The 112,473-nt window shown below is 72.8% G+C and carries 108 protein-coding genes and 1 other RNA gene (1 of these 109 only partly in view); 63 read left to right on the top strand and 46 right to left on the bottom strand.

Annotated elements, in window-relative coordinates; translation table 11 throughout:
* The 6 genes from AB0J24_RS14745 to AB0J24_RS14720 form a co-directional block, all read left to right on the top strand.
* Positions 1-284 carry the final stretch of a histidine phosphatase family protein gene (locus tag AB0J24_RS14745; RefSeq protein ID WP_358680869.1) on the top strand. The gene continues 313 nt to the left of window position 1, outside the view, so 284 of the gene's 597 nt are visible here — the last part of the coding sequence; its start codon lies beyond the left edge, outside the window; its stop codon occupies positions 282-284.
* A 290-nt stretch (positions 285-574) separates the two neighbouring features.
* Entirely contained in the window at positions 575-1,900 is a 1,326-nt protein-coding gene (locus AB0J24_RS14740; RefSeq protein ID WP_358680866.1) for an MFS transporter, read from the top strand.
* A gap of 238 nt (positions 1,901-2,138) precedes the next feature.
* A complete protein-coding gene (locus AB0J24_RS14735) occupies positions 2,139-3,452 on the top strand; it encodes a GGDEF domain-containing protein (protein WP_358680863.1) in 1,314 nt (437 codons plus the stop codon).
* Between the two features lie 221 nt (positions 3,453-3,673).
* On the top strand, positions 3,674-5,614 hold the full coding sequence (gene dxs / locus AB0J24_RS14730; protein ID WP_358680860.1) for a 1-deoxy-D-xylulose-5-phosphate synthase: 1,941 nt from the start codon (positions 3,674-3,676) through the stop codon (positions 5,612-5,614).
* 1 nt (position 5,615) lies between these two features.
* Positions 5,616-6,314, top strand: a complete 699-nt coding sequence (locus tag AB0J24_RS14725; RefSeq protein WP_358680858.1) for a response regulator transcription factor — start codon at positions 5,616-5,618, stop codon at positions 6,312-6,314.
* A gap of 3 nt (positions 6,315-6,317) precedes the next feature.
* Positions 6,318-7,523, top strand: coding sequence for a HAMP domain-containing sensor histidine kinase (locus AB0J24_RS14720; RefSeq protein ID WP_358680855.1), 1,206 nt, complete (start codon positions 6,318-6,320; stop codon positions 7,521-7,523).
* A gap of 69 nt (positions 7,524-7,592) precedes the next feature.
* Here AB0J24_RS14720 and AB0J24_RS14715 read toward each other — a convergent pair whose 3' ends face one another.
* The 3 genes from AB0J24_RS14715 to AB0J24_RS14705 all read right to left on the bottom strand — a co-directional run bounded on the left by AB0J24_RS14715 (position 7,593) and on the right by AB0J24_RS14705 (position 10,436).
* Positions 7,593-8,843 carry an HRDC domain-containing protein gene (locus AB0J24_RS14715; protein WP_358680852.1) on the bottom strand — a complete coding sequence of 417 codons (1,251 nt, stop codon included), beginning with the start codon at positions 8,841-8,843 and terminating at the stop codon, positions 7,593-7,595.
* An 8-nt stretch (positions 8,844-8,851) separates the two neighbouring features.
* On the bottom strand, positions 8,852-9,520 hold the full coding sequence (locus AB0J24_RS14710; protein ID WP_010233729.1) for a response regulator transcription factor: 669 nt from the start codon (positions 9,518-9,520) through the stop codon (positions 8,852-8,854).
* 310 nt (positions 9,521-9,830) lie between these two features.
* A complete protein-coding gene (locus tag AB0J24_RS14705) occupies positions 9,831-10,436 on the bottom strand; it encodes a DUF3000 domain-containing protein (RefSeq protein WP_358680849.1) in 606 nt (201 codons plus the stop codon).
* Between the two features lie 95 nt (positions 10,437-10,531).
* Here AB0J24_RS14705 and hemE point away from each other — a divergent pair, with 95 nt between their 5' ends.
* The 3 genes from hemE to hemQ are packed head-to-tail and all read left to right on the top strand — an operon-like array spanning position 10,532 to position 13,847.
* Positions 10,532-11,608, top strand: coding sequence for a uroporphyrinogen decarboxylase (hemE, locus tag AB0J24_RS14700; protein WP_358680846.1), 1,077 nt, complete (start codon positions 10,532-10,534; stop codon positions 11,606-11,608).
* On the top strand, positions 11,605-13,128 hold the full coding sequence (hemG, locus tag AB0J24_RS14695) for a protoporphyrinogen oxidase (RefSeq protein ID WP_358680844.1): 1,524 nt from the start codon (positions 11,605-11,607) through the stop codon (positions 13,126-13,128). Before hemE ends, hemG begins: the two co-directional genes overlap by 4 nt.
* A 23-nt stretch (positions 13,129-13,151) precedes the next feature.
* Complete coding sequence (hemQ, locus tag AB0J24_RS14690; protein ID WP_358680841.1) at positions 13,152-13,847, top strand: hydrogen peroxide-dependent heme synthase; 696 nt, start codon at positions 13,152-13,154, stop codon at positions 13,845-13,847.
* Positions 13,848-13,950: 103 nt separating this feature from the next.
* On the opposite strand, the gene msrB is transcribed toward hemQ, so the two are convergent.
* On the bottom strand, positions 13,951-14,391 hold the full coding sequence (msrB, locus tag AB0J24_RS14685) for a peptide-methionine (R)-S-oxide reductase MsrB (protein WP_358680838.1): 441 nt from the start codon (positions 14,389-14,391) through the stop codon (positions 13,951-13,953).
* A 318-nt stretch (positions 14,392-14,709) separates the two neighbouring features.
* On the opposite strand from msrB, the gene ligD reads away from it, so the two are divergent.
* From ligD to AB0J24_RS14670, 3 genes are all read left to right on the top strand, one after another.
* Positions 14,710-15,741 carry a non-homologous end-joining DNA ligase gene (gene ligD, locus AB0J24_RS14680; protein ID WP_358680835.1) on the top strand — a complete coding sequence of 344 codons (1,032 nt, stop codon included), beginning with the start codon at positions 14,710-14,712 and terminating at the stop codon, positions 15,739-15,741.
* A 363-nt stretch (positions 15,742-16,104) separates the two neighbouring features.
* Positions 16,105-16,797, top strand: a complete 693-nt coding sequence (locus tag AB0J24_RS14675) for a YceI family protein (protein ID WP_358680832.1) — start codon at positions 16,105-16,107, stop codon at positions 16,795-16,797.
* Between the two features lie 60 nt (positions 16,798-16,857).
* Positions 16,858-17,037 (top strand): hypothetical protein, encoded by a 180-nt coding sequence (locus AB0J24_RS14670; RefSeq protein WP_358680830.1) that lies wholly within the window; start codon positions 16,858-16,860, stop codon positions 17,035-17,037.
* Between the two features lie 16 nt (positions 17,038-17,053).
* On the opposite strand, the gene AB0J24_RS14665 is transcribed toward AB0J24_RS14670, so the two are convergent.
* The 16 genes from AB0J24_RS14665 to AB0J24_RS14590 all read right to left on the bottom strand — a co-directional run bounded on the left by AB0J24_RS14665 (position 17,054) and on the right by AB0J24_RS14590 (position 29,681).
* Positions 17,054-18,010 (bottom strand): ATP-dependent DNA ligase, encoded by a 957-nt coding sequence (locus AB0J24_RS14665; RefSeq protein ID WP_358680827.1) that lies wholly within the window; start codon positions 18,008-18,010, stop codon positions 17,054-17,056.
* Between the two features lie 14 nt (positions 18,011-18,024).
* The gene (locus tag AB0J24_RS14660; protein WP_358680824.1) at positions 18,025-19,002 is read right to left on the bottom strand and encodes a glycine betaine ABC transporter substrate-binding protein; all 978 of its coding nucleotides are present in this window, start codon (positions 19,000-19,002) and stop codon (positions 18,025-18,027) included.
* Positions 19,003-19,162: 160 nt separating this feature from the next.
* Positions 19,163-20,110, bottom strand: coding sequence for a glycine betaine ABC transporter substrate-binding protein (locus tag AB0J24_RS14655; RefSeq protein ID WP_358680821.1), 948 nt, complete (start codon positions 20,108-20,110; stop codon positions 19,163-19,165).
* A gap of 85 nt (positions 20,111-20,195) precedes the next feature.
* Positions 20,196-20,996: an ABC transporter permease gene (locus AB0J24_RS14650; protein ID WP_358680818.1), complete on the bottom strand. Its 801-nt coding sequence runs from the start codon at positions 20,994-20,996 to the stop codon at positions 20,196-20,198.
* Complete coding sequence (locus AB0J24_RS14645) at positions 20,993-22,045, bottom strand: ABC transporter ATP-binding protein (RefSeq protein ID WP_358680815.1); 1,053 nt, start codon at positions 22,043-22,045, stop codon at positions 20,993-20,995. Before AB0J24_RS14645 ends, AB0J24_RS14650 begins: the two co-directional genes overlap by 4 nt.
* Positions 22,046-22,064: 19 nt before the next feature.
* On the bottom strand, positions 22,065-22,748 hold the full coding sequence (locus AB0J24_RS14640) for an ABC transporter permease (protein ID WP_358680812.1): 684 nt from the start codon (positions 22,746-22,748) through the stop codon (positions 22,065-22,067).
* Positions 22,749-23,158: 410 nt separating this feature from the next.
* Positions 23,159-24,817: an alpha/beta fold hydrolase gene (locus AB0J24_RS14635; RefSeq protein ID WP_358680809.1), complete on the bottom strand. Its 1,659-nt coding sequence runs from the start codon at positions 24,815-24,817 to the stop codon at positions 23,159-23,161.
* A gap of 29 nt (positions 24,818-24,846) precedes the next feature.
* Positions 24,847-25,599, bottom strand: a complete 753-nt coding sequence (locus AB0J24_RS14630; protein ID WP_358680806.1) for a 3-hydroxybutyrate dehydrogenase — start codon at positions 25,597-25,599, stop codon at positions 24,847-24,849.
* 70 nt (positions 25,600-25,669) lie between these two features.
* Positions 25,670-26,383 carry an alkaline shock response membrane anchor protein AmaP gene (locus AB0J24_RS14625; RefSeq protein ID WP_358680804.1) on the bottom strand — a complete coding sequence of 238 codons (714 nt, stop codon included), beginning with the start codon at positions 26,381-26,383 and terminating at the stop codon, positions 25,670-25,672.
* Positions 26,383-26,943: a DUF6286 domain-containing protein gene (locus tag AB0J24_RS14620; protein ID WP_358680801.1), complete on the bottom strand. Its 561-nt coding sequence runs from the start codon at positions 26,941-26,943 to the stop codon at positions 26,383-26,385. Before AB0J24_RS14620 ends, AB0J24_RS14625 begins: the two co-directional genes overlap by 1 nt.
* A gap of 39 nt (positions 26,944-26,982) precedes the next feature.
* Entirely contained in the window at positions 26,983-27,357 is a 375-nt protein-coding gene (locus tag AB0J24_RS14615) for an Asp23/Gls24 family envelope stress response protein (protein WP_358680798.1), read from the bottom strand.
* Positions 27,358-27,365: 8 nt separating this feature from the next.
* Entirely contained in the window at positions 27,366-27,545 is a 180-nt protein-coding gene (locus AB0J24_RS14610) for a hypothetical protein (protein ID WP_358680795.1), read from the bottom strand.
* A gap of 54 nt (positions 27,546-27,599) precedes the next feature.
* Positions 27,600-27,917 carry a hypothetical protein gene (locus AB0J24_RS14605; protein ID WP_358680793.1) on the bottom strand — a complete coding sequence of 106 codons (318 nt, stop codon included), beginning with the start codon at positions 27,915-27,917 and terminating at the stop codon, positions 27,600-27,602.
* A gap of 20 nt (positions 27,918-27,937) precedes the next feature.
* Positions 27,938-28,429, bottom strand: a complete 492-nt coding sequence (locus AB0J24_RS14600) for a hypothetical protein (protein WP_358680790.1) — start codon at positions 28,427-28,429, stop codon at positions 27,938-27,940.
* A gap of 5 nt (positions 28,430-28,434) precedes the next feature.
* The gene (locus AB0J24_RS14595) at positions 28,435-28,923 is read right to left on the bottom strand and encodes an Asp23/Gls24 family envelope stress response protein (RefSeq protein ID WP_358680787.1); all 489 of its coding nucleotides are present in this window, start codon (positions 28,921-28,923) and stop codon (positions 28,435-28,437) included.
* Positions 28,924-29,021: 98 nt separating this feature from the next.
* A complete protein-coding gene (locus tag AB0J24_RS14590) occupies positions 29,022-29,681 on the bottom strand; it encodes a dihydrofolate reductase family protein (protein ID WP_358680784.1) in 660 nt (219 codons plus the stop codon).
* Between the two features lie 130 nt (positions 29,682-29,811).
* On the opposite strand from AB0J24_RS14590, the gene AB0J24_RS14585 reads away from it, so the two are divergent.
* The 5 genes from AB0J24_RS14585 to AB0J24_RS14565 all read left to right on the top strand — a co-directional run bounded on the left by AB0J24_RS14585 (position 29,812) and on the right by AB0J24_RS14565 (position 35,604).
* Entirely contained in the window at positions 29,812-30,906 is a 1,095-nt protein-coding gene (locus AB0J24_RS14585; protein ID WP_358680782.1) for an iron chelate uptake ABC transporter family permease subunit, read from the top strand.
* Complete coding sequence (locus AB0J24_RS14580; protein ID WP_358680779.1) at positions 30,903-31,997, top strand: iron chelate uptake ABC transporter family permease subunit; 1,095 nt, start codon at positions 30,903-30,905, stop codon at positions 31,995-31,997. The genes AB0J24_RS14585 and AB0J24_RS14580 overlap by 4 nt, the downstream gene beginning before the upstream one ends.
* Complete coding sequence (locus tag AB0J24_RS14575; protein WP_358680776.1) at positions 31,994-32,866, top strand: ABC transporter ATP-binding protein; 873 nt, start codon at positions 31,994-31,996, stop codon at positions 32,864-32,866. The genes AB0J24_RS14580 and AB0J24_RS14575 overlap by 4 nt, the downstream gene beginning before the upstream one ends.
* Before the next feature lie 82 nt (positions 32,867-32,948).
* On the top strand, positions 32,949-34,343 hold the full coding sequence (locus AB0J24_RS14570; protein WP_358680774.1) for a GntP family permease: 1,395 nt from the start codon (positions 32,949-32,951) through the stop codon (positions 34,341-34,343).
* Positions 34,344-34,377: 34 nt separating this feature from the next.
* Complete coding sequence (locus AB0J24_RS14565) at positions 34,378-35,604, top strand: aminotransferase class I/II-fold pyridoxal phosphate-dependent enzyme (RefSeq protein ID WP_358681079.1); 1,227 nt, start codon at positions 34,378-34,380, stop codon at positions 35,602-35,604.
* Here the strand turns inward: AB0J24_RS14565 and AB0J24_RS14560 are convergent.
* Positions 35,594-36,739: an acyl-CoA dehydrogenase family protein gene (locus AB0J24_RS14560; RefSeq protein WP_358681076.1), complete on the bottom strand. Its 1,146-nt coding sequence runs from the start codon at positions 36,737-36,739 to the stop codon at positions 35,594-35,596. The genes AB0J24_RS14565 and AB0J24_RS14560 overlap by 11 nt on opposite strands.
* An 83-nt stretch (positions 36,740-36,822) precedes the next feature.
* Here AB0J24_RS14560 and AB0J24_RS14555 point away from each other — a divergent pair, with 83 nt between their 5' ends.
* The 4 genes from AB0J24_RS14555 to AB0J24_RS14540 all read left to right on the top strand — a co-directional run bounded on the left by AB0J24_RS14555 (position 36,823) and on the right by AB0J24_RS14540 (position 41,765).
* Complete coding sequence (locus AB0J24_RS14555; RefSeq protein ID WP_358680772.1) at positions 36,823-37,902, top strand: alpha/beta fold hydrolase; 1,080 nt, start codon at positions 36,823-36,825, stop codon at positions 37,900-37,902.
* A gap of 87 nt (positions 37,903-37,989) precedes the next feature.
* Complete coding sequence (locus tag AB0J24_RS14550; RefSeq protein WP_358680769.1) at positions 37,990-38,949, top strand: PHB depolymerase family esterase; 960 nt, start codon at positions 37,990-37,992, stop codon at positions 38,947-38,949.
* A gap of 123 nt (positions 38,950-39,072) precedes the next feature.
* Complete coding sequence (locus AB0J24_RS14545) at positions 39,073-40,449, top strand: FAD-binding oxidoreductase (protein WP_358680766.1); 1,377 nt, start codon at positions 39,073-39,075, stop codon at positions 40,447-40,449.
* 38 nt (positions 40,450-40,487) lie between these two features.
* A complete protein-coding gene (locus AB0J24_RS14540; RefSeq protein ID WP_358680764.1) occupies positions 40,488-41,765 on the top strand; it encodes a cyclopropane-fatty-acyl-phospholipid synthase family protein in 1,278 nt (425 codons plus the stop codon).
* 212 nt (positions 41,766-41,977) lie between these two features.
* Here the strand turns inward: AB0J24_RS14540 and AB0J24_RS14535 are convergent, their stop codons facing one another.
* On the bottom strand, positions 41,978-42,853 hold the full coding sequence (locus tag AB0J24_RS14535) for a fructosamine kinase family protein (RefSeq protein WP_358680761.1): 876 nt from the start codon (positions 42,851-42,853) through the stop codon (positions 41,978-41,980).
* Positions 42,850-43,251 (bottom strand): low molecular weight protein-tyrosine-phosphatase, encoded by a 402-nt coding sequence (locus AB0J24_RS14530; RefSeq protein WP_358681073.1) that lies wholly within the window; start codon positions 43,249-43,251, stop codon positions 42,850-42,852. The genes AB0J24_RS14535 and AB0J24_RS14530 overlap by 4 nt, the downstream gene beginning before the upstream one ends.
* A gap of 183 nt (positions 43,252-43,434) precedes the next feature.
* Here AB0J24_RS14530 and cobC point away from each other — a divergent pair, with 183 nt between their 5' ends.
* From cobC to AB0J24_RS14500, 6 genes are all read left to right on the top strand, one after another.
* Positions 43,435-44,532: an Rv2231c family pyridoxal phosphate-dependent protein CobC gene (gene cobC / locus AB0J24_RS14525; RefSeq protein ID WP_358680758.1), complete on the top strand. Its 1,098-nt coding sequence runs from the start codon at positions 43,435-43,437 to the stop codon at positions 44,530-44,532.
* Positions 44,529-45,746, top strand: coding sequence for a Nif3-like dinuclear metal center hexameric protein (locus AB0J24_RS14520; RefSeq protein ID WP_358680755.1), 1,218 nt, complete (start codon positions 44,529-44,531; stop codon positions 45,744-45,746). The genes cobC and AB0J24_RS14520 overlap by 4 nt, the downstream gene beginning before the upstream one ends.
* Positions 45,743-46,468 (top strand): C4-type zinc ribbon domain-containing protein, encoded by a 726-nt coding sequence (locus AB0J24_RS14515; RefSeq protein WP_358680751.1) that lies wholly within the window; start codon positions 45,743-45,745, stop codon positions 46,466-46,468. Before AB0J24_RS14520 ends, AB0J24_RS14515 begins: the two co-directional genes overlap by 4 nt.
* Positions 46,465-47,637 carry a bifunctional RNase H/acid phosphatase gene (locus tag AB0J24_RS14510; RefSeq protein ID WP_358680748.1) on the top strand — a complete coding sequence of 391 codons (1,173 nt, stop codon included), beginning with the start codon at positions 46,465-46,467 and terminating at the stop codon, positions 47,635-47,637. The genes AB0J24_RS14515 and AB0J24_RS14510 overlap by 4 nt, the downstream gene beginning before the upstream one ends.
* Positions 47,638-47,841: 204 nt before the next feature.
* Positions 47,842-48,027: a hypothetical protein gene (locus tag AB0J24_RS14505; protein ID WP_358680745.1), complete on the top strand. Its 186-nt coding sequence runs from the start codon at positions 47,842-47,844 to the stop codon at positions 48,025-48,027.
* A 198-nt stretch (positions 48,028-48,225) separates the two neighbouring features.
* A complete protein-coding gene (locus AB0J24_RS14500) occupies positions 48,226-49,185 on the top strand; it encodes a bile acid:sodium symporter family protein (protein WP_358681071.1) in 960 nt (319 codons plus the stop codon).
* Positions 49,186-49,210: 25 nt separating this feature from the next.
* Here AB0J24_RS14500 and AB0J24_RS14495 read toward each other — a convergent pair whose 3' ends face one another.
* Together AB0J24_RS14495 and AB0J24_RS14490 are read right to left on the bottom strand one after the other, a co-directional pair.
* Positions 49,211-50,386, bottom strand: coding sequence for an LLM class flavin-dependent oxidoreductase (locus AB0J24_RS14495; protein ID WP_358680742.1), 1,176 nt, complete (start codon positions 50,384-50,386; stop codon positions 49,211-49,213).
* A 54-nt stretch (positions 50,387-50,440) separates the two neighbouring features.
* Positions 50,441-51,955: an aldehyde dehydrogenase gene (locus tag AB0J24_RS14490; RefSeq protein ID WP_358680739.1), complete on the bottom strand. Its 1,515-nt coding sequence runs from the start codon at positions 51,953-51,955 to the stop codon at positions 50,441-50,443.
* A 273-nt stretch (positions 51,956-52,228) separates the two neighbouring features.
* Here AB0J24_RS14490 and AB0J24_RS14485 point away from each other — a divergent pair, with 273 nt between their 5' ends.
* The 5 genes from AB0J24_RS14485 (at position 52,229) to rnpB (ending at position 58,208) form a co-directional block, all read left to right on the top strand.
* Entirely contained in the window at positions 52,229-53,203 is a 975-nt protein-coding gene (locus tag AB0J24_RS14485) for an AraC family transcriptional regulator (protein ID WP_358680736.1), read from the top strand.
* A 22-nt stretch (positions 53,204-53,225) separates the two neighbouring features.
* The gene (locus AB0J24_RS14480) at positions 53,226-54,668 is read left to right on the top strand and encodes a protein adenylyltransferase SelO (RefSeq protein ID WP_358680733.1); all 1,443 of its coding nucleotides are present in this window, start codon (positions 53,226-53,228) and stop codon (positions 54,666-54,668) included.
* Positions 54,669-55,093: 425 nt separating this feature from the next.
* On the top strand, positions 55,094-57,073 hold the full coding sequence (locus tag AB0J24_RS14475; protein ID WP_358680730.1) for a histidine kinase: 1,980 nt from the start codon (positions 55,094-55,096) through the stop codon (positions 57,071-57,073).
* Positions 57,070-57,744, top strand: a complete 675-nt coding sequence (locus AB0J24_RS14470; RefSeq protein ID WP_358680728.1) for a response regulator transcription factor — start codon at positions 57,070-57,072, stop codon at positions 57,742-57,744. The genes AB0J24_RS14475 and AB0J24_RS14470 overlap by 4 nt, the downstream gene beginning before the upstream one ends.
* A gap of 55 nt (positions 57,745-57,799) precedes the next feature.
* Positions 57,800-58,208, top strand: an RNA gene (rnpB, locus tag AB0J24_RS14465) — RNase P RNA component class A.
* 157 nt (positions 58,209-58,365) lie between these two features.
* Here the strand turns inward: rnpB and AB0J24_RS14460 are convergent.
* From AB0J24_RS14460 to AB0J24_RS14440, 5 genes are all read right to left on the bottom strand, one after another.
* Positions 58,366-59,847 (bottom strand): carboxyl transferase domain-containing protein, encoded by a 1,482-nt coding sequence (locus AB0J24_RS14460; RefSeq protein WP_358680725.1) that lies wholly within the window; start codon positions 59,845-59,847, stop codon positions 58,366-58,368.
* A complete protein-coding gene (locus AB0J24_RS14455; protein WP_358680722.1) occupies positions 59,844-61,061 on the bottom strand; it encodes a CoA transferase in 1,218 nt (405 codons plus the stop codon). The genes AB0J24_RS14460 and AB0J24_RS14455 overlap by 4 nt, the downstream gene beginning before the upstream one ends.
* Positions 61,062-61,194: 133 nt before the next feature.
* Positions 61,195-62,415 (bottom strand): hypothetical protein, encoded by a 1,221-nt coding sequence (locus AB0J24_RS14450; protein ID WP_358680719.1) that lies wholly within the window; start codon positions 62,413-62,415, stop codon positions 61,195-61,197.
* Positions 62,412-63,377, bottom strand: coding sequence for a fumarylacetoacetate hydrolase family protein (locus AB0J24_RS14445; protein WP_358680717.1), 966 nt, complete (start codon positions 63,375-63,377; stop codon positions 62,412-62,414). Before AB0J24_RS14445 ends, AB0J24_RS14450 begins: the two co-directional genes overlap by 4 nt.
* 114 nt (positions 63,378-63,491) lie before the next feature.
* Positions 63,492-64,412: a DUF6282 family protein gene (locus tag AB0J24_RS14440; RefSeq protein ID WP_358680714.1), complete on the bottom strand. Its 921-nt coding sequence runs from the start codon at positions 64,410-64,412 to the stop codon at positions 63,492-63,494.
* A 122-nt stretch (positions 64,413-64,534) separates the two neighbouring features.
* On the opposite strand from AB0J24_RS14440, the gene AB0J24_RS14435 reads away from it, so the two are divergent.
* The 5 genes from AB0J24_RS14435 (at position 64,535) to AB0J24_RS14415 (ending at position 70,378) form a co-directional block, all read left to right on the top strand.
* On the top strand, positions 64,535-65,281 hold the full coding sequence (locus AB0J24_RS14435) for a helix-turn-helix domain-containing protein (RefSeq protein ID WP_358680712.1): 747 nt from the start codon (positions 64,535-64,537) through the stop codon (positions 65,279-65,281).
* Positions 65,282-65,352: 71 nt separating this feature from the next.
* Positions 65,353-66,717 (top strand): MFS transporter, encoded by a 1,365-nt coding sequence (locus AB0J24_RS14430; RefSeq protein ID WP_358680709.1) that lies wholly within the window; start codon positions 65,353-65,355, stop codon positions 66,715-66,717.
* Positions 66,718-66,824: 107 nt separating this feature from the next.
* Positions 66,825-68,384, top strand: coding sequence for an aldehyde dehydrogenase family protein (locus AB0J24_RS14425; RefSeq protein WP_358680706.1), 1,560 nt, complete (start codon positions 66,825-66,827; stop codon positions 68,382-68,384).
* 18 nt (positions 68,385-68,402) lie between these two features.
* Positions 68,403-70,004: a GMC family oxidoreductase gene (locus tag AB0J24_RS14420; protein WP_358680703.1), complete on the top strand. Its 1,602-nt coding sequence runs from the start codon at positions 68,403-68,405 to the stop codon at positions 70,002-70,004.
* Positions 70,004-70,378 (top strand): hypothetical protein, encoded by a 375-nt coding sequence (locus AB0J24_RS14415; protein WP_358680700.1) that lies wholly within the window; start codon positions 70,004-70,006, stop codon positions 70,376-70,378. Before AB0J24_RS14420 ends, AB0J24_RS14415 begins: the two co-directional genes overlap by 1 nt.
* 184 nt (positions 70,379-70,562) lie before the next feature.
* Here the strand turns inward: AB0J24_RS14415 and AB0J24_RS14410 are convergent, their stop codons facing one another.
* Positions 70,563-71,564 (bottom strand): helix-turn-helix domain-containing protein, encoded by a 1,002-nt coding sequence (locus AB0J24_RS14410; protein WP_358680697.1) that lies wholly within the window; start codon positions 71,562-71,564, stop codon positions 70,563-70,565.
* Positions 71,565-71,734: 170 nt separating this feature from the next.
* The gene (locus tag AB0J24_RS14405; protein ID WP_358680694.1) at positions 71,735-72,610 is read right to left on the bottom strand and encodes an alpha/beta fold hydrolase; all 876 of its coding nucleotides are present in this window, start codon (positions 72,608-72,610) and stop codon (positions 71,735-71,737) included.
* A gap of 423 nt (positions 72,611-73,033) precedes the next feature.
* Between AB0J24_RS14405 and AB0J24_RS14400 the strand changes: the two genes are divergently transcribed.
* Positions 73,034-73,711, top strand: coding sequence for a hypothetical protein (locus tag AB0J24_RS14400; protein ID WP_358680691.1), 678 nt, complete (start codon positions 73,034-73,036; stop codon positions 73,709-73,711).
* On the opposite strand, the gene AB0J24_RS14395 is transcribed toward AB0J24_RS14400, so the two are convergent.
* Positions 73,712-74,119 (bottom strand): VOC family protein, encoded by a 408-nt coding sequence (locus AB0J24_RS14395; protein ID WP_358680688.1) that lies wholly within the window; start codon positions 74,117-74,119, stop codon positions 73,712-73,714.
* A gap of 103 nt (positions 74,120-74,222) precedes the next feature.
* Between AB0J24_RS14395 and AB0J24_RS14390 the strand changes: the two genes are divergently transcribed.
* Positions 74,223-74,699 (top strand): hypothetical protein, encoded by a 477-nt coding sequence (locus tag AB0J24_RS14390; protein WP_358680686.1) that lies wholly within the window; start codon positions 74,223-74,225, stop codon positions 74,697-74,699.
* Positions 74,700-74,743: 44 nt separating this feature from the next.
* Here AB0J24_RS14390 and secD read toward each other — a convergent pair whose 3' ends face one another.
* The 3 genes from secD to AB0J24_RS14375 all read right to left on the bottom strand — a co-directional run bounded on the left by secD (position 74,744) and on the right by AB0J24_RS14375 (position 79,111).
* On the bottom strand, positions 74,744-77,047 hold the full coding sequence (secD, locus tag AB0J24_RS14385) for a protein translocase subunit SecD (protein ID WP_358680683.1): 2,304 nt from the start codon (positions 77,045-77,047) through the stop codon (positions 74,744-74,746).
* A 127-nt stretch (positions 77,048-77,174) separates the two neighbouring features.
* Complete coding sequence (locus tag AB0J24_RS14380; protein WP_358680680.1) at positions 77,175-77,549, bottom strand: hypothetical protein; 375 nt, start codon at positions 77,547-77,549, stop codon at positions 77,175-77,177.
* A gap of 65 nt (positions 77,550-77,614) precedes the next feature.
* The gene (locus AB0J24_RS14375) at positions 77,615-79,111 is read right to left on the bottom strand and encodes an amidase family protein (RefSeq protein WP_358680677.1); all 1,497 of its coding nucleotides are present in this window, start codon (positions 79,109-79,111) and stop codon (positions 77,615-77,617) included.
* A 263-nt stretch (positions 79,112-79,374) separates the two neighbouring features.
* Between AB0J24_RS14375 and htpG the strand changes: the two genes are divergently transcribed.
* Both htpG and AB0J24_RS14365 read left to right on the top strand, forming a co-directional pair.
* Positions 79,375-81,246, top strand: a complete 1,872-nt coding sequence (gene htpG, locus AB0J24_RS14370; protein WP_358680674.1) for a molecular chaperone HtpG — start codon at positions 79,375-79,377, stop codon at positions 81,244-81,246.
* A 61-nt stretch (positions 81,247-81,307) separates the two neighbouring features.
* On the top strand, positions 81,308-82,363 hold the full coding sequence (locus AB0J24_RS14365; RefSeq protein WP_358680671.1) for an ABC transporter substrate-binding protein: 1,056 nt from the start codon (positions 81,308-81,310) through the stop codon (positions 82,361-82,363).
* A 132-nt stretch (positions 82,364-82,495) separates the two neighbouring features.
* On the opposite strand, the gene AB0J24_RS14360 is transcribed toward AB0J24_RS14365, so the two are convergent.
* Positions 82,496-83,101 carry a helix-turn-helix domain-containing protein gene (locus AB0J24_RS14360; protein WP_358680668.1) on the bottom strand — a complete coding sequence of 202 codons (606 nt, stop codon included), beginning with the start codon at positions 83,099-83,101 and terminating at the stop codon, positions 82,496-82,498.
* Between the two features lie 86 nt (positions 83,102-83,187).
* Between AB0J24_RS14360 and AB0J24_RS14355 the strand changes: the two genes are divergently transcribed.
* On the top strand, positions 83,188-83,721 hold the full coding sequence (locus AB0J24_RS14355; RefSeq protein ID WP_358680665.1) for a GNAT family N-acetyltransferase: 534 nt from the start codon (positions 83,188-83,190) through the stop codon (positions 83,719-83,721).
* Between the two features lie 103 nt (positions 83,722-83,824).
* Positions 83,825-84,499 carry an HAD family hydrolase gene (locus tag AB0J24_RS14350; RefSeq protein WP_358680662.1) on the top strand — a complete coding sequence of 225 codons (675 nt, stop codon included), beginning with the start codon at positions 83,825-83,827 and terminating at the stop codon, positions 84,497-84,499.
* A gap of 59 nt (positions 84,500-84,558) precedes the next feature.
* Here AB0J24_RS14350 and AB0J24_RS14345 read toward each other — a convergent pair whose 3' ends face one another.
* From AB0J24_RS14345 to AB0J24_RS14330, 4 genes are all read right to left on the bottom strand, one after another.
* Complete coding sequence (locus AB0J24_RS14345; protein WP_358680659.1) at positions 84,559-85,104, bottom strand: NAD(P)H-dependent oxidoreductase; 546 nt, start codon at positions 85,102-85,104, stop codon at positions 84,559-84,561.
* Positions 85,101-85,622, bottom strand: a complete 522-nt coding sequence (locus AB0J24_RS14340; RefSeq protein ID WP_358680656.1) for a flavin reductase family protein — start codon at positions 85,620-85,622, stop codon at positions 85,101-85,103. Before AB0J24_RS14340 ends, AB0J24_RS14345 begins: the two co-directional genes overlap by 4 nt.
* A gap of 165 nt (positions 85,623-85,787) precedes the next feature.
* On the bottom strand, positions 85,788-86,942 hold the full coding sequence (locus tag AB0J24_RS14335; RefSeq protein ID WP_358680653.1) for a sigma-70 family RNA polymerase sigma factor: 1,155 nt from the start codon (positions 86,940-86,942) through the stop codon (positions 85,788-85,790).
* 185 nt (positions 86,943-87,127) lie between these two features.
* Positions 87,128-88,486, bottom strand: coding sequence for an alpha/beta fold hydrolase (locus tag AB0J24_RS14330; protein WP_358680651.1), 1,359 nt, complete (start codon positions 88,484-88,486; stop codon positions 87,128-87,130).
* 345 nt (positions 88,487-88,831) lie between these two features.
* On the opposite strand from AB0J24_RS14330, the gene AB0J24_RS14325 reads away from it, so the two are divergent.
* The 4 genes from AB0J24_RS14325 (at position 88,832) to AB0J24_RS14310 (ending at position 93,213) form a co-directional block, all read left to right on the top strand.
* The gene (locus tag AB0J24_RS14325; protein WP_358680648.1) at positions 88,832-90,550 is read left to right on the top strand and encodes an alpha/beta fold hydrolase; all 1,719 of its coding nucleotides are present in this window, start codon (positions 88,832-88,834) and stop codon (positions 90,548-90,550) included.
* Positions 90,551-90,686: 136 nt separating this feature from the next.
* Positions 90,687-91,289: a helix-turn-helix transcriptional regulator gene (locus AB0J24_RS14320; RefSeq protein ID WP_358680645.1), complete on the top strand. Its 603-nt coding sequence runs from the start codon at positions 90,687-90,689 to the stop codon at positions 91,287-91,289.
* Positions 91,290-91,393: 104 nt separating this feature from the next.
* Positions 91,394-91,783 carry a hypothetical protein gene (locus tag AB0J24_RS14315; RefSeq protein ID WP_358680643.1) on the top strand — a complete coding sequence of 130 codons (390 nt, stop codon included), beginning with the start codon at positions 91,394-91,396 and terminating at the stop codon, positions 91,781-91,783.
* Between the two features lie 125 nt (positions 91,784-91,908).
* Positions 91,909-93,213 carry a patatin-like phospholipase family protein gene (locus AB0J24_RS14310; protein WP_358680640.1) on the top strand — a complete coding sequence of 435 codons (1,305 nt, stop codon included), beginning with the start codon at positions 91,909-91,911 and terminating at the stop codon, positions 93,211-93,213.
* Between the two features lie 22 nt (positions 93,214-93,235).
* Here AB0J24_RS14310 and AB0J24_RS14305 read toward each other — a convergent pair whose 3' ends face one another.
* From AB0J24_RS14305 to AB0J24_RS14295, 3 genes are all read right to left on the bottom strand, one after another.
* Positions 93,236-93,520, bottom strand: coding sequence for a YggT family protein (locus AB0J24_RS14305; protein ID WP_358680637.1), 285 nt, complete (start codon positions 93,518-93,520; stop codon positions 93,236-93,238).
* 106 nt (positions 93,521-93,626) lie between these two features.
* Positions 93,627-94,085: a D-aminoacyl-tRNA deacylase gene (dtd, locus tag AB0J24_RS14300; protein ID WP_358680634.1), complete on the bottom strand. Its 459-nt coding sequence runs from the start codon at positions 94,083-94,085 to the stop codon at positions 93,627-93,629.
* Positions 94,082-95,653 (bottom strand): methyltransferase, encoded by a 1,572-nt coding sequence (locus AB0J24_RS14295; protein ID WP_358680631.1) that lies wholly within the window; start codon positions 95,651-95,653, stop codon positions 94,082-94,084. Before AB0J24_RS14295 ends, dtd begins: the two co-directional genes overlap by 4 nt.
* A gap of 31 nt (positions 95,654-95,684) precedes the next feature.
* On the opposite strand from AB0J24_RS14295, the gene AB0J24_RS14290 reads away from it, so the two are divergent.
* From AB0J24_RS14290 to AB0J24_RS14270, 5 genes are read left to right on the top strand one after another with little or no spacing between them, the layout of a single operon-like run.
* Entirely contained in the window at positions 95,685-96,278 is a 594-nt protein-coding gene (locus tag AB0J24_RS14290) for an HhH-GPD-type base excision DNA repair protein (protein ID WP_358680628.1), read from the top strand.
* Positions 96,279-96,288: 10 nt separating this feature from the next.
* Positions 96,289-96,711: a metalloregulator ArsR/SmtB family transcription factor gene (locus AB0J24_RS14285; protein ID WP_358680625.1), complete on the top strand. Its 423-nt coding sequence runs from the start codon at positions 96,289-96,291 to the stop codon at positions 96,709-96,711.
* Positions 96,708-97,898 carry an AMP nucleosidase gene (locus tag AB0J24_RS14280; protein ID WP_358680622.1) on the top strand — a complete coding sequence of 397 codons (1,191 nt, stop codon included), beginning with the start codon at positions 96,708-96,710 and terminating at the stop codon, positions 97,896-97,898. The genes AB0J24_RS14285 and AB0J24_RS14280 overlap by 4 nt, the downstream gene beginning before the upstream one ends.
* A 37-nt stretch (positions 97,899-97,935) precedes the next feature.
* On the top strand, positions 97,936-98,289 hold the full coding sequence (locus AB0J24_RS14275) for a DUF3099 domain-containing protein (protein ID WP_358680619.1): 354 nt from the start codon (positions 97,936-97,938) through the stop codon (positions 98,287-98,289).
* A gap of 26 nt (positions 98,290-98,315) precedes the next feature.
* Positions 98,316-98,567, top strand: coding sequence for a DUF3039 domain-containing protein (locus AB0J24_RS14270; RefSeq protein WP_085916132.1), 252 nt, complete (start codon positions 98,316-98,318; stop codon positions 98,565-98,567).
* Positions 98,568-98,573: 6 nt separating this feature from the next.
* Here AB0J24_RS14270 and AB0J24_RS14265 read toward each other — a convergent pair whose 3' ends face one another.
* Together AB0J24_RS14265 and AB0J24_RS14260 are read right to left on the bottom strand one after the other, a co-directional pair.
* Positions 98,574-99,095 (bottom strand): GNAT family N-acetyltransferase, encoded by a 522-nt coding sequence (locus AB0J24_RS14265; RefSeq protein WP_358680616.1) that lies wholly within the window; start codon positions 99,093-99,095, stop codon positions 98,574-98,576.
* Between the two features lie 50 nt (positions 99,096-99,145).
* Positions 99,146-100,063 (bottom strand): hypothetical protein, encoded by a 918-nt coding sequence (locus AB0J24_RS14260; RefSeq protein ID WP_358680614.1) that lies wholly within the window; start codon positions 100,061-100,063, stop codon positions 99,146-99,148.
* A 108-nt stretch (positions 100,064-100,171) separates the two neighbouring features.
* On the opposite strand from AB0J24_RS14260, the gene argC reads away from it, so the two are divergent.
* The 11 genes from argC (at position 100,172) to tyrS (ending at position 112,073) form a co-directional block, all read left to right on the top strand.
* The gene (gene argC, locus AB0J24_RS14255) at positions 100,172-101,200 is read left to right on the top strand and encodes an N-acetyl-gamma-glutamyl-phosphate reductase (RefSeq protein WP_358680611.1); all 1,029 of its coding nucleotides are present in this window, start codon (positions 100,172-100,174) and stop codon (positions 101,198-101,200) included.
* Positions 101,197-102,381 carry a bifunctional glutamate N-acetyltransferase/amino-acid acetyltransferase ArgJ gene (gene argJ, locus AB0J24_RS14250; protein ID WP_358680608.1) on the top strand — a complete coding sequence of 395 codons (1,185 nt, stop codon included), beginning with the start codon at positions 101,197-101,199 and terminating at the stop codon, positions 102,379-102,381. The genes argC and argJ overlap by 4 nt, the downstream gene beginning before the upstream one ends.
* A complete protein-coding gene (argB, locus tag AB0J24_RS14245) occupies positions 102,365-103,315 on the top strand; it encodes an acetylglutamate kinase (RefSeq protein ID WP_358680605.1) in 951 nt (316 codons plus the stop codon). Before argJ ends, argB begins: the two co-directional genes overlap by 17 nt.
* On the top strand, positions 103,312-104,502 hold the full coding sequence (locus AB0J24_RS14240; RefSeq protein WP_358680602.1) for an acetylornithine transaminase: 1,191 nt from the start codon (positions 103,312-103,314) through the stop codon (positions 104,500-104,502). Before argB ends, AB0J24_RS14240 begins: the two co-directional genes overlap by 4 nt.
* Positions 104,502-105,422 (top strand): ornithine carbamoyltransferase, encoded by a 921-nt coding sequence (gene argF, locus AB0J24_RS14235; protein ID WP_358680599.1) that lies wholly within the window; start codon positions 104,502-104,504, stop codon positions 105,420-105,422. The genes AB0J24_RS14240 and argF overlap by 1 nt, the downstream gene beginning before the upstream one ends.
* On the top strand, positions 105,419-105,907 hold the full coding sequence (locus tag AB0J24_RS14230) for an arginine repressor (protein ID WP_358680597.1): 489 nt from the start codon (positions 105,419-105,421) through the stop codon (positions 105,905-105,907). Before argF ends, AB0J24_RS14230 begins: the two co-directional genes overlap by 4 nt.
* A gap of 29 nt (positions 105,908-105,936) precedes the next feature.
* Positions 105,937-107,367: an argininosuccinate synthase gene (gene argG, locus AB0J24_RS14225; protein ID WP_358680594.1), complete on the top strand. Its 1,431-nt coding sequence runs from the start codon at positions 105,937-105,939 to the stop codon at positions 107,365-107,367.
* Positions 107,367-108,797 (top strand): argininosuccinate lyase, encoded by a 1,431-nt coding sequence (argH, locus tag AB0J24_RS14220; protein WP_358680591.1) that lies wholly within the window; start codon positions 107,367-107,369, stop codon positions 108,795-108,797. Before argG ends, argH begins: the two co-directional genes overlap by 1 nt.
* Positions 108,794-110,017: an aminotransferase class I/II-fold pyridoxal phosphate-dependent enzyme gene (locus AB0J24_RS14215; RefSeq protein ID WP_358680588.1), complete on the top strand. Its 1,224-nt coding sequence runs from the start codon at positions 108,794-108,796 to the stop codon at positions 110,015-110,017. The genes argH and AB0J24_RS14215 overlap by 4 nt, the downstream gene beginning before the upstream one ends.
* 69 nt (positions 110,018-110,086) lie before the next feature.
* Positions 110,087-110,704, top strand: a complete 618-nt coding sequence (locus AB0J24_RS14210; protein ID WP_358681068.1) for a DNA-3-methyladenine glycosylase — start codon at positions 110,087-110,089, stop codon at positions 110,702-110,704.
* A gap of 97 nt (positions 110,705-110,801) precedes the next feature.
* Positions 110,802-112,073, top strand: coding sequence for a tyrosine--tRNA ligase (tyrS, locus tag AB0J24_RS14205; RefSeq protein WP_358680585.1), 1,272 nt, complete (start codon positions 110,802-110,804; stop codon positions 112,071-112,073).
* Positions 112,074-112,473: the final 400 nt, after the last annotated feature.

Here is a 112,473-nt window from a genome sequence, read left to right as displayed (position 1 = left end):
TGCGCAGCGGGCACCTGCCGGCACACGTCGACGTCGACGCCTTCCTGGGCCGGGTCCGGGCCGGGATCGAGGAGATCGTCGCCGCGCACCCCGGCCGGGCGACCGCCGTCGTGGTGGCCCACGCCGGGGTGGTGAACGCCTACCTGGCGACAGTGCTGGGGACCGACCGGACGCTGCCGTTCCCGCTCGACTACGTGGGCGTCACACGGATCGTGTGCGCTCGGGACGGAATGCGGAAGGTCCGTACGGTGAACGACATCTCGCACGTCAGGGACCTGTTGTGAGGCCGCGGTGACCGCCGGCGCCACCCGCCGGCCGTGCGCAGCTCGGCCGGGGACGTCGACCGTCCGGCGACGCGAGGGCCCGCGTCCGTCCGGCGGTGCGCCCGATCGGACAAGCGGATGCGACCCGCTGTTGCCGTTCGTCGCCGTCGTGCTGCCGTCCGTCGGTACGCACCCCGGCTGACCTGACGTTTTCGGGTCGCGTACCTACGCTCGACGGGAACCCGGGCGGCCGTTCCGAGCCCACGGCATCCGAGTCGGTTCGACCGGGCGGGGGACCGCCGGGCCCTCCCATGGCTCGTCGAAGGGATCCGTACCGGATGGCAGTGACCGGCAGGGGGAGGAGTGCGGCGTCCGGGGGCCCTCCCGACGCCGGTCCGCCCACGTCCGGGAGTCCGTTCCGGGTGGCCGACTTCCGGGCGCTCTGGTCCGCCGAGATGCTCTCGGCCGCGGGGGACCAGGTGGCGCGGGTCGCGCTCACCGTACTGGTACTGGAGCGGACCGGCTCGGTGGCCTGGTCCGCGACGATCTACGCGCTGACGTTCCTGCCGGCCCTGGCCGGTGGGCTGCTCCTGGGGCAGCTGGCCGACCGGTTCCCGCGCCGGCTGGTGATGGTGCTGACCGATCTGGCCCGGGCCGGGCTGGTCGGGGTGATGGCGCTGCCCGGGCTGCCGCTGCCGGTGCTGTGCGCGCTGCTCGTCGTCGTCGTGCTGCTCGGCGGGCCGCACCACGTCGCCCGGTCGGCGGTCCTCCCCGACCTGCTCGGGGGTGCGCTGCTCACCCGCGGGATCGCGCTGCGCCAGGTGTCGGTGCAGGTGGCACAGGTGGTCGGGTTCGGCGGCGGCGGACTGCTGGTGGCCCTGCTCACACCGTCCGGAGCGCTGCTGGTCGACGCGGCCACCTTCGTGCTGTCCGCCGCGGTGGTCGGGTTCGGCATGCGCTCCCGCTGGGCGGCCCGCCGTGCGGGAGCCGGGGAGGGCCCGGCGGAGGGGGGCGCCGAGCCGCGGACGTGGCTGGAGGGCGCCCGGTCCGGGCTGTCGTTGGTGTTCGGGCATCCACGCCGTCGCTACCTGGTGCTGGTCGCCTGGCTGGTCGGGATCTACGTGCTGCCGGAGGCGCTCGCCGCGGCCTACGCGGTGGCGATCGGCGCCGGCCCGGCGGCGACCGGCCTGCTGATGGCGGCCGATCCGGCCGGCAGCGCGCTCGGTGCGCTGTTGTTCGCCTTCGTGCTCCCGGCGCGGTTCCGGGAGCGGTGGATCGTGCCGCTGGCCGTGGGCGCGGCCGTCCCGCTGGCGGTGACGCCGCTCGCGCCGGGCCTCTGGTCGGCGGTGGGGCTGTGGGCGACCTCCGGCGCCTGCGCGACGGCCTGCCTGGTCCAGGCGCAGGCCGGGTTCGCCAGGGCGACCCCGACCGCGGTACGTGGCCGGGCGACCGGCGTCGCCGCGTCGGGCCTGATCGGCAGCCAGGGAGCGGCGGTCCTGCTCGGCGGGGTGCTGGCCCAGTGGACCGGACCGGCCGTCGCGCTGGGGGTCTTCGGCGTGGCCGGGTTGTTCCTGGCGCTCGGGGCGAGCCGACTGGCCGGGGATGCGGTGCGTGGCGTCCCGGGGGCTGCCGGGTGACCCCGCGGCGGCGAGATCCCGGCCCGGCCGGGGGTCGATGTCGGTCTGTCGGTGTTCACCAACCACGGTTGCGCATCGCGGTACCTCCTGCCTACCAGCTGCTCGACCGGATCACTCTGAGCGATCACTCGATCACCATTGTACCCGTTCGAGTGACACGACCAAGCGAAGTCGATCGTGTAATCCCGGTCGCCGTGTGGTCGTTGTCACGGCGGTCGTCACGGTCCGGAGTGGACCGGTGACCGGCGGACCCCGGCGGCGCGGCGCCCGCTGGCCGGCGCTGGACCTGCCCCGGCCGATGCTCCTGGTGCTGCTCACCGTCGAACTGCTGACGGCAGGGCTGGTCGTCGGTGGGCTCGCGGCGCTGCCGGCCGACCGCTCGACCGGACTGGCCGCGCTGGGCGCGCTGGGCCTGATCGCCCTCGGGGTGGTGCACACCGAACTCGCCACCGGCATCGAACGGGTCCGGCGACGGGTGGCCCACGCGTCCTACTTCGACCTCTCCAGCGTGTGGACCTTCGCCGGGGCGCTGCTGCTCCCGCCCGGCCTCGCCGGCGTGGTGGTCATCGGGATCTACGGCCACCTGTGGTGGCGGGTGTGGCGTCCCGCGGGGGCCGGTCTCTACCGGCACGTGTACACCACGGCGACGGTGGCGCTCGCCGCGATCGCCGCGTCCACGCTCATCGCGCCGCACGGGCTGGAGGTCGTCGCCGGGTCCGGTGACGTGCTGCCGGCAGTGGGCCTGCTCCTGCTCGCCATGGCAGTGTACGTGGTGGTCAACCAGCTTCTGGTGGCGCTGGCACTGGCACTGACGACCGGGCGCCGGTTCGCCCTGCGCGGCGTGCTGGGGGAGTGGGACGACCACATCCTGGAGGGCGCGACGCTGTGCCTGGCCGTGCTGGCGGCGCTCGCCGCGCTCCGCCAGCCGTTGCTGATGCTGCTCGTGCTGCCCCCGCTGCTGGTGCTGCACCGGGCGGTGCTGATCCGTCAGCTGGAGGAGCGCGCCAACACCGACGCCAAGACCGGGCTGCTGACCGCGTCCGCCTGGCGCGGCCGGGCACATCGCGCGCTCGCCCGTGGCCGCAGGCGCCGGGACGCCGTCGCCGTGCTGATCCTCGACCTGGACCACTTCAAGTCGGTGAACGACGGCTACGGCCACCTCGCCGGCGACGAGGTGCTCACCGCCGTCGCCCGGACCTTGACCTCCCAGGTCCGTGAGGTGGACCCGGTCGGCAGGTTCGGCGGCGAGGAGTTCGTCGTGCTGCTCGCCGGGCTCCCGCGCGGGGCGGAGGGCCGCACGCTGGCGCACGCCGCGGCCGAGCGGATCCGGCGAGCCGTGCGCGGCCTCACCGTCGACGTCGACCTCCCCGGCGGGCCGCTGACCATCACCGATCTCTCGGTGTCGGTCGGCGTCGCGATCACCGGCGAGGACGGTGAGTCGCTCGAGGAACTCATGCAGGTCGCCGACTACGCCCTGTACGCGGCGAAGCGGGCGGGCCGCAACCGGGTGCGGCTGGGACGCGCGGCGGCCGAACCCGGCTCCGATGGCTGACCGGGCCGCGTGGTCGGCCCCGGTCCGGAGCGGTCACCCGGGCACAGCCTGCGAGGCGGCCCCTCGCGGGCCGCGCGCGGCGCGCCGGACGGCGCCCGACGTCCGGCGCGCGCCCCCGGGCCGGCCCGGCGAGCGCTCCGTAGAGTGTGGCGTGAGTCGATGCCGGGGCGTCGAGGGCGGGTCCCCGCCTGCGGGCGGTTCCGGCGGCGAGGAGGCAGCACGTGACGACGAACCGGGGGCTCACCCAGATCCGGCGCCCGGCCGACCTGCGTGGGCTCGGTGCGGACGAGCTCGCCTCGCTGGCGGCCGAGATCCGCGGGTTCCTGATCAAGGCGGTCTCGCGGACCGGCGGGCACCTGGGCCCGAACCTGGGGGTGGTCGAGCTGACCATCGCCCTGCACCGGGTCTTCGACTCGCCACGTGACACCGTGATCTGGGACACCGGGCACCAGGCGTACGTGCACAAGCTGCTCACCGGGCGGCACGAGGGCTGGGACCGGCTGAAGAAGACCGGCGGGTTGTCGGGCTACCCGAGCCGCGCCGAGTCCGAGCACGACCACGTGGAGTCCAGCCACGCGTCGTCGTCGCTGTCCTGGGCCGACGGGGTCGCCCGGGCCAACGAGCTCGCCGGGCGCGACCGGCACGTCATCGCGGTGATCGGGGACGGCGCGCTCACCGGCGGCATGGCCTGGGAGGCGCTCAACAACATCGCGGCCGGCAACGACCGCAATGTGGTGATCGTCGTCAACGACAACGGCCGCTCCTACTCGCCGACGATCGGCGGGCTGGCCGACCGGCTGGCCTCGCTGCGGCTGCAGCCCGGTTACGAGCGGATGCTCGAGGCCGGGAAACGGACGGTGCGCGGCACGCCGGTCGTCGGACCGGCCCTCTACGCGGGGCTGCACGCGATCAAGGCGGGCGTCAAGGACGCCGTCAGCCCGCAGGAGCTGTTCGGCGACCTCGGCCTGAAGTACTTCGGCCCGGTCGACGGCCACGACATCGCCCAGGTCGAGTCGGCGATGCGCCGGGCGAAGCGGTTCGGCGGCCCGGTGATCGTGCACGCGGTGACCCGCAAGGGCAACGGCTACCCGCCCGCCGAGAACGACGACGCCGAGCAGATGCACAGCCCGGCCGCCTTCGACCCGGAGACCGGGGAGCCCACCGGGACGCCCTCCACCGGTTGGACCGACATCTTCGCCGAGGAGGTCGTCGAGCTGGGCGGCCGGCGCAGCGACGTCGTCGCGATCACCGCCGCCATGCTCGGTCCGACCGGGCTGGCCCCCTTCGCCGCGGCCTTCCCGGACCGGCTGATCGACGTCGGCATCGCCGAGCAGCACGCGCTCACGACGGCCGCCGGACTGTCCCGGGCCGGGATGCATCCGGTCGTCGCGCTGTACTCCACGTTCCTCAACCGCGGGTTCGACCAGCTGCTGATGGACGTCGGCCTGCACTCCGAGCGGCTCACCCTGATGCTGGACCGCTCCGGTGTCACCGGTAGCGACGGTCCCTCGCACAACGGCATGTGGGACCTCTCTCTGCTGGGCATCGTCCCCGGCATGCGGGTCGCCGCCCCGCGGGACGAGCGGACGCTGCGCGAGGAGTTCCGCGAGGCCGTCGCCGTCAGCGACGGGCCGACCGCGCTGCGCTACCCGAAGGGTGCCGTCGTGGCGTCGGTGCCCGCCGTGCGGCGGCTCGACGGCCTGGCGGGTGTCGACGTGCTGCACGAGCCGGCCGACCGGCGCGCCCAGGTCCTCATGGTCTGCGTCGGCGCGTTCGGTGCGCTGGGGGTGGCGGCCGCCGAGCGGCTGGCCGACCAGGGGGTCGACGTGACGGTGGTGGACCCGCGCTGGGTGCTCCCGGTCCCGCGCGAGATCCTCACCCTCGCCGCCGACCACCAGCTCGTCGTGACCGTGTCCGACTGCGGCACGCACGGCGGTTTCGGCTCCGCCCTGTCCGACGCGTTGCGGGCCGCCGACATCGACGTCCGGCAGCGGGACCTGGCACTGCCCCAGGAGTATCTGGAGCACGGCAGCCGGGACGACGTGCTGGCCCGGGCCGGCCTGACGGTCCAGGACGTCGCTCGGCGGGTGACCGAGTGGGCGGCGGCCTCCGCGCCCGCGGTGCCGGAGCTGGACGCCGGCCGGGCGGTCCGGGGGACCTGAGATGCGGGTGATCGTGGTCGAGGACGAGCCCGCCATGGCCGACGCGGTCGCCCGGGGCCTGCGCCGGGACGGCATCGCCGTCGACGTGGCCTACGACGGTGACGAGGGCTCGGAGAAACTGTCGGTGACCCGGTACGACGTCGCCGTGCTCGACCGCGACCTGCCCGGCCGCAGCGGGGACGAGCTGTGCGACGAGCTGGTCGCCGCCGGGGGCACCACCCGGGTGCTCATGCTCACCGCGTCCGCCACCCTGGCCGACAAGGTGGAGGGCCTCTCCCGCGGCGCCGACGACTACCTGGCCAAACCGTTCGACTTCCCCGAGCTCGTGGCCCGGGTCCGGGCACTGGGCCGGCGGGCCACCCCTGCCCTGCCGCCGACCCTGGCCGCCGGTGATCTCGTGCTGGACCCGGCCCGGCGGACCGTGGCCCGGTCGGGCCGCCCGGTCGAACTCACCCGCAAGGAGTTCGGGGTGCTGGAGGTGCTGCTCGCCGCGGGTGGGGCGGTCGTCTCCTCGGAGGAGCTGCTGGAACGCGTCTGGGACGAGAACGCCGACCCGTTCACCACCACCGTGCGGGTCACCGTGATGACGCTGCGCAAGAAGCTCGGTGATCCGGCCCTGATCGAGACGGTGGTCGGCGCCGGGTACCGGGTGCCGGACGCCGCCTGCGCCGGCGCTCCGCCCGGGCCGGCCGCGGGCTGAGCCGTGCATCGTCTGCGGCCGCGGCTGACCGTACTGGCCACCGTGCTGGTGGCGGTGGTCGCGGCGCTGCTGCTGTGGTTGGGCTGGATGCTGGTCGGCGCGGCCGTCGCCGGGACGCCCGCGCTGCCCGGGACGGTCCTGGTGAACGGGGTGCCGGTACCCGCCGAGACGGCCCGCGACGCGATCGCCGCGTCCGCCAGGGCCGAGGTGCTGCGGGCCGGGCTGATCGCGTTCCCGCTCGTCGTCCTGGCCGGCGCGGTGACCTCGTGGGTGCTCGTCGGGCGGCTGCTCGATCCGTTGCGGCGGGTGGTGGACACCGCCTCCCGGCTCTCGGCGAACTCGATGGACGAGCGGGTGGCCCTCGAACCGGCCCGCAGCGAGGTCGCCGAGCTGGCGGCCGCGTTCGACGCGATGCTGGACCGGTTGCAGGCCGCCTTCGACGCACAGCGCCGGTTCGTCGCGAACGCCGGTCACGAGCTGCGGACACCGCTGGCGGTGCTGCGCACCGAGGTCGACGTGACCCTGCAGGACCCCGACGCCGACGCGGCCGAGCTGCGCCGGATGGCCGAGGTGGTCCGTGACGCCGGGCGCCGCTGCGACGAGCTCGTCACCGGGCTGCTGCTGCTGGCCCGCACCGAGGCGACCGGGACGCTGACCGGTGCGGACCGGGTCCCGGTGGATCTCGCGCCGATGCTGGCCGACGAGCTGGCGGCGGTCGCCCCGGACGCGAGCGCGCGGGCGTTGACCGTGCGCTGCGATCCGCGGCCCGCCGTCGTCGCGGGGAACGAGGCGCTGCTGCGCCGGTTGGTGGCGAACCTGCTGGAGAACGCCGTGCGGCACAACCGCGACGGTGGCTGGATCGAGGCGAGCTGCGAAGCCGGGGCCGCGGTCGTGCTGCGGGTGGTCTCGTCCGGCCCGCAACTGGCACCGGACCAGGTGGCAGAGCTGTTCGAACCGTTCCGCCGGGGGCCGGTCGCGCGCACCGCGCACACCCGTGGATCCGGGCTGGGCCTGTCGATCGTGCGGGCCGTGGCTGCGGCGCACGGAGGCACCGTGTCCGCCGAGGCCGTCCCCGGCGGCGGGCTGGCGGTCCGGGTGGAACTGCCGGGACCGGACGGCCGCGCCCTCGCGCCGACGGTCGACGACGACCCGGCGGGTGCCGGGCGCCGATCCCCGGACCCGCGGCTGTCCGCCTTCCCGGAACGCTGATCCCGGCTCCGGACCGGCCGGCCCTCGACGCCCCGGCGCCGGCTCCGTGATCACGGAGCCGGCCGGGCCTCAGCTCGGGGCGAGGACCGGCTCGAGCAGCGGGGCCAGCAGATCGACCTGCCACGGCCGGGCGCCACCGGCGGCGAGGGCACCGCGGACGTCACCGTCGGCGGGCGGCGTCCAGCACAACCGCCGCAGCAGATCCGGTTGCAGCAGGTTCTCCACGGGTACGGCGTGCTCGTCGGAGACCGCCGCCAGCGCCGCCCGCGCGGCGGTGAGCCGGGCGGCGGCGTCCGGGTCACGGTCGGCCCACCGCGAGACCGGGGGCGGTCCGTCCGAGGGCGCCGACCCGCGGGGCAGCTCCGACTCCGGGAGCTCGGCGGCGCGGCGCAGCGCGTCGAACCAGTAGCGGGCGAGGCGCCGCTGGGACCGGCCGCGGAACACCGGAAGCTCGGCGAGGGCCTGCGGCGACTCCGGGTTCCGGACGGCCGCGTCGACGATCGCCGCGTCCGGCAGCACCCGGCCGGGCGCGATGTCCCGCTCGGCGGCCAGGGCGTCCCGGGCGTTCCACAGCTCGCGGGCCGCCGCCAGCGCCCGCGGACGGCGCACCTTGTGGATCCCGGAGGTTCGCCGCCACGGCTCGGCGCGCGGCCCGGGGGGCCCGGCGGTGCGCACCGCCTCGAACTCCTGCCGGGCCCACTCGGTCTTGCCCTGCTCCTCGAGCAGGCCCGCGAGCACGTCGCGCAGCTCGATCAGCACCTCGACGTCGAGCGCGGCGTAGACGAGCCAGTCCTCCGGCAGCGGCCGGCGTGACCAGTCGGCGGCACCGTGTCCCTTCTCCAGGGACAGCCCCAGCAGGTTCTCCACCATCGGGCCGAGGCCGACCCGGGGCAGCCCGGCCAGCCGCCCGGCCAGTTCGGTGTCGAACAGGGACGCGGGCAGCAGGCCGATCTCGGCGAGGCAGGGCAGATCCTGGGATGCTGCGTGCAGCACCCATTCGGGGCCGTCGAGGACGGATGCGAGGGGAGCGAGTGCACCGCGCAGCGGGATCGGATCGACGAGCGCGGAACCGGCGCCCGCCCGTCGCAACTGCACCAGGTAGGCGCGTTGCGAGTAGCGGAAGCCGGAGGCACGCTCGGCGTCGACCGCGACCGGCCCGGTGCCCCCGGCGAACCGGTCGGCCACCTCGGCGAGAGCGTCCGGGGACGCCGTCACCTCCGGGAGACCGTCGGCCGGCCTGAGCAGGGGAACCGGATCGGGTGAACCGTCCGGGGACGGACGACCGGGCGACCGGATCTCCGCACCGCCTGTCGTCCGCATCCCCTGGTTCAGCGAATGACCCCCGCACGCATCGCGAGCGCCACCATCTGTGCGCGGTCGCCGGTGCCGAGCTTGCGCCCGATCCGGGACAGGTGGCTCTTCACCGTGAGTGCGGAGAGGTTGAGCGCCTCACCGATCTCCTTGTTGGACTGCCCGTCGGCGACCAGCTGGAGCACCTCGACCTCGCGGGCGGAGAGCTCGCGGGGGGTGTTGTCGGTGCCCGGCACGCGGGAACCGGTCGCCAGCAACGGGGCGACCGTCGGGTCGGCGTAGACGCCGCCGTCGAGCACGCGCTTGACGCCGTCGGTCACGACCGACGGCGACGCGGACTTCAACAGGTACGCCTGCGCACCGGCCTGGAACGCCGAGCGGACCGCGTACGGGTCGTCCGAGGACGCCAGCACGACGAGCCGGTTCCAGCCGAGCGAGCGCAGCTCGCTCACCAGGTCCAGGCCGCTGCCGTCGGGCAGGGTCAGATCGAGGATCGCCAGATCGCACGGCCCTGCGGCGTGGGCCCTGGCCCGCGCCTCGGTGACCGAGGCGGCCTCGTGCACGGTGCCGGCCCCCATCGAACGGAGCCTGCCGGCGATCGCCTCCCGCAGCAGCGGGTGGTCGTCCACGACGAGGACCGTGAACAGCTCCTCCCGTGGCTGCGGCACGATCCCCGGCGAGAGCATGGCTCCACCGATCGGAGCGCCACCTGGGGTGGTGCTGCCGGAGCCCTGCGCCGGCACTTGCTGGCCAAGTACAGCCACGTCGTCAACCTTCCTGGAGTCGGTCGTCAGCCCCCGACCAACACCGGAACCCGAGGGACGGAGAGTGGCGCTCGGCCGCCCGGGTGGGTGCCATGCAGGAGATGGTATCCCTCCATGCGGCCTAACGTCGCGTGTGCATTCGAACTTCTGGCCCGGAAAGTTACATGGATGTGGGTGTGCTCCCACCCCGACGGGTGACATTTCTCGTCAACGCGCCGCTGACCTGCGTCTATCAGCCGGGTGACCGACTCAACGGCACCGCGCCCACGGGGGGCAGCCCCGCCGCGGTCGCCACCAGGGACCCGAACGCCACGGCGTGTCGAGCGAGGTCGGCGTCGCTCTCCGTAGGCGTCCACGAGGCCCGCAGCTCGACGTCGTCCTCCCGGGGAGGGTTGTCGTCGGGGCCCTGGAGCCCGCCGAAACGGACCGACGAGGTCTGCGTGACGGTGCCGCCCAGGGCGGTGAACTCCGCTCCCGCGTGCTCGAGCGCGTCGGTCAACCAGGACCAGCCGATGCTCGGCAGCATGTCGTCGCCGAGCTGGCCGGCCTCGAGCCGGGCCTGGACGAAGCAGACCAGCCGGAAGGTGCCCTGCCAGCGATCCTGGCCCTCCGGGTCGTGGAGCAGGATCAGCCGTCCGGAGGTGTCCGGCTCGTCGAGATCGTCGGTGCCGTCGCCGCGGTGGCCGATGTCGGCCTCGACGCTCGTCGCCCAGCTGTACGGTGCGAGCCGGGGCGGCGCCTCGAGCGCGCGCACCACGAGCTCCGGGCGCGGCGCCACCGAGGCGAGTGAGGTCACTGCCCGACGGAACAGCGGTGGCGTGGAGATCGGGTCCGGCACGGCGGGAGACTCTAGGGCGAACCGGCCGTCGTCGCAGGCAGGCGCGCCGGGGTGGGCGGCACGTGCCTGACCGCTCGTGGGAGGATGGCGGGGTCATGACAGCAGGTACAGCAGGCATCGTCTCCGCCCCGCCGGCCCGGCGTGACCTGGCCGGATCCCCGTTCCTGGACGCGGTCCGCGGGCGCAGGCCCGCACGGCTGCCCGTCTGGTTCATGCGCCAGGCCGGGCGTTCGCTGCCCGAGTACCGGGCGCTGCGGGCCGACAACGGCATGCTCGAGGCCTGCCTGACCCCCGATCTGACCTGTGAGATCACGCTGCAGCCGGTGCGCAGGCACGGCGTCGACGCAGCGATCCTGTTCTCCGACATCGTGGTTCCGCTGTACCTGGCCGGGATCGGGGTGGACATCGTCCCGGGCACCGGCCCGGTCGTGGACTCGCCGGTGCGCACCGCCGCCGACGTCGAGGCCCTGCCGGAACTCGCCCCCGAGCAGGTGGGCCGGGTGGCCGACGCCATCGCGCTGCTGCTCCCCGAGCTGGGGGACACGCCGCTGATCGGTTTCGCCGGTGCCCCGTTCACGCTCGCGTCCTACCTGATCGAGGGTGGTCCGAGCCGCAACCACGAGCGCACCAAGGCGCTCATGCGCTCCCGGCCGCAGGTGTGGCACGCGCTGATGGCCAAGCTGGCCCGCTCGACCGGGGTGTTCCTGCAGCAGCAGGCCGCTGCCGGGGTCGACGCCCTGCAGCTGTTCGACTCCTGGGCCGGCGCACTCTCCGAGCGCGACTACCGCGAGTTCGTCCTGCCGCACTCGGCTGCGGTGCTCGGCGGGCTGGCCGGGACCGGTCTGCCGCGGATCCACTTCGGTGTCGGCACCGGCGAGCTGTACGGAGCGATGACCGAGGCCGGCGCGGACGTGATCGGGGTCGACTGGCGCACCCCGCTCGACGTCGCCGCGCGCCGCGCCGGTGGCGCCGTCCCGGTGCAGGGCAACCTCGACCCGGCCGTGCTGTTCGCCGGGCAGGAGGCGATCGACGCCGAGGTCGCGCGGATCGCGGCCGAGGGCGCGCGCTGCCCCGGGCACGTGTTCAACCTCGGGCACGGCGTGTTGCCGCAGACCGACCCCGACGTCATCACCCGCACCGTCGAGGCCGTCCACGCCCAGCCGACCCGGTGATCCGGGTCGCCGTCGTCGGCGGCGGGATCTCCGGGCTGGCCGCGGCACACCGGCTGCGGACCCTGCTCGGGCCGGCCGCCCGGATCACCCTGCTCGAACAGCGGGGCCGGCTGGGCGGGGTGCTGCGGACCGTCGACCTGGCCGGGGTCCCCTTCGACGTCGGCGCCGAGGCGTTCCTGGTGCGGCGCCCGGAGATGCTCGACCTGCTCGACGAGCTCGGGCTGTCGTCCGCGCTCGCCCACCCCACGCCGGCGACGGCCACGATCCGGGCGGGCGGGCGGACCGTGCGCCTGCCCCGGGGCACCCTGATGGGCGTCCCCGGCCGCCGCGCCGAGCTCGCCGGGGTGCTCTCGGCGGCCGGTTCGGCCGCGGCCGCGGCCGAACCATCGGTCCCGTTGCACTGGGAACCCGGGAGCGACGTCGCGCTCGGCGGGCTGCTGCGCGATCGGTTCGGCCCCGAGGTGGTCGACCGCATCGCCGATCCGCTGCTCGGCGGGGTGTACGCGGGCCGGGTGGACGCGCTGGGCCTGCGGGCGACGGTCCCCGCGCTCGCCGCGGCCCTGGACGCCGGTGCGCCCTCGGTGACCGACGCCGCCACGACCGGTATGCGCGCCGGTGGGCAACCCGCGGGGACGCTCGCCGCCGGGCCCCGGAGCGGTGCACCTGCGCAGGCCGGCTCCGGGGCCGCCACCGAGCTCCGGGCGGAACGCTCCGGAACGGTGGGCGCCGGAGCGGACCCGGGGCCGCCGCCCGCCGTGGCCGGGCCGGTGTTCGGTGCGGTGCGCGGCGGCTACCGGGAGGTGGTGGCCGCACTCGTCGCGGCGTCCGGGGCGACCGTCCGCACGACCACGACGGCGCGCGCCCTGGAACGCCGCGGGCAGGCCTGGCGGCTGGTCCTGGGCCCCGTCGGGTCACCCGAGACCCTGGACGTCGACGCGGTCGTGCTGGCCGTACCGGCGCCTGCCCTGCGCAGACTGCTCGACCCGGTGCTGCCGGCCGCGGCCGCGGCGGCGGCCCGGATCGACCTCGCGTCCTCGGCCGTCGTCGCGCTGGCCTACGACCCGTCCGAGATCCCGGAACCGCCCAGGACGAGCGGTTGTCTGGTCGCGGCCGACGAGCCGCTCTCGGTCAAGGGCGTGACCCACGCGTCGACGAAATGGGCACATCTCGGCGCGGACGGCCTGATCCGGGTCCGGGCCTCGGTCGGCCGGTTCGGGGAGGAGTCGACCCTGCAGGTGGACGACGCCGAGCTGGTCGCGAAGGTCCGCGCCGACCTGCGCGAACTGGACGGCATCGCGGCCGTGCCGGTCGCCTCGCACGTGCAGCGCTGGGGCGGTGGGCTGCCGCAGTACGGTGTCGGGCACACCGGCACGGTCGCGGCGCTGGAGTCGGCGGTCACCGCCGAACCGGGCCTGGCCGTCGCCGGGGCCCTGCTGCACGGGGTCGGCGTACCGGCCTGCGTGGGCACCGCCCGCGCCGCCGCCGAGCAGATCGCCGCCCGGGTGGTGAGGGCACCCTGATCCCCCGGCGTAGCATGCGGACCATGGCCCGCGTCGACGTCAAAGCGATCAACGAGACCATCCGGTACACCATGTGGTCGGTGTTCCGGGTCGAGCCCGGGCGGCTCGGTGACGACCGCTCCGAGGCGGCGCGGCAGGCCACCGAGTACCTCGACTCGCTGGCCAACAAGGACGTCGTCGTGCGGGGGGTCTACGACCTCGCCGGTGTCCGGCACGACGCCGACTACATGATCTGGTGGCACGCCGCCGAGATCGAGTCGTTGCAGGCCGCCTACGCCGACCTGCGTCGCACCACCGCTCTCGGCCGCGCATCGGTCCCGGTCTGGAGCCAGACCGCGCTGCACCGCCCCGCCGAGTTCAACAAGAGCCACGTCCCGGCGTTCATGGCGGGTGAGGACCCGAAGCGCTACGTGTGCGTCTACCCGTTCGTCCGCTCCTACGAGTGGTACCTGCTGCCCGACGCCGAGCGGCGGAAGATGCTCGCCGACCACGGCAAGGAGGCCCGCGACTACGCCGACGTCCGCGCCAACACCGTGCCCTCGTTCGCCCTCGGTGACTACGAGTGGATCCTCGCGTTCGAGGCCGACGAGCTGTACCGGATCGTCGACCTCATGCGGCACCTGCGGAGCACCGAGGCGCGCCGGCACGTGCGGGAGGAGATCCCGTTCTACACCGGCCCGCGGGTCGAGGTCGGAGACCTGGTCGCGTCGCTGCCCTGAGCGGGCCGCATCCGGTGCGGCCCGCTCGTTCGGCAAGCCTCACTCGGTGCCGTCTGCTCGTTCGGCAAGCCTCACTCGGTGCCGTCTGCTCGTTCGGCAAGCCTCACTCGGTCTCGAGGGTGAGCGACACCGAGTTGATGCAGTACCGCAGGTCGGTCGGGGTGTCGTACCCCTCGCCGGCGAACACGTGCCCGAGGTGGCTGTGGCAGTTCGCGCACAGCACCTCGGTGCGCGTCATCCCCATGCTGGAGTCGGTCCGCTCGATGACGGCGTCACCGGCCAGCGGGGTGAAGAACGACGGCCACCCGCAGTGCGACTCGAACTTCGTCTCGCTGCGGAACAGCTCCGCGCCGCACGCCCGGCAGCGGTAGACGCCGGCGCGCTTCTCGTCGGTGTACTCGCCGGTGAACGGCCGCTCCGTCCCGGCCTGGCGGAGCACGTGGTATTCGGCCGGGCTCAGCTGGGCCCGCCACTCCTCGTCGGACTTGACGACCTTCGGTGCGGGCTCCGTCCCGGAGCCGGTGTTGCTGCTGAACAGACCCATGCACCCACGCTAACCCTTCTGCCGGCTCCGTGCCCCGGAGCCAGGCCGAGACCACGACGACGACCGCGTTCGCGATCGCCCGGGCCGACGGCCGCCGTGCGGCACGGGCCGCGCAACCGGTTCACCGAGCCGGCGACGTCCCCGACCCCCGGATGCGACCTTCCACCGAGCACGACGGGCCGCGCTGCATCCGGTCAGGTACGCGGCAACGCCCGCGCCCGGCGGATCGCCCGGATCGAGATCGGCCAGGTCCGCATCGAACCGGGGACCGGTCGTCGTTCATGACACCACGACGGTCGGCGCGGTAGGTTCGCCCGCGTGGCGAGCCGAGACGTCGAGATCCTGCAGGTCGACGGGCCGGACGGGAGTCGCGACGTCCGGCTCACCAGCCCGGGGAGGATCACCTTTCCGAAGCTCGGGATCACCAAGCGCGAGGTGGTCGAGTACTACCTGGCCGTCGGCGGGCCGATGACCCGGGCGCTGCGCGACCGCCCGACGAACCTCAAGCGGTTCAACGACGGCGTCGACGGTGACCCGTTCTTCGTCAAGCGGGTGCCGAAGGGGGCCCCGGACTGGGTGCGGACCTGCACCGTCACGTTCCCGAGCGGTCGGACGGCCGAGTCGGTCGCGATCACCGAGCCGGCGACGATCGCGTGGGCGGCGAACCTGAACACTCTCGACTTCCACCCGTGGCCGGTCCGCTGCCCGGACACCGACCGGCCCGACGAGCTGCGGATCGACCTCGATCCGCAGCCCGGTACCGATTTCACCGATGCCGTCGCCGTCGCGGGTGTGCTGCGTGAGGTGCTCGACGAGGCGGGGCTCACCGGATGGCCGAAGACCTCCGGCGGGCGCGGACTGCACGTGTTCGCCCCGATCCGGCCGGAATGGGACTTCATCGAGGTGCGCCACGCGGTGATCGCGATCGCCCGCCGGGTGTGCCGGCGCATCCCGGAGCGGGCCACCGTCGACTGGTGGAAGGAGGAACGCGGCGAGCGGGTGTTCCTCGACTTCAACCAGGCCGCGCGGGACCGGACGATCGCCTCGGCCTGGTCGGTGCGCGGGCTGCCCGACGCGACCGTGTCGATGCCGCTGACCTGGGACGCGCTCGCCGACGTCGATCCGGCCGAGTTCACCCTGCGCACCGTCCCCGGGATCCTGGAGCGGCACGGCGACCCCCACGAGTCGATGGACGAACGGCCCGGGGGATGCGGGACCGCGCTGCGCTGGTACGCCGAGGACGAGAGCGAACACGGGCTGGGGGACATGCCCTATCCGCCCGAGTACCCGAAGATGCCCGGGGAGCCGATGCGGGTCCAGCCCAGCCGGGCCCGACGTCCTACCAGCTGAGACACGGCAGCTGAGCGTGCGGGCGCGGCGGGCAGGCGCCGATCCACCGGACGACCCCGCTGAACCACGACGGGTGCCGGGCCGGCCGAGGCGCGGATCCGGGTGACCCGAGGATCCGGCGGTGCGCCGGTACGTGCACGGCGACGCCGCTCACCCGGGTGAGAGTCGCCCGTCGGACGGGCCCCCGTTTCCGGCCGGCGGAAGAAGCACCGCGGCATGCGAACCAGCCGGAAGCAGCGGGACGACGCCGGTCGTTGGCCGGGCGGATCGGCCGAACGGCGCCCCCACGACCGGTCGTGCCTGCGACCCACGGGCCGCCGCGATGTCGATCCGTCCCACTCCGACCGACGGAAGGAACGACACATGGTGGGCCACATCCGGCGGTACTGGATCCGGTGGAGCCTCGGAGCGCTCCTGCTCGCGATCCTCGCCGTGACCGCCGTCCCGTACGCCTACACCACCTACATCGCCGCGGCCGCCCCGGCCGGGCTGGCCACGGAACGATCGCAACCGGACACCGAGGGGCCGGCAGCACCGCTCGACGGGCGCTGGGTCGCTGCGGACGGGTCCGAAGCCGAGTACCGGATCGACGAGATCCTCTTCGGTCAGGAGATCACCGCGGTCGGCCGGACCGGCGAGGTCGACGGGGAGATCGAGATCGCCGGCACCGCGGTGAGCACCGGTCGCGTCGATGTGGACATGGCGTCGGTCGCGACCGACAACGCACGGCGCGACCGACAGTTCCGTGACAACCTGATGGACGTCTCGGCCAACCCGACGGCCACGTTCGCGCTCACCGCGCCGGTGGAGCTGCCCCACGCCCCCGCCGTGGGGGAGGAGCTCACCGTCCCGGCGCGTGGGGAGCTGACCCTGCGCGGCGTGACCCGGCCGGTCACGGTCGACCTGACCGTGCGCCGGGGATCCGTCGAGCTCACCGTCAGCGGTGAGGTCCCGGTCACGCTGTCCGACTACGCGATCCCGCGGCCGTCGATCGCCGGGATCACGGTCTCCGAGCAGGCGGCCGTGGGGTTCGCGCTGCGGTTCGAACCGGCCTGACCGGTGCCGGCCCTCACGATCACCACGGCGAACCGGCGCGCGGTGGCAGAATCGCCGGCCGTGTACGCGTTCCTGGACGACGGCCCCCACGCCGGTGAGCTCGTGCGCATCGACCCCGACGCCTCGGGCCGCCCGCCCCGCCGGATCGAGCTGGCCGATCCGGGCGGGGAGCCCGCCGCCTACGATCTGATCGGCCCGCACCACGACCCGGACCGGTGGATCTACCGGCGGGCACCCTAGAGCGCCGGCCCGAGGGTCAGCCTCCTTCCCGGGCCCGCTTGCGGCGCTTCCCCTCGTGCATGGCCTGCACCCGGGGGACCGGGATGGCCCGTCCCTCCTCGAGCAGGATCGGGGGGACCGATGCAGGTGCCGGGCGCAGCGACCGCCACGGATCGGTGTCGCCGAGCAGCCCGGACGCGGCGCGTACGGTGACCGCGGCGGGGGAGAGGTCGTCCAGGGCGTCCCACGGGACCGGGAACGACACCGGCAGCCCGGGGCGGGCCCGGGGGCTGTAGACGGCGACGAGGGTGGCCCAGCCTGCCCGGGTCGGATCGAGGAACACCCGTCCGCCGCGGTCGGCCCGGATGAAGGCGGTCGTCGCGACGTCGGGGCCCAGCGCGGCGGCACGGGCGCACAGGGCCCGGGTCGCGGCGAAGGCGTCGTCGATGCCCAGCGGCGTCGCCAGCGGCACGACCAGGTGCAGGCCCTTGGCGCCGCTGGTCTTGACGACGGCGTCCAGCCCGAGCTCGTGCAGCGCCGCGCGGACCGACCCGGCCGCGGCGACCACGGCCCGGAACTCGCCGTCCGGCGGCGGATCGAGGTCGACGACGAGCTCGTCGGCGGTGCTCGCGCCTGCGGTCAGCAGGGTCGGGTGGAACTCGATCGCCCGCTGGTTGCCGAACCACAGCAGGGTCCGCCGGTCGGCGCACACCGGGTAGTGCACGGTGCGCTGCGAGCTCTCCGCCCACACCGGCAGGGTCGGGATCCAGTCCGGTGCGCCGCGCGGGAGATTCTTCTGCATGAACGGCTGCTGGCCGGGCCGGGCCCGTACGACCGACAGCGGGCGGTCGGCGAGCGCGGGCAACATCCGGTCCGCCACCGCGTCGAGATGGTCGAGCAGCTCCCGCTTGGTGACGCCCGCGCCGTCGAACACCGGCGCGTCCAGGCTGGTCAGCTCAACACCGTCACGGATCTCGTCCACCCGGCGGGCCATCGCGGGCTCCTCCCTCAGCCGATGAATCCACGGTCGGCGAGCCAGGCCCGCGCGACCTCACGTGCCGGCCGGCCCTCGGCCGAGACCCGGCCGTTGAGCTCCTGGACGGTGCGCTGGTCCAGCGCTTCCGCGATCGGCGAGAACACCTCGGCGACCTGCGGGGCGCGCTCGAACGCGTCCAGCCGGACGGTGGGCGCCGCACTGTAGGTGATGTGGTAGTCGCGGTCGTCCTCCAGCACCGTCAACCCGAGTGCGGGGATGCGGCCGTCGGTGGCGGCGACCTCGCCGAACAGGCACACCCCGTCGGCGGTGGACTGGAAGATCAGCCCCTGTTCCAGGACGGAGGTGCGCTCCCGGGGCAGCTCGACGCCATAGGCCTGCTGCAGGCCGCGCAGGCCGTCGGCCCGGGAGTGGTACTCGGTCTCCACGCAGACCGTGCCGGGCTGCCCGGACCGGATGTAGGCCGCCATGTCGCTGATCGAGTCCAACCCCAGACGGGCGGCCGCCGCCCCGTCGACGACGAATGCATAGGTGTTGTCGAAACCGGCCCGGTCGAGCCAGACGACGCCGTTCTCCACCCGGTCCCGGGCGCGCAGCTCGCGCAGCACCTCGTCGTCGGGGAGCTTGCGGGTCTCCCGCAGGAACGACGCCCACGCGGTGCCGGTGTACTCCCAGTACAGGGTGATGTCGCCGGAGAGCAACGCCTGGCGGGTCGCGTCGGAGCCGCCGATGTTGCAGCGGTCGGTCACCGTCGCCCCGACCGACTCCAGGGCGGCGATGGAGATCTCGCAGAGCACGATCTGCTCGTCGAAGTTCTTCGAACCCACGACGTAGGTCTGCCCGGTGAGGTCCACCGACTCGGCGAGCGAACCGGAGGAGGCGCGCGGCCCGGTCCCGGCCAGCCCGGCGCAGCCGCTCACGAGCAACGCGAGGGCGCACAGCGACGCGAGGAACGCCCCGGTCCGGGGGAGCCGGTCACGATGGGTCCTCACGCTGTGTCGTCCCCGGTCGCAGGTGTGTTGCGAGCACCCGATCACGGAACGCGCCGCGGTGCAACACCGCACCCGCCACGGGCTCCCCGGCGAACGGACGCGGCCCCGCCGACCACCCACCGGGGTGGTCCGCGGGGCCGCCGCCGGAGCTGCCGACCGGTCAGCCGGTGAAGCCCTCCTCGGTCAGCCAGGTGCGCGCCACCTCGCGGGCGTCACGTCCCTCGGACGAGACCTGGCCGTTGAGCCGCAGCATGGTCTCGTAGTCCAGCGCGGTCGAGATCGGGGCCATGACCTGACGGACGGCCTCGTTCTGGGTGTAGGTCTCCTCGCGGATGATCGGCGCCGCGTTGTAGGTGACGTGGTAGCGCTCGTTGTCCTCCAGCACGGTCAGCCCGAGCCCGGGGATGCGCCCGTCGGTGGTGAACACCAGGCCGAAGGTGCAGTCGCCGTTCTGGGTGGCCTGGTAGATCGCACCGGTGGCGAGCACCTGGAGGCGGTCCGGCGGGATCTGGAAGCCGTAGGTCTCCTGCAGGCCGCGCAGGCCGTCGTCACGGGAGTTGTACTCGGTCTCCACGCAGACCGTGCCCGGCTTGCCGTCGTTGATGTAGGTCGCCATGTCGGAGAGCGTGACGAGGTTCTCCTCGCGGGCCTTGTCCCCGTTGACGGCCATCGCGTAGGTGTTGTTGAAGTCGGCCTTGTCGAGCCAGACGAGCTGGTTCTCCTGCAGGTCGCGCTCGGCGACGAGGCGGTAGAGCTCGTCGTCGTCGGCGATGCGCTCGGTCTCCTGGAAGAACGACGCCCACGCGGTGCCGGTGTAGTCCCAGTAGATGTTGATGTCACCGGCGAGCAGGGCCTGCCGTGCGACGTCGGTGCCGCCGAGGTTGCAGCGCGGCGTGACGTTGCCGCCGACCGACTCCAGCGCGGCCACCGTGATCTCGCAGAGCACCAGCTGCTCGTCGAAGTTCTTGCCGCCGACGATGTAGTCGACTCCCTCGAGGTTGCCGGCCTCGGCGAGTGAGCCACCGGAGGCGGAGGGGCCGCTGGCGTCGAGGCCGCCACAGCCCGCGAGGGCGACCGCGGTGACGGCAGCCAACGCCGTCAACGCCATGCGCCGGGATCGTCCGAATCTCAAGGTGTCCTCCAGGAGTGCGGTACTGCGGAATCTGGGGGGAACGGGGTGGTGCGGGGGCGGATCAGCCCGCGGAACGGCCGACCAGGTACTCGGCGAGGCCGGCCAGCCAGTCCACGATCAGCGCGAGCGCGGCCACGATGGCGGCCGCGACCAGGGTGCCGGTGGGCCTGCCCAGCTCGAGCATTCCCTTGATCGGCTCGCCGAGACCGCCGGCACCGATGAAGGTCGCCAGCGCCGCGGTCCCGACGTTCAGCACCAGCGCGACCCGGACCCCGGCGACCATCACCGGCGTGGCCAGCGGCAGCTCGACCCGCAGCAGCGTCTGCCGCGCCGACATCCCGATCCCACGGGCCGCCTCGACCAGGGCCCGGTCCACCTGCTGCAGCCCGACCACGGTGTTGGTCAGCACCGGCAGCAACGCCGCCAGGGCGAGCGCGACGACCGCGGTGGTCAGCCCGAGGCCGAGCGGCGAGAACGCGAGCAGCACGATCACACCGAAGGCGGGCAGCGCCTGCATGAAACCGGTGAAGGCGAGCACCGGCCGCTGGATCCGCCGGGCCGCGGGACGGCTGATCGCGATGCCGGCCGGGATCGCGATCACGATGACGACCAGGGTGGACAGGCCGGTGAGGACCAGGTGCTCCCCGAGCCGGGCACCGAGCGCCTGCGGGTTGATGACCGACCGCTCGACGTCGTCGAGGCCCTGGGACATCGCGTAGGCGAAGACCACCGCGAGCCCGATCACCGCGATGAGCGGGTTGGCGATCAGGGTCTTGTCCAGCTTGCGGCGTGGCCGGCGGGGGAGGTCCTCGGCGGTGGCCTCCGAGGTCCCCGCGGTGGTCTCGGGGGCCGGGGCGCTCATGCGCCCGCCTTGGTCTTGAGCCCCTCGACGAGGTCCCGCCACCAGAGCGCACCCCGGAGCTTCTGCTCGTCGTCGACGACGGCGACCAGCTCGGTCTGCGAGTCCAGCATGATGTCGACGGCGTCGTAGACGGTGCCCGTGTGCGGCACGGTGACCAGCTGCGGGGGCGCCTCGGTGCCCGGTACGTACGCCCAGCGCACGGGCCGGCCCTCGGCGTCGGCCTCGTAGGTCGGTGAGCCGTTGCGCTCGGCCGTCCCGTCGAGCCCGACCGTCTGCAGCTCGAGCCGGGACAGCTCGAGCAGCGAGAGCCGACGCACGGCGGCACCGGAGCCGACGAACTCGGCGACGAACTCGTTCGCCGGCTGGGTCAGGATCATGTCCGGGGTGTCGTACTGCTGCAGCGTCCCGCCGGGGCCGAAGACCGCGATCCGGTCGCCCAGCTTGACCGCCTCGGTGAGGTCGTGGGTCACGAAACAGATCGTCTTGGCGATCTGCTGCTGGAGCTCCAGGAACTCGTCCTGGATGCGCTCGCGGGTGATCGGGTCGATGGCGCCGAACGGCTCGTCCATCAGCATCACCGACGGGTCCGCGGCCAGACCGCGGGCCACACCGACCCGCTGCTGCTGCCCGCCGGAGAGCTGGCGCGGATAGCGGTCCCGGTAGTCCTTCGGTTCCATACCGACCAGGTGCAACAGCTCGTCGACCCGGGCGGAGATCCGGGCCTTGTCCCAGCCCAGGATCCGCGGCACGACGGCGATGTTGTCGCCGATGGTGAAGTGCGGGAACAGGCCGACCTGCTGGATGACGTAGCCGATCCGGCGGCGCAGCTCGTCGGCGTTGACCTTCGTGACGTCGTCACCGTCGAGCAGGATCCGGCCGGTGGTGGGCTCGATCAGCCGGTTCATCATCTTGAGCGTGGTCGTCTTGCCGCAGCCGGACGGTCCGATGAACATCGAGATGGTGCCCTCGGGCACCTCCAGGTTGAGCTCCTGGACCGCGGGGGCGGTGGCCTTCGGGTAGGTCTTGCTGATCCCTTCGAGGGCGATCATGGTTTTGCCGGCACCGGAATCAGACACGGATCCCCCTTGGGGTGGTGAAACGCTGCACGACCCAGAACACGAGTTCGTAGACGGCAGCCACGACGAGGCAGCCGAGCGTGGCCGCCAGAACCTGGTTGAACGAGTTGACCGATCCGAGCCGCTGCAGGCCCAGCAGGAGCGACGAGCCGAAGCCCGGTCCGTTGATGGCCCCCGCGACGACGGCGATGCCGATGATGATGAGCACGGCGACCCGGATGCCGGAGAGGATGACCGGCCAGGCCAGCGGCAGCTGGACGGTGAGCATCCGGCGGATCGGGCCCATCCCCATCCCGCGCGCGGACTCGAGCACCGCGTCGTCGACCGACGACAGACCGGCCACCACGTTGCGCAGGATCGGGTAGACCGCGTAGATCGTCAGTGCGACCAGCGACGGTGTGGCGCCCAGGCCGAGGATCGGCTGCAGCATGCCGAACAGCGCCAGCGACGGAATGGTGAGCGCGGCCGAGCTGGCGATCAGCAACCCTTCCCGGGTGCCCATCCGCACCGGCTTGCTCCAGGTGTCGGGTGTGAGCCGGTTGGTGTGCAGCAGCGTGCCGGCCGCCAGCGCGATGAGGGCGGCACTTCCGACGGCAATGCCGACCAGCAGAAAGTGCTGCTGGCCGTAGAACACCAACTGGTTCAGCTGTGTCACGACATAGGTGAAGAAATCCACCGTGCTCCTTCCGCCCGGTCCCCGTGCCCGCCGAGCGGCTCAGGCTCATCGGTCCTTCTGCGCCGCTCGGCAACTCGTGCCACAGGCGTTACACCCTCCCGAACGACGTGCCGGCCCCCGGCCGCGTGTCCCCGGTCGACCCGGTGGGAGCTGCGGTGACCCTGTCGCCGAACGGAGCCTAGCGGGACGGGTGCGTTGGGGGTAAGTCGACCGGTCCGTTCCGTGACGACCAGATGTCCGTTTGGCACGACGATTGTGCGTGATTGTGCGAACTGTTCATGCAGGTGGCGCGGCACTCGGCGGCGGCTCGCGCGACCGGCGGGGAAACGGCCGGATACGGAATCGTGACCTTCGGTGTCGGATTGGTCGCACCTGGTGGTGACTCGCCGTACACCGTCGGCCGCAAGCGGTTACGGCGGACAGACGACGGGCTCGACCGGCGCCCGGCCCTCGACGAGCGCCCGGTCCACGACCTCGGTGACGCACGGGGTACGCCCGTAGGCGCCCGTCCCGGCACCCTGCCAGCGGACCACCCGTCCGTCGCCGAGCAGCTCGGCGGTGCGGTCCGCGCCGCTCTGCGCCGACCGCGGGTCCTGCGCCGTCCCGATCACCAGGACCGGCGGCGGCGCACCGCCCTGCGGCCCCGACGGTGCCACCGGGCCGCCGGAGGGCCACGGTCCGCAGGCCACCAGCTGCTGGGCCGCGGCGACCCCGAACAGCGGGAAACGCTCCGCCCAGTCCCCGGCCAGCTCGGCCGCCTCACCCGGGGTGATCCGGACGCGGCTGTCGTTGCACCGGGTCGCCAGCGCCGCATCGAACCGGCCCTGCGGCCCGCCCAGCGGGACGAGCAGCCGGACCAGTCCCGCGGCGTCACCGTCCCGGGCTGCGGCCAGCGCAGCCTGCAGTTCCGGCCAGCGGGCGGGCTGGGCCAGCACCGACCGGACGGCGCGGACGGTGGCACCCGCGGTGACCGCGTCGCCGTCGCCGACCGGGAGTGCGGCGCTCCCCAACCGGTCGAGCAGCCCGGTCACCGTGGCCCGTGGGTCGGGCCCGAGCGGGCAGTCCGGGCCCGCGGCGCAGGCGGTGGCGAAGGCGTCGAACGCCGACTCCGCGGCGGCGGTGGCCGCCTCGGTGCGGGCCGGGTCCTCGAGCGTGGGGTCGCCCGGGCCGTCCAGCACGACCCGCCCGGCGGCGCCCGGATGCCGGACGACCCAGCCGGCGGCGGCGTCCGCTCCGTCCCCGATGCCGAGCAGGTTCAGCCTGGCCGGTCCGAGCGCGCTGCGCAGCGACTCCAGATCCGCGGCGGTGGAGTCGGTCCGGTAGCTGGTGAGCGTGCCGGACAGCAGCAGGTAGCAGTCCTGCACGATCGATCGGGACCGCTCCAGCAGCGCCGCCATGGTCGCCTCGTCGGTCCGGTCCGGTGCGGCGTCGAGCAGCGCCGCGCGCGCGTCGACCGGGGCACAGTCCAGCAGGTCCTCGCCCGCGCCGCGGCGGTCCATGCCGACCACCTGGTAGGTCTGCAGCAGCTCGGCGGGCATCCGGGCGGCGAGCGCCACCGCCGCCCGCGCGGAGCCGTCGGTCCCGGTGTCGCCGAGCACGACCAGCGCGGGCAGGTCGGCCGGCGCGCCGGGGGTCGTCACCCTGGTCAGGCCGAGCCGGGCCGGTCCGAGATCGGGACGGCTTCGGTCGGCGGGAACGGTGAGCCGCCCGCAGCCGACGCTCAGCTGCCGGTCGGGCGGGACCGGGGTGCCCGCGGCGGCGAGGCCGGCGACCACCTCGGCGGTGCAGTCGGCGAAGGCGGGGCCACCGCGGAGCCCCTCCGGTTCGGGGAGGGCGTGCGGGTCGGTGAGGGGTTCGGGTGCCGCGGACGGGGGAGCGGCGGGCAGCAACTCGCCGCGTACGGCGACCGGCGGCCGCTGGGAGGGTCCCACCGCGCATCCGGCGAGCAGCGCGCCGCACAGGGTCATGACCAGCAGCACCACCGGCACCCTGACGGGGGTGCCTCCGTACCGCTGCCGCACCGTGATCCCCCGCTCGTCGTCGCACCGGTGCCCCAGTGTGCCGACCACCGGGTGAGGACCGGGTGAGCGCCGGCGGATCAGCGGGCCGTCCAGCCCCCGTCCTGGGTGAGCGAAGCACCGGTGATCGACGGCGAGGCCGGGCCCCACAGCACGGCGGCCAGCTCGGCGGTCTCGGCGGGCTCGATCAACCGCTTCCGGGCGACCGGGGTGAGCATGATCTTCTCGATCACCTCGTCCTCGGAGATGCCGTGGGTACGCGCCTGGTCGGCGATCTGCGCCTCGACCAGCGGGGTGCGCACGTAGGCCGGGTTGATGCAGTTGCTGGTGACGCCGTGCTCGGCGCCCTCCAGGGCCGTCACCTTCGACAGGCCCTCCAGGCCGTGCTTCGCCGAGACGTAGGCGGACTTGTAGGGCGAGGCCCGCAGCCCGTGCGCACTGGAGATGTTGATCACCCGACCCCAGCCCTGCGTGTACATGTGCGGCAGCGACCTGCGGATCAGCCGGAACGGTGACTCGAGCATCAGGCGCAGGATCGACGAGAAGATCTCGGTGTCGAACTCCTCGAGCCGGGAGACGTGCTGGCGGCCCGCGTTGTTGACCAGGACGTCGACGTCGGCCGGCAGCTCCTCGACGGCGTCGAGATCGGACAGGTCGCAGGTCAGCGGCGTGACGAGGGGAGTCTCGGCGGCCAGCGCGGCGACCCGGTCCGGATCGCGGTCTACCGCGTACACCGCGGCGCCGTCGGCGACCAGCCGGCGGGCCACCGCGGCTCCGATACCGCTGCCCGCGCCGGTGACGAGAGCCTTCTTGCCGTCCAGCAGAGCACCCATGCCGCCGACCGTACGGCGCCCGGTGGGCCCGTCCGCTATGAGGCGGGTCACGCCGGCGCGACAGGGTGTCTCAGGAGACGCGTGGGCCCCTGTCCCGTGGCCCGGAATCGAGCTCCAGCCGGACGGCGACCGGGAGGTCCGGGTAGCCCAGCGAGTCCCGGACCTCGGGGAGGACCTCGCTGTCGAGCCTGCGGCAGATCTCGGCGACGCCGGTGTCGGCGAGGTCCTCCTCGACCCACACGGTCGCCCGTACCGCCGGCGCCGAGGCCCGGCCGACCATCCGGGCGCGGGCCCGGGTGACGCCGGGCAGCGCGCTGGCCCCTTCGGCGAGGGCGTCCGCGGCGGCCGCCGAGTCGATCCGGATCTCCGAGCCCGATCCCGCGTCCAGCACGAGATCGGGCCGGGGCTCCGGGCGTAACCCGCGGACCGCCCAGAGCAGGCCGAGCACCAACAGCAGCGTCCCGGCGACGATCGCCGACACCCGGGCCACCGTCCCGTGCGCGACGAGGAACTCGCTGATCATCGGGTCGAGCAGCGGGCGGTGCGGACGGTTCTGCCCGAACACGCCGTTCACCAGCAGTACCGTCAGCACGCCACCGGCCAGCAGCACGACGCCGAGCAGGGTCAGCCCCCAGCGGGCGCCGCCCGCCGAGCGGTACTGCGCCCTCCGGGCCGCCCTCGCCGCCCGCCGCGGATCGGCCGGGGCGCTCGCGCTCCCGCCGTCCGACGGCTGCGGGCCACCGGTGAGGGGGACGGGGGTGGTCGGGGTGGTGTCAGCCGTCATCAGTGCACTCCCTGGGACGAGCGGGACGATCCCGGCACCTCGGCGGTGGCGCGCACCGTGAGCCGGGGACGGCGGGTCAGCGGCAGGGCGTCGAGCACACCGGCCGCGGCCGCGCGGGCCTCCTCGCGCAGCGCACCGGCCTCACCCCGGCCGCGGGCCCGGACCACCACCGAGCCGGACGAGGCGGTGACCGAGGCCGCGGTGATCGGGTCCAGGGCGCGGACCCGGCTCCCGACGAGCCGGGCCAGCACCCGGGGCGCGGTCGCGACGGTCAGGCCTGCCGACGGCGAGTCGAGCGCGACGTCGTGCCGGCGGGCCAGCAGGCCGATCACCAGCAGCAGCACGCCCGCGACGATGGCTGCGACGGCGACCCAGAGCACGGGCTGCGCGGTCCAGAGGATGTTCTCGGCGGTGGAGCGCCAGTCCCGCCAGGGGACGAGCAGGCCGGAGCCGCTCCCGGGACTCACCCAGGCCGCCACCACCTCGATGACGAGCAGCGCGCCGATCCCGGCCACGGCCAGGCTGACCAGGGGTGCGAGCACGCGGAGCAGGACACGCACGACGTGCCACCTGCCTTTCTGGGTCGGGATGTGCCCGGGTCAGTGCACCCGGGTGGTCTCGGGTGCGGCGGCCCGGTCGGCCTGCAGGGCGCCCACCTCGACAGTGAACCGGCGCAGCCGGCGTCCGGTCATCCGGCGCAGGTCGGCGGCCACCCGCTCACGTACCTCTGCGACGGCTGCCCGGACCGGCCCGGGGTAGACCAGCGTCACCCGCAGCCGCACGTCGACCTCCTCGTCGGCGTGGGTGGTGATCCGGGCGCTCGGCCCGGTCTCACCCATCCCGAGGCCGGCGACGGTGCGCGCCCGGTGCCGGGTCGCCGGCGCGGTGTCGGCGGCGTACTCGACGATCTTCTTCAGGACCGCCGGGTCGATGTCGAGCGAACCGCGGTCGTCCGGCTCGGTCAGCGCGGACACGCCGGCCGTCACCGGTCCCGGCCGCGGCCGAACACACCGCTGACATCGAGCTCCCCGTCGAGTACCCGCCCGGCCAGCAGGCCGATGACGCCGAGCACGAGGGTGATGACGAAGGCGAGGAATCCGCCGGTGGCGCCGGCGACGCCGAGCAGGAGACCCGCCAGCAGACCGGTCTGGGTGGCGTTCATGTCGTTTCCTCCGAGACGGGCACCCGAGCCGTGTGCGGCACCGGTGCCGAGGGATCAGGGCTGGCTGGTACCGGGCCGGTCGACCCGTGGGTGGGTGCGACGGCGCACGGTGCGGATCAGCGCCACCAGCACCCGGGTCGGGAGTGGCAGGTCAGGGACGATCTCGATCGGCGCGTCGTAGCGCCGGTCGTCGTGCGGCGCGGTGACGCCGGGCTCCGGAACCTGCCCGGCGGCCAGCGCCCGGTACCGGGCCAGGCCGGCCCGGAACACTTCCGGGTCACCGCCCCGGTCCGGGTGGTGGGTGCGGACGAACGACCGGTACGCCGCGCGCTGCTCGGGCGTGAGCCCGGCCCGGCCGTTCCGAGCGTCCATCCGAACCTCCGTGCAGTGCGTCATGGGGCGCCCACCCGGTCACCGGCTGCGGTCGCGTCCCCGAGACCGGGGGCTCCGACGTGCGTCACAGTGCCGTGGCTGCCGGTGCCGTGACCACCGGCGCCGTGGGTGGCTGTGACGTCGGTGACCGTGATGTCGACGGGCGTCGCGCCGAGGAGTGGCGCGACGGTCCGGCGCAGCGCTGCGACGGTATCCGGGATCGGCCGGACGAGGTCGAGCACCACCGCGATCTCCACCGGTTCGCCCGGTCCTCCGACATGTACTCCCACCAGTCTCCGGCCGGGCAGCCAGGTTGCGACGGCGCCGTAGCGGCCGCCGTCCAGCCGGACCACCGAGGGATGCGCGGCGACCGCCTCGGCGATCAGCTCGGCCAGGGCGGCCGGCTCCGGTCCGCGAGCGCGCTCCGCTGCGACCGCGGGGGCACCGGGGCGGGCCCCGTCGGTGATACCGGGGCGGGCCCCGGTGGCGGGGGAGTCGGGGGAGCCGGGCACTGTCGTCACTCCACGACGCGGCCGGTCGGAGCGGGCGCACGGTCGGCGTCGGAGGCGTCGTCGTCCTCGCCTGCGAGGTGGATGTCGTTCACCGAGATGTTGACCTCGATCACCTCGAGCCCGGTCATCCGCTCGACGGCGCCGATCACGTTGCGGCGCACGGCCTTCGAAAGGTCCGGGATGGCGACGCCGTACTCGACGACCAGGTCGAGGTCGACCGCTGCCTGCTTCTCCCCGACCTCGACGGCGACGCCTGCGACGTTCGAGGCGCCGGTCGCGCTGCCGCCCGGGATGCGCTCGCGCAACGCCCCGAAGGCGCGGGACGCGCCGCTGCCCATCGAGTACACGCCGGAGACCTCGCGGGCCGCGATACCGGCGATCTTCTGCACCACCGAGGCGGCGATCGAGGTCTTTCCCTGGGTGGTGGCGTCGCCGAGGTCGGCCGGGGCGGCGCCGGGAGTCGTGGCGGGGCTGCTGGAGGTGCTGGAGGTCATCGTCGTGCTCCTCTCGCGGCGGCGGGCATGACCCGCACCGCCGACTCGTCCTGCGGTCCCCCGTGTGATGCCCAACGCTCGGGAGAACTCACGGGAGTTCACTCGTTCGGCGGACGTGCCGCTCTGCGGTAGTGCAGCAGCAGGGTCCCGTCGGGCGCGGCCGTGTGCCCGGCGAGCTCCATCCGGCGCAGCCCGGCGTCCTCCGGGCCGCTCGCGATCCGGCCGGACGGGCCGGCGGTGAGCACCGGCACGAGGGTGAGTCGCAGCTCGTCGATCTCGTCCGCGGCGACCAGTGCGCCGAGCAGCGTCGGGCCGCCTTCGCACAACACCTCGCGCAGGTCCCGCCGGGCCAGCTCGGCGAGCAGCGTGCCGGGTCCGAGATCGGGCAGCGTCACGACCTCGGCGCCGGCGCCCGCGAGGGCGGTCCGTCGCGCGACGGGTGCGGCGGTGGTGGTGAGTACCAGCGGGGCCGTCAGCGTGTCGGTGAACAGCGGTGCCGCCGGGTCGAGCGCCGCCGACCCGGTGACGACGGCGATCGGCGGGGGCGGCCCGGGATCGGCCCCGTCCGGCCCGGACGGCCGCGGGCGCACCCCCCGGTAGTTCTCCTCCCGCACGGTGCCCGCGCCGACCAGCACGACGTCGGCGGCCCGGCGCAGGGACCGGAACAGCTCGCGGTCGGCCGGGGTGCTGAGGCCCTGAGAACCGCGGTCGCCCGCGGTGGCCGCACCGTCGAGCGAGGTCACCATGATCGCGGTCACCCGCTGGTCCGTCCGGCGTCGCAGCACCCCCGGAGCATGCCCGCAACCACGGTCGTGATCGCGATGTGCCCCACGTGGTGTTCAGTCGTAGGTCAGGCTCACTTATGGTGAGCGCAGCCGCGCCAGACGGGTGCGATCCGCAATCGATGCGCAGGGAGACCGCAGCACGGTGAACGCGACCCGCGTCCGACCCCGTCCGACGGGGCCACCGGCGCCTCCGAAACGCTCGTTGCGACGCCGACGGCTTCTCGGGCTCGCCGGTCTCGGCGTCGCGGTGCTGGTCGCGATGGCGGCCAGCATCGCGATCGGCACCAAGATCATCCCGTTGAACGAGGTGATGTCCGCCCTGGTCGCGCCCACCGGCACCGAGAACGACGTGGTGGTGCGCGCACTGCGGATCCCGCGGACCGCGCTCGGCGTGCTGGTGGGGATGGCGCTCGGCCTGGCCGGTGCGCTGGTGCAGGGCTTCACCCGCAACCCGCTCGGCGACCCGGGGCTGCTCGGGGTGAACGCCGGTGCGGCGTTCTTCGTGGTGGTCGGGATCTACGTCTTCGGGGTCACCTCGCTGTTCGGCTACGTCTGGTTCGCCTTCGCGGGCGCGCTGGTCGCCAGCGTGGTGGTGTTCGTGATCGGCACCCGGGCGCCGGGCGGCGCGACCCCGGTGACGCTCGCCCTCTCCGGCGCCGCAGTGACGTTCCTGCTCAGCGCGCTCACGTCGTCGATCGTGCTGCTCGACGAGACCAGCCTGGACGCCTACCGGTTCTGGAGCGTCGGCTCGCTCGCCGGGCGGGACGCGGCCGTCGCCGGCCAGGTCGTGTGGTTCATCGTGGCCGGCGTGGTCCTGGCGCTGGCCAGCGCACCGGCGCTGAACGCGCTGTCGCTGGGCGACGACGTCGCGACCTCGCTGGGGCACTCGGTGCGCCGGACCCGGATCGTCGGCGTCGTCGCGATCACCCTGCTCGCGGGTGCTGCGACCGCGGCCTGCGGGCCGATCGTGTTCCTCGGGCTGATCGTGCCGCACGTGGTGCGCGCTTTCACCGGACCCGATCACCGCTGGCTGCTGCCGGCTTCGGCACTGGCCGGTGCCGTGCTGCTGTTGCTCGCCGACGTCGTCGGCCGGGTGGTCGCCCGGCCCGGTGAGCTGCAGGTGGGCATCGTGGTCGCGCTCATCGGCGGCCCGTTCTTCATCGCGCTGGTCCGCCGCCGGAAGCTGGGGGCCGTATGAGTGCCACGACCGAGTCCCGTCCCGGGCCGGTGGTGCCGGGGCGGCGTCCGCTCCGCTACGGCCGGTTCTCCGGCGTGCTGCGGGTCCGTCCGCTCGTCGTGCTCCTGGTCTGCGCCGCGGTGCTGCTGCTCGCGGCGGCCGCCAACATGGGCCGCGGTGACTACCCGATCGCGATCACCGAGGTGCTGGCCACGCTGTTCGGCGGCGGTGACGCCGGCCAGCAGCTGGTGGTGCTGGAGCTGCGGCTGCCCCGCACCCTGGTCGGTGCACTGGTCGGTGGCGCGCTCGCGGTCTCCGGTGCGATCCTGCAGTCGATCGCCCGCAACCCGCTGGCCAGCCCGGACATCATCGGCGTGCAGTGGGGTGCCAGCGCGGCGGCCGTGTTCGTGATCGTGCTGGGCGGCGGCGCAGCGGGCGTCGGCGGGATGTTCGCCTCACTCGGCATCCCGCTGGCGGCCCTGATCGGCGGACTGACCAGCGCGCTGGTCGTCTACCTGCTGGCCTGGCGGCGTGGCATCCAGGGCTTCCGGCTGGTGCTGATCGGGATCGGCATCCAGGCGGTGCTGGTCGCCGCGGTGCAGTGGCTGCTCACCGTCGCGCAGATCTACCAGGCCGCCCAGGCCCAGGTCTGGATCAACGGCAGCCTCAACGCGCGCAGCTGGAACGAGGTGGTGCCGCTGTCGATCGCGATGGCAGTGCTCGTGCCGGCCGCGTTGATCCTGACGCACGTGCTCGGCGGCCTGCGGTTCGACGACGACACCGCCCGCGGCCTGGGCATCCGGGTCGACGGTGCGCGCACCGGGTTGCTGTTCGTCTCGGTCGGGCTCGCGTCGGTGGCGACCGCCGCCGCCGGGCCGATCGCGTTCGTCGCGCTGGTCTGCCCGCAGATCGCCCGGAGGATCTGCCGGGTCGGGAGTCCGCCGATCGCGGTGTCGATGGTGCTCGGTGCCGCGCTCACCGTGCTCGCCGACCTGATCGCCCGCACCGCGCTCGGTTCGATCGAGCTGCCGGTCGGCATCGTGACCGCCGTGCTCGGCGCCCCCTATCTGCTCTACCTGCTCGCCCGCTCCCGTCAGGAGGCCCGTGCATGACCGCGCATCTCGAGGATCGGACCACGACCGGGGGCGACCCGGTCGATCCCGACGTCGTCCGGCTGCGGGCCGAGGGCGTCGAGCTCGGTTACGGCGACCGCACGATCGTCGAGAACCTCGATCTCGACGTGCTGCCCGGCCGGGTCACGACCGTGATCGGCCCGAACGGCTGCGGCAAGTCCACCGTGCTGCGTGCGCTCGGGCGGTTGCTGCCGGCCCGGGCCGGGCAGGTGTTGCTGGACGGCAAGCGGATCGACCGGACCCCGACCAAGGACGTCGCCCGGGTGCTCGGTGTGCTGCCGCAGTCCCCGCTGGCACCGGAGGGATTGACCGTCGGTGACCTGGTGGCCCGCGGCCGGCACCCGCACCAGGCCTGGTACCGCCAGTGGTCCGGTGACGACGAGCGTGCCGTCGCGGACGCGCTGGCCTGGACCGGGCTGTCCGATCTCGTCGACCGGCCGGTGGACGAGCTGTCCGGTGGTCAACGGCAGCGGGCCTGGATCTCGATGGCGCTGGCCCAGGAGACCGACCTGTTGCTGCTCGACGAGCCGACCACGTTCCTCGATCTGGCCCACCAGGTCGACGTGCTGGAGCTGGTCCGCAGGCTGCAGTCGGAGGCGGGCCGGACCGTCGTCATGGTGCTGCACGACCTGAACCTGGCGGCCCGCTACGCCGACCGGCTGATCGCGATGAAGGAGGGCCGGATCGTCGCCACCGGGGCCCCGGCCGAGGTGGTCACCGAGGAGCTGCTCGCCGAGGTGTTCGGCCTGCGTGCCCGGGTGCTGCCGGACCCGGTGACCGGGACCCCGCTGGTCGTGCCGGACGCCGGGCCCTCGTTGCACGCGCCGGCCCCGGTCGCCCAGGACTGAGCACGACCCCCCCCCCGGGTCCTTCCCCGTGTGATCAAGCAGGTAGACACTGCCCGGACCGGATCGGGCGAAGGGGGCACACATGGACGAATGGGAACAGACACTGGGCGCGGGGCCGCTGCTCGCCATAGCAGCGGCGGCGATCGCACTGATCCTGGTGCTGATCATCCGGTTCCGGGTGCACGCGTTCCTCACCCTGATCCTGGTCTCGCTGCTGACCGCGCTCGCCACCGGCGTCCCGCTGGGGGCCGTCGTCGACGTCCTGACCGACGGCCTCGGCAGCACGCTCGGAGCAGTCGCACTGCTCATCGCGCTCGGGGCGATGCTCGGCAAGCTCATCGAGCACTCCGGCGGCGCGAAGGTGCTGGCCGAGTCGCTGGTCGAGCGCTTCGGGGAGAAGCGGGCCGTGCTCGGGCTGAGCCTGGCCTCGCTGCTGATCGGTTTCCCGATCTTCTTCGATGCCGGCCTCGTGCTGATGCTGCCGATCATCTTCGCCGTCGCCCGACGGGTCGACGGTGGCCGCAACGTGCTGCTCTACGGTATCCCGGCGGCGGCCGCGTTCTCGGTCATGCACGTCTTCCTGCCGCCGCACCCCGGCCCGGTCGCGGCCACCGACCAGTTCGACGCGAACCTGGGCCTGGTGCTGCTGATCGGCCTGATCATCGTGCTGCCGGTCTGGTGGCTGGCCGGATACCTGTGGGGCACCTGGATCGGCCGCCGGATCGTGCACCCCGTCCCGGCGCTGTTCGGCACCGTCGACGACGACCAGCCGGCCGATCCTCCCGCGCTGGGCACCGTGGTTCTGCTGCTCGCACTGCCGATCCTGCTGATCCTCGGTAACACCGGGCTGGACGCGCTCGCCCAGGTCGGCGTGGTCGACGCGGACGCCGGCTGGGTGCAGTTCCTGAGCATCCTCGGCTCGTCGGGCATCGCGCTGCTGATCGGCGTGTTCGTCGCGATGATCGTGCTCGGCGGCCGCCGGGGAACCGACAAGAACGCGCTGGAGAAGCTGCTCGACTCCTCGCTCGGCCCGATCTCCTCGGTCGTGCTGATCACCGGTGCCGGCGGGATGTTCGGCGGGGTGCTGCGGGCGTCCGGGATCGGGGACGCGCTGGCCGGCGCGCTGGACGCCGTCGGGTTCCCGGTGATCGTCGCCGCCTACGTGATCGCGGTGGCGCTGCGGGTCGCCCAGGGTTCCGCCACCGTGGCGCTGGTCACCTCGGCCGGGCTGGTCGCCCCAGCGGTGCTGGCCGGTGGCTTCAACGCCGGGCAGGTGGCCTGCATCGTGCTCGCGACGGCGGCCGGGTCGGTGTTCGCCAGCCACGTCAACGACTCCGGGTTCTGGCTGGTGGGGCGCCTGATGGGGCTCGACGTGGCGACGACGCTGAAGACCTGGACGGTGCAGCAGACGATCCAGTCGGTGGTCGGGTTCGCCGCCGTGCTGCCGATCTTCCTGCTGGCGGGTGCGCTCGGCTGACCGGGGATCGGGCAGGATCGGGCGGGTGAACGAGCTGGACCCTGCCACCGACCACCCGTCCGACCGGCCCCCGTACCTGGCGACCCGCGCGGTGCACGCCGGGAACGACGTCGATCCCGGCACCGGCGCGATCCGCCGCCCGATCGTGGCGGCCAACTCCTACGCGCTGCCCGAGGACCCGTCCGAGCTCGACTGGTCGGGCACCGGCACCCGGCTCTACACCCGCAACGGCGGGGCGAACCAGGCCTGGCTGGAGGACAAGCTCGCCGCGCTGGAGGACCCGACCGGTGTCTCGCCAGGGGGTTGCGCGGCGGTCGCGCTGGCGTCCGGGGTGGCGGCCCTGCACGCGGTGTTCTTCACGTTCCTGCGCTCCGGCGACCACGTGGTGAGCTCCGACGTCACCTACGTCGCCACCCACCGGCTGCTCACCGAGCTGCTGCCCGACCGCTACGGCATCACCGCGACGCTCGTCGACTCCTCCGACCCGGACGCCGTGCGGGCGGCGCTGCGGCCGCAGACCCGGCTCGTCCACGTCGAGACCCCGGCCAACCCGACCACCCGGATCACCGACATCGACGCGGTCGCCGCGATCGCGCACGAGCACGGCGCGCTGCTGAGCGTGGACGCCACCTTCGCCACCCCGGTGCTCCAGCGCCCGCTGGAGCGCGGCGCCGACCTCGTCGTGCACTCGCTGACCAAGTACATCAACGGGCACGGGGACGCGATGGGCGGTGCGGTGCTCGGCCGCCGCGAGCTCGTGGACCGGGTCCGGGCCGACGCGATGGTCGACGCCGGTGGCGTGATCAGCCCGTTCAACGCCTGGCTGATCATGCGCGGCTCGGTGACGCTGCCGATGCGGATGCGGGCGCACTGCGAGGGGGCCCTGCAGGTCGCCCGGTTCCTGCAGGACCGCCCCGAGGTCGCCTACGTCGCCTACCCGGGTCTCCCGTCGCACCCGCAGCACGAGCTCGCCGCCGCCACCCTCGACGGCGGTTTCGGCGGGATGCTGGCCTTCGCCCTGGACGGGCCGCCGGAGCTGCAGAACCGGTTCGTCGCGAACCTGCGGATCATCACCTCCGCGGTGTCGCTCGGGCACGACGAGTCGCTGATCGTCCACGTCGGTGCCGGGGACGAGGGGCGGGCAGCACACTTCCCGCCCGAGTTCCGCCGCCTCGGCCACCTGCGCTTCTCGGTCGGCCTCGAGGACCCGCGCGATCTGGTCGCCGACCTGGAGCAGGCGCTGGCGGCGCTCAGCCGATGAGCGACCGGCCCACGATCTCCTTCATGATCTCGTTCGTCCCACCGTAGATCGCCTGCACCCGCGAGTCGACGAACGCCCTGGCGATCGGGTACTCGAGCATGTAGCCGTAACCGCCGTGCAGCTGCACGCAGCGATCGACGACCCGGTTCTGCAGGTCCGAGCACCACCACTTGGCCTTCGCCGCGTCCGGCACGGACAGCTCGGAGGTGACGTGCTCGCGCAGGCAGCGGTCCACGAACACCCGGGCGATCGACACCTCGGTGTCCATCTCGGCCAGCTCGAAGCGGGTGTTCTGGAAGTTCGCCACCGGCCGCCCGAACGCCGTGCGTTCCTTGGTGTAGTCGACCGTCAGTCGCAGTGCGGCCTCGGCCCCGGCCACCGAGGCGACGGCGATCGAGAGCCGTTCCTGGGCGAGGTTCTGCATCAGGTACACGAAGCCCTGGCCGACCTCGCCGAGCCGGTTCGCGTCCGGCACCCGGACGTCGGTGAAGCTCAGCTCCGCGGTGTCCTGCGCCTTCATCCCGACCTTCTTGAGGCGGCGGCCGCGCTCGAAGCCGGCCATCCCGCGCTCCACGACGAACAGCGTGAAGCCGAGGTGCTTGGCCTCCGGGTCGGTCCTGGCGACGACGATCACCAGGTCGGCCAGGATGCCGTTGGTGATGAAGGTCTTCGAGCCGTTGAGGATCCAGTCCCCGTCGGCGTCCTGGCGCGCGCTCGTGGCGATGCCCTGCAGGTCAGAGCCCGTGCCCGGCTCGGTCATGGCGATCGCGGTGATCAGCTCACCGCTGCAGAAGCCGGGCAGCCAGCGCCGCTTCTGCTCGTCGGTGCACAGTCGCAGCAGGTAGGGGGCGACGACGTCGTTGTGCAGCGGATAACCCACGCCGCTGGCCCCGGCCGCGACGATCTCCTCGTCGAGCACGGCGTTGTAGCGGAAGTCGTCGACCCCACCGCCGCCGTACTCCTCGGGGACCCCCATGCCGAGCAGGCCGGCGGCGCCGGCCGCGGTCCAGATGGACCGGTCGACCTGACCCTCCTCCTCCCACCGCTCGTGATGCGGGACGATCTCCTTCGCGATGAAGGTGCGACACAGGTCGCGGAACGCGTCGTGCTCGTCGTCGAAGATCTCGCGCTGCATGGCGGTGAGTGTCACATACCCGTCGGTAACTTCGGGCGTCTCCGCGTGCCGTCGGTGACCCCCGGGTGCCGTAGGGTGCGCGCGTGCACCTCGTCGACGCCGTTGCCAACATCTGGGACCGGACCGTCGTCGGGCACATCGCCGATCTGGAGCGGATGCCGCGCGAGGCCCTCGTCGGCTCTCCGGCGGGGATCCTGTACCGGTACCACCCGCTGTCCGGGGTGGACGCCTGCGACGGCGACCCGGTGCTGCTCGTGCCGCCGCTCGGCGCCCCGGACTTCGCCTACGACCTGCGGCGCGGCTGCTCACTGGTGGAGCACCTGCTGCAGCAGGGGCGGACCGTCTACCTCGTCGACTACGGCCCGAAGTCGTTCTCGGACCGGACGCTGGGCATCGAGCACTGGGTGGACGACCTGCTGCCCTCGACCCTCCGTGAGATCGCCGGTGCCGAGGGAGCCGACGTGCACCTGGTCGCCTGGTCGCTGGGCGGGATCTTCGCGCTGCTCGCCGTCGCCGCCGCCGTCCGGTCGCGGGATCCGCTGCCGGTCCGCAGCGTGTCCGCGATCGGCACCCCGGTGGACATCTCGCGGGTGCCGCTGGTGGCGCCGCTGCGCCCGCTCGCCGAGGTCGCGGGCGGCCGGATCGTCTCCTCGATCTACCGTGGCATCGGGAGCTTCCCGGCGCCCGTGGTGAGCTGGGCCTTCCACCTGACCGCGGTGGACAGGCTGATCACCCGTCCGCTCGCCCTGCTGTCCCGGATCGACGACCGCGACTGCCTCGCCCAGATCGAGGCCGTCGACCACCTGATGGACAACATGCACGGCTACCCGGGCCGGGTGTTCGGGCAGATCTTCCACCTCTTGCTGCGCAGCAACGATCTCGCCTCGGGTGGACTGAGGTTGGCGGGCAGGGACGTCGAGCTGTCCGACGTGGACGTACCGGTGCTCGTCGTGGCGGGCCGGGACGACGTGATCGCCCCGCTCAAGGCGGTCCGCAGCGCCGTGCCGCTGCTCTCCGGCAGTCCGGAGGTGCGGTTCACGACGGCCCCGGGCGGGCACCTCGGCGTCCTCACCGGGCGGCGGGCGCGGAGCACGACGTGGCCGGAGCTGGACCGTGCGCTCGTCGACTGGGACGGCACCGCCGGGGGCGAGTCCGTGCCATGATCACGAGTGTCTGATCACCAGGGCCCGATCGCGACCGAGTGATCACATCGCCCTGCCCCCGGCCGACGCCGTCCGAAGGGAACCAGCATGTCCGGAACGAGACGATCGCGGGTCTTCGCCCTCACCGCCTGTGTGGCCGTCGCGCTGGCGGGTGTCCTCACCGCCGCCGGCACCGCATCCGCCGCGCAGGCCCCGTCACCCCGCACTCCCGGTTGTGGTGCGCCCGCTCCGCAGCAGCCCGGTACCGGCACGGACCGGATCGTCACCTCCGGCGGGCTCGACCGCTCGGTGCGGTTGCACCTGCCGGAGGGGTACACCGCCGACCGGGCCTGGCCGGTGGTGCTGGTCTTCCACGGCCGCGGCAACAGCGGACCGGCGACCGAGGAGTTCAGCGGGCTGTCCGGGCTCCCGGCGATCGTGGCCTATCCCGACGGGGTGCCCGGAGGGGAGGACCGGCGTGCCTGGCAGGGCGCCCCCTACTCGGCACCGGGCGTCGACGACGTCGCGTTCACCGGTGATCTGCTCGACGAGCTCGAGTCCACCCTGTGCGTCGACACCACTCGGATCTACGCGACGGGCAAGTCCAACGGCGGAGGATTCACCGACATCCTCGCCTGTCGTATGCCGGACCGGATCGCCGCGATCGCCCCGGTCGCCGGTGCCTACTACCGCGCGGGTGAGCCGCCGTGCGAGCCGGGCCGGGCGGTGCCGGTGCTCTCCTTCCACGGGACCGGTGACGCGACCATCCCCTACAGCGGTGACGCCGCACGCGGGTTGCCCGCGATCCGGGACTGGGCGGCGGGTTGGGCGGCCCGCGACCGTTGTGCCGCCGTGCCGTCGATTCGCCGGATCGAGCCGGACATCACGATCACGACCTGGTCGCGCTGCGCCGGGCGGGCCCAGGTCGAGCACGTCGCCGCCGACGGCGCCGGGCACACCTGGCCGGGTGCGACCGCCCACAGCGGAGGCGGTACCACCACCCACACGGTGCGGGCCACCGATCTGATCTGGGACTTCTTCGTCCGGCACACGCTGCGGACCCGGTGACCCGGCGCCGGGGCTCCCGGCTCCGAGCTCCGGACGATCGCGACCAGGTGGTGGGCGAGGGTGTGACGTAGACCGGGTGAAAACCGTGAGCGTCGCAAACGAGAGAGGTCTATCGTCGCCGACATGGTGACGTACGTCCCCTCCGTATCCCGTGCGGCGCACGACACGGCGGTGGCGGAGCTGCGCCGGCGACGGGCCGGTGCCGGGCGCGTGCAGCTGGGCAAGCCGTCGTCGAACCTGTTCCGCTTCGGCGACCGCGACACCGGTCGCGGCGCCACCCGGCTGGACACCTCGGCGCTGAACGGCGTGCTCGCCGTCGACCCGGTGGCCCGCACCGCCGAGGTCCAGGGCATGGCCACCTACGAGACCATCGTGGACGCCACGCTCGCACACGGGCTGATGCCGCTCGTCGTCCCGCAGCTGAAGACGATCACCCTCGGCGGCGCGGTGACCGGGCTCGGGGTGGAGTCGACGTCGTTCCGCGAGGGCCTGCCGCACGAGTCGGTGCTGGAGATGGACGTGCTGACCCCGGCGGGGGAGCTCTGCCACGTCACCCCGGACGGCGAGCACGCCGACCTGTTCGCGGCCTTCCCGAACTCCTACGGCACGCTCGGCTACGCGGTGCGGCTGGTCGTCGAGCTGGCGCCGGTCCGCCCGTTCGTCGCGCTGACCCATCACCGCCACCGGTCCGCGGGCGCGGTGGCCGCGGCGATCGAGGATCTGGCCGGGCGCGTGGACGACGCGCCGGACTTCCTCGACGGCGTCGTCTTCGGCCCCGACGAGCACTACCTGACCACCGGCGAGTTCGTCGACGCGCCGATGCCCGGGGCGCGGATCTCCGACTACACCGGGCAGGAGATCTACTACCGGTCGCTGCAACGGCGACCGGTCGACCATCTGACCGTCCGGGACTACATCTGGCGGTGGGACCCGGACTGGTTCTGGTGCTCGCGGGCGTTCGGCGTCCAGCATCCCCTGGTGCGGCGGTTCTGGCCGCGCCGCTACCGGCGGTCCGACGTCTACCGCAGGCTCGTCGCCCTCGACCAGCGTTTCGGCGCGTCGAACCGGGTGCGCAACGCGTTCGGTGCGCCGAGCGAGGAGATGGTCGTGCAGGACGTCGAGATCCCGGTCGAGCGACTCGCCGAGTTCCTCGAGTTCTTCGACCGGGAGATCCCGATCTCGCCGGTGTGGCTGTGCCCGCTGCGGTTGCGCGGTGACCGGACCTGGCCGCTCTACCCGATGGAACCGGGGCGGCTGTACGTGAACGTCGGTTTCTGGTCCTCGGTCCCGGAGCGAGCGGGGGACCGGTGGGCGCACAACCGCCTGATCGAGGACTGCGTCGCGGACCTCGGCGGGCACAAGTCGCTGTACTCGACCGTGCACTACGGCGAGGACGAGTTCTGGGCGCACTACAACGGTGAGGCGTACCGGGCCGTGAAACGGCGGTACGACCCGGACGGGCGCGCGCCCGACCTGTACCGCAAGGTGACCGGCCGCTGAGGGGTGCCGCGGCCGGTGTGGCTGGAAGGGGATCGGCGATGACGGGAGTGCTGGAACAGCGACAGGCGACGACCGAACCGGTCGCCGGGATCCTGTCCCGGGTGGTCGGTGGCTCGCCGGAGCTGCGCATCGAGGCGTTCGACGGGTCGAGCAGCGGGCCGGAGGACGCGCCGGTGACGGTGCGGGTCGCCTCGCCGCGGGCGCTGGCCCGGCTGGTGAGCGCGCCCGGCACGCTGGGGCTGGCCAGGGCCTACGTCACCGAGGAGATCGACGTCGACGGTGACCTCTACACCGCGCTGCGCGCGATGGCCGAGGTCACCCTGCACTCGATCCCACGTCGGGAGCAGCTGTGGCTGGCGCGACGGCTGCTGCCGTACTGGCGGGAGCACCGGCCCTCCCCGCCGGAGCTGGAGGCCCGCCCGCGGGGGCTGCTGCACTCCAAGCGCCGCGACTCCCAGGCGATTTCGCACCACTACGACGTCTCGAACCGGTTCTACGAGTTCGTGCTCGGTGAGTCGATGACCTACACCTGCGCGACCTACCCGGACGCGGACGCCTCGCTGGAGACCGCACAGGCGACCAAGTACGAGCTCGTCGCGGCCAAGCTGGACCTGAAGCCGGGGATGCGGCTGCTCGACGTCGGCTGCGGCTGGGGCGGCATGGTCCGGCACGCCGCCGCCGAGCACGGGGTGCAGGCGCTCGGGGTGACGCTCTCCCGGGAGCAGGCGTCGTGGGCACAGGCCGAGATCGAGCGCCAGGGCCTGGGCGGGCTGGCCGAGGTGCGCCATCTCGACTACCGCGACCTGCCCGACGGCGTCTTCGACGCGGTGTCCTCGATCGGGCTCACCGAGCACATCGGCAAGGCGAACCTCGACGCCTACTTCCGCTCGATGTACGCGAAGCTGCGTCCCGGCGGGCGGATGCTGAACCACTGCATCACCCAGCCCCGCAAGCCCGACCACCGCCGCACCGATCCCTTCATTCACCGCTACGTGTTCCCCGACGGTGAGCTGGAGCCGATCGGTGTGCTCGTGACGGCGATGAACCAGGCGGGCTTCGAGATCCGGCACTCGGAGAACCTGCGCGAGCACTACGCCCTGACCCTGCGCGACTGGGGCGCGAACCTGGAGCGGAACTGGACCGACGCGGTCGCCGAGGTCGGTATCGGGCGGGCCAGGGTGTGGCGGCTCTACATGGCCGCCTGCCGCCTCGGGTTCGAGCTGAACAACATCCAGCTGCACCAGGTGCTGGGGGTGAAGCTGCACGCCGACGGCACCTCGGGGTTCCCGCTGCGCGGGGAGCACGGGGCGTACTGATCGTCGGTGCGGCGCCCGGCCGGTGCGGTGTGCCGGTGCCGGGGCGCCGGCGGTGCGGATTCGGGACGGGTTGTCCTGGTGCGCGAATTCGCTCACCCGCTGAGCGGATCTCGCGGACCAGCGACCCGATGGGTGAGCCACCCGCTGCGAGACCGGAGGGCCGTGGGCGGGACCGGGCGGCGGGCCGAGGGCCCGGTGCCGGCACGTCGTGGTCAGGCCAGCCGCCGGGCCGCGGCGACGGCCCGGCCGGCGTACCCGCCCCCGAACAGCACCGTGTGCACCAGCAGCGGGAACAGCTGGTGCAGCGGGATCCGGTCGCGCCGTCCCTCGGCGAGCGGTGTCCCGGCGTCGGCGGCCGCCTCGGCGTAACCGGCCACGACCCGGTCGAGATGGGCCAGCCCGAACAGGTCCAGCATGGCCAGGTCGGACTCCCGGTGCCCGCCGTGCGCGGCCGGATCGATCAACCAGGCCCGGGTGCCGTCCGGCCGGCCGTCGGACCACAGGACGTTGCCCGACCACAGGTCGCCGTGCAGCCGGGCGGGCGGCTCGTCCGGCCCCGCGAGCACGTCGATCCGTGCGCACACCCGCTCGATCGTGGCCGCCCCCGCCGCATCCAGGTCACCGCGGTCGCGGGCGGTCCGGAGGTAGGGGAGCAGCCGGTCCTGCACGAACCAGTCGCCCCACGGGCCGTCGTGCCCGACGTTGAGCATCCGGGCGTGCCCGACCCACGCCTGCACCGGGCCGCCCGGGGGCGGCGCCCCGAAGGCGTCGGCACCGGCGGCGTGCAGCACGGCGAGCCGTCGCCCCAGCTCGCCGGCGGCGGCCGCGGTGGGACGTCCGGGCGGGACCCAGCTGGTGACGAGCCACTCGTCGTCATGGCCGAGCACCTCGGGGACCGGGGGCCCGCCGGGGACCGCGAGCCAGCGCAACCCGGCGGCCTCGGCCGGGACGGAGCCCGGATCCGCTGCACCGTTCTTCACCACGACCGTGATCGCCTCGGTGCCCTCGCCGAGCCGGAACCGCGGCGGGTCACCGCCGAGTTCGGCGGTGACCACCCGCCCGGTCAGCCGGTGGACGGGAGCGCTCACGCGTGGCGCTTCACGTACTCGACCAGGCCCGGCAACGCCGCGGCGATCATCTCGTAGACCTCGGCGAACCCGTCCGGTCCGCCGTAGTACGGGTCGGGCACCTCGGCGCCCTCGGCCGCGTCGGGATCGAACGAGCGCAGCAACCGCACCCGCCTCGGGTCCGGGACCGAGCGCTGCAACGACCGCAGGTGCCCCGCGTCGAGCGCGACGAGCAGGTCGGCGGCGAGGATCTCCGAGTCGACCTGGCGGGCCCGGTGACCGGTGTCGTAACCGCGGGCGGCCAGCACCTCGGCCGCGCGCTCGTCCATCGGCCGGCCGATGTGCCAGTGCCCGGTCCCGGCGCTGGTCACCCGGACCCGGTCGGCCAGGCCGGCGGTCTCGATCTCGGCGGCCAGCATCTTCTCGGCGATCGGTGAGCGGCAGATGTTGCCGGTGCAGACGAAGACGACGTTCACGGTGAACCCTCCCGGGGAGCACGGGCTCGGACGTCGGTGTCGAACGGGGACTGTGCGGACATGGTTCGTCCATTCTCACCCACCCGCCGTGCCGGCCCGTGCCGGAGCCCGCCGTAGGGTGTCCGGATGCCGTTCGATCACCCTCGGGCCGGCCACGGGCCCGGTGGCCCGGGTGCACACGACCTGCGCCATCACGGCGACGCCGAGATGGCCGACGGCCTCCTCGACTTCGCGGTCAACGTGATCGGGGACGGGCCGCCCGCGTGGCTGCGGGACCGCCTGGCCGCGACGCTCGACGGTCTCGGCCGCTACCCCCGCGCCGATCACGACCGGCAGGCCCGCGAGATCGTCGCCGTCCGGCACGGCCGCACCCCGGACGAGGTGCTACCGCTGGCCGGGAGCGCCGAGGGCTTCGCGCTGCTCCCGGCGCTGCGTCCGCGGCTCGCCGCCGTCGTCCACCCGGGTTTCACCGAGCCGGAGGCCGCGCTGCGCGACGCCGACGTCGACGTCGTGCGGGTGTTCACCGACGCCGCCGACGGGCACACGGTGCACCCGGCGGCCGTCCCGGACCGGGCCGACCTGGTCGTCGTGGGGAACCCGACGAACCCGACCGGGGTGCTGCACCCCGCCGCCACCGTGCGATCGCTGGCCCGGCCGGGGCGGGTGCTCGTCGTCGACGAGGCGTTCGCGGACGCCGTCCCGGGTGAGCCGGAGTCGCTCGCCGGGGACGGTGAGCTGCCCGGCCTGCTGGTCCTGCGCTCGCTGACCAAGACCTGGGCGCTGGCCGGGCTGCGTGCCGGGTACGCGCTCGGTGATCCGGCGCTGCTGGCCCGGCTCGCCCGGCCGCGGCCGCCGTGGCCGGTGTCGACGCCGGCGCTGGAGGCGATCGTCGCCTGTTGCGAGCCGGACGCGCTGTCCGCCGCCGACCAGCGGGCCCGTGAGCTGGCCGGGCACCGGGTCTCGATGACGACCGCGCTCGCCTCGATCGAGGGGGTCGCGGTGTCCGGCGGCGTGGCGCCCTACCTGCTGCTGCACCTGCCCGACGGCACCGGGCACGACGTCCGGCGGTTGCTGCGTGCCGCCGGGATCGCGGTCCGGCGCGGTGACACCTTCCCGGGGCTCGGCCCCGACCACATCCGGGTGGCGGTCCGCCCGCCGGAGCCGGCCCGCCGGCTCGCCGAGGAGCTGGAGCGGGCGCTGCGCGCGGTCGTGGTGCCGGCATGAGCGCCACCCTGAAGGACGTGACCGACGCGCTGGAGGCCGCCTACCCGCCCGCGCTCGCCATGGAGTGGGACGCGGTCGGGCTGGTCTGCGGGGATCCCGCCGACACCGTCGACTCGGTGCTGTTCGCCGTCGACCCGACCCCGGAGACCGTTCGCGAGGCGATCGACTCCGGTGCCGGCCTGCTCGTCACCCACCATCCGTTGCTGCTGCGGGGGGTGCACGGCGTCGGCGCCGACACGCCCAAGGGAGCGTTGCTGCACGCGCTGATCAGGGCGGGGGTGGGCCTGTTCACCGCGCACACCAACGCCGACGTCGCCGACCCGGGCGTCTCGGACGCGCTGGCGGACGCGCTCGGTCTGCGGGTCGACGGTCCGCTGGTGCCGGAACCGGCGGAGCCGCTGGACAAGATCGTCACCTTCGTCCCGGTCGGACCGGCCATCGCACAGGTGCACGCCGCGCTGTCGGATGCCGGGGCCGGGCGGGTCGGCAACTACTCGCACTGCTCGTTCGCCACCGCCGGGACCGGTCAGTTCCTCCCGCTCGACGGGGCGGCCCCGGCGATCGGCGAGGTCGGCAGGCTGGAGCGGGTCGCGGAGACCCGGCTGGAGATGGTGCTGCCGCGCTCGCGGCGGCGCGAGGTCGTCGCCGCTCTGCGCAGCGCGCACCCCTACGAGGAACCGGCCTACGACCTGCTGGAGATGGCGCCGCTGCCGTCGTCGCGCGGGCTGGGCCGGATCGGTTCGCTGCCCGGGCCCGAGTCGTTCACCGTGTTCACCGAGCGGGTCGCCGCGGCGCTGCCGCCCACCGCGTGGGGTGTCCGCGGGGCGGGCGAGAAGGATCGCCGGATCCACCGGGTCGCGGTCAGCGGCGGCTCCGGTGACTCCGCGCTCGGCGCCGCCGCCCGGGCCGGCGTCGACGCCTACGTGACCGCCGACCTGCGGCACCACCCGGCGTCCGAGCACCTGCTCTCCGGTTCCGGCCCGGGCGGCGGCGTACCTGCGCTCGTCGACGTCGCGCACTGGGCGTCCGAGTGGCCGTGGTGCGCGCAGGCGGCGGGCGTGGTGCGGTCGGCGCTCGGCGGTAGCGTCTCGGTGTCGGTCTCCCGACTGCGGACCGACCCGTGGACGACAGCGGCCACCCCCGAGGCCGTCTCGCACGAGGCCGCGTCCCCCGATCAGGCTGTGTCCCCCCATCAGACGGAGGCGAGATCATGAAGGCCGACCCAACCACCCAGGCGAAGCTGCTCCAGCTGGCCGAGGTGGACGCCGAGATCGGCCGCCTCGCCCACCAGCGCCGGACGCTGCCCGAGCACACGCAGTTCGAGGAGGCGCAGCGGCGGGTGCACGACGCCCGCGACGCCGCCGTCCGCGCCGAGACCCGGGCCGGTGACCTGGACCGCGACATCGCGCGGATCGAGCGCGACGTCGACGGGGTCCGGGCCCGCACCGAGCGCGACCAGGCGATGCTGGCCGGATCCGGGGTCGGTGCGAAGCAGGCCACCGAGCTGCAGCACGAGCTGGACACCCTGGCCCGCAGGCAGGGGGTCCTGGAGGACGAGCAACTCGGTGTGATGGAGGAGCGCGAGGCGGTCGGGGTGGAACTCGAGCACGCCCGCGCCGAGCTGGTCGCAGCCGAGGAGCACCTCGCGGAGGTCGGAGCCCGCCGCGACGCCGCGGAGGGTGACATCGACGTGGCCCGGGCCGGCCGGGACCGCGCGCGGGCCGAGCTGGTCACCGCGCTGCCCGACGATCTGCTCGCCGACTACGAGCGGATCCGCGCCAAGGGTGGTGTAGCTGCCGGGGCCCTGCGCGAGTCGCGCTGCGGTGCCTGCCGGCTCGAGCTGGACCGCACCTTCCTCGCGCAGGTCCGTGCGGCCGCAGCCGACGACGTCGTGCACTGCGAGGAGTGCGGCGCGATCCTGGTGCGCGGCAAGTGAAGCTCGTCGTCGAGGCGGACGGCGGTTCGCGCGGCAACCCCGGCCCGGCCGGATACGGCGCGGTCGTGCTCGACGCAGGCGGGCGGCAGGTGCTCGCCGAGGTCTACGACGGGCTCGGCACCGCCACGAACAACGTCGCCGAGTACCGGGGGCTGATCGCGGGGCTCCGGGCGGCCCGGGAGCTGGGCGCCACCGAGGTCGAGGCCCGGTTGGACTCCAAGCTCGTCGTGGAGCAGATGAGCGGCCGCTGGAAGGTCAAGCACCCGGCGCTGCAGGAGCTCGTCGACGAGGCCCGTGACCTGGTGCGACAGTTCGACACCGTGACGTTCGGCTGGATCCCGCGCGCGGCGAACGCCCGCGCCGACGCACTGGCGAACCGGGCGATGAACGGCGAGTCGAACCCGACGCCGGACCCGTCGGCGGTGGCCGGGCCGGAACCGAAACCGGCACCGGCGTCCGAGGCACCGGAGGCATCCGGGGCGTCCGGCATCGCCGCGACCGGCTCCTCGGCGGCGGCCGCGGCCTGGTCCGGTCAGGCGGGTACGCCGGTCCGGTTGATCCTGCTGCGGCACGGCCAGACCGAGCTGTCGGTCGAGCGCCGCTACTCCGGTCACGGGGACCCGGAACTGACCGCCGTCGGTCAGCAGCAGGCCGCCGCGGCGGCCCGCGCGCTCGCCGCGCGGCTGGCGAAGCAGGGCGTCGAGCCCGCTGCCGTGCTGTCCTCGCCGCTGCGCCGGGCCCGGCAGACCGCTGCCGCGGTCGCCGAGACGACCGGCGCGGAGCTGCAGATCCGCGACGCACTGATCGAGACCGACTTCGGCGGCTGGGAGGGCCTGTCGTTCGCCGAGGCACGGGAGCGGGATCCGGAGCTGCACGCCCGGTGGCTCGGATCGGCAGACGTCGAGCCGCCGGGCGGGGAGAGCTTCCGCGCGGTGCGGGAACGGGTCGAGGCCGAGCGCCGCCGGATCGTCGAGGAGTTCCACGGGGCGACGGTCGTCGTCGTCAGCCACGTGACGCCGATCAAGTTGCTGATCCGCGACGCGCTCGGGGCCGGGGACGAGGTGCTGTTCCGGATGCATCTCGACCTGGCGTGCACCAGCGTGGCGGACTTCTACCCCGACGGCGGCGCCTCGGTCCGGCTGGTCAACGACACGTCCTACCTGGACTGAGCTGGCTCCGGTCCCTACCGCGAATCGGTGCGTCACGCACGCAGGCACGCCGCTGGATCGATACAACCATGGCCCGAACGGGCGGAGTCGACTCCGGAGCGTTGTTCGGCGCTCCCCGGTCGGGCGATGATCTGCGAGCACCGTACGGGGTGGATCTCGTACGGAGCGTGAACGCTGTCTCGGTGTCGGGGAACGGAGAGACGAATGTCGGTGCGGTCTTCTGGAGCGCTGTCCCACGAGCACGACTACGGTTACGACCTGGCCCACGAGATGAGCACGATCGCCCGGTTGCCCCAGCAGCGCCGCGGCACGTCCCGTCCGATCGGGGTGCCGGCCCGCGAGCTGGACCCGGACACCGACCTCGGGCACGACATGGCCCACGAGCTCTGACGCCGACCACCGACCCGTCGACGGCCCCGCCCGGCACCTGCCGCGCGGGGCCGTCGCACGTCCCGCCGGGTGATCGCCACGAACGCCCGCGACCCGGTGAACCGGCGCCGCCCGGGATCGGACCCACCCCCGTCCCGTCATCTGGACGTGGGCTGCCCCGTAGCACCGGTCCGGTGCGAGGGTGTGCCGGTGAGTGCGATGAAGCGCGTGCAGGCGTGGGGCGACCTGGTCGGCCGATGGTTCCCGGTGATCGTGCTGGTCGCGGGGGCGGTGGCGCTGGCCGCGCCGGGCGTCTTCGAAGGCTGGTCGTCGGCGGTCCCCTGGCTGCTCGCACTGATCATGCTCGGGATGGGCATGACGTTGCGCCCGGTGGACTTCGCCTACATCGCTCGGCGGCCGGCTGCGTTCGCCATCGGCCTGGGGGCCCAGTACGTGGTGATGCCGGCGGTGGGCTGGCTGCTGACCGTGCTGGTCGACCTCCCGCCGGAGATCGCGGTCGGGGTGATCCTGGTGGCCTGTGCGCCGGGCGGCACCGCGTCCAACGTCATGGTGTTCCTGGCCCGCGGTGACGTCGCGCTCTCGGTGGCGATGACGTCGGTGTCCACGTTGGTGGCGCCGGTGGTGACCCCGCTGCTGGTGCTGCTGCTCGCCGGGACCTACCTGCCGGTGTCGGCGGGGAGCCTGTTCGGCTCGATCGTGCAGATCGTGCTGGTCCCGGTGGTGCTGGGCTTCCTGCTGCGCCGGTTCGCCGGCGGTGTCGTCGAGCGGGTGACGCCCGCGCTGCCGCTGGTCTCGGTGCTCGGGATCACGGCCGTGGTGATGATCGTCGTGTCCGGGTCGGCGGACGCGTTGTTCACCGCGGGGCTCGCGATCGTCGGGGTGGTCGTCGTGCACAACCTGGCCGGTCTCGCGCTGGGTTACGCGGTCGCCCGCGCGTTCCGGCTCGACGTCACCGCGCGCCGGGCGGTCTCGATCGAGGTCGGGATGCAGAACTCCGGGCTCGCCGCGACCCTCGGGACCGTCCACTTCGGCCCGGCAGCCGCGTTGCCGGGCGCAGTGTTCTCGGTGTGGCACAACGTTTCTGGTGCCGCTCTGGCGGGTTACTGGTCGAAACGCCCGATGCCGGCCACTCCCGCGGACGAACACGCACGGGAGTGACCGGCCGCCCGGGGGCGACGCCGGATCAGTGGCGCAGGCCGGCCTCCTTCAGCAGCGGCATGACCCGCTCGCCGATGTACTTGAGCTCCTCGTTGTAGTCGATCAGGCCGAAGATCATGCCCTCCATGCCCGCCTCGTTGAGCTTGCCCAGCTCCTCGGTGACCTGCTCCGGGGTACCGACGATCGGGTAGCCGCCCCAACCGGCGATGAACCGCTCCTGCATCTTCACGGCGTGGTCGAAGGACTGGCTCTCACCGGAGCCCGCGATCTTGATGACGTTCCCGGCGGCGCCCCAGTCGCCCTCGTCGACCACCTGCTGGAAGGCCCGCTTGGCCTCCTCCTCGGTGTCGCGGCAGACGACCAGGCCGTAGGTCATCACCTGGATGTCGCGCTGGTAGTCGTCGCGGGCCTTGGCCCGGACCTTGTCGGTGTAGGCGCGGATGTTCTCCAGGGTGTCCAGCGACGCGAAGTTGATGTCGACGTTGCGGGCGGAGAACTCGATGCCCGACGGCGAGTTCCCGGCGTTGAGCAGCGCCGGGCGCGGGGCCTGGTGCGGCTTCGGGTAGGACTCCAGCAGGTCGCCGCGGAAGAACTTCGAGTCGAAGCTGAACGAGCCCTCCTCGGTCCACAGCCTGGTCACGAAGTCGATCCAGTCCTGGCCGAACGCGTAGCGCTGGTCGTGGTCGCGCTGCTCGGTGCCGAACATCTCCATCTCCGGCGGCACCCAGCCCATCACCAGGTTGAGGGCGAACCGGCCACCGGAGATGTGGTCGATCGTGGTGGCCGCCTTGGCGGCGACGATCGGGTGCACCGTCGGCAGGTGCGACGTCGCGGCGATCGAGATCCGCTCGGTCGCCTCGGCGAGACCGGCGGCCCAGGCGTAGGTCTCGAAGCAGTTGCCGTTGAAGTTGGTCGAACCGCCGAAACCCTTCCAGCGGGCGACCGGGACGAGCACGTCGAAGCCGAGGTCGTCGGCCCGCGTGGCGATCTCCTTCGTGTGCTCCCAGGTGATCTTGTAGGTGGTCGGGGCGTGGCTCATGATCAGCCCGTAGGAGCAGTTGGTGCCGAACAGGCCCAGCTTCATCTTCTGGTCGCCGAACAGCGGGTTGGTCTGCGTCCGGTCGACCAGCGGCCGGGTCTCCTCCGGCGGCCGGGGATCGGTCGGGGCGAGGCCGAGGCGTTCGTTCGCGGTGGTGCTCACAGATCTCTCCTTCGAGGTGTGCGGGAAGCTCCGGGGCCCGTCGTGGGGCGGGCGTCAGCCGAGCTGGAAGGGGTCGCGGGTGCCGCCGGTCAGCTCGACGAACACCGACTTGTTCTCGGTGTACTCGTGGATCGCGTCCACGCCGTTCTCCCGGCCGATGCCGCTGGCGCCGAAACCGCCGAAGGGCATGGCGGGGGAGATCACCCGGTAGGCGTTGATCCACACGGTGCCGGCGCGCAGGCGTCCGGCGACCCGGTGCGCGCGGTGCACGTCCTTGGTCCAGACGGCCCCCGCCAGCCCGTACGGGGTGTCGTTGGCCAGCCCGAGGGCCTCGTCCTCGTCGGTGAAGGTGTAGGCGGCCAGCACCGGGCCGAACACCTCCTCGCGGACGATGGTGTTCTCCGGGGTGACGCCGGTGACCAGCGTCGGGCGCACGAACAGACCGCCGCGCTCGTCGTCGGCCCCGCCGCCGCAGGCGAACGTGGCGCCCTCGGCGGCGGCGCCGTGCAGGTAACCGAGGACCTTCTCGTACTGCGGGCGGTTCGCCACCGGTCCCATCTCGGTGGCCGCCTCGGTGGGGTCACCGAGCACGATCGAGTCGGCCCGTTCGGCGACCTTGGCGACCAGGGCGTCGTGCACGTCGGCATGCACGATGAGCCGGGACCCGGCCATGCAGGTCTGCCCGGTCGCCGCGAACACCCCGGCGACCAGGCCGTTCGCCGCGGCGTCCAGGTCGGCGTCCGGGAACACGATCTGCGGGGACTTGCCGCCCAGCTCCAGGGTGACCCGGTTGATGTTCGCACCGGCCGCCTGGGCGACCTTCGCGCCGGTCGCGCTCGACCCGGTGAACGCCACCTTGTCGACACCCCGGTGCCCGGCCAGCGCCTCACCGGTCGAGCGGTCCCAGCCGGTCACCACGTTCAGCACCCCGGCCGGCAGCCCGGCCTCGTGCAGCACCTGGGCGAACGCGACCGTCGAGGCGGGGGAGTGCTCGGAGGGCTTGACGACCATCGTGCACCCGGCCGCCAGCGCCGGCGCCAGCTTGAACGTGAGCAGCAGCAGCGGCGAGTTCCACGGCGTGATCGCGCCGACCACACCGACCGGTTCGCGGGTGGTGTAGCCGAAGTAGTTCGGGTTGATCGGCGGGACCGTACGGCCCTCGATCTTGTCCGCCAGACCGGCGAAGTAGTAGTACCACTGCGGCAGGCTCGTCAGCTGGCCGAGCATCTCGCGCAGCAGCTTGCCCGAGTCGTTGACCTCCAACCGGGCGAGCCGCTCGGCGTTCGCCGCGATCGCGTCCCCGCAGCGGCGCAGGATCGCGGCCCGCTCGAAGCCGGTCCTGGCACCCCACTGGCCCTCGAAGGCGGTGCGGGCGGCGGCCACGGCGTCGTCGACGTCGGCGGGCGCGCCGTCGGCGAGCCGGGCCCACGGGACGCCGGTGTAGGGGTTCTCGGACTCGAACGTCGCGCCGGAGCGGGCGGGGACGATCCGGCCGTCGATGAACAGGCCGAACTCCTCCAGGGAACCGGAGGGTCCGGGTGCGTGCGGTGTCGATGTCGTCGCTGTCATCGGTCTCTCCTGGGGTGGGTGTCCCACCGGTGGGCGGGTGCCGGGGACGCTATGGCCGCCTCTCGGCGGGCCGATATCCGCGCGGCGCGCCCGCTGAGCCGTTCCGTGCGGACCCTCGTGCGGACCCCTCGCGCACGGCCGCCGGACGGGTGCGCCCGTGCACCCAACGGATGGCGGCCTGCGCACAGCGGCTGGTAGGCGCGCAGGTCACGTGCTTACGGTGGAGCGGACCCACGCCGATCACGGTCCGTGGCACGAGGAGGTGTCGAGACGATGCAGTCCACGCTCGCGCGGTATCCGGTCCTGTCGACGCAGAGCCTCGAGGAGGCCCGCGAGGCGGTCACCCGCACCTACCTGCGGCACGAGCTCACCGCGCCCGACGACCGGGTCGAGATGACGCTGAACGCGACCACCGACCGGGTGTTCACCATCGGCTATCTGTCCTACCGCTCGCCGACGACCCTGGTGATGCCGCCGACCGAGGACAACTACCACGTCAACCTGACGGTCGCCGGCAGCACCAGGGCCGAGCGCACCGACGGCAGGCGGGAGCGCAGCGCGGCCCGGGCCTCCGGCATCGTCCTGCTGCCCGACCAGACGAACACCGTGCGCTGGTCGGCCGACGCCGAGCAGCTGATCCTCAAGATCCCGCGGACCAGCCTGGAGAACCACCTGAGCGAGCAGCTGAACCGGCCGGTGCACGACGTCGTCGACTTCGGTTTCGGTCTCGACCTCACCACCCCGGCCGGGCGGACCCTGCTCGCGTCGGTGGAGTTCCTGGCCCGCGAGCTGGACCGGCCCGGCGGGCTGGCGGAGATGCCGATCGCCCGCGAGCAGCTGGAGGCGTTCGTCATGACGCAGCTGCTGCACGCCGGCCGGCACCGCTACAGCGAGGCGCTGGCCGAGCCGGGCGATCCCGTGCGTGCCGGCCGGTTGGGCCCGGTGCTCGAGCACATGGAACAGCACGCCGACTCGCCGCTCACCCCGCAGGAGCTGGCGCGGGTGGGCTGCATGAGCGTGCGGACCCTGCACGCGGCGTTCCAGCAGGAGCTGGGCGAGTCCCCGATGGGGCACCTGCGCCGGATCCGGCTCGACCGGGTGCGGGCCGAGCTGCTGCGGTGCGACCCGGCCACGGTCCGGGTCACCGACGTCGCGTTGCGGTGGGGTTTCCTGCACCAGAGCCGTTTCGCCCAGCAGTACCGGCAGCGCTTCGGCGAGCTGCCCAGCCAGACACTGCGCGGCGGGTGAGTTCGGCTCGTAGCCTGGAGGCATGACCGCAGCCACCGAGATCGCGTTCGAGAACACCTTCGTCCGCGACCTGGAAGGCATGTACCTGCCGTGGAACGCCGCCCCGGCCCCGGAGCCCCGGCTGGTGCTGCTCAACGAGGCACTGGCCGGCGAGCTGGGGCTCGACCCGGCGGCGCTGCGCGAACCCGCCGGGCTGGGCCTGCTCACCGGCACGGCGGTGCCGGAGTCGGCGACGACGGTCGCCCAGGCCTACGCCGGGCACCAGTTCGGCAACTACTCGCCCCGCCTCGGCGACGGCCGCGCGTTGCTCGTCGGGGAGCTCGTCACGCCGTCCGGGGAACGCCGCGACCTGCACCTCAAGGGCTCAGGCCGGACCCCGTTCGCCCGCGGTGGCGACGGGAAGGCCCCGTTGGGGCCGATGCTGCGCGAGTACCTGATCTCCGAGGCGATGCACGCCCTCGGCGTCGCGAGCACCCGGTCGCTCGCCGTCGTCGCGACCGGTGAGCACGTGATGCGCGACCGCGGCCCCGAGCCGGGTGCGGTGCTGGCCCGCACGGCGTCGAGCCACCTGCGGGTGGGGAGCTTCCAGTTCGCCGCGGCCACTGGTGAGATCGACGTCCTGCGCAGGCTCACCGACCACGCGATCGCCCGCCACCACCCGGACGCCGCCTCGCCCGTCGGCCTGTTCGCCCGCGTCGTCGACGTGCAGGCCCGCCTCGTCGCGCAGTGGATGCAGCTGGGTTTCGTGCACGGCGTGATGAACACCGACAACATGACGATCAGCGGCGAGACCATCGACTACGGGCCCTGCGCGTTCCTCGACGCGCACGATCCCCGCGCGGTGTTCAGCTCGATCGACGAGGGCGGCCGCTATGCCTACGGGAACCAGCCAGGGATCGCCCAGTGGAACCTGGCCCGTTTCGGGGAGGCACTGATCCCGCTGATCGACGACGACCCGGACGCGGCGATCCGGTCGGCGACCGAGGTGCTCCAGGGGTTCGCGGACCGTTACCTGGCCGCCCGCGACGAGGGGTACCGGGCGAAGCTCGGACTTCCCGCGGGGCTGGCGGCGGCCCCGCTGCTGGAGGACCTGGCGGCCCTGCTCGCCGAGCAGCAGCCGGACCACACCCTGTTCTTCCGGCGGCTCGCCGACGCCGCCCGCGGGGACGCCGGGCCGGTCCGTGAGCTGTTCGCCGACCCGTCCGCGGCGGACGGCTGGCTGGCGTCGTGGCGGGCGACCGGCCCGGACCCGGACGCGATGGACCGGGTCAACCCGGTGTACATCCCGCGCAACCACCTGGTCGAGGAGGCGCTCGGCGCGGCCGTCGTCGACGACGACCTCGAGCCCGTCCAGTGGATGCTGCAGGTGCTCGCCGAGCCTTACCAGGAGCGGGCCGGTTACGAGCGGTTCGCACAACCGGCAGGACCGGACGCGCCCCCCTTCGTCACCTTCTGCGGGACCTGACGCCGCCGGGACAACGCGTCCCTGGCATCCGGGATTCCGGGACGGGCACGGTCGTGACCCGACCACGCCCCAGGAGGCCCCGGTGCCCGCAACCGTGTCGCACGACGACCCGCCCGCCGCCCTCGACGCCCGCCGCGGCGGGCGCTGGCTGATCGCGTCGCTGCTCGCCTTCCTCGCGGCGGTGGTGGTGGACCTGGTCCGCACGACGCTCGACGGCTCGCTCGCCGCCGAGCAGGCTGCGCCCGTCCGGTGCGGCCCGCCGGACGGGCACGGTCGTCGCGGTGCTCGGGACACTCACCGTGGTCGCCTGCGCCGTGCTCCCGCCGCTGGTCCCCTTCGTTCTCGGGGCGGTGCTCGGTGCCCCCTTGGCGCGGCCCCGCCGGGCGCGCACACTCTGATCCGTCGCGACGGCACGAGGAGCGCCGATGGCAGGCCGCACGCCACGGCTGCTCGGGGCCGCCGCCCTGGTCGCGGTCCTCTGCTGGGCCGCGGCCGGCACCCCGGCGTTCGTCGACACCGTCGCGCGGCCCTGCCCGGACGAGATCTGCCCGGCGTTCGAGCGGCCCTCGCCACAGGCGGTGCGCGCGCTCGCCGTCGCCGGGATCGACCCGCACGGGTACGCGGTGGCGGTCGCCGTCGTCGCCTGGGTGGAACTGCTCCTGTTCCTGGCGGTCGCCGCGGTGCTGCCGTGGAGCCGCTCGGCCCGGTCGCTCGCCGCCGTCACGGCGGTCCTCCTGCCACTGACTGCGGTCGGTCCGTTCGCGACCGCGCTGGCGGCCGGGTCGGCCGCCGCGTGGTGGGCCGACGCCGTCCGCGCGGTCGCGGTCGCCGTGCTGGTCCCGGTGTTCGCGGGGTTGTTCCCGGACGGCCGGTGGCATCCCGGGCACTTCCGCCGGTGGTGGCCGCTGCCCGCGCTGGCGCTGGTGGCGGGCACCCCCGCGGTCGCGGCGAGTGGCGCCGTGGTCGGGACCGTGCAGGCGGTGGCCGAACCGCTCACCTGGCTGTTGCTCGCCGCCGTCCAGGTGCACCGGTTCCGGGTCGCCTCGGACTGGGTGGCCCGTCAGCAGGCCAAGGTCCTGCTGGTGGTGCTCCTGCTGCTCGCACTCAACGCCGTGGCGGTCACCGCAGCCGCCGCGTCGGGTCTGCTGGCCGCGGTGCAACCGGTGGTGGTACTCGTCGACTACGCGGCGTTCGCCGTGCTCGGCGCCGGCCTCGCGGTCGCGCTGTTCCGGTACCGCCTCTACGACGTCGATCTCGTGCTGCGCCGGACCGTGGTCTACGGCGGTGCACTGGCCGTGCTCGCCGTGCTCTACGTCGGGCTGGTCGCGCTCGCCGGCTCCGTGTTGAGCGGACGGGCGGCTCCCGTCCTCGCCGGAGCCGCCGTCGGGGTGCTCGCACTGACCGTCGGACTGGCCGCCTACACGGCGAGAGAACGTCTGCGTCGCAAGCTGTTCGGCGGGCAGGGGTTGGCGAAGGCGCTGGCCGTGGTGGCCCGTGACCCGCCGGCGGGTCCGGGTTCGGATCTCGCTGCGACCATCGCCGGCGGGCTCGGCCTGCGGCACGTACAGGTTCTCGACGCGGCGGGCATCCCGCTGTGGACCAGCGGCGGGGCGGTGTCGCAGGTGCACCGCGAGTCCGTCGTGGACGCCGACGGAACCGTGCTCGGCACGATGCTGCTCGCACCGGAGGTGGGCGGCAGGCTGGACCGGCACCACCGCCGGGTGCTGGCCGAGGTGCTGCCGTTCGTCGTCCTGGTGCTGCGTGCCCGTGAGGAGGCCGCGATGCTGCGCAGGGCCAGGACGGACGCGGCGCGCGCCCGCGAGGTCGAGCGGCGCCGGTTGCGCCGGGACCTGCACGACGGCATCGGCCCGCTGCTCGCGTCCCAGCTGCTGACCCTGGACACCGTCCGGGTCGCGGGGGAGCGCCCCGAGCTGCTCGCCCAGCTCGAGCAGCAGGCCAGGGCCGCGATCAGCGAGGTCCGCCGGGTCGCGCAGGACCTGCGCCCGGCCGCACTCGACCAGGGCGGCCTGGGCGTCGCACTGGGGGCCGAGGCGGAACGGCTGTCCGCGGCCGGGCTCGCCGTGACGGTGCGGGCGGACCCGGGTGCCGGGGCGCTCGACGCCGCCGCCGAGGTCGCGCTGTGGCGGATCGCCCAGGAGGCCCTCGCGAACGTGGTCCGGCACGCGGGTGCCCGCCGCGCCCGGGTGGACCTCGCGGTCGGAGCGGAGGTGGTGGTGCTCGTCGTCGAGGACGACGGCCGGGGGCCGGGGCCCGCCGCGCGGGGGCGCGGGGGCCTGGGCGGGACGACGATGCGCGAGCGCGCGACCGAACTGGGCGGCGTCCTCACGATCGGGCCCGGCACCGACGGCCCCGGGACCCGGGTCGAGGCGAGGATCCCGCGATGAGCCCGACGGCGTCCGGCCCCGCGGAGCGGATCGACGTGCTCGTCGTGGACGACCACCCGACGTTCCGCCTCGGTCTGCGCACCCGGCTGGAGGCCGAGCCGGACCTCGTCGTCGTGGGCGAGGCGGGTAGTGCCCAGGAGGCACTCGACCTGGTCGGACGCACCGCACCCGATGTCGTCCTGGTCGACCTGAACCTGCCCGGCACCGACGGTCTCGAGCTGATCCGGCTGCTCGCCGGGGTCGCGCCGCGCTCGGCCCCGCTCGTCCTGACGATGCTCTCGGCCGACGCGGTGACCGCGGCCGTCCGGGCGGGTGCTCGGGGCTACCTGCTCAAGGATGCCGATCCGGCCCGGATCGTGGCCGCGGTCCGGGCGGTCGCGGCGGGCGACTCGGTGTTCGGCCCGCAGGTCGCGGCGCGCCTGCTGGCGGGACTGGACCGGTCCGGTGCCGGCCGGGCGGCGTTCCCGGAGCTGACCGAGCGGGAGATCGAGATCCTCCGGTTGCTCGCCTCGGGGGCGGGGAACGCGGCGATCGGCAGGCAGCTGGGGCTGCGGCCGAAGACCGTGCGCAACTATGTGTCGAACGTGATCGGGAAGCTGCACGCCGCCGACCGCGCCGAGGCGGTCCTGCGGGCACGCCGGGCGGGGCTGGACGACCAGCGGCACGCCTGACCGCCCCGGCCCCCCGCGGGGTGTCGCGGTCGGGTGACTACACTGGCGGTGCGGACGAGTCGGTCGGGCGGCCGCGACGGGATCTCCGGATCCCGTCGAGGAAAGTCCGGACTCCACAGGGCAGGGTGGTTGTCAACGGCAACCCGGGGCGACCCGCGGGACAGTGCCACAGAGAACAGACCGCCTCCGGGTCCGCCCGGAGGTAAGGGTGAAACGGTGGTGTAAGAGACCACCAGCACCCCGGGTGACCGGGGTGGCTCGGTAAACCCCACCCGGAGCAAGGTCGAGAGGCCGCTCCGTCACCTGTGACGGAGCGGCTGCGCAGGCGTTCGAGGGCTGCCCGCCCGAGCCTGCGGGTGGACCGCTGGAGCCTGTCGGTGACGGCAGGCCGAGATGGATGGTCGCCGAACGGAGCACCGTGAGGTGCCCGGGAACAGGATCCGGCTTACAGACCGACTCGTCCGCCCTCGGGCCCCTGAGCCCGGGCTCCTCCCGCTCGGTGGGCGTCCTGAGGGCACACCGGGGCACAGCCGTACCGCCCGCGCCGTCTCCTCCGTTCGCGACCCGCCGCGGGCGCGCCACCACCCTGCCCACCACCGTTCTGTGCCGGAGCCGGGGTACTTACAGTCCGTCGATATCCCGCTGACGGGACCGCCCGACGATGAGGGCGGCGGTGAGCTCCTCTTCGATCGCGTCGCCGAGCCTGTCCAGGAATGCCCCGGGCTGGTCGGCGGCGTCGGGGTCTTCGTCGACCACGCGGTCGATCGTGCCGGCCTCGAGAAGGTCGGTGCTGCGGATCCGCAATGCCCTGGCCATCGCGGCGGACCGGTCCGGGGTGCCGTGCACGATGGTGCTCGCTCCTTCCAACGGCAGGGGTGCGAGCCAGGCGTTCCGAGCAGCGATCCGGCGATCGGCGGGGAGCAGGGCGAGCGCGACACCGCCGCAACCTTGTCCGAGGAGCACGGACACGGTGGGCGCGGTCATCTCGGACGTCTGGGCGAGACATCGGGCGATCTCCCCGGCGAGCGCACCGTTCTCGGCCTCAGGACTCAGCTCACCGCCGGATGTGTCGATCACGGTGACCAGCGGCAGCCGCAGTTCCTCCGCGAGCCGCATGCCGCGGCGGGCGACGCGCAGGTCGGCCGGCCCGGGTGCCCGCTGAGCCGCGGCGCGGTCCTGGCCGACGAGGACGCAGGACCGTCGCCCGAACCGGGCCAGGCACAGCACGGTGGCCGCCGCTACCTCGCCCTCACCGGTGCCGCTCAGCTCGACGACGTTGGCGGCCGCCCGGTCCAGCAGCTCCCGCAGGCCCGGCCGGTCGGACCGCCGGGTGGCGAGCACTGCTGCCCACGCGTCGACTTCCGTCTCGATGTCCGGCGGCCGGGCGCCACTGGTGACGAGGTCCACGTGCTTCACCGCGGCGACGTGCTCCAACAGCCGCCCGAGCAGCTGGCGCAGTTCCTGGCGAGCGAGGACGAGATCGACCACACCGCGGGCATACAGGTTTTCTGCGGTCTGGACATTCCGGGGGAACGGGTGCCCGTGCAGTTCCCGGTAGATCTTGGGCCCCAGGAAACCGACGAGGGCTCCGGGTTCGGCGAGCGTGATCGAACCGAGGGATCCCCAGGAGGCGAACGCTCCCCCCGTCGTGGGGTGGCGCAGGTAGGTGACGGCCAGGAGACCGGCGCGACGATGGGCCTGGACGGCGCGGGCGACGGCGATCATCTCCACGAACGCGGGCGTGCCCTCCTGCATGCGGGTTCCCCCGGAGGCGGGTGACAGGATCAGGGGCAGCTGCATCCGGGTGGCGCGTTCGACGGCTGCGACCAGGCGCCGGGCCGCTGCGACGCCGACCGACCCTCCGAGGAAGCCGAAGTCGCTGACCGCGACGGCCACCTGCTGGCCACGTATGCGGCCATCGCCGGTGGTGATCGATTCGTCGGCGCCGGATGCCGCCGTGGCGGCCTTCAGCGACTGTCGATACTCGGCGGAGACCGGTTCGGGGTGCAGCGCGGGCGTGTCCCACCGGGTGAACGACCCCGGGTCCAGGAGTTCGTCGAGCAACTCGACGGCCTGCGGCGGGGCGGGGCGGGCGGCGCTCATCGGCTCTGCTCTCCGGGGGTGGACGCCGACTCCGGTGTGCCGGTCGCGAGCCAGTTTCGGATGGCGTCGCCGTCCCCGTCGAGCACCGGCGGTGCGGTGTGGCGGGTGCGGGTGACCTCCTGCCCGGACGTGTCGAAGAAGCGCAACGGCGGCCCGGCGAGCTGCAGTGGGCCCAGGGTGGCGTGTTCGACGTCGACGAGCAGACCCTGACTGCGGGTCTGCTCCCACCCGTACACCTCGTCGATGCTGCGCACCGTGCCCGCGGGCACCCCGATCTCGGCCAGACGGTCCAGCAGGTCCGCCGCCTTCCAGCTGCTGAAGATCTGCTCCACGAGCTCGATGGTGCGGGCGCGGGCGGCGACGCGCTGACCGTTGGTCTCCAGACCCGGGGTGGCGGGGTCGAGGCCGAACCCGGCGCAGAACCGGTGCCACAGCCCCTCGCTGCCCACGGCGATCTGTACCGAACCGTCGGCACAGCGGAACAGGCCGTAGGGCGCGATGGAGGCGTGGTGGTTGCCCTGGGCGCGCCCTACCTGCCCCGCCACGGTCCAGCGGGTGGACTGGAACCCGTGCACGCCGACGACCGCGGCCAGCAGCGACGTGCGCACCACGTGACCGGAGCCCGTGCGGTCACGCTCACGCAGGGCGGCGAGCACCCCGTAGGCGCCGTACATGCCGGCGAGCAGGTCGGCGATCGGAGTGCCGACCTTCTGCGGATCATCGGGCCCGGCGCCGGTGAGCGACATCAACCCGGCCTCACCTTGGACGATCTGGTCGTAGCCGGCGCGGCCACCTTCTGGACCGTCGTGTCCGAACCCGGTGATGGAGAGGATCACCAGGCCAGGGTTGCGGGCGTGCAGCACGTCGAATCCCAGGCCGAGGCGATCCAGCACTCCGGTGCGGAAGTTCTCCACGACCACGTCGGCGCGGGCGACGAGCTCGAGCAGGGTGTGCTTGTCGGCGTCGTCCTTGAGATCGAGCGTGATCGACTGCTTGTTGCGGTTGGCCGAGAGGAAGTAGGTGGACTCGGGGTCCGCACCGTCCGGCTCGACGAAGGGTGGCCCCCAACCACGGGTGTCGTCGCCGCGCTGGGGGGCCTCGACCTTGATCACGCGGGCGCCCAGGTCGCCCAGCATCATCGTGGCGTGCGGACCGGCGAGGGCCCGGGAGAGGTCGACCACGAGGGTGCCGTGCAGCGGTCCGTCGGTGGGCATGGATCGCCTTTCTATGGAGCACCGGAACCACGATCGCGGCCCGGTGACGAGGAACCGGAGAGCGCCATCAGCACGCTGTGCCGGAGATCTTCTGGTGATGTCGTCGACGTAGCTGAACTCTGGCGCTCAGTTGCTATAGCTGCCCAGCTGTGCTCCGGTCGGCGGCGGATGCACGGGCGCGGGGCGGTGCTGTCGGGCCCCACCCTTCGACGGTCCCGGGATTCCCCGGCGCTGTGGAGTCCAGGATCGAGCTCGGGGCGTCCCGGCGTGCCCACTCCGACAACAGGCGGGCTATCGCCACGCTGTTCTCCTCCTGCATCATCATGTGGCCGTTCCCGCTGAACCCGTGGTCGGACAGGCGCAGGTGAACGGCGGGTACTCCTGCCTGGACGAGGAACCGGTGGGTCCAACCGTCGATGTCCGATCGGAAGGAGGCGTCGGCGCTCACCACGACCTGCGGGGTTCGGGCCAGGCGGGGCAGGGTCCTGGCCGGTTCCTGTTGCAGCCAGCCGCCGTTTCGCAGACCCGCCCCTCCGGGCAGCCGCGTCGACCGCAGCTCGTCCGGTGATCGGGTGGCCGGCTCGTAGGTCAGGGGAAGGCGGGTGATGCCCCACGGGCGTCCAGGTGGAGCAGCCCGATCACCTGCGTCGTCCACCCGCGCGGACGGGATCGGTTCGATGTCGTGGAACGGAGGGCCGTTGGGTTCGATGGTGATGTGTTTGTGCACCAGGTCGGGTTCGTGGTCGCAGAGCTGGAACCCGAACACACTCGCCTGGGAGTGGGTGAGCAGTACCGCGCCGCCGATGCTGTCGAAGAGTTCGGTGAGCGCGCGGGTGTTGAGCTCCTCGGCGAGGGCCACATCGGCCAGTGAGGCGACCTGGGATGTGGCGAACGCGTCGAAAGCAGGATTGCCGGACACCCCGGGGCCGCCGGGCCAGCGGGCGTGGGACCCCGCACGGGGGAAACGGTGGTGGGCTGCTGCTCCGGTGAACAGAGCCTCCACCTCACCGAGGGGGAGCCGCGTCAGCGGACCGTGGACCGCCGGGTCGTACACCGACCGGCCGCGGGCGACCTGGTCGACGACGTAGACCTCCCAACCCAGTTGTGCGAAGTCGTAGGCCCAACCGGGGCGACCATCGGCTGTCCGCAGGAAGCACAGCCCGGTCTGATCCGTCCCGTGCACGCAGACTATCCGGGGCAACGGCTCGCGTGCGGTGGGCCGGATTCGCTCCACATAGATCTGGTCGACTATGCGAGCGCCGGCCCCATCGGTGTGCATCCGTCCGCGGGTGTGGAACCGGGACACCTCGAAGGTGCGGTCGTCCCAGGCTTCGGTCGTGCTCTCACCGATCATCGTCTCGGGGTGGATTGCTCGGCGGGCGGAGCCGGCACGGTGTCGAAGCCCTCGAGCTCCACGGAACTGACCAGGGTCCCGATCCCCTCGATGGTCACCGCGACGCGGCCGGGGCCTCGACGGAGGTCCACCGACGACAGGGGGCGGTTCCGGTCGTTCCGGCTTCCGATCGCCGTACCCAGTGAGACCACGTCGCCGGGTAGCAACGTCTGGTAGCGGGAGATGAACGCCACCGCGTCCGCGGCCCGGTAGCGGTAGCTGCTGGTCCGGTCGTCCTGCACGGTCTCTCCGTCGACCGTGCAGCTGATGGCGAGATCATCGGGATCGAGTCGGTCGCCCACGGTCGCCACGACGGGACCCAGAGGCCCGAACGTGTCGGCGCTCTTGTATCGACCGGCATAGGTCGTGTGGTGCTCCACGACGCGGAACCCACCCTCAGCGCCGTCGTCCGGCATGGCGAAGCGGAAGTGGAAGTGGTCCTCCACGCGCATGCCGACGGAGGTGACGTCGTTGAGGATGGTGACCCCGAAGATGGCGGCCCGAGCGGTGGCGTTGTCAGCGTCCTTCACTCGCCGCCCGATCACCACCGCCAGTTCCGGTTCCGGGTGCACCAGTCCATAGTCGGGACGGAGCACGATCGCTTCACCGTGACCGATCAGCGAAGCGGGACTCTTCAGGAAGAACGCCGGGTGGTCCGGGGCGCTGATGCGATCTGCATCCATCGCCCGGTTGTTCAACGCAACGCAGGCGATCTTGGACGGCCGGACTGGGGGGAGCCACCCAACGGGGTCCACGACCGGGAACTGCGCGACGACGGGATCGAGGCGCGCCGCGCGCTCCACAAGAGCGCCGAGGCGCGGCCAGTGCTCGATCACGTGGACGAGATCACCTCGTCGGGCGGCGGTGACGTGCTCGGCGGGGGCTCCACCGTGCTCCAACAACGAACCGACGTCGACCAGCACGTCGTCGTCCTGCTGCAGGACCACGACTGGTCCGGTTCCACCCACGACGGTCGCGAGTTTCATGGCTTCCGAGTCCTCTCGTGCGACGGGCTCCGGTCCGTGGCAGTCCGGTGGTCAGGCTCCGAGCAGCCGAGCACCGTTCACAGCGCACATGGTGTGCAGGTCGTCGGCGGCGATACCGCGCTCGAGCAGCAGCCCCAGGATGAGCCGGTAGGACTCGACAGGGAACGGATTGCCGGCTTGTCCGAGGTCGGAGCCGAAGATGGTGTGCTCGGGACCGGCGATGTCGATGTAGGCGAGCAGTTCGTCCAGTGACGCCTGGCTCAGGTGCGAACGCTCGTCGTACATGCAGAGGGAGTGCTCCAGTGTCACTCCGCGTCTCGCCCAGGAGCGGCAGATCTCGAGATCGGCGCCGACCACGAAGTTCGGGTGGTTGACGACGATGCGCTCCACACCGGCGGCCAGTGCACCGTCGATGAGAGCGTCGACCGTCGAGGCGTCCGAGTGCCCGGCCATCAGGATCGCGTCGTGCGCGCGGATCAGGTCGATGATCTCCCGCGCGGCCGGGAGGAGCTTCCCGTCCTCGTCCAGGACGGGCACCGCCTCCGGGTCGCGCATGGTGATGGCAGGATCGGGGAAGTTGAGTTCCTCGTGCAGGCACATGTGCTTCGTCGCAGAGATCGTCGGGAACCATACCGCCTTGCCCCCGAGGGCGAGTGTCATCTCGACAGCGTGCACGTTGAGGCCACCGACGGTGCTGTTGAGCGGGATGCCGGAGTAGACCGGCAGTGGGAGCCCACCCACCGCCTGGTCCACGGCGATCACGTCGGTGACCATCGAGTGGTGGTGGGACTTGACCACGATCGCCAGGAATCCGGCTTCCGCCGCTTGGACCGCGGCGTCACGCAGAGTGAGACGCCGGGGGAACGGCGAGGGCGCCGGGTGGACGTGCAGGTCGACCGCGCCGTGGAGGATGCCATCGACCTCGGCCGGCGCAGAGCTGCGCTGCTCCATGAGTTTCCCTTCGTTGGACACTACCCAAGTTCTATCAGACGGAACATGTTCTGCACAGGAGGACGCTCCTAGCCGCTGAGACCTTGACAGCGGGCGAATATGCTCCACAGAATGACCGCCGTTCCACCAACGAGGAGGTCGGCGTGGACATTCAAGTCGTGCAGCGGGTCGCGGAGATCCTGGAGGCGTTCAGCGACGACGTACACGAGCTGCGACTCGGTCCGCTCGCTCAGGACCTCGGGGTGCAGCGGTCCACGCTGCACCGCTACCTCAACTCCATGGCCAACGCCGGCCTTCTCGACCGCACCGCGAACGGCGGGTTCGGACTGGGACCCCTGCTGACGCGACTGGCTCCGATCGCGCTCGACGTGAGCATGGACTTCTCGGGGCTGGGGCAGGTCATGGAGTCCCTCGCCGTCGAGACCGGCCTGACCGCGGTGCGGAGCGTGTGGAACGACGTGAGCCCGGTCGTCGTCCAGGTGCACAACCCACCCAACCCGACCCACATCAACGTCCGGGCCGGAACACGCCTCCCGGTCACCTCGGCTCAGACCCTCGCCTTCCTGGCCTACGGGGACCCGGCGACGGCGGAGCGGGTGACGGCCCTGCTTCCCCACTCGGACCGCATCGACGTGGAGGAGGCCCTGATCCAGACCAAGCGGCTCGGTATCGCCATCGGCGGGCGGGTCGACGAAGGGGTACGGGCTCTCGCCGCTCCTGTTCTCGACCGAGCGGGCACGGTCGCCATGACCCTCGCCCTGGTCGGCACCGAGGCCGCGGTCAATCCCAGTCCGACCTCACGAACGGCCCACGCGCTCCTGCGGGCCGCCTCGTCGATCAGCACCCGACTCGGATACGCCCCCCCACGATCCCGCGGGGCGAGTGCGTAGACCCCGTCCCGCCACCACCGTCATCTCCCGGACCGAGATTCTCAACCGCACCTTCGTCAGTCAGGACAACGATGTCAGGTTCAACCCTGCCCTCTTCGCGCGAGGACCGCCGCCGCACAGCGATCAAGGGCGCGTGGCTCGGATTCTACGTCGACGCTTTCGACATCTACCTTCCCGTGCTCGCCCTGGCACCCGCAATGATCTACTTCACTCAGGGGCTGACCCCCACTGAAGCAGGGCTGGTCGCAGCGTTCACCTTCGCCGCCACGCTGATCGGGCGACCGCTGGGAGCCTTGGTACTCGGGCATTTCTCGGACACGATCGGGCGACAGCGGATCGCCGTGATATCCGCATGGGGATTCGGCGCCTGCACGTTGGCGATCGGACTCCTACCGGGGATCGAGCAGATCGGGATCGCGGCGATCGTACTGCTCATCCTGCTGCGGGGGATCGACGGCTTCTTCCTCGGCGGCGAGTACACCGCCGCCACCCCACTGGCGATCGAGCAGTCCCGCAAGCAGGACCGCGGTCGGGTCGGAGGTCTCATCGGTTCGGCCTTCCCTGCCGCCTACTGCACGCTTGCAGCCCTCGTGTTCGTCACCCTCCAGATCGTTCCGGCGGGGGCGATCAACTCCCCGTATGTCCAGTGGGGCTGGCGGGTCCTGTTCTTCATCGGAGCGGCAATGGCGATTGCCTTCGCCATCTGGTACAACCGCAGCGTCCACGAGTCGGAGGTCTTCGAAGCCGCCCAGCAGGGTGACGACGTCGTGAAGGCCCCGTGGCGGGAGTTGTTCCGCGGAAGTTCCGGGCGGAGTTTCCTACAGGTGTTCGTCATGATGACCGGTGTCTGGCTCGCCGCGAACATGCTGAACGCGGTGATGCCGACTCTTCTCGCCAGCCAAGCAGGTCTGTCGGCAAGCCAGCTCACGGCCGTGCTCGTGGTCGCCAACCTGATCACTGTCGGCGGCTACATGATGGCGGGCAGTCTTAGCCAGCGCTGGGGACGGCGGACAACCCTGATCGGCGGCGGAGTCAGCGTGGCATCGCTGGCCGCACTCTCGGTCGGTGTCATTGCCAGCGGAATGGTCACCGGGATCGTCCTTCTGATCGTGCTGTCGACCATCTGCGCAGTCACCGTGGGCATCGCCTTCGGTATCGTCCCGTCCTACATCAACGAGAGGTTCCAGACCGGTGTGCGCGCGTCGGCGTACGGCCTCGGATACTCGCTCTCGATCGTCATCCCAGCCTTCTACGCCTTCTACCAGCTGGGTCTGAGCACAGTGATGCCCAGTGAGTACACCCCCGCGGCACTGATGGTCCTCGGCGGAGCGCTGACGGCACTCGGCGCCGCGCTAGGCCCCGAGACCAAGGATGTCGACTTCCCCACCGACGACCAACCGGCCCAGGTGCCATCAGTTGGTTCGCAGGAGGCCTGACCAACCGCGGGAGCCGCGGTGTTGCGGCCGGCCGGAACCAGACCCTCGGCCGGTCGGATCGGACTGAACCGTGGTGCTCGACAGAATCCCTTGACGAAGGAGTCTCAATGGCTACCCAGCTCGACGGCGTCGATCCGACAGCGGCAAGGAAACTCCTGTTCTCCATCGCCGGCCTGCCCGGCGGCCCCGACCGGGGTGCGGTCGAACGCATCCTGCATCTTCTCGACGAGGGCCCTGTGGGCGCGGTGATCGACGGTGAGGTGGTGAGCGCCTCAGCGACGTTCGACCTGCTCGACCCCTCAACCGGTGCGCTGCTGGGCAGCGTTTCCGACTGTGATGCTGCCGTCGTCGACCAGGCGGTCGATGCCGCCGCACAGGCGTTCGCCACCTATAAGCGGCAGTCAGGTGCCTCGCGTGGGGCGGTGCTGAGGCAGATGGCTGATGTGATCGAGCAGAACCAGGAACTGCTCGCCGTGGCCGAAGCGCTGGACACCGGCCGCCCGTTGTGGGAGATCCGCGCGGCGGACCTGCCTCTGGTGATCGCGCACTTCCACTACTTCGCTGGGTGGGCGGGTAAGGAGGAGGGCACGACCACCGGACTCTCGGATCCGGCCATCTTCCATTACAGCCGGCGCGAACCTCTCGGGGTCGTGGGCGGGATCATCCCCTGGAACTTCCCGTTGGTCTTCGCGGCGTACCGGATCGCGGCCCCGCTGGCCTTCGGTAACACGGTGGTCCTCAAACCGGCCGAACAGGCGTCGCTGTCGACCCTGCTGCTGGCGCGGTTGTTCGCAGATGCCGGAGTTCCGGCCGGCCTGCTCAACGTCGTGCCCGGTCAAGGTGCCACCGGTGCCGCGCTGGTCGCGCATCCAGGGGTGGAGAAGATCGCCTTCACGGGCTCGGTCGACACCGGTCGGCTCGTCGGGCGTGAAGCCGCCAATGCGATCAAGCAGGTCTCGCTGGAGCTGGGCGGAAAGTCTGCGAACATCATTTTCGACGATGCACCGGTGGACGCCGCCGTCGCCGGCGCCCTCGGCGGCATATTCTTCGCCCAGGGGCAGGTCTGCACGGCCGGCTCCCGACTGTTCCTTCACCGCGAGATCCGAGACACGGTGATCGACCGTCTCGGCCAGGGCATGGCCGGGTTCGTGATCGGGCATGCCCTGGACCCGAAGACCACCGTCGGTCCGCTGGTCGACGCCAACCAGCAGTCGCGAGTACAGCAGTACATCGACCAGGCCCGAGAGGCCGGACTGCCGGTCCTGCACGAACGCAAGCTGGACCTGGACGCGGACCTGCGAGGCGGATTCTTCGTCACCCCGATCATCTTCGGTGTCGACGACCCCGGGGTCGCACTCTGGCGTGAGGAGATCTTCGGGCCGGTGCTGGCTGTCGCCGACTTCGATGACGAACACGACGTCGTCACCCGCGCGAACGACACCACTTTCGGTCTGGCCAACGGGATCTGGACCAACAATCTGTCGCGGGCGCATCGCGTGGCGGCTGAACTCGAATCCGGGACCGTGTGGGTGAACACCTACAACATGTTCGACCCCGCCGCCCCGATCGGCGGCTTCAAGTCCAGTGGTATCGGCCGAGAACTCGGCAGCGCATCCGTCCAGCTGTTCACACGTGGGAAGAGCGTCTGGATCAACACTGCAGTCTGAGGCAGAGAGGCCTTGAACATGAGTGACACCCATGCTCCGGCGGAGGAGAACGTCGACATCATCATCGTCGGTGCCGGGGCCGCCGGGACCGCAATGGCCGCCGCGGTGGCCGGTCGAGGCCTGAACGTCCTGTGTCTGGAGCAAGGCGGCTGGATCGACCAGACCCTGCGGGAACGCAGCGTGCAGGATCACGAGATCCTCGGCACGGCAGACTTGTCCCCCGTCTCCGAGGTTCGTCGAGCACCGGCCGACTACCCCATTGACAGCACCGAGTCGGACATGACTCCTCTCACGTGGAACGGTGTCGGCGGTAGCGTGGCGATGTGGGCGGGCGCCGCACCACGGTTGCATCCCTCGGATTTCGCGGTCCGTACCCTCGACGGGGTTGCCGAGGACTGGCCGATCACCTACGAAGAACTCGAGCCCTACTACGAGCAGGCCGAATCTCTGCTCCGGGTCGCCGGACTTGACGGGAATCCCTCCTATCCACCCCGGCGCGTCGGCTTTCCGGAGCCGCCGTTGCCTGTGCGGACCATCGGTGCGCGAGTCGCGGCCGCCCACGACGAACTGGGTTGGCACTGGTGGCCCGGGTCCAGCGCCCTGCACGGACGGGCGTTCGACGGCATCCACAACTGTCACGTGCACGCGACGTGCCCGAACAGTTGTCCCGAACGGCAGGCCAAGCAAGCGGGGTACGTCTCGTGGCAGAGATCGCTGAGCGGGGGGGTCCAGCTACGCACGGGGATTCGGATCACCCGTGTCGTTGCGCAGAACGGTGAGGTCAGCGGCGTCGAGTACCTCGATCGCGGTGGCACGCTGCGTCCGGTCCGCGCTCGCCGTGTCGTGCTCGCGGCCGGCGGCCTCGGCACTCCCCGGTTGCTGCTCATGTCAGCAACCCCGGAAGCTCCCGCAGGCCTCGCCAACTCCAGCGGCTTGGTGGGAAAAGGCCTGATGATGCATCCGTTCGCGGTCGTCACCGGCTACTTCGCCGAGAACATGGACAGCCAGCAGACGAACTACGAAAACGCAATCACCTGCCAGCAGTGGTACGAAACGGACAAGACACGCGGATTCGTCCGCGGTGCGCACTGGGCGCTGTGCTCGACGGGTGGGCCGGTCCAGACCGCGGTCACCGGTGGGGTGTGGGGTCCGGAACACCGAGCGGACTTCGGAGGCCGGTTCAGTCGCGGCGCCCTCTGGGGGATCTTCACTGACGACCTGCCCGACGACGACAACACTGTGACCCTGTCCGAGCGGACCGACGCCGCAGGACTGCCCGGCGTAAAAGTCACCTATCGAATCCCGGAGAACTCGATGCGCATTCTCGAGTTCAATGTCGAACGCGCCGAAGAATCGCTGCGCGCCGCCGGGGCCGTCGAGGTGCGCTCGTACTCACCCGCCCGCGCCGCCGGATGGCACCTGATGGGCACCGCCCGGATGGGCTCCGACCCAACCAAATCCGTGGTCAATTCCAAAGGTGAAACACACGATGTCGCAGGGCTCTACATCTGTGACGCCAGCGCGTTCACCACCGGAGGTGCAGTGAACCCGGCACTGACCGTCACTGCGCTCGCCTTCAAGGCCGCCGATCATCTGCTCAAGACGTTGGAGCCAAACTGATGGACACGAGCCAGGTACGCGTCGCCAACCTCCTCCGACGGAAGCTGATCCCGGACTCCCCGAGCATGCCAGAAATCGAGGACGACGAGTTCGGACGGGACGTCGAACGGGTCCTCGAACTCCGTCCCGACCTAGAAACCACAGTTGCCCGACAGCTGGCAGCTGACGACATCTCGTCACACGACGGCATCCCCGCCGAGCTGGTGTTCGTCGTTGCCGCGGCCTACTACACCAACCCTCGGGTCGACGGGGCACTGGGATACAGCGCGGGACAGCGACGGACCGCGCCGCTCGACGAACACAGCACCGCGGAGCTTCGCCAGCGGCTCTCCTCCGTGATCGCCCGCGGACCGTTGTACGTGCCGACTCCCTGACCGCGTCCGGCCCCTGCGCCGGACATCGTCGGACGTGCTCCCGGACGGAATCCCACGCTGGTCAGGGGGGCACGTGGCGCGGAGACCGGCTTACCGACCGACTCGTCCGCTCCATGGGTCCTCGGCCTGCCGGTTCGTGCTGGGCGAGCGATGCCCCCCTGAGCCCGGTGTCGACGGTTCCCGCTCAGCTGCGTCCCGATGAATGCGCGGTCGATCCGGGTGCAGGAGGACCGGAATCCGCAACGGTTCCTCGCCGACAGTCGCGGGGCGTGCATCCGAACGCCTCCCGGAACCGTCGGGAGAAGTGGCTGGGATTGGTGAACCCCCACGACATCGCGATCGTCGCGACGGCGTGGTGCCGTCGGGCCGCGGACCGCAGATCGGATCGCGCGCCGAGCAGCCGCTGGTCGATGATGGACTGTTCGAGGCTCGTCCCGAGCGAGGCGTAGATCTGGAACAGGGCGCGCACGGACAGGCCGTTCGCCGCGGCGATCCGGGCGGGGGACAGCTCGGGATCCCGAAGATGGAGCCGGACGTAGCTCTGCACCCGGGTCGCAGTCGTGGCGTGCAGTGCCTCGTCGGTGCCGCCCTCGTCCTGCGCCGCCGAGATGACGAGCGCATGCATCAGCTCCACCGTGGCCGCCCCGAGGTGCCCGGCTGCAGCGGTGCCCTCCAGGGCCCTGGCGTTCGTCGTGATCCGCGCGACGTGTTCGCGGACCAGGTCGTAGATGGGGCTGGTGTGCAGACGGGCGGCCGCGGTGCGGATCATCTCCATGGGCAGACCGAGGGTCTCGAAGTCGACGTGCAGAGCGTAGGACGCGCCGTGGTCGGGCCAGGTGTAGACGTAGGGCGAGGACAGGTCCACCAGGATCAGGTCCCGGGGGCCGAACGCGCGGTACTCCCGCTGCCAGGACATGGTGTTGGTGGCCCGGACCGGGAGCGCGAGCGCGATGGAGCACTCGTTCATCGCCCGGGACATCCGGGGAGTCCGCCGTAGTGTCGTGCCGGAGGCCTCGATGTTCAGGACTGTCGACAGGCCGAAGTCGTACATGTGTACCCGGCCCTGCACATCATCAGGATCGATGAATGTGGCCGCGCTGGTCGAGCAGTTCTGGCTCGCCGCATTCTGCAGGGCCTCCGCACGCTCGCCGGGGGTGACCGAATCGGTGTCGAGAATGAGCACCATGCCCTCCTGAGTGCGGTCGCCACGACCGTTTCCGGAGTGAAACAGAGTGTCGTTTCACGACCAGGAAATCAAGGTCCTTAAGACCCTGATGAGGGTGGTGGCCCGTGTCCACCACCCTCCGACCTCGATCAGGAGGGTGGGGCCGCCGACGTGCGCGAGCCACGGTCCGGTCACATGCGGGCCGGTTCCGCCGGTTCCTCGGGGACCGGCGGGCATTCGACGACCGGCGCCGGATCGGTCGCCTGGCGCAGTGCCCAGGCCAGGACGTAGTCGGCCACTTCCTGCCAGCCCGGTGCAGCCGGGAGCAGGTGCGGCATGCTGCCGAACTCGACGACCTCGGTGACCGTCGTCGTACCCCGGTAGTGCGCCGCGTTCGACCACTGCACCTTCGGCGGCATGATGTGGTCCTTGCCGCCCGCCACGAGCAGCAGCGGCGCCCGGTTCTCGTTGCGGTAGTCGACCCAGGTGCTCTGCTTCCCCGGGGTCAGATTGGCAAGCGCACTCTCGAAGATGATCTGCCCGGACACCGGGACGGCGTAGCGCTCGTAGAGCCGGCGAGCCTCCTCCTCCGGGAAGGTGTTGGTGAACGCGTAATTCCAGCGGTCGAAGTCGTAGGCGACGGCACGGTGCCGGTTCGCGGGATTCCTCAACACGGGGAAGGTCGCCCGCACCTGGGACAGCGGGACCACCGGCACCCCCTCGGTCGGTGCCGAGTTCAGCGCGACACCGGCGGCGCCGAGACCGCGGTCGAGCAGGAGCTGCGTGAAGGCGCCACCGGCGGAGTGCCCGATGAGGATCGGTGGCGACGGGAGCCCGCGCACCACCTCCTCCAGGTGCTCGATGATCACCGGTGCGGTGAGCCCTTCGACCGGGGACGGGTCGGCGTTCAGTGCCGCTACCTCGACGTCGAAGCCCGGGTACGCGGGAGCGAGCACCCGGAAGCCCCGGGTCTCGTAGTGACTGACCCAGTTCTCCCAGGAACGGGGTGTCGCCCAGAACCCGTGGATCAGGACGATCGTGTCGGGTGCAGGTCGGTCGGTGGCCATGTGCTGCCTCCTTGCTGTGGTCGGGCGGAGTCTCGAGTGCTGACGGATCAGACGGATCAGTAGGTCCCGAGGAACGTGAACAGGTCGGGGGCAGCTGGTACTCGTGCTCCCGGTGATGCCCTGCGGGCACCCGGGTGGCCCCCGTCGGGCCGGCGTGACGATTCCGCCACAGCCGGAACGCTGCGGGTGCTCCCACCCAGCACGGTTCTGTGCTGAGCGTGCGCCGACGGCGTCCGGTCACTACCGGGTCCGCCGGACGGCCGCGACCGGCCGGCGCGTCCGTCGCCGTGCCCTGGCGCGGTCGTCACCGCCCGAGGGGAAACCCCCGGACCGGACCACCGGTAACCCCTCGGCCCTCCGCTCGTTGTGCCGAGCACGCGAGTCGAGGGGGGACCCATGCGTCGAGGACGACGGAACGGCCTGATGGCGACGGCGGTCGCGGCCGCTGTCCTGGTGGCTGCCGGGGGGTGGCAGCCGGCGCTGGCGTTCGACCCGTTCGGTCCGTCCGGCACGGTCGTGGTCACCCCGTCGTCGGCGAACCAGTTCGCCGGGACGTTCGACCGCGGGGCGGGGAGCCGCGAGTTCACCGCCCGGCACGGAGCGCCGCCGGACGGTGGCAGCGGTGCGCTGGAGCTGCGCACCCCCGGCAAGGACGACAAGGTCCAGTTCGTGACCGGTGAGGTCGCCGGGCCACTGGAGAGGTTCCGGTCGAGCAGCTACTGGGCGCTGCGGGACCCTGGCTCGCCGACGGACGCGATGCCGTCGTTCCAGATCGCCGTCGACATCGACGGCGGGGAGTTGGAACCGGGCGACCTGCACCTGCTCACCTTCGTCCCGCAGCCGGCCCCGGCCGGCACGTGGACCCGGTACGACGTGGGCGCCGGCACCTTCTGCACGATGCAGCAGATCGGTGGTGCCGACGCCTACCGTGCCTGCGTCGACGGCGGGGAGCGGCGGACGCTCGACGCGATCGTCGACGCCCACCCGGGGATCTCGGTGTTCGCGGCCGGGGTCAATCAGGGCGGCGCGAACGCCGGACTGGTGGCCGCGGTCGACCTGATCCAGATCGGGAACCGGACCTACGACCTGGAGCCCGGTTGATCAGGACACGCAGAACTCGTTCCCCTCGGGATCACGCAGCGTCGTCGTGACCGGGCCGCGGTCCGACGTCGTCCACAGCACCTCGGCACCGAGCGCGACCAGGCGCGCCACCTCCTCGGCCGCCGCGTCCGGGCCGACCTGCAGATCCAGGTGCATCCGGTTCTTGGCGGTCTTCGGTTCCGGGACGCGGGCGAGGAAGATCCTCGGGCCGGGCCCGTGGCAGGCGGCGACGTCCCGGAACGCGCGGCGGTCGCCGTCGACGACGATCTCGTCCTCGGCGATCCGCCCGGCGGCCAGCAGGGCGTCGACGACCTCGGTGTGGTCCTCGACCTGGTAGCCGAGCGCGGCCGCCCAGAACCGGGCCAGCGCGTGCGGGTCGGTGGCGTCGAGCGAGATCTGCAGCTTCACCGCACCGATCGTGCCGTGGGTCCCGGTCAGCGGCTGTCCTGGACCACGGAACTGTCGGTGCCGTGCCCCATCATCGGCGCACCCCGACGACGAGGAGCGCGTGATGACCGGGAGCGACCCCACGATGGCCGAGATCGCCGCCGCGGTGGAGGTGGGCCGGGCGGGCGACCGGGTGGGTGCGCGCGACCGGCTGACCGCGCTGTGGGAACGCATCGGGGCGGGAGGTGATCCGCTGCACCGCTGCGTCCTGGCGCACTATGCGGCCGACGTCGCCGGCGACGCGCACGAGGAGCTGCGCTGGGACGAGCGGGCGCTCGCCGCGGCCGAGGAGGTCACCGACGAGCGGACCCGCGAGCTGGACCCGGCGCTGCGGATCGCCGGGTTCTACCCCTCGCTGCACCTGAACCTGGCCGACGTGCACCGCAGACTCGGTAACGACGAGCCCGCGCGGTGGCACCTGCAGCAGGCGGCCGACCGGGTCGAGGCGCTGCCGGGAGACGGTTACGGCACGATGATCCGGTCCGGCATCGAGCGCTGCGGCGAGCGGCTGGCCCGCGGCGACCGCTCGGTGCCGGGGTGAGGCGCGGGGACCACGCCCGGCCCGGGCGCAACCCCCGCGCCGCGTCACACGACGGCGCCGTCGGAGTTGCGGGTGCGGGCCCGGTCGGCCCGCGACGGGTTCCGCCGCCCGGCCTTGCCGACCGGTTGCTTCGACTTCTCCACCCGCGGCGGCAGCCCGCCGTGGCGGCGCTGGAGCAGGATCGACACCGGGCCGGCGACCACGATCGTCGAGATCGTGCCGACCACGATGCCGACGATCAGTGCCAGCGCGAAGTCCGCGAGTGTCGCCCCGCCGAGCACCAGCAGCATCACCAGGATGGTCAGGGTGGAGATGCCGGTGTTGACGGTCCGGGGCAGCGTCGACAACACCGCGGATCCGACGACCTGGTGGAAGGGCTCCTTCGCGCGCTGGGCCCAGTGCTCGCGCACCCGGTCGAACACGACGACGGTGTCGTTGACCGAGTAACCGATCACGGTGAGGAGCGCGGCCAGGAAGACACCGTCGGCGGTCCGGCCGGTCCAGGCGAACACGCCCACGACCACCATCACGTTGGTGAACAGTGCGGCGACCGCACCGGCACCCAGCGTCCACCGGAACCGGTAGGCCAGGTAGACGAACTGTGCGGCGAGCGCCACCCCGAGTGCGATGAGGCCGCCGCGGGCCAGCTCGGCGCCGAGGCTCGGGCCGATCATCTCGTCGCGCAGCACCTCGGCCCCGCCACCGGCGGCCCCCACGGCCTCGCGCAGCGCCGCCACGCCTGCGTCGTCGAGCTCGCCCGCCCGTAGGCCGATCGCCCCGTCACCGGTCTCGGTCACGGTCAGGTTCGGGAACCCGGCCGCGGTGACGGCGTCCCGGGCCTGCTCGGCGGTGATGTCGTTCGTCGTCGTGAACTCGACCAGCCGGCCACCGGTGAACTCGACACCGAGCTCGAGACCACGCAGGAACAACCCGCTGACGGCGACGACCAGCACGGCGCCTGCGACTGCGAGGTACCTGCCCGGGTTGCGCAGGAACCCGGGATCGCGGGCCTCCAGCTTCCGGCGGACCGGGCCGATGGCCGCGATGCCGGTGATCTTCGGCCGGCGGCGCACCGCCGGGATCTTCAGCACCGCCAGGGTCAGCAGCCGGGACAGCACCAGCGCCGAGAACAGCGACACCACGACGCCGATGACCAGTGTGACGCCGAAACCGCGGACCGGCCCGGAGGCCAGACCGAACAGCAGCACCGCCGCCAGCAGCGAGGTGACGGCGACGTCACCGACCGCGGAGAGCGAGTACCGGTAGCCGTTCTCCGAGGCGCGTTCCAGGCGTGGCTTGATCGCGTACTCCTCGCGCGACCGTTCGGCGATGAGCACGTTGGCGTCCACCGCCATGCCGACGGCGAGCACGAACGCGGCCAGCCCGGGCAGGGTCAGCGTCGCACCGAGCCCGGTCTGCACCGCATAGGCGATCAGTGCGTACCCGCCGAGCGCGACGACGGCGACCAGGCCGACCAGGCGGTACACGACGAGCAGGAACACCGCGGCGAGCGCCGAACCGATGATCGCGGCCAGTGCACTGGCCTCGATGGCGTCCGCGCCGAGCGTCGGGCCGACGGTCCGCTGCTCGATGATCTCGACCGGCACCGGCAGCGCGCCGCCCTCGATGAGCACCGCGAGCTCGGAGGCCTGCTCCGGGGAGAAGTTGCCGCTGATCTGTGTCTGGCCGCCGACCATGCCGATGTTGCACTGGATCGACTCGTGCACCTGCGGCGAGGAGATCACCTGGTCGTCCAGCACGATGGCGACCCGCCGCTGCGGGTCGCCGGGCGGGTTGCACGCCGCCTGCCCGGTGAGCGCCTGCCACCGCGCCGGGCCCTCACCTTCGAAGCGGACGTCGACGACGTGACCGACCCCCTGCGGGTTCGGCGCCGACATGGCCGAGCCGATCAGCTCCCCGGCGAGCGCGGGCGGGCCGAGCTGCAGCGGCTGTCCCTCCTCGTCGGTGACGGCCTGGTCCGCACCGGGCGCCCCGACGCCGAGCACGGGGTGCATGGTCAGCTGGGCGGTCCGGCCGAGGGTCTCGGCTGCCTCGGCGGGGTCGGTGAGGCCGGGGAGTTCGACGATGATCCGGTTCTCACCGGAGCGGGCCAGCGTCGGCTCGGCGACACCGAGGCCGTCGATCCGGCCGCGCAGCACCTCGAGCACCCGGTCGGTGGCCTCGGCGTCGGCGGCCACCTCCTCGGTGTCGCGGGTCTCCAGCACGATCTGGGTTCCGCCGCGTAGGTCCAGGCCCAGGGTGGGGGCCGTGGTCAGCACGACGACGGAGGAGAGGGCGAGTACGGCGAGCGCGATCAGCGAGCGCCAGAGCAGGGGTCGTTGCTGCACGAGGTTCCTCGGGGGAGCGTCCGGTGTGGGACGGGGCGGAGGGCGGCGGGTGACGATCCGCGCCGGTGGCCGGCCCGGACGGCACGTGCCGGACGGAGTCGCACGGGAGCCGGGCGGGGGCTGCGGATCAGGCCGCGGGCGGACCCCGGGGAGCGACCGGGGCCCGGTGCCCGGGGTCCGGTCCGACCGTGGGGCCCCGGTCGGCGGGGGCCCCGGTGGGAGCCGCGATCTCCGGTGGTGCGAGCACCAGCGCGTCGAGTGCGGGGCCGGGGTGGCCGTGCCCGGTGGTGTCGTCGGGCACCGGGCCGGGGCCGCCCGGCGTGGCCCGTCCGGGGAGCGCCGACTGGGGCGCCGACGCGCTCGGCGCGAACTCGCCGTGCAGCGTCGTCGGCACCGCCACCGCTTCGGCCACGGCGGGGCCAGCGACCGGGGCGAGGACCGCGAACAGCGACAGCAGCAGCACGGCGCCGAGGCGTCGCGCGGGTGTGCGGGTCGGGCTCACGAGCGGTCCGTCCGGTTCGGGTGGCGTACGGCGGTTCCGCCCCGACGGTACCGGCGTCCGCCCGGTCAGCCGTCGGCGGGCAGCACCGCGGGCGGCAGGGGCGGCACGATGCGCCCCGGCAGCGCGGCCTCGACGGCCGCCGCGAGCGCGAGCAGTTCCCCGTCGGCCCAGCGCGGTCCGATCAGCGAGACCCCCAGTGGCAGGGTGCCGCCGTCGTCCTGCGGTGCACCCGCCGCGGGCACGGTGATGTTCGGGTGACCGGCGACGGCCGCCGCACTGGAGCTGCCCAGCACGAAGTCGTCGCCCGCGCCCAGCTCGATCCGCCAGGCGGGGCTGTTCGTGGGTGCGATCACGGCGTCCAGGCGGTGCCCGGTGAGTGCGGCGTCGAGATCGCGCCGGTTCAACGAGGTGGCGGCGTCGCGGGCCGCCCGGTAGCCGGCGCAGGTGGTGTCGCCACCGGTGGCCAGGGCCGCCTCGAACAGCTCCTGCCCCCAGTACGGCATCTCCACCGCGGCGTGCCGGCGGTTGTACTCGACGAGCTCGGCCAGCGAGCCGGGACCGGTCACCTCGGGCGAGCTCAGGTAGGCGTCGATGTCGCGGGCGAACTCGGTGAGCAGCGCGGTCAGTTCCGCCTCGGCGGCCTGCGCGGCGCCGGGCAGCTCGACCTCGACGAACACGACACCGCGGGCCCGCAGCGTATCCAGGGTGGCGGCGAAGGCGGCGTCGGTCTCCGGGCTGGCTCCCTCGGCGACCCGGAGCACCCCGAGGCGCGCGCCGGCGAGGTCGCGTGGCGCCGGTCGCGCCGGCACGGGACGCGCGGGTGCGTCGGCCGTCACCGGGTCGGCGGGGTCTGGGCCGCTGATCGCGGCGAGCACCCGTGCGGCGTCGGCGACCGACCGGGCCAGCGGTCCGGCGGTGTCCTGCTCCGCCGAGACGGGCACGATGCCGGTCCGGGAGACGACGCCCAGTGTCGGCTTCATGCCGACGACGCCGTTCGTCGCGGCGGGGCAGACGGTCGAACCGTCGGTCTCGGTCCCGATCGCGACCGGGGCGAGCGCCGCGGCCACCGCGACGGCCGAGCCGGCGCTCGACCCGCAGGCCGTCCGCTCCGGGGAGTGCGGGTTGCGGGTCAGCCCGCCGACCGCACTCCAACCGCTGCTCGACCTGCCGGAACGGAAGTTCGACCACTCGGACAGGTTGGTCTTTCCGAGCAGCACCGCACCGGCCGCACGCAAGCGGGTGGCGATCACCGCCTCCGGTGGCCTCGACCCGGCGAGCGCGGTGGACCCGGCCGTGGTCGGCAGCTGCGGCCCGGTCGAGATGCTGTCCTTCACCAGCACGGGGATGCCCTCGAGCAGTCGCGGGGGAGCCCCGGTGGCCCGGCGGCGGTCGCTCTCGGCCGCCGTCGCCGTCGCCGTCGGGTCGACGGCGACGACCGCGCCGAGCTGCGGATCGAGCGCGGTGATCCGCTCGGTGCAGAAGCTGGTCAGCCGGGCCGAGGTCAACCGGCCGGAGGCCATCGCGGCCTCGATGTCGGCCAGATCCATCAGGTCCAGGTCCACGGTTGCTCCCGTTCCGCCGCTGCGTCGCCGTCGCGCCGGCGGGCGGCCCGCGCCTCAGGTCACCATGTCCGAGGCCCGGGGCGGCGCACGACACGACCGTTCCGGTCGCTCCGGCGCCCGCTCGGACCCGGCGGGTAACGATCATGGCCGCGGGCCCCGGCCGGGACAAGCGGACGGGAGGTCGGTCACCGGCGGGCGTTCGGCAGAATCGAACCGTCCCGTACCGGGGGCACAGGCGAGCACCAGGGAAGAGAGGACCGGACGTGAGCACGGAGACGATCGAGTTCCAGGCCGAGGCACGCCAGCTGCTGCGCCTGATGATCCACTCGATCTACTCGAACAAGGACGTGTTCCTGCGCGAGCTGATCTCGAACGCCTCGGACGCGCTGGACAAGGTGCGGCTCGCCGCCTACCAGGACAAGGACCTCGGCGCCGACACCTCCGACCTGCACATCGAGCTGCACCCCGATCCGGAGGCGCGCACGCTGACGGTCCGGGACAACGGCATCGGCATGACCCGCGACGAGGTCGTCGAGCTGATCGGCACGATCGCGAAGTCGGGCACCGCGGAGCTGCTCGCCCGGCTCAAGGACGCCGAGGGCGACTCGGCCTCCGAGCGGAACCTGATCGGTCAGTTCGGTGTGGGCTTCTACTCCGCGTTCATGGTCGCCGACCGGGTGGAGCTGACCACCCGCAAGGCGGGCAGTTCCGAGGGGGTCCGCTGGGAGTCCGACGGGGAGGGTTCCTACACGATCGAACCGGCCGAGGGCCTGCCGCAGGGCACCGCGGTCACGCTGCACCTCAAGGCGTCCGACGCCGAGGACCAGCTGCACGACTACGCCGACCGCGACGTCCTGCGCCGCACCGTGAAGACCTACTCGGACTTCATCACCTGGCCGATCCGGATGCCGCGGGCCGACGGCGAGGACGGCGAGCCGGAGACCCTCAACTCGATGAAGGCGCTCTGGGCCCGCCCCCAGCGCGACGTCTCCGAGGAGGAGTACTCGGAGTTCTACCGGCACATCAGCCACGACTGGCAGGAGCCGCTGGAGACGATCCGGCTCGCCGCCGAGGGCACCTTCGAGTACCAGGCGCTGTTGTTCCTGCCCCGGGTCGCGCCGATGGACCTCTTCATGCGCGACGCCCGCCGCGGCGTGCAGCTCTATGTCCGGCGGGTGTTCATCATGGACGACTGCGAGGCGCTCGTCCCCGAGTACCTGCGGTTCGTCAAGGGTGTCGTCGACGCCGCCGACCTGTCGCTGAACGTCTCCCGGGAGATCCTCCAGCAGGACCGTCAGATCTCGGCGATCCGCCGTCGCCTGGTGCGCAAGGTGCTGTCCACCATCGGCACCCTGCGCGACGAGCAGCCGGAGAAGTACGCGACGTTCTGGGCGCAGTTCGGTCGCGCGCTGAAGGAGGGGCTGCTCTCCGACGCCGACAACCGGGAGACGATCCTCGGGGTGTCGTCGTTCCTCACGACCCACGGGGACGAGCCCACCGGCCTGGCGGCCTACAAGTCCCGGATGCGTGAGGGCCAGGACGCGATCTACTACATGACCGGTGACTCGCGCACGGCGATCGAGTCCTCGCCGCACATGGAGGCGTTCCGCGAGAAGGGCTACGAGGTCCTGCTGCTCACCGACCCGGTCGACGAGGTGTGGGTGGACGCCGTCGACGGTTTCGACGGGACCCCGCTGCGTTCGATCGCCAAGGGTCAGGTCGACCTGCAGACCGACGAGGAGAAGGAGCAGGCCGCGCAGCGCAGCGCCGAGTTCGGCCCGCTCTGCGAGTGGATGGCGGGGGTGCTCGCCGACGACGTCAAGGAGGTGCGGCTCTCCACCCGGCTCACCACCTCGCCGGCCGTCCTGGTCGGCGACGAGTTCGACATGACCCCGACCCTGGAGAAGATGTACCGGGCGATGGGCCAGGAACCGCCGAAGGTGAAGCGGATCCTGGAGCTGAACCCGTCGCACCCGCTGGTCACCGGGCTGCGTGACGCGCAGGCAGCGGGTCGCGACGAGAGCGGCACGGCCGAGTTGCTGCACGGTATGGCCCTGCTCGCCGAGGGCGGTGACCTGCCCGACCCGTCGCGGTTCGTCGGGCTGCTCGCCGAGCGGCTGCAGCAGAATCTGTGACTCGAACCTGAACAACTGCACAAGTGTCGATATCGGCGGGAGTGCGGGCTAGCGTGTCCCGGTGCCCCGCTCCCGCCGGATCCCGGCCAGGTCGCTGCTCGCGGCGCTGGCGCTCGTGCCCGCCCTGCTCGCCGGTTGCGGAGCCGGGCCGGCCCCGGCCCCGGCGGTCGCTCCGCCCGCCGGGGCCATCCGCAACTGCGATGTCGACGTCCCGGTCGAGCGGCCGCAGCGGATCGTCGCGATGTTCCACAACGCCGTGGAGGCGGTGCTCGCGCTCGGTGCCGGCGACCGGTTGGTCGGTGCGGCCTACCTGGACAACTCGTTGCTCCCCGAGCTGGCGGGGGAGTTCCGGCCCGGGGCCGGCGGCCCCGTCTACTGGCCGGAGGAGTACCCCTCGCGCGAGGAGGTCCTGCGGATCGCGCCCGACCTGGTCGTCTCCGGTTTCACCGGGGCGTTCACCCGGGAGGGCCTCGGCACCCGCGCCGAGCTGGGCGGCACCGGGACGAACACCTTCCTGTTCAGCGCGTTCTGCCCGACCACCGACGGCGGCACGCAGGAGGCGCTCGCGTCGAACGACGTCTCGTTCGACGCGGTTGCGCGTGACCTCACCGACCTCGGGCGACTGCTCGGCGCGGATGCTCGCGCGGCCGAGCTGACCGGGCGGATGCACGCCACCCTCGACGACGTCGCCGGGCGGCTCGACGGGATCACCGAGCGGCCGCGGGTCGCGATGCTGAACGCTCCCGGTGGGCGTCCGGAGCTGCGCGTGTTCGGCACCGGCGACGTCGCGACGACGATCATCGAGGCGGCCGGCGGGGTCCAGGCCTTCCCCGGGATCGCGGGCCGGCAGCGGACGGTGAGCACCGAGGGCCTCATCGCGGCCCGCCCGGACGTCATCGTCGTACCGGCCTGCTGCGGGAGCGACGTCGGGCCGGAGTCGGCGGCGCCGCTGGTGCAGAAGCTGCGGGACGACCCGGCGCTCGCCACGGTGCCCGCGATCCGCGACGCGAGGATCGTCACCACGACGTTCGCCGAGGTCAGCCCCGGTATCCGGAACGCCGACGCGGTCCGCGCGCTGGCCGAAGCACTGCACCCGGACCGATTCACGGGCGGCTGAGGGGCGGAGAGGAGAAAGAGTGCATCCGCCCGGCGCCATTGCCGAGCGGACGCCGGTGACCGTAACCCGACACCTGTGGTCGAGTACAGCGGGTCAGTTCGATCGTTGCTGTTGCGCGACCCGGGTGGCCGGTCACCCGCCCGGCGGCAGCCGAGGATGACCGGGACGCAGACCGTCGAGCAACAGTGCGAGGTAGCGGCGACGGTCCTCACCGGTCGTCGCTCCGGTGCCCTCGGCGCCCTCGGCGACGGCGAGCGCCATCACCAGCAGCGCCGACAGGTCCCGGGCGGTCAGCTCGGGGCGCACGGCGCCGGCGTCACGGGCCCGGTCGAGCAACCGGTTCAGGGTCCGCCCGTAGCGCTGTACCGCTTCCACGTCGAAGGCGCCGGCCTCGCGGGCGAGCCGCAGGATCGTGCGCCGGGCGGCGATCGCCTCCACCGCGCGGCTCAGCGATCCGGACAGGTCGGCCCACGGGTCGTCGGTCGCGGTCGCGGCGGTGGGTTCGATCTCCTCGGCGAAGACGCCCTCCAGGACTGCCCGGACGAGCTGGTCGCGGGTCCGGAAGCGGCGGTAGAGGGTCGCGACCCCGACGCCGGCGCGGCGCGCGATCTCCTCGAGCGCCACGTCCGGGCCCTCGGCCTCGAACGCGGCCGCGGCGGCCTCGACGATCCGCCGGTGGTTGCGCGCCGCGTCGGCCCGCAACGGCCGGGCCGATCCGGTCCCGGTCGTGGTGGTCATCGGGGCACGGTAACGGGTCGCGGCTACCCACCGTGGCCAGGCGGTGCGGAGCGGCGGGCCGAGCCGGTCTGCGGAAGGATCGTGACGTGCGTGCCGAACTCCGCGTCCTGCCGACCGCCGATCTCGGGAAGGGCGGGAGGCGCGGGCTGCGCGGGTTGCTGGACGCCGCCTTCGGCGACTTCGACGACGCGTCCTGGGACCATGCGCTCGGCGGGGTGCACGTGCTGGCAGGGCCACCGGAGGCACCGGTCGGGCACGCCGCCGTCGTCCTGCGCCGGGTACTGCACGGCGGCGTCGCACTGCGTACCGGTTATGTCGAGGCGGTCGCCGTGCACCCGTCGTTGCAGGGGCGCGGACTGGGTGGCGAGCTGATGGACGTCGTCGAGGGGCTGGTCCGCGGGGGCTACCGGCTCGGGGCGCTCGGCGCGACCGAGCGGGCCGCCCCGCTGTACCGCAGGCGCGGCTGGCTGGAGTGGCGTGGGCCGCTCGCCGCGGTCACGCCGGGTGGTGTCGTCGACACCCCGGACGAGGTCGGCGGGGTGCACGTGCTCCCGGTGGACGCCCCGCTGGACCAGGCCGAGCCGCTGATCTGCGACTGGCGCGACGGCGAACTGTGGTGACCGCCCGGGCCGGGTGCCGCACCTCCGGAGTGACCGGGCCGGTTCACCTGGACGCCAGGTCGACGTCGCGTTCCGGTCATCCGGGGACGTTGGAGTTTGCTCCGTGCAACTGGCGGTACTCGATCTTGCAGGCACCACGATGGCCGACGACGGGTTGGTCCTCGCCGCGCTGCGCGCCGGCCTGCGTGCCGTCCGGGTCCGGGTGGACGGCCCGGGATACCCGGCGTTGGACCGCCAGGCCCGCTCGACGATGGACCGGTCCGCGATCACCGTCCTGGGTGAGCTGCTCGACGGTGACATGTATCGCGCCCGCCGCGCGCACGCCGCCTTCACCGAGTACCTGACCGTGGCCGCGGACGACGGCCGGGTGCGACCGGTCCCCGGTGCACCCGAGGCGCTCGACGCGTTGCGGGCGGCAGGCCTGAAGGTCGCCCTGACCTGCGGATTCGATCCCGCCCTGCGGGATCGGCTGGTGGTCGCGCTGGGTTTCGAGGCGCAGGTCGATCTGTTGCTGTCACCGGCCGACGTCGACGGGCGGGGCTTGCCGGAACCCGACCTGCTGCACGCCGCCGCACGCCGGGCCGGGACCGAGACGTCCCGGACCGCGGTGGCCGGGGACGCGACCGCGGACATCGACGCCGCGGTCCGGGCCGGCGCCGGACTGGTGATCGGCGTCCGCGGAGGCGCGCACGGGGAGCCCCGGCTGCGGGCAGCGGGAGCGGACGCCGTCATCGATTCGGTGGCCGAGCTCCCGCCGCTGCTCGGCCTGCCCAGCTGAGCTCGTCCGGTCCGCGCAGCAGCTACCCCTGCCGGGCCGTCCGCGGGGGCGGAACCGCCTCAGACCACCGGGGTGATCGAACGCAACGCCTCCGAGGAGCGTACGGCGGCGGTCAGGTCGGCCAACGCGCGTCCGTGCGCCGCGGCGAGCTCCGCCGACTCGTCGGTGAGGGTGTTGCGGTCGAGGTAACCGGAGTGGTCCAGGTACAGGCCGGGGGAGAGCACCTGCACGGCGAAGAACCCGGCCAGCACGGACCGGAGCCCGTCGACGGCGAGGAAGTGGTGCCCGCTCGCACCGGTCAGCACGACGGCGGCCGCCTTGCCCTGCAGCGGCGCGGTCTTCTCGCCCCACTTCCCGCGTTCGGTCGCCTCCAGCAGCGCCTTCAGCGACGCCGTGTGACCGGCCCGGTAGACCGGGCTGCCGAACACCACCGCGTCGGCCTCGGCGATCGCCGCGGTGACGTCGGCGAACGAGGTCTGCGACAGCTCCAGCAGCCGGGTGGTGTCACCCGCCTTCTCCGCTCCGGCGAGGATCCCGGCCACCGCGGCGGCGGTGCGCCCACCCGGCTCCGGACCTGCGACGACACCGACGATGCTGCTGCTCACGAGGACTCCCGTGGGGTGAGGTGGTAGCCGCCGCGGAAGTACAGCAGCGGCAGTCGTTGCGGGTCGGCACCCAGTGCCTCGACCCGGGCGGCGACGATCGTGTGGTCGCCGCCGTCGTACTCGTTCCAGAGGGTGCAGTCGATCCAGGCGCCGACCCCCTCCAGCACCGGCGCGCCGGACGGCGCCGGCGTCCAGCTGACCCCCGCGAACTTGTCCGTCCCGGACCGGGCGAACCCGGCGCTGTGGTGCTCGTGGTCGGCGGCCAGCACGTTGACGCAGAACCGGCCCACCGCCCGGATCCGCGGCCAGGTCGTGGATCCGCGGGACGGGGAGAAGCTGACCAGCGGCGGGTCCAGCGACAGCGACGAGAACGACTGGCAGGTGAAGCCGAGCGGGCCGTCCGGTCCCTGTGCCGTGACGACGACGACCCCCGACGCGAACGCGCCGAGGGTGGCGCGCATCGCCTCCGGGGTGACCGGGCCGGGAACGGACGACGCGGGGGTCGTGGATCCGGGCATGCCCCGACCCTAGGCAACCGGCGCGCGGGCGGCCAACGATCACCGACGCGGCGTCCCACACAGTGCGACGCCCGTGCACACGACGACGGCCGTGCGGAGCGGGTGCTCCGCACGGCCGTCGTGGACGAGCGTGGCCTGCCGGGGCGGGGAGGGCCCGGCCCGGGCTCAGCTGGCGTAGGCGCGCAGCTTGTCGGCGCGCTCGCCGACCCGCAGCTTCGCCATGACCTCGCGCTCGATCTGGCGTACCCGCTCCCGGGAGAGCTTGAAGGCGCGGCCGATCTGGTCGAGCGTGTGCGGCTGTCCGTCGTCGAGACCGAACCGCATCCGGATGACCTTCTGCTCGCGGTCCTCCAGGGTGGCGAGCACCCGGCGGAGGTCGTCGTGCAGCAGGCTGGAGATCACGGTGTTCTCGGCGTCGGTGGCCTCGGCGTCCTCGATGAAGTCCCCGAGCGGGGCCTCCTCCTCGGAGCCGACCGGCATGTCCAGGCTCACCGGGTCGCGTGCGTGGTCGAGCAGGTCCGCGATCTTGTGCTCCGGGATCCCGGACTCCTCGGCCAGCTCGGCCTCGCTGGGCTCGCGGCCCTGCCGCTGATGCATGTCCCGCTTGATCCGGGCCAGCTTGTTGACCTGTTCCACCAGGTGCACGGGCAGCCGGATGGTGCGGGCCTGGTCGGCCATCCCACGGGTGATCGCCTGCCGGATCCACCAGGTGGCGTAGGTGGAGAACTTGAAGCCCTTGGTGTAGTCGAACTTCTCGACCGCGCGGATCAGCCCCAGGTTGCCCTCCTGGATGAGGTCCAGCAGTGGCATCCCGCGCCCGGTGTAGCGCTTGGCCAGGCTGACCACCAGGCGGAGGTTGGCCTCCAGCAGGTGGTTCTTCGCCCGCAGCCCGTCGCGCACGATCTCGCGCAGGTCGCGTCGGTACTGCGGGTCGAGCTCGTCGAGCGTGCCCTCGGCGGCGGCGGTGTCCAACCGGTGCTGGGCGAACACGCCGGCCTCGATCCGCCGTGCGAGTTCGACCTCCTCCGCCGCGGTGAGCAGCGCGGTCTTGCCGATGCCGTTGAGGTACACGCGGACCAGGTCGGCGGCCGGGCTCTGGGCGTCCAGATCCTCCGCCACGGCGGCCGCCGCACCGGGTACGGTGGTCGTGAGAACGGTGTCGCGGTCCGACCCGGCCGACCGGGAGCGGCGCGAAGCCGGGGCCCTCCGTGCAGCCGTGGTCGCGCTGCCGGAAGCCTCCGTCGTGCGGCGGGGCCCGGGGACTGCCGGGTTCTCGGCAGTCGGCACGGCCGGAGCGGTCGTGGTCGCCGTCATGTGCATTCCTCCCCTGCTCGGGCGCGACGAGGGACGGTGGGTACTCGTCGCATCGCCCTACACGGGGTCCAACGCAGCGTTGCGGCGGATCGTTCCCGCGACGGGGCCCCGGCGAGCCGGAAATCGCCGCCGGGGCCCGTGTCATCGGTCACATGAGGTTGCGGTTCTCTCAGGGTCCTCTTAGAGAGCCGTCAGGGTGCGGGGACCCGCGGGGTGTCGCGCGGATCGGCGACCGCCCGGACGCTGCTGCGCCGGCGCGAGGCCTTGCCGCTGCCGGAGGTGCTCGTCCTGGGCACCGAGTGGGTGTAGACGGTCTCCATCAGCACCGGCCAGTCGTGACGCAGCGCGTCGCGCCCCATGAACAGGCCCAGGTGGCCCGCGGTGGCCGTGCGGTAGGTGATGTCCTCGGCCGGGGTGGACACCTTCTCCGCCGCCGCGAACAGCTGGGGTGCGGGCGTGATGTGGTCGGTGGATCCGGCGAGCATGAGCAGCGGGCAGTCGATGGCGGCCATGTCCACCGGTCGTCCGTCGACCGTCAGCGTCCCCGTGACGAGCCGGTTCTTCCAGAACAGGTTCTCCACCAGCCAGAGGTAGAACGCACCGGGGATGTCCTGGGTGTACTTGAACCAGTCCTCGAAGACCCGGTACCGCTCGACGTGCGTGGCGTCGTCGATGTTCTCCAGCAGCTGCAGCTGACGGGAGACCTCCGACTGGGGCTGGATCGAGATGAAGTTCGACAGCACGGCCGAACCGGGCATGTTGCCGCCGCCCGCGGCGACCAGGGCCTTGTAGGGGGCCATGCCCATCGTCCCGGCCATCAGCTTGGTGGAGGCCGCGATCACCGACTCGCCCGCATGGAAGTCGATCGGCGCACCGGCCAGGGTGAGGGTGTTGACCCGGTCCGGGTGCAGGGCCGCGTAGATGGTGGCCAGCCAGCCGCCCTGGCAGTCGCCGACCAGGTTGGCCCGGCCGCCCATCCGGCGGATCGAGCGGTCGATCACCTCCAGGTAGTCGGTGATGGTGACCTTCCGGGTGGCCGTGGTCGCCGGCCGCCAGTCCAGTGCGTAGAGCCGGGTCAGCCCGGCCGCGCGGATCATCGCCAGCTGGCTCTGCTGGGGCGAGTAGTCGACGACGGTCGAGGAGTGCCCGGCCTGGGGCGGCAGCACCAGGGTCGGGACGACGGCGTCGTCGCGGTGCTGCGCCTCGGTGAAGTCGCGCAGCAGGGCGAACGGCGTCGCCAGGGCGATCTCGTTCGGCAGATGCCACTGCGGCTCGCGCCGGTCGGCCATCGTGGCGAGCCAGAGCAGCGAGCGGCGGGCCGCGTCACCGGGCTTGGCGATCCGCTGGACCGCGTCGATCCAGTAGGCGCCGGTGGCGCGCCCGACCTCGGTCGCGACCTTGGTGAGGTTGCGTGCGTTGTAGGAGAACAGGAAGCGCAGCGGGTCGATGCCTCCGCCCTGCTCGGCGGCGGCCTCCGCGGCCGACTCGGGGAGCGCGCGCGGGCGACGCTCCTCGGTGGGGGAGCTCGCGTGCGAGGTCGCTGTGCTCATGGGCCTCTCCCATCAACTGTGATGACCGGGGCTCACCGGTTACCGAACGGTAGAACGCGTTCGGTATGTCAAGCAAGCGCTGAGCTACTCCGGAGTAGTGCTTGCTCCATCAAGCGCAGGTGAGGGGGGTCTCATCGTGACCCGGCACGCCCGGTGGTGCCTACCCGTGAGTACCCCGCCACCATGGGGAGTCCCTTCGCGCCACCCCCTTTCGGGGCGCGTGAGATGCACGGACACACACCCGGCTCTGCAGGAGTGAGGCGAACAGTGACGACGCAGCCCGTAGCCACGCCCGAGTCCGAGCCCGGCGCCATCCCGACGGATCAGGCCGGTCACGCTGCGGAGGTGCTCCGCCGACAGGCCGCCGGCCTGGTGCGTGACCTGCGCGAGCTGGCCGATCCGGAGGGGCTCGTCGCGAAGGTCGATCCGGTGGGCTTCGGCGGCGCGCTCGGCGAGGCGGCCAAGTCGCTCGCCGCCAGCCCGGGCGCGGTCCTGCGGACCGGCCTCGGTTTCGGTGTCGACTCGGTCCGGGCGGCGGCCGCCGCCGCGTCCCGCGCGGTCGGCGGCACCACCACGGGCCCGGCCTCGCTGCCCGAGCGGGACAAGAGGTACGCCGACCCGGCCTGGGAGGGCAACGCCTGGTACTACTTCGCCCGGCAGGAGCACGCGCTGCTGGCCGACCGGCTCACCGAGCTGTCGCAGGCGGCCCAGGTCTCGCCGGTCGCGCGCCGCAAGCTGGACTGGCTCGTCGGGCAGGCGATCGAGGCGCTCGCCCCGCCGAACTCGATCGTCACCAACCCGGCCTGGCCCAAGAAGATCATCGACACCGGCGGCCTGAACGTGGTGCGCGGTGCCCGGAACCTGCTGCGCGACGCCGTCCAGAACCGGGGGATGCCGCGCCAGGTCACCCCGGGCCAGTACGTGGTGGGCAAGGATCTCGCGGTCACTCCCGGCCAGGTGGTCTACCGGAACCGGCTGATCGAGCTGATCCAGTACGAGCCGCAGACGGCGAAGGTGCACGAGATCCCGCTGTTGATGAGCCCGCCGTGGATCAACAAGTACTACATCATGGATCTCGCCCCGGGTAAGTCGCTGGTCGAGTGGGCTGTGCGGCACGGGCACACCGTCTTCATGATCAGTTACCGGAACCCGGACTCGGCGCTCGCCGACGTCACGATGAGCGACTACCTGCTGGAGGGGCCGGTCGCCGCGATCGACGTGGTCCGGGAGATCACCGGCCAGGACCGGGTGAACGTGGCCGGGTTGTGCCTGGGCGGAGCCCTCTCGGCGGCGGCGACGGCCTGGCTGGAGGCCAAGGGCAGGCAGTCGGTCAACTCGCTGACCCTGATGAACACGCTGCTCGACTACACCGGCCCCGGCCAGCTGGGCGTGTTCACCGACGAGAAGACGGTGAACCGGCTCGAGCGCAGCATGCGCAAGGACGGCTACCTGCCCGCCTCGAGCATGAAAACCACCTTCGACCTGTTGCGCGCCACCGACCTGGTGTGGAACTACGTGGTGAACGACTGGATGCTGGGTGAGGACCCCAAGCCGTTCGACATGCTGAGCTGGAACTCCGACTCCACCCGGATGCCGGCTGCGATGCAGACCGAGTACCTGCGCACGCTCTACCTGGAGAACCGGTTCGCCGAGGGCAAGCTGGAGCTGGCGGGGGAGCGGCTCGACGTCGCCGACGTCCGGCCGGACAGCTACGTGATCTGTGCGGAGTCCGACCACATCGCGCCCTGGCGGTCGGTCTACACCGGAGCGGCGAAGATCGGCGGCACGGTCCGGTTCGTGCTGTCGAACTCCGGGCACATCGCCGGCGTGGTGAACCCGCCGTCGCCGAAGTCGCGGCACTGGTTCGGCGAGTCCGACGATCTCCCCGCGTCGCCCGACGAGTGGCGTGACGACGCGGGCGAGCGGAAGGCCTCCTGGTGGGAGGACTGGACGCCGTGGATCGCCGAGCACGCGGGCAAGGAGGTCGCGGCGCCGAAGCGGATCGGCAGCGACACCTATCCGCCGCTCGAGCCCGCACCGGGCAGGTACGTGCTGAAGGGCTGAGCCGGCGCACCGTCGCCGGTGCCGGCGGGTGCGCGACGGACGTGCAGCGGGGACAATGCGCGGCCATGGACCGCGTACGTTTCCCGTCCGCGCGTCGGCGCCCGCCGCGCGGACCGATCCAGTCCGGTGCGCGCCGGTGAGTCGCGGGCAGCGGGGGGCCGGGCCCGGAGCCGACGGCGGTCACCGCAACGGCGGTGGCAGGCCCGCCGGCGCGGGCCGGGCCAGGGGTGCTCCCGGTGATGAGCCCGGTGAGCGCCGCGGCGGCAACGGTCGCCGCCGGGGCGGGGCCGACGGTGCCGCCGCGGCGTCGGCCGCCGAGGGGTTCCGTGACGCCGGAGCACGAGCGGCAGAGGACGCCTGGAGCGCACAGGTGAACGCACTCGGTGGCTTCATCCGGGCACAGCGCCAGATGGCGAAGCTCTCGCTGCGCGAGATGGCAGCGATGACGAAGGTGTCGAACGCCTATCTGAGCCAGGTCGAGCGCGGTCTGCATCAGCCGTCGCTGAAGGTGCTGCGGTCCATCGCGGACGCGCTGCACCTCAACACCGACCAGATGCTCAGCCGGGCCGGTTGGACGGTCCGGGAGCAGGGCGAGGCGGAGTCCGAGCAGGCGCCGCCGGTCGCCGACGAGGTTCCCGGGGTCGAGGCGGCGATCGCGGTCGACCCGCGATTGACCGACGAGCAGCGGGCGGCGTTGCTCGGGGTCTACCGGAGCTTCGTGGAGCGCGGACGGGACTGACCGTGCTTGACATACTTAACGCTGGTGCGTAGTTTCCTTGGCGTGGCGGAGTGCGGAACCGCGCCCCGTGCCCCAGGAGCAGACCTCCACGAGAGGAGTTCGCCATGAGCGCACCCACCGACCAGTTCGTCGACTTCGCCAAGCGCGGTCAGGATCTCGTCACCGAGTCCGTCCGCAGCTGGAGCGACACCGTGCAGGGGCTCGCCGAGCAGTTCACCGGTGGCAACCGCCCGCAGCTGCCCGACGCGGGCGCCGCCGTCGACCGGGTCTTCGACTTCTACGAGCAGGTGCTGGGCCACCAGCGCGAGCTCGCCCGCACCGTGGTCGGCGCGGGCACCTCGGTCGTCGACCAGCTCACCGAGCAGGCGTCCCGGGCCGCCGAGGTCGTGACCGAGCACGCCGCGGCGGGCACCGAGAAGGTCGCCGCCGGAGCCGAGAGCGTCGCCGACACGGCCCAGAAGACGACTCGTACCTCGCGTCCGTCCGCGAAGTAGCACGTCCGGCACCCTCCACGGGCCCCCGTCCAGGCGGACGGGGGCCCGTGGTCGTGTCCGATGTGACCGGGCGCGCAGTCCTCCGGTCCTGTCCCTTCCGGCCGGACGCCGGTAGACCTGGCCGCATGAGCACATCCGCAGGTCCCCGCCGGATCGCGATCGCCTGCCAGGGCGGAGGCAGCCACACCGCTTTCACCGCGGGCGTCCTGGCCCGGATGCTGCGCACCGGTGCCTTCGACGGTGCCGAGATCGTCGGCCTGTCCGGCACGTCGGGTGGCGCGATCTGCGCGCTGCTCGCCTGGGACCGGCTGCGCCGCGGTGACGGCCCGGAGCACCGCGCCGCCGCCGCGGACGCACTGGAGGCGTTCTGGGCGGACAACGCCGCGCGCGGCCCGCTCGCCCGCCTGCAGAACGCGGGAATGGTGTGGGCGGGTGCGCTGCAGGGGCTCGGGCTGCTCCCGGCGAGCACGCCGTACGCGATCCCGCGCCCGATCGACGGCACCCGCCAGTTCCTGGAGCTGCTGGGCAGGCACGTGGACTTCGACGCGATCGGGGCCGATCCCGGCGGCCGGGAGCCGCTGCTGCTGCTCGGCGCCGTCGACGTGCTCGACGGCCGGTTCCGGGCGTTCTCCAGCCGCACCGACACGATCACCGGGAAGACGGTGCTCGCGTCCGCGGCGATCCCGAACCTGTTCCGCGCCGTGCACGTCGACGGCGGCACCTACTGGGACGGCCTGTTCTCGCAGAACCCGCCGGTGCGCGACCTGCTCGGCACCGACCCGGACGAGCTCTGGGTCATCCAGATCAACCCGTCCCGGATCGGCTCGGAGCCCCGGACGCTCGTCGAGATCTCGGATCGACGCAACGCGCTGGCCGGCAACCTGTCGCTGAACCAGGAGCTCGGCTTCATCGAGACGATCGACCGGCTGCTCGCCGAGGGCGAGTTGCGGCCCGGGGCGGGATACCGGCACGTCACCGTCCGGATCCTGGAGATGCCGGCCTCGGTGATCGCCTCGCGCATCCTCGGGTCGGCGTCGAAGCTGAACCGGGACGTGGCGTTCCTGGACCGGTTGCAGCAGCGGGGGGCCGCGCAGGCCGATCTCTTCCTCGGCGCGCTGGCGTTCGAACACGCCGTACGGGAGCAGGACGCGGCGGGCTTCGCGGCGGCGATCGCCCCGGGCGCGCTGCTCTGGTCCACCGCGCCGTTCCGCGAGCGCCCGTCGGGTGGGACCCCGCTGGCCGACGCGGCGGGGGAGATCCTCGCCGCCGAGTTCGCCATTGACCTCACCCGCAAACAGGTCGCCCGGGACGACGCGGAGTGGGCGGTCCGGATCACCACGCCGGACGGCGAACGGGCCGAGGGGCTGGCCCGGGCCACACTCGACAGCCAGGGGCGGGTCAGCGCCCTGCGGCTGGGCCCCGCGGACTAGGCGCCCGGGCGGAACCGGATCGTCAGAACGGGATCAGCGGCACCACGACGAGTCGCAGCACCAGCACCACCAGGAACACGATGAGCACGGACAGGTCGAGCCCGACGGCCCCGATCCGCACCGTGCTCAGCCGGCGGCGGATCGGCGCCACGACGGGCTCGGTCGCGCCGTGGGTGATCCGGCGCGCGGTGTCCAGGACGGCGCCGCCGCGCCCGGAGCCCAGGACGTCGATCCAGTCGACGATCACCCGCGCGATGAGCACGAACTGGAACAGCAGCAGCACGACGCCGAGCAGATAGCCGATCATGTCTCCATCGTCCCTTTCCGACCTGAGAGCGTGGTGAGAGGGGCCTGCGGATCCACTGACCGGTTGGCGACGGTCCTTGGCCACCCCGCACGGCGGGGCCGAGCGCTCACACCTCGACCAGCACCGTGAACGGCCCGTCGTTGACCGACTCGACGGCCATGTCCGCGCCGAACTCGCCGGTCTGCACCGTCGCGCCGCGCTCGCGCAGCGCGGCCACCACGGCGTCCACGACCGGGGCGGCGTCCTCCGGCCGGGCCGCCGCCGACCACGACGGCCTGCGTCCCTTGCGGGTGTCCCCGTAGAGCGTGAACTGGCTGATGACCAGCAGCGGCGCACCGCTGCTCGCGCACGACGCCTCGGTCCCGTCGTCGGCGCGCAGCACCCGCAGCTCGTGCAGCTTGCGGGCCATCGTCGCGGGGGAGGTGGCGTCCCCGACGTCGTCGCGGTGCACACCGAGCAGCACCAGCAGGCCGGGCCCGATCCGCCCGGTGACGCGCAGCGGGTTGCCCTCGGCGTTGCGGACCGTCACCGATGCCCGACGCACCCGGGCGGCGACCGCCCTCATCCGACCGGCCCGGCCGGGTCGGTGGCGGCCGCCCGCGGCGCGACCGGATGCGGCCAGCCGTCCACCGGCAGCAGCAGCCCGTGCCGGACGAACTCGCGCACCGCGGGCAGAGTCGCCGTGACCAGCGCGTCGGTGGGCAGGTCATGCGCGTAGGACAGCAGCGCGATCAGCTCGGAGAGCGGCAGATGCCCGCGGCACCCGGCGAGCAGCGCGGCGGCGGGGCCGTCGACCTGGTGCTCCCAACCCGGGCCGCCCCAGCGGCGCACGGTCGTCGAGAGCTCGGCCCAGCCGCCGTCCGGGTCCACCGACGAGGCACTCTCCAGCACCGTCTCCGGGGCGATCAGCAGCGTCGCACCGAGCAGGTCGGTGTCCCGGTGGTGGGCGCGCAGCCACTCGACCCGGTCCAGCCAGCCGGTCATCTCCCGGCCCAGACCCTCGCCGAGCTCACCGGGCAGGTCCTCGACGACGACGGTGGGTGCGGCGTCGGTGCGCCGCACCAGCAGGAAGCCGAACCCGACGCCTTCGACGCGTTCGGCGTCGAGCCAGTCCAGCCAGGCGTCCGCCTGCCGGCGCGCGGCGGGCGAGGACGGGACCAGGCCGGCGTCGCGCTGCCAGGTGCCGACGTGCATCGCCGGGTCGACGACCTCGCGCTGCAGCACCCACGCGTCGACCCCGGCGGGCAGCCAGGACCGCACCCGGTCCGGCCAGTCCTCGCCCCGCACGTGCAGCCAGGAACCCAGCAGCTGGGCGATCCCGCCCGGGTTGAGGCGGTCGGCGATCCCGCCGAGCAGCGCGGCCAGCGCGGCGTCCCCGGCCAGCCCGGAGTCCCGGTAGACGTAGTCGACCCGCTCGGGACCGGGTACGAACGGCGGGTTGGACACGATCTGGTCGAACCGCTCGCCCTCGACCGGGTCGAACCACGCCCCCTCCCGCAGGTCCACGTCGACGCCGGACAGCCCGCAGGACAGCCGGGCCAGCGCCAACGCGCGCGGCAGCACGTCGGTGGCGACGACGTTCACCGCGTGCCGGGACCCGTGCAACGCCTGCACCCCGCAGCCGGTGCCCAGGTCGAGCAGGGAGCCGACCGGGCGGCGCACGGTGGCGGCGGCCAGCGACAGCGACGCCCCGCCCACCCCGGTCACGTGCGCGCGGTCCTGCCGGTTGGCCGGGCTGTCGAGATCCGACACGACCCACCAGTCCGCACCCGGCTCGCCGTCGTCACCCGGTCCCTCCCCGTACGGGCGGATGTCGAGCGCCGCGCGGATGCCGTCCGGGGTCCGCCGCAGGATGCGTCCCGCCAGCAACGGGTCGAGATCACCGAGCGCGGCCGTCACCGCCGGTTCGGGCTCGGTGTCCTCCAGCAGGAACAGCCGGACCAGCGTGCCGAGCTCGCCGCCACCGCGGCTGGCCCGCGCGGCCGGTGCGGGCTCGCCGCGGGTGAGCGCGTCGTGCGCGGAGCGGCCCAGCAGGGCCCGGACGCCGTCCGGGGTGTAGCCGGCGTCGAGCAGGCAACCGCGCACTCGCTCGGTCTGCGCCGTGTCGAGGCCGGGTTCGGAAGCAGGGAGCACACCCCCATTCTCCCGTGCCATCCTTTCCGGCATGACCGGCATCTGCATCGCTCAGGAACCCGAGGCCGACGCGCTGCTGGAGCGCGAGCCGCTGGCGCTGCTGATCGGCATGCTGCTCGACCAGCAGATCCAGATGGAGGTGGCGTTCCGCGGGCCGTTGAAGCTGCACGAGCGGCTCGGCGGGCTCGACGTCCGGGTCATCGCCGACCACGACCCGGCCGAGTTCGCCGCGTTGGCCACGACCCCGCCGGCGATCCACCGTTACGGCGGTTCGATGGCCCGGCGGGTGCAGGAGATGTGCCGGGCGGTCGTCGAGGACTGGGACGGCGACCCGGAGGCGATCTGGACCCGTGGTGACCCGGACGGCCGGGAGGTGCTGCGCCGGCTGAAGGCGCTCCCCGGTTACGGCGAGCAGAAGGCGAAGATCTTCCTGGCGCTGCTCGGCAAGCAGTACGGCGTGACCCCGCAGGGCTGGCAGGAGGCCGCCGGGGACTACGGCCGTCCCGGGACCCGGCTCTCGGCCGCCGACGTCGTCGACGCGCAGACGCTGACCGAGGTGCGCGACACCAAGAAGGCGCTCAAGGCGGCGGCGCGCGAGAAGAAGGCCGCCGCGGCGGGGGGCTAGCATCGATGGCGTGCACAAGGTTCCGGAGGCACTCAGCGGCGCTCGTGTGATCGACCCGGACCAGGTCTGCGACGCCGTCGCGGTGCTGTCCGACGGCGACAAGGTCGCCGAGGCGGCCACCGTCCTGGACGTTCTCGGCGAGGTCAACCGGCTGTCCATACTGCTCGCGCTGCAGCACGCCGGCGACCTCTGCGTCTCCGACCTGGCGGTCGCCGTCGGGATGAGCGACTCGGCGGTGTCGCACGCGCTGCGGCTGCTCCGCGCGCACGGCATGGTCACCGCGCACCGGCACGGCAGACTGGTCCGTTACCGGCTGGCCGACGGGCTGCCGCGCAGGCTGCTGGAGGTGGTGTCCGCGGTGGCGGTCTCACCAGGGCGGTTGCACGCGCACGGCGGCACCGACGCCGAGTCCGAGCGGTCGGAGACCGCATGACCCCGGCCCTCGTGGAGCAGGTGCGCCCGCCGGTCCCCGAGGACAAGCTCGATCTGGAGATCGATCGGCTGCTGGACGCGCTGGACGCCGTGCACCGGGACGGCTGGTATCCCGAGCTCGAGGTCGTGCGGCCGTGGTCGGCGCACAACCCCCGGATCTCCGGTGAGTTCGCCCGGCCCAGCGCGATCCGCCGCTATCTGCACCGGGAGCTGCGCGGGCTGGTCGCCGCCGGTGCCACCGTCACCGCGCGGGCGGCGCGGCCCGCCCGCGCCTTCACCGATCCGGAGTTCTTCGCCGCGCTCGACGAGGACCGCTTCGACCTGCGGGTGAAGAAGCTCTTCCTGTTCGGGCCGGAACGGATGGCGCTGTCGCTGGACCGGCTCTCGCACTACACCGGGACGCCGGCCGAGTCGTTCCAACGCCACGTGCTGTTCACCAACTACGCGATGCACGTCGAGTCGTTCCTGGAGCGCTTCCCGGGCGCCGAACGCCCCGAGCGCGACGGCGTCCAGATGCCCGCCTATCACCATCCCCGTCCCGACGGGGACGGCGTCTCCCTGGTCAACATCGGGGTCGGCCCGGCCAACGCGAAGACGATCACCGACCATCTCGCCGTCCTCCGGCCGGACACGATGATCATGATCGGGCACTGCGGCGGACTGCGGAACCGGCAGGAGCTGGGCGACTTCGTGCTGGCGACGGCCTATCAGCGAGCCGATCACGTGCTCGACGAGGTGCTACCCGCCGATGTCCCGGTCATTCCCAGCCTGCGGCTCAACGGATACCTGATGGACGCCCTCGAACGCGCCGGCACCACGTACCGGCCCGGGGTGGTCCACACCACCGACAACCGGAACTGGGAGTTCAACCAGGCCGCGACGCTGCACCGGATGCGTCTCGCCAGGGCGGTCGCGGTGGACATGGAGTCGGCCACGATCGCGGCGAACGGGTTCCGCTACCGGATCCCGAACGCCACCCTGCTGTGCGTCTCGGACAAGCCGCTGCACGCCGAACCCAAGCTCGCCGGGGGCGCCAGGGCGTTCTACGAGGCCAGCAAGCGCAAGCATCTGGGCATCGCGCTCGACGCCGTCGAGCGGGTCCGCACCGAGCACCCGGACGGGCTGCCCGGCTCCGAGGTGCGCTCCGTCGACGAGCCGCTGCTGGGCAACGGGCCGGACGGCGCCTGACCGCCACAGGTGTCACCATGTAACGGGAGGTGGTCACGTGAGCGACCAGCGACGCGAGGACCCCGTGCTCATCACGGACGCGCAGATGTCGTACGACGAGGAGCTGGCGGTCCGCAAGCGGCGCTACAAGTGGACGATGGGCCTCCGGTTCCCCTGCATCATCCTGGCCGGGTTCTTCTACCAGATCCCCTGGCTGGCGGTGACCCTGCTGGTGGTCTCGGTCCCGCTGCCGTGGATCGCGGTGCTCATCGCGAACGATCGGCTGCCCCGCAAGGTGGAGAAGCCCAACCGGTACCGGCCCGAGCGCCGGGCCATCGAGGAGCGGCCGCACCCGGTCGTCGAGAGCGCTGACGGGGACGACGACGCGGGGCACCGCGGGCCGACCGGCTGACCGCGCCGGTGGTGCATCATGTGCGCATGACCACGACGACTCTTCCCGAGGTCGACACCCGGCCGGAGGGCACCGAGACCACCGGCGACGACACGCCGGACATGTTCCACTACGTCCAGAAGTCCAAGATCACCGAGAGTGCGGTGCTGGGCAACATGGTGGTGGCGCTGTGCGGCGAGACCTTCCCGGTCACCAAGTCGCCGAAGCCCGGCTCGCCGGTCTGCCCGGACTGCAAGAAGATCTTCGAGGGCCTGCCCAAGGGTGGCGACGACTCCTGATCCGGCTCACCCGCGGGCGAGCACCAGCCGCCGCGCGGGTGATGACGGATCGCCGGGCGCCGACGGCAGCCGCGCCTCGGTGACCAGCTCCTCCGACCGGTAGAGCTGCAACGCGGCCGTGTTCGCCGGGTGCACCTGCAGCCACAGCCTGCCGGCCGCCAGCCAGTCCGGCCGCACCCAGGCCGGGTCGTGCCCGAGCCCGTCCGGCGGGTGCGGTACGGCGGCGAGTGCCAGCGCCGTCCGGAGCAGGGCGCGGCCCAGGCCGCGGCCGCGCCGGTCGGCTGCGACGACCAGCCGGTGCAGCTCGACGCCCGGTTCGGGCCCTCGCGGCGCGGCCAGCACGAGGTAGCCGGCCGGCCCGTGGGCGTCGTCGAGGACCAGATGGGCCTTGCCGGGGTCCGTGGCGACGGTGTGGTGCCAGCGCGGCCCGGACGCCCCGAGGACCTCGACGAGTCCCGCGTCCATCCGGGCGAGCGCGGTCGCGTCGGCCGGTGCGACGCACGCTCGCAGTACCGCTCGCACCTGCACCCTCCCGCTCCCGGGCCCACGGTGGGCCCGGGAACCAGGATGGCCGATCCTCAGCGGGGGAGTGCCGACACGGCGTCGCGGACCGCGGTCTGCCACTGCTCCTCGGACGGCGCCCGGCCGGCCACGGCGATCGTGACGAGGTAGCGCCCGGCACCGATCTGCACCGTCGGCCCGGCCACCGTCTCCAGCAGCGCCGCGACGACCCCCTCGCCGGTCGTGGTGATCGGACGCGCACCGCCTGCGGCGCGGACGTGGTCGGCCGGGGTGCCGCGGTTGGTGGTGTAGACGTTCACCGCGGCGGTCGACGAACCCCCGACGGCGAAGCAGGCCCGGGTCCGTGCACCGTCGGGCCGGGCCACCTCGGCGTTGGTGGCCGGTGCGGCGGGCTCGGCGCCGAGCAGTCCGGTGAGCGCGTCGGTGCCGAGCAGGCACTCGTCCGCCAGCACGTCGGCGGTCAGCGGGGCCGTGCCGCTCGCCGCGGGGTTGCCGCGGGGGGCGAGGCCGGGCCGCGCGCGGGTGCCGGTGGTGTTCTCGGTGCTGCGGACCGGGACGGGTGGCACCGTCCTGGTCGTGACGTCGGTGCCGGTCGGGTCCGGGCTCGGGCCGGTGGGTGCGTCGGGCTCCGGCGCGGTGGGTTCCGGGAGCCGGTCGGCCGGCCCGGTGAACGAGGTCGGCGGGCCCGTCGGCGCCGCGGGCGCCCCGGTGACCGGCCCGGCAGGGCCTGCGCCGGCCGGCCACGGGGTGCCGGGCACGGTCGTGGCGCATCCCGCGACCAGGTACAGCACCGCGACCAGCGTGATCACCGTGGGCGCAGTGATCGCCCTCGGCGCCGTGGACGCCGTGGACGCCGTGGACGCAGCGGGCGCCGGGGGGCCCGGGTGCGCCGCGGACGGCGTGCGGACCGCCCCGGCCCGGACCCGGCCGCCCGCGATGGCCCGCCGTCGCTGCACCGTCTGCTCCGTCCGCATCGGCGGGAGGCTAGGGTTCGCCCGGTCGGTGCGCGGCCGTTCCGGCTCCGCGATCACGATCGCGAATCAGATTGCATGAACTCTCGCCGGACTGCATAATCATTCACCGTGGTACGCATCGCAGTGGCAGGAGCCAGTGGATACGCCGGGGGTGAGCTCCTCCGGCTGCTCCTCGCACATCCGGACGTGGAGATCGGCACGTTGACGGCGGGAGACAACGCCGGCAGCCGACTCGGCGAGCACCAGCCGCACCTGGCCCCGCTCGCCGACCGCGTCCTCGCCGAGACCACCGCGGAGAACCTCGCCGGCCACGACGCGGTGTTCCTCGCGCTCCCGCACGGCCGGTCGGCCGAGCTCGCGGCGCAGCTGGGCGGCGACACGCTGGTGATCGACTGCGGGGCCGACCACCGGCTGACCGATCCGGCGGCCTGGGACCGCTGGTACGGCGGTGAGCACGCCGGGCACTGGCCCTACGGGCTGCCCGAGCTCCCCGGCGCGCGGGAGCGGCTGGTCGGTGCGCACCGGGTCGCCGTGCCCGGCTGCTACCCGACCGGGATCAGCCTCGCGCTGTTCCCGGCGCTGGTCGCGGGCCTCGTCGAGCCGGACGTGGTGATCACCGCGGTCACCGGCACCTCCGGAGCGGGGAAGTCGCTCAAGCCGCACCTGCTGGGCGCCGAGGTGATGGGCTCGCTGTCCGCGTACGGGGTCGGCGGCGTGCACCGGCACACCCCGGAGATCGCGCAGAACCTCTCCGCAGCGCTCGGGGCGCCGGTCTCGGTGAGCTTCACCCCGGTGCTGGCGCCGCTGCCGCGCGGCATCCTGGCGTCCTGCTCGGCGCCGCTCACCGATCCGGCGACCGACACCGCGACGGTCCGGAAGGCCTACGAGAAGGCCTACGCCGGTGAGCCGTTCGTGCGCCTCCTCGGCGAGGGGCAGTGGCCCACCACCGCGCAGACCCTGGGCTCCAACCTGGTGGCGCTGCAGCTCGCCGTCGACCCGGACGCCCGGCGACTGGTCGTCGTCTCCGCGATCGACAACCTGACCAAGGGGACCGCGGGCGGGGCCGTGCAGTGCATGAACCTGGCGCTGGGCCTGCCCGAGACCACCGGCCTGCCGACGACGGGAGTGGCGCCGTGAGCGAGGCGACCGGGGTGACCGCCGCGCGGGGTTTCCGGGCGGCCGGGGTGGCGGCCGGGATCAAGAAGTCCGGCCGGGCCGATCTGGCGCTGGTGGTCAACGACGGCCCGCGCACCGAGGCGGCGGGCGTGGTCACCCGCAACAAGGTGAAGGCCGCGCCGGTGCTGTGGACCCAGCAGGTCCTCACCACCGGTGCGCTGCGCGCGGTCGTCCTGAACTCCGGGGGCGCGAACGCGTGCACCGGTCCGCAGGGGTTCCGGACCGCGCACGCGACCGCCGAGAAGGTCGCCGAGGTACTCGGCTGCGGTGCGGTCGAGGTCGCGGTCTGCTCGACCGGGCTGATCGGTGAGCAGCTCCCCGTGGGCACCGTGCTGGCCGGGGTGGAGAAGGCGGCCGGTGAGCTGGCCGCGACCCCCGAGGCCGGCACCGCCGTGGCCGCCGCGATCATGACCACCGACACGGTTCCGAAGCAGGCGCACGTCACCGACCCGGCGGGCTGGACGATCGGCGGCACCACCAAGGGCGCCGGGATGATCGCCCCCTCGATGGCGACCATGCTCACCGTGCTCACCACCGACGCCGTCGTCGAGCAGCCGATGCTGGACGCCGCGCTGCGCGAGGCGGTGCGCTACAGCTTCGACCGGCTCGACATCGACGGCTCCATGTCCACCAACGACACCGTGCTGGTGCTCGCCTCCGGTGCGTCCGGGGTGCTGGCCGATCCGGCGGTGTTCACCGCGGCGCTGACCAGGGTGTGCCGGGACCTGGCCGAGCAGATGCAGGCCGACGCCGAGGGCGTCACCAAGCGGATCACCGTCCGGGTCTCGGGCGCCGCCTCCGAGGACGACGCGGTGACCGTCGCCCGGACCATCGCCCGTGACTCCCTGGTCAAGACGGCGATGTTCGGCTCGGACCCGAACTGGGGCCGGATCGTCGCCGCCGCCGGGTACGCCGACGCCCAGCTCGATCCGGAACGGCTCGACGTGACGATCAACGGCGTGCTGCTCTGCCGGGGCGCCGTCGTCGCCGGTGACCGTGCCGACTGCGACCTCTCCGGCCCGGACGTCACGATCGAGGTCGAGCTGGGCCTGACCGGCGGCGCCGACGGCAACACCGCCGAGATCCGGACCACCGACCTGTCGCACGCCTACGTGGAGGAGAACAGTGCCTACTCCTCCTGAACCGTCCGCTCCTCGCGAACCGCTCGCGGGTCCGGACCGGCTCAAGCGGGCCGGTGAGAAGGCCGGGGTGCTGGCCGAGGCACTGCCCTGGCTGCAGCGCTTCCACGGCCGCATCGTCGTCGTGAAGTACGGCGGCAACGCGATGATCGACGAGGAGCTCAAGCAGGCGTTCGCCCGCGACATGGTGTTCCTGCGCCTGGCCGGGATCCACCCGGTCGTCGTGCACGGCGGGGGGCCGCAGATCAGCGCGATGCTGAAGCGGCTCGGCGTGCCGGGCGAGTTCCGCGGTGGCCTGCGCGTCACCACGCCGGAGACGATGGAGATCGTCCGGATGGTGCTGTTCGGCCAGGTCGGCCGGGAGCTGGTCGGGCTGATCAACGCGCACGGGCCGCTCGCCGTCGGCTTGTCCGGTGAGGACGCCGGACTGTTCACCGCACAGCGCCGCACCGCGCTGGTCGGCGGCGAGCCGGTCGACATCGGCCTGGTCGGCGACGTCACGAAGGTCAACCCGGACGCGGTGCTCGACATCATCGCGGCCGGTCGGATCCCGGTCGTTGCCGGCATCGCGCCGGACACCGACGGCCAGGTGCACAACATCAACGCCGACAGCGCGGCCGCCGCGCTGGCCGGAGCGCTGGACGCGGCGAAGCTCGTGGTGCTGACCGACGTCGAGGGTCTCTACGCGAACTACCCCGATCCCGACTCGATCATCACCTCGCTCACCGCGAGCCAGCTGGAACCGATGCTGCCCCGGCTGGAGAGCGGCATGGCCCCGAAGATGGAGGCCTGCCTGCGTGCCGTGCGGTCCGGGGTGGCGCAGGCCCACGTCATCGACGGCCGGGTCCCGCACTCGGTGCTGCTCGAGGTCTTCACACACGAGGGCGTCGGGACGATGGTGCTTCCCGATCCCGACCCGGCTGGGGGAACGACATGAGCTCGTACACGGCGCGGTGGCAGGCCGCGTTGATGAACAACTACGGCACGCCGCCGCTGACCCTGGTCCGCGGTGAGGGCTCCCGGGTCTGGGACGCCGAGGGTCGCGCCTACCTGGACCTGTACGCCGGGATCGCGGTGAACGCGCTCGGCCACGCGCACCCGGCGATCGTCGAGGCGGTGTCGGAGCAGATCCGCACGCTCGGGCACACCTCCAACTTCTTCATCACCGATCCGGCCCTGCAGCTCGCCGAGCGGCTGCAAGGCCTGCTCGGCCGTGACGACGCCCGCACCCTGCTCTGCAACTCGGGCACCGAGGCGAACGAGGCCGCCTTCAAGATCGCGCGCCGGACCGGCCGGCCGGGGATCGTCGCCTGCGAGGGCGCGTTCCACGGTCGCACGATGGGAGCGCTCGCGCTGACCGGGCAGCCCGCCAAGCGGGCCCCGTTCGAACCGATGCCGCCCGGTGTTCGCCACATCCCGTTCGGCGACCTGGACGCGCTCGACGCCGCCGTCACCACCGACACCGCCGCGGTGTTCCTGGAACCGATCCTGGGCGAGGCCGGTGTCGTGGTGCCGCCCGAGGGCTACCTCGCAGGCGCCCGCCGGATCACCGCGGAGCGCGGCGCACTGCTGGTGCTCGACGAGGTGCAGACCGGCATCGGCCGCACCGGCCGCTGGTTCGCCCACCAGGCCGACGGCATCGTCCCCGACGTCGTCACGATGGCGAAGGGCCTCGGCGGCGGGCTGCCCATCGGTGCCTGTGTCGCGATCGGGGAGGCGGCGACGCTGCTCGAGCCGGGCCAGCACGGCACCACCTTCGGCGGCAATCCGATCTGCTGCGCCGCAGCGCTCGCGGTGCTCGACACGATCGCCACCGACGGCCTGCTGGAGCACGTCGACCGGATCGGCAAGGAACTCCGCGGCGGGACGGAGAACCTCGGCCACCCGCTGCTCTCCGACGTGTCCGGTGCCGGCCTGCACATCGGGATCGGACTGCGCCACCCGGTGTCGGCGCAGGTCGTCTCCGCCGCGCGGGAGGCGGGCCACCTGGTCAACAACGCGACGCCGGAACGGCTCCGGCTGGCCCCGGCGCTGACCTTCGGCGACGAGGAGGTGGCCGAGTTCCTGGGCGCGCTCCCCGCGATCCTGGACGCCGCCGCCGCGGTGGAAGGGCAGGGCAGCTGATGGTCCGCCACCTGCTGCGCGACGACGACCTGTCGCCCGCCGAGCAGGCCGAGGTCCTCGACCTCGCCGACCGGCTCAAGGCCGACCCCTTCGCCGAGCGCCCGCTGGCGGGGCCGAGGGCGGTCGCGGTGGTCTTCGACAAGTCCTCGACCCGCACCCGGGTCTCGTTCGAGACCGGGATCACCCAGCTCGGCGGCACCGCGGTCGTGCTGGACGGGAACACCAGCCAGCTCGGGCGCGGGGAGACCATCTCCGACACCTCCCGGGTGCTGTCCCGCTACGTCGACGCGATCGTGTGGCGCACCTCGGGCCAGGAGCGGATCGAGGAGATGGCAGCGGCCGCGACGGTGCCGGTGGTCAACGCGTTGACCGACGCCTTCCACCCGTGCCAGATCCTCGCCGACCTGCAGACGATCCGGGAGCGGCTCGGCGGCACGGCCGGCCGCACGCTCACCTACCTCGGGGACGGTGCGAACAACGTCGCGCACTCGTTGCTGCTCGGCGGCACGACCGCCGGGATGCACGTGCGGATCGCTGCACCGGACGGGTTCACCCCCGATCCGGAGGTGCTGCGTGACGCGAAGGGGCGTGCCGAGCAGACCGGTGGCTCGGTGACGCTCATCGCCGATCCGACGGCCGCCGTCGACGGGGCCGAGGTGCTCGTGACCGACACCTGGACGTCGATGGGGCAGGAGCGCGACGGCCTCGACCGGGTCGCACCGTTCCGGCCGTACCAGGTCAACACCGAGCTGCTGCACCGCGCCGCGCCCGGGGCGATCGTGTTGCACTGCCTGCCCGCACACCGTGGCGACGAGATCACCGACGAGGTGCTCGACGGCCCGGCCAGCGCCGCGTGGGACGAGGCGGAGAACCGGTTGCACGCGCAGAAGGCGCTGCTGACGTGGCTCCTGGAGCGATGAAGGGGGCTCGTGGCGGCGCAGCGACCCGGGTCGCACGGCAGGCCCGGATCGTCGAGCTGATCTCCGAGCGCGCCGTGCGCAACCAGAGCGAGCTGCTGACACTGCTGCGCGCCGAGGGCATCGAGACGACCCAGGCCACGCTCTCGCGTGATCTCGACGAGCTGGGCGCGATCAAGGTGCGCGGCGCGGACGGCGGTGCGCCGGTCTACCTCATCCCCGAGGACGGCAGCCCGGTGCGCGGCGTCGAGGGTGGCACCGGGCGGTTGTCCCGGTTGCTGGGGGAGCTGCTCGTCTCCGCGGACGCGAGTGGGAACCTGGCCGTGCTGCGTACCCCGCCCGGGGCGGCGCACTACCTGGCCAGCGCGCTGGACCGGGCCGCACTGCACGACGTCGTCGGCACGATCGCCGGTGACGACACCCTCCTGGTGGTGGCCCGTGAGCCGCTCACCGGTGAGGAACTGCTCGCGCTGCTGCGCGAACTCTGAGCGAACTCTGACGAAGGAGCATCCATCCCGTGAGCAAGGTCCTGAGCTCCCTCCCCCGGGGCGAGCGCATCGGCATCGCGTTCTCCGGAGGGCTCGACACCTCCGTGGCGGTCGCGTGGATGCGCGACAAGGGCGGGATCCCGTGCACCTACACGGCCGATCTCGGCCAGTACGACGAGCCGGACATCTCCGGGGTGCCCGAGCGGGCCAGGGAGTACGGGGCGGAGATCGCCCGCGCGGTGGACATCAAGCCGCAGCTGGTCGACGAGGGTCTCGCGGCACTGGCGTGCGGTGCGTTCCACATCCGCTCCGGCGGCAAGACCTACTTCAACACCACGCCGCTGGGCCGGGCGGTGACCGGGACGCTGCTGGTCCGGGCGATGCAGGCCGACGACGTCAACATCTGGGGCGACGGTTCGACGTTCAAGGGCAACGACATCGAGCGGTTCTACCGCTACGGCCTGCTGGCGAACCCGGGCCTGCGGATCTACAAGCCGTGGCTGGACGACGCGTTCGTCTCCGAGCTGGGCGGGCGCGACGAGATGAGCCGGTGGCTGACCGAGCACGGGCTCCCCTACCGGGACTCGGCGGAAAAGGCGTACTCGACCGACGCGAACATCTGGGGCGCCACGCACGAGGCCAAGACGCTCGAGCAGCTCGACGTGTCCCTGGAGACCGTCGAGCCGATCATGGGCGTGAAGTACTGGGACCCGGCGGTCGAGATCGAGACCGAGGACGTCTCGGTCACGTTCGAGGGCGGCTACCCGGTGGCGATCAACGGGAAGCGCTTCGGCAACCGGGTCGACCTGGTGCGCGAGGCGAACGCCGTCGGCGGCCGGCACGGTCTCGGCATGTCCGACCAGATCGAGAACCGGATCATCGAGGCGAAGTCGCGCGGCATCTACGAGGCGCCCGGCATGGCGCTGCTGTTCATCGCCTACGAGCGGTTGGTCAACGCGATCCACAACGAGGACACCGTCGCCAACTACCACGCCGACGGGCGCAAGCTTGGCCGGCTGCTCTACGAGGGGCGCTGGCTCGACCCGCAGGCGCTGATGGTGCGCGAGGCGATCCAGCGCTGGATCGCGTCGGTGGTCAGCGGCACGGTGACGTTGCGCCTGCGCCGCGGCGACGACTACACGATCCTCGACACCGACGGGCCCGGGTTCTCCTACCACCCCGACCGGCTCTCGATGGAGCGGGTGGAGAACGCCGCGTTCGGGCCGGCCGACCGGATCGGGCAGCTCACCATGCGCAACCTCGACATCGCCGACTCGCGCGCGAAGCTGGAGACCTACGCCGGGCAGCCGCCGGAGCAGGGGACGGTGCTCGTCGAGCACGGCACGCTGTTCGGGGAGCTGCCCTCCGGTGGTTTCGACCGGATCGCCGGGGCCGGCGAGGGGAGCGGGGACAACGAGACCCTCCTCGACGAGGCCGCCCTGGAAGCGGGCACCGACTGATGGCCGGGGAGAGCAGCGGCACCGGATCCGCGCTGTGGGGCGGCCGGTTCGCGTCCGGCCCGGCCGATGCGCTGGCCGCATTGAGCAGGTCCACCCAGTTCGACTGGGTGCTGGCGCCCTACGACATCCGGGGCTCCCGGGCGCACGCCCGCGTGCTGCACGGCGCCGGACTGCTGTCGGACGACGAGCTCACCGGCATGCACAAGGCGCTCGACGAGCTGGCCGCCGACGTCGAGTCCGGCACGTTCGTTCCCGAACCGGGCGACGAGGACGTGCACACGGCGCTGGAACGCGGCCTGATCGAGCGGGCCGGTCCGGACCTCGGCGGGAAGCTGCGGGCCGGCCGGTCGCGCAACGACCAGGTCGCGACCCAGTTCCGGATGTGGTTGCGGGACGCGACCCGGCGGGTCGCGGACGGCGTGCTCGGCGTCGTCGACGCCCTGATCGACCAGGCGCAGGCGCACCCGGGTGCGCCGATGCCCGGCCGCACGCACCTGCAGCACGCGCAGCCGGTGCTGCTCGGCCACCAGCTGGGCGCGCACGCGCACGCGCTGCTGCGCGACGTCGACCGGCTGCGCGACTGGGACCGACGTAGCGCGTACTCGCCCTACGGGTCGGGTGCGCTGGCCGGGTCCTCGCTCGGGCTGGACCCGGAGGCCGTCGCCGCCGAGCTGGGTTTCACCGGTTCGGCGGCGAACTCGATCGACGGGACGGCCTCGCGGGACTTCGCCGCCGAGGCCGCGTTCGTGCTCGCGATGATCGGGGTCGACCTCTCCCGGCTGTCCGAGGAGGTCATCCTCTGGGCGACCGCCGAGTTCGGCTACGTCACCCTCGACGACGCGTACTCCACCGGCAGCTCGATCATGCCGCAGAAGAAGAACCCGGACGTCGCCGAGCTCGCCCGGGGCAAGTCCGGGCGCCTGGTCGGCAACCTGGCCGGGCTGCTCACCACGCTCAAGGGTCTGCCGCTGGCGTACAACCGGGACCTGCAGGAGGACAAGGAGCCACTGTTCGACTCGGTCGCCCAGCTGGAGCTCCTGCTGCCCGCGGTGGCCGGCATGGTGGCGACCCTGACCTTCCACACCGACCGGCTCGCCGAACTGGCCCCGGCCGGGTTCACGCTCGCCACCGACGTCGCGGAGTGGCTCGTCCGCCGGGGCGTCCCGTTCCGGGTGGCGCACGAGGCCGCGGGCGGCTGTGTCCGGGCCGCCGAGGCACGCGGCGTCGGCCTGGAGGACCTGACCGACGCCGAGCTGGCCGCCGTGCACCCGGCGCTGGACCCGAGTGTTCGCGAGGTGCTGACCGTGGAAGGCTCCATCGCGTCGCGGAACGCGCGGGGCGGCACGGCAGGCGACCGCGTCGCCGAGCAGCTGGCCGACCTGCGCACCGAGGCGGCCGCAGCGAGAGAGTTCACCGGAGGAACCGCATGACCGACCCTGCCGCAGCCTACGAGGAGCTCAAGGCCGCAGGCCTGAAGCTGGACCTGACCCGGGGCAAGCCCTCGTCCGAGCAGCTGGACCTGTCGAGCGCGTTGCTGGGCCTGCCCGGCGCCGATCGGTACCGCGCCGCGGACGGCACCGACACCCGCAACTACGGCGGCCTGCAGGGTCTGCCCGAGCTGCGCGAGATCTTCGCGCCCTCGTTGCAGGTGCCGGTCGACCAGCTGGTGGCCTGGAACAACTCCAGCCTGGAGCTGATGCACGACGTCCTCGTGCACGCCCTGCTCTCCCCGGTCCCGGGCGCCCCGACCCGCTGGGTGGACGCCGGCCGGGTCGCCTTCATCGCGCCCGTCCCCGGTTACGACCGGCACTACGGGGTCTGCGAGCGTCTCGGGATCGACCTGGTCTCCGTGCCGATGACGGTGGACGGCCCGGACATGGACGAGGTCGAGCGGCTGGTCGCCGACGACCCGTCGATCAAGGGCATCTGGTGCGTGCCGAAGTACTCCAACCCGGACGGGGCCGTGTACTCCGACGAGGTCGTCCGCAGGCTCGCCTCGATGTCGACCGCGGCGCCCGACTTCCGGATCATGTGGGACAACGCGTACGCGGTGCACCACCTGACCTCCGACGAGATCGAGATCGCGGACGTGCTGGCGCTCGCCGCCGAGGCGGGCAACCCGGACCGGCCGTTCGTGTTCGGATCCACGTCGAAGATCACTCTCGCCGGCGCGGGCGTCGCGTTCTTCGGCGCCTCCGGTGCGAACGTCGACTGGTGGCTCAAGCTCACCTCGAAGCGGTCCATCGGCCCGGACAAGGTCAACCACCTGCGGCAGGCGCTGTTCCTGAAGGACGAGGCCGGTCTGCGCGCCCACATGGCTGCGCACCGTGAGCTGATCGCGCCGAAGTTCGCGGCGGTGGAGCGGTTGCTCACCGAGGCCTTCGCCGACACCGACGGTGTGAGCTGGACGACGCCGAAGGGCGGGTACTTCGTCAGCCTCACCGTGCCCGACGGGCTCGCCTCGGAGGTCGTGCGGCTGGCCAGGGAGGCCGGTGTCGTGCTGACTCCGGCCGGGGCGACGCACCCGTTCGGCAAGGACCCGCAGGACGCGACGATCCGGCTCGCTCCGACCCTGCCCCCGCAGGACGAGGTCGAGAAGGCGATGGCCGGCGTGGTCACCTGCGTACAGCTCGCTCTGTCCCGCCGCTGAGTGGCGGACGGTACGGCCGGCGGACCCGCCCGGTGGACCCCGTGGGGTGACCGGGCGGACCCGCGGGCGCTGCTCGACCGGTCCGAGCTGGCGATCGATGTGCTCCCCGCAGCGGAACGACTGCTGGGCTGCGTGCTGGAGGCCGACACCCCGGACGGGACCGTCGCGGTGCGCCTGGTCGAGGTGGAGGCCTACCGCGGGGCGGACGACGCGGCGTCGCACAGCCACCGCGGCCGCACCCCGCGCAACGCGGTGATGTTCGGACCGGCGGGCCACCTCTACGTCTACTTCGTCTACGGCATGCACTTCTGCGCGAACGTGTCCTGTCTGTCCGAGGGCGAGGCGGGCGCGGTGCTGTTCCGGGCCGGTGAGGTGCTCAGCGATCCCGGGGTCGCCCGGGTCCGGCGTCCGACCGCGCGGACCGACGCCGAGCTGGCCCGAGGCCCGGCCCGGCTCGCCTCGCTGCTCGGGCTCGGTCGCGAGGACGGCGGCACCGACCTGACCGATCCGTCGTCCCGGGTCCGCCTGGTGGCCGGCGAGCCCGTCGCGCCGTCGGCGATCCGCCGCGGACCGCGGGTGGGCGTCGCGGCTGCGGCGGAGCTGCCCTGGCGGTTCTGGCTCGACGGTTCGCCTGCGGTGAGCGCCTACCGGGCCGGTGGGAAGCGCTCGCGGCGCCGGACCGGGTGACCCCGGGGACGAGCTGTGCTGCGGTCGGCCGGGCCCGGCCGGGGGCCCGGCGGCGACCCGGGTGCGCGGTGGGTCGGGCGGCGGCGAAGATGGTGGCGTGAGTACGGACATCCTGGACGACCTCGAGTGGCGTGGGTTGATCGCGCAGAGCACCGACCGCGACGCGCTCGCGAAGGAGCTTGCCGGCGACGGGCCGGTCACCCTCTACGCGGGGTTCGACCCGACCGCGCCGAGCCTGCACGCCGGGCACCTGGTCCAGATGCTCACGCTGCGCCGGTTCCAGGAGGCCGGGCACCGGCCGGTGATCCTCGCCGGGGGAGCGACCGGGATGATCGGCGACCCGCGGGACGTGGGGGAGCGCTCCCTGCACGACGAGACGACCGTCGCCGAGTGGACCGGCCTGATCCGCGGGCAGCTGGAGCGGTTCGTCCGCTTCGACGACTCGCCGACCGGTGCACTGACGGTCAACAACCTGGACTGGACCGGGCAGCAGACGGTGCTGGAGTTCCTCCGGGACCTGGGCAAGCACTTCCCGGTCAACACGATGCTCGCCCGTGAGACGGTGAAGCGCCGGCTCGCCGCCGACGGCATGTCCTACACCGAGTTCAGCTACCTGCTGCTGCAGTCCCAGGACTACCTGCACCTGCACCGGACCCTCGGCTGCCGGTTGCAGATCGGCGGCTCGGACCAGTGGGGCAACATCGTCGGCGGTGTCGACCTCATCCGGCGGGTCGAGGGCGCGCACGTGCACGCGTTGACCACCCCGCTGGTGACGGACTCGGAGGGACGCAAGTTCGGCAAGTCCACCGGGGGCGGGAACGTCTGGCTCGATCCGGAGCGGACCTCGCCCTACGCCTGGTACCAGTACTTCGTCAACGTCGCTGACAGCGACGTCCTCGGTTTCCTGAAGCTGTTCACCTTCCTCGGCCGGGAGGAGATCGAGGCCCTCGCGGTCGAGCTCACCGAGAAGCCCCATCTGCGCAGCGCCCAGCGACGGCTCGCCACCGAGCTCACCACCCTGGTGCACGGCGAGGAGCAGACCCGTCAGGTGACGACGGCGAGCCAGGCGTTGTTCGGCCGTGCCGAGCTCGCCGACCTCGATGCGCGCACCCTGGACGCCGCCCTCGCGGAGGTCCCGCACACCGACAGCGGCGGGACGGACACGATCGTCGACCTCCTCGTGGCGACGGGCCTCACCGAGAGCAAGGGCGCCGCCCGCCGTGCCGTGAAGGAAGGCGGCGCCTACGTCAACAACGTGAAGGTGACCGACGAGGACTGGATCCCGGGTGCCGACGACGCGCTCGACGGTGGCTGGCTGGTGGTCCGGCGCGGGAAGCGCAACCTGGCCGGGGTGCGCCTCGTTCGGTAGTAGTACCCGGTCTGACCTGCGTCGATGACCAGAAGGGGACCCCCCTGACAGCCGCCTCGGACGGGTCCTGTAACTTTCTTCCTGTCGCCGAGACGGGACGGAGAGCGCAAGGCGGGCCGAGAGGCCAGACCGCGCGACCGGACCGAAGGCGGCGGCCTCGGATCCCCATCATGGTGGGTGTCCAGCCGCCCGAAGCAAGGGGTTGACCCTGAGCTCCGGTACAAGTAGTATAAGAGAGTTGCCTCCTTACGGAGTCAGCTCGAATGCCCCCGGAAGCACCGACCCGAGGTCGGGATAGCCGGAGCGCGGGTGTCTTTTGAGAACTCAACAGTGTGTCGAGCTATTTTTTGGCGTTTTGTGCCATGTTGTTTGTGCCATGGTTCGTCGATCCCGTCGGCGA

Source organism: Pseudonocardia sp. NPDC049635 (assembly GCF_040659795.1).
In the GTDB taxonomy this organism is placed as follows: domain Bacteria; phylum Actinomycetota; class Actinomycetes; order Mycobacteriales; family Pseudonocardiaceae; genus Pseudonocardia.
This window is presented reverse-complemented; position numbering and strand designations above follow the sequence as displayed.

What these genes read in the sequence shown, in the direction of transcription:
- AB0J24_RS14740 (WP_358680866.1), top strand. Translation starts at nt 575, where the DNA reads ATGGCTCGTCGAAGGGATCCGTACCGGATGGCAGTGACCGGCAGGGGG.
- cobC (WP_358680758.1), top strand. Translation starts at nt 43,435, where the DNA reads ATGCCGTTCGATCACCCTCGGGCCGGCCACGGGCCCGGTGGCCCGGGT.
- AB0J24_RS14560 (WP_358681076.1), bottom strand. Translation starts at nt 36,739, where the DNA reads ATGCAGCGCGAGATCTTCGACGACGAGCACGACGCGTTCCGCGACCTG.
- AB0J24_RS14710 (WP_010233729.1), bottom strand. Translation starts at nt 9,520, where the DNA reads ATGCTCTCGCCGGGGATCGTGCCGCAGCCACGGGAGGAGCTGTTCACG.
- hemQ (WP_358680841.1), top strand. Translation starts at nt 13,152, where the DNA reads ATGGCCCGCGTCGACGTCAAAGCGATCAACGAGACCATCCGGTACACC.
- AB0J24_RS14530 (WP_358681073.1), bottom strand. Translation starts at nt 43,251, where the DNA reads ATGCTGGCCGCCGAGATCGAGACCGCCGGCCTGGCCGACCGGGTCCGG.
- AB0J24_RS14230 (WP_358680597.1), top strand. Translation starts at nt 105,419, where the DNA reads ATGAAGGGGGCTCGTGGCGGCGCAGCGACCCGGGTCGCACGGCAGGCC.
- AB0J24_RS14505 (WP_358680745.1), top strand. Translation starts at nt 47,842, where the DNA reads ATGTCGGTGCGGTCTTCTGGAGCGCTGTCCCACGAGCACGACTACGGT.
- AB0J24_RS14725 (WP_358680858.1), top strand. Translation starts at nt 5,616, where the DNA reads ATGCGGGTGATCGTGGTCGAGGACGAGCCCGCCATGGCCGACGCGGTC.
- AB0J24_RS14550 (WP_358680769.1), top strand. Translation starts at nt 37,990, where the DNA reads ATGTCCGGAACGAGACGATCGCGGGTCTTCGCCCTCACCGCCTGTGTG.
- AB0J24_RS14415 (WP_358680700.1), top strand. Translation starts at nt 70,004, where the DNA reads ATGGACACGAGCCAGGTACGCGTCGCCAACCTCCTCCGACGGAAGCTG.
- AB0J24_RS14405 (WP_358680694.1), bottom strand. Translation starts at nt 72,610, where the DNA reads ATGGCCACCGACCGACCTGCACCCGACACGATCGTCCTGATCCACGGG.
- AB0J24_RS14605 (WP_358680793.1), bottom strand. Translation starts at nt 27,917, where the DNA reads ATGGACGCTCGGAACGGCCGGGCCGGGCTCACGCCCGAGCAGCGCGCG.
- AB0J24_RS14260 (WP_358680614.1), bottom strand. Translation starts at nt 100,063, where the DNA reads ATGCGGACGGAGCAGACGGTGCAGCGACGGCGGGCCATCGCGGGCGGC.
- AB0J24_RS14545 (WP_358680766.1), top strand. Translation starts at nt 39,073, where the DNA reads ATGGTGACGTACGTCCCCTCCGTATCCCGTGCGGCGCACGACACGGCG.
- msrB (WP_358680838.1), bottom strand. Translation starts at nt 14,391, where the DNA reads ATGGGTCTGTTCAGCAGCAACACCGGCTCCGGGACGGAGCCCGCACCG.
- AB0J24_RS14645 (WP_358680815.1), bottom strand. Translation starts at nt 22,045, where the DNA reads ATGATCGCCCTCGAAGGGATCAGCAAGACCTACCCGAAGGCCACCGCC.
- AB0J24_RS14480 (WP_358680733.1), top strand. Translation starts at nt 53,226, where the DNA reads ATGACCGCAGCCACCGAGATCGCGTTCGAGAACACCTTCGTCCGCGAC.
- AB0J24_RS14240 (WP_358680602.1), top strand. Translation starts at nt 103,312, where the DNA reads ATGAGCTCGTACACGGCGCGGTGGCAGGCCGCGTTGATGAACAACTAC.
- AB0J24_RS14490 (WP_358680739.1), bottom strand. Translation starts at nt 51,955, where the DNA reads ATGACAGCGACGACATCGACACCGCACGCACCCGGACCCTCCGGTTCC.
- AB0J24_RS14575 (WP_358680776.1), top strand. Translation starts at nt 31,994, where the DNA reads ATGACCGCGCATCTCGAGGATCGGACCACGACCGGGGGCGACCCGGTC.
- dtd (WP_358680634.1), bottom strand. Translation starts at nt 94,085, where the DNA reads ATGAGGGCGGTCGCCGCCCGGGTGCGTCGGGCATCGGTGACGGTCCGC.
- AB0J24_RS14280 (WP_358680622.1), top strand. Translation starts at nt 96,708, where the DNA reads ATGACCCCGGCCCTCGTGGAGCAGGTGCGCCCGCCGGTCCCCGAGGAC.
- AB0J24_RS14455 (WP_358680722.1), bottom strand. Translation starts at nt 61,061, where the DNA reads ATGCCCACCGACGGACCGCTGCACGGCACCCTCGTGGTCGACCTCTCC.
- AB0J24_RS14540 (WP_358680764.1), top strand. Translation starts at nt 40,488, where the DNA reads ATGACGGGAGTGCTGGAACAGCGACAGGCGACGACCGAACCGGTCGCC.
- AB0J24_RS14675 (WP_358680832.1), top strand. Translation starts at nt 16,105, where the DNA reads ATGGTGGGCCACATCCGGCGGTACTGGATCCGGTGGAGCCTCGGAGCG.
- AB0J24_RS14270 (WP_085916132.1), top strand. Translation starts at nt 98,316, where the DNA reads ATGACCACGACGACTCTTCCCGAGGTCGACACCCGGCCGGAGGGCACC.
- AB0J24_RS14335 (WP_358680653.1), bottom strand. Translation starts at nt 86,942, where the DNA reads ATGCACATGACGGCGACCACGACCGCTCCGGCCGTGCCGACTGCCGAG.
- AB0J24_RS14625 (WP_358680804.1), bottom strand. Translation starts at nt 26,383, where the DNA reads ATGACGGCTGACACCACCCCGACCACCCCCGTCCCCCTCACCGGTGGC.
- AB0J24_RS14500 (WP_358681071.1), top strand. Translation starts at nt 48,226, where the DNA reads ATGAAGCGCGTGCAGGCGTGGGGCGACCTGGTCGGCCGATGGTTCCCG.
- AB0J24_RS14310 (WP_358680640.1), top strand. Translation starts at nt 91,909, where the DNA reads ATGAGCACATCCGCAGGTCCCCGCCGGATCGCGATCGCCTGCCAGGGC.
- AB0J24_RS14430 (WP_358680709.1), top strand. Translation starts at nt 65,353, where the DNA reads ATGTCAGGTTCAACCCTGCCCTCTTCGCGCGAGGACCGCCGCCGCACA.
- AB0J24_RS14215 (WP_358680588.1), top strand. Translation starts at nt 108,794, where the DNA reads ATGACCGACCCTGCCGCAGCCTACGAGGAGCTCAAGGCCGCAGGCCTG.
- AB0J24_RS14290 (WP_358680628.1), top strand. Translation starts at nt 95,685, where the DNA reads ATGACCGGCATCTGCATCGCTCAGGAACCCGAGGCCGACGCGCTGCTG.
- AB0J24_RS14475 (WP_358680730.1), top strand. Translation starts at nt 55,094, where the DNA reads ATGGCAGGCCGCACGCCACGGCTGCTCGGGGCCGCCGCCCTGGTCGCG.
- AB0J24_RS14460 (WP_358680725.1), bottom strand. Translation starts at nt 59,847, where the DNA reads ATGAGCGCCGCCCGCCCCGCCCCGCCGCAGGCCGTCGAGTTGCTCGAC.
- AB0J24_RS14400 (WP_358680691.1), top strand. Translation starts at nt 73,034, where the DNA reads ATGGCGACGGCGGTCGCGGCCGCTGTCCTGGTGGCTGCCGGGGGGTGG.
- AB0J24_RS14330 (WP_358680651.1), bottom strand. Translation starts at nt 88,486, where the DNA reads ATGAGCACAGCGACCTCGCACGCGAGCTCCCCCACCGAGGAGCGTCGC.
- AB0J24_RS14655 (WP_358680821.1), bottom strand. Translation starts at nt 20,110, where the DNA reads ATGGCGTTGACGGCGTTGGCTGCCGTCACCGCGGTCGCCCTCGCGGGC.
- hemE (WP_358680846.1), top strand. Translation starts at nt 10,532, where the DNA reads ATGACAGCAGGTACAGCAGGCATCGTCTCCGCCCCGCCGGCCCGGCGT.
- AB0J24_RS14515 (WP_358680751.1), top strand. Translation starts at nt 45,743, where the DNA reads ATGAAGGCCGACCCAACCACCCAGGCGAAGCTGCTCCAGCTGGCCGAG.
- AB0J24_RS14630 (WP_358680806.1), bottom strand. Translation starts at nt 25,599, where the DNA reads ATGGGTGCTCTGCTGGACGGCAAGAAGGCTCTCGTCACCGGCGCGGGC.
- AB0J24_RS14470 (WP_358680728.1), top strand. Translation starts at nt 57,070, where the DNA reads ATGAGCCCGACGGCGTCCGGCCCCGCGGAGCGGATCGACGTGCTCGTC.
- AB0J24_RS14390 (WP_358680686.1), top strand. Translation starts at nt 74,223, where the DNA reads ATGACCGGGAGCGACCCCACGATGGCCGAGATCGCCGCCGCGGTGGAG.
- AB0J24_RS14650 (WP_358680818.1), bottom strand. Translation starts at nt 20,996, where the DNA reads ATGAGCGCCCCGGCCCCCGAGACCACCGCGGGGACCTCGGAGGCCACC.
- AB0J24_RS14610 (WP_358680795.1), bottom strand. Translation starts at nt 27,545, where the DNA reads ATGAACGCCACCCAGACCGGTCTGCTGGCGGGTCTCCTGCTCGGCGTC.
- AB0J24_RS14715 (WP_358680852.1), bottom strand. Translation starts at nt 8,843, where the DNA reads ATGCGGACGACAGGCGGTGCGGAGATCCGGTCGCCCGGTCGTCCGTCC.
- AB0J24_RS14360 (WP_358680668.1), bottom strand. Translation starts at nt 83,101, where the DNA reads ATGACCACCACGACCGGGACCGGATCGGCCCGGCCGTTGCGGGCCGAC.
- AB0J24_RS14425 (WP_358680706.1), top strand. Translation starts at nt 66,825, where the DNA reads ATGGCTACCCAGCTCGACGGCGTCGATCCGACAGCGGCAAGGAAACTC.
- argH (WP_358680591.1), top strand. Translation starts at nt 107,367, where the DNA reads ATGGCCGGGGAGAGCAGCGGCACCGGATCCGCGCTGTGGGGCGGCCGG.
- AB0J24_RS14485 (WP_358680736.1), top strand. Translation starts at nt 52,229, where the DNA reads ATGCAGTCCACGCTCGCGCGGTATCCGGTCCTGTCGACGCAGAGCCTC.
- AB0J24_RS14665 (WP_358680827.1), bottom strand. Translation starts at nt 18,010, where the DNA reads ATGGCCCGCCGGGTGGACGAGATCCGTGACGGTGTTGAGCTGACCAGC.
- AB0J24_RS14305 (WP_358680637.1), bottom strand. Translation starts at nt 93,520, where the DNA reads ATGATCGGCTATCTGCTCGGCGTCGTGCTGCTGCTGTTCCAGTTCGTG.
- AB0J24_RS14580 (WP_358680779.1), top strand. Translation starts at nt 30,903, where the DNA reads ATGAGTGCCACGACCGAGTCCCGTCCCGGGCCGGTGGTGCCGGGGCGG.
- AB0J24_RS14315 (WP_358680643.1), top strand. Translation starts at nt 91,394, where the DNA reads ATGAGCGCACCCACCGACCAGTTCGTCGACTTCGCCAAGCGCGGTCAG.
- argF (WP_358680599.1), top strand. Translation starts at nt 104,502, where the DNA reads ATGGTCCGCCACCTGCTGCGCGACGACGACCTGTCGCCCGCCGAGCAG.
- AB0J24_RS14450 (WP_358680719.1), bottom strand. Translation starts at nt 62,415, where the DNA reads ATGATCGGTGAGAGCACGACCGAAGCCTGGGACGACCGCACCTTCGAG.
- AB0J24_RS14420 (WP_358680703.1), top strand. Translation starts at nt 68,403, where the DNA reads ATGAGTGACACCCATGCTCCGGCGGAGGAGAACGTCGACATCATCATC.
- AB0J24_RS14570 (WP_358680774.1), top strand. Translation starts at nt 32,949, where the DNA reads ATGGACGAATGGGAACAGACACTGGGCGCGGGGCCGCTGCTCGCCATA.
- AB0J24_RS14410 (WP_358680697.1), bottom strand. Translation starts at nt 71,564, where the DNA reads ATGGTGCTCATTCTCGACACCGATTCGGTCACCCCCGGCGAGCGTGCG.
- AB0J24_RS14520 (WP_358680755.1), top strand. Translation starts at nt 44,529, where the DNA reads ATGAGCGCCACCCTGAAGGACGTGACCGACGCGCTGGAGGCCGCCTAC.
- AB0J24_RS14595 (WP_358680787.1), bottom strand. Translation starts at nt 28,923, where the DNA reads ATGACCTCCAGCACCTCCAGCAGCCCCGCCACGACTCCCGGCGCCGCC.
- AB0J24_RS14340 (WP_358680656.1), bottom strand. Translation starts at nt 85,622, where the DNA reads ATGCCCGGATCCACGACCCCCGCGTCGTCCGTTCCCGGCCCGGTCACC.